Source organism: Bradyrhizobium sp. BTAi1 (assembly GCF_000015165.1).
GTDB lineage: Bacteria > Pseudomonadota > Alphaproteobacteria > Rhizobiales > Xanthobacteraceae > Bradyrhizobium > Bradyrhizobium denitrificans.
The window spans coordinates 1337672-1450479 of the sequence record NC_009485.1 but is presented as its reverse complement, the minus strand read 5'-3'; the positions used below and the strand labels follow the sequence as shown (position 1 = coordinate 1450479).

General features: G+C 66.0%; 104 protein-coding genes (2 of these 104 running past the window's edge). 50 read left to right on the top strand and 54 right to left on the bottom strand.

Annotation, left to right across the window (positions count from 1 at the left end):
* From BBTA_RS06435 to BBTA_RS06425, 3 genes are all read right to left on the bottom strand, one after another.
* Nucleotides 1–550 carry the 5' portion of an arylamine N-acetyltransferase gene (locus tag BBTA_RS06435; protein ID WP_012041640.1) on the bottom strand. The gene continues 266 nt to the left of window position 1, outside the view, so only the first 550 of its 816 coding nucleotides appear in the window; its start codon is at nt 548–550; its stop codon lies off the left edge, out of view.
* Between the two features lie 15 nt (nt 551–565).
* Nucleotides 566–1381: an arylamine N-acetyltransferase gene (locus BBTA_RS06430; protein ID WP_012041639.1), complete on the bottom strand. Its 816-nt coding sequence runs from the start codon at nt 1379–1381 to the stop codon at nt 566–568.
* A gap of 134 nt (nt 1382–1515) precedes the next feature.
* Entirely contained in the window at nt 1516–2517 is a 1002-nt protein-coding gene (locus BBTA_RS06425; RefSeq protein WP_012041638.1) for an SIS domain-containing protein, read from the bottom strand.
* A 185-nt stretch (nt 2518–2702) separates the two neighbouring features.
* On the opposite strand from BBTA_RS06425, the gene BBTA_RS06420 reads away from it, so the two are divergent.
* Complete coding sequence (locus BBTA_RS06420; RefSeq protein WP_012041637.1) at nt 2703–4409, top strand: outer membrane beta-barrel protein; 1707 nt, start codon at nt 2703–2705, stop codon at nt 4407–4409.
* Between the two features lie 141 nt (nt 4410–4550).
* Here BBTA_RS06420 and BBTA_RS06415 read toward each other — a convergent pair whose 3' ends face one another.
* The 3 genes from BBTA_RS06415 to hemH form a co-directional block, all read right to left on the bottom strand.
* Entirely contained in the window at nt 4551–4997 is a 447-nt protein-coding gene (locus BBTA_RS06415; RefSeq protein WP_012041636.1) for an NfeD family protein, read from the bottom strand.
* A 14-nt stretch (nt 4998–5011) separates the two neighbouring features.
* Complete coding sequence (locus tag BBTA_RS06410) at nt 5012–6016, bottom strand: SPFH domain-containing protein (RefSeq protein ID WP_012041635.1); 1005 nt, start codon at nt 6014–6016, stop codon at nt 5012–5014.
* 190 nt (nt 6017–6206) lie between these two features.
* The gene (gene hemH / locus BBTA_RS06405; RefSeq protein WP_012041634.1) at nt 6207–7262 is read right to left on the bottom strand and encodes a ferrochelatase; all 1056 of its coding nucleotides are present in this window, start codon (nt 7260–7262) and stop codon (nt 6207–6209) included.
* A 95-nt stretch (nt 7263–7357) separates the two neighbouring features.
* On the opposite strand from hemH, the gene BBTA_RS06400 reads away from it, so the two are divergent.
* The 3 genes from BBTA_RS06400 (at nt 7358) to BBTA_RS06390 (ending at nt 11199) form a co-directional block, all read left to right on the top strand.
* A complete protein-coding gene (locus BBTA_RS06400) occupies nt 7358–7765 on the top strand; it encodes an MAPEG family protein (protein WP_012041633.1) in 408 nt (135 codons plus the stop codon).
* Nucleotides 7766–7977: 212 nt separating this feature from the next.
* Entirely contained in the window at nt 7978–10032 is a 2055-nt protein-coding gene (gene shc / locus BBTA_RS06395) for a squalene--hopene cyclase (RefSeq protein WP_012041632.1), read from the top strand.
* A gap of 285 nt (nt 10033–10317) precedes the next feature.
* Complete coding sequence (locus BBTA_RS06390) at nt 10318–11199, top strand: GyrI-like domain-containing protein (RefSeq protein WP_012041631.1); 882 nt, start codon at nt 10318–10320, stop codon at nt 11197–11199.
* Nucleotides 11200–11628: 429 nt separating this feature from the next.
* On the opposite strand, the gene BBTA_RS06385 is transcribed toward BBTA_RS06390, so the two are convergent.
* The 3 genes from BBTA_RS06385 to BBTA_RS06375 are packed head-to-tail and all read right to left on the bottom strand — an operon-like array spanning nt 11629 to nt 15581.
* Nucleotides 11629–12849, bottom strand: coding sequence for a nickel/cobalt transporter (locus tag BBTA_RS06385; protein WP_012041630.1), 1221 nt, complete (start codon nt 12847–12849; stop codon nt 11629–11631).
* A complete protein-coding gene (locus BBTA_RS06380; protein ID WP_012041629.1) occupies nt 12846–13481 on the bottom strand; it encodes a DUF1007 family protein in 636 nt (211 codons plus the stop codon). Before BBTA_RS06380 ends, BBTA_RS06385 begins: the two co-directional genes overlap by 4 nt.
* Nucleotides 13482–13499: 18 nt before the next feature.
* A complete protein-coding gene (locus BBTA_RS06375) occupies nt 13500–15581 on the bottom strand; it encodes a M3 family metallopeptidase (protein ID WP_012041628.1) in 2082 nt (693 codons plus the stop codon).
* Nucleotides 15582–15712: 131 nt separating this feature from the next.
* Here BBTA_RS06375 and BBTA_RS06370 point away from each other — a divergent pair, with 131 nt between their 5' ends.
* The 6 genes from BBTA_RS06370 to BBTA_RS06350 all read left to right on the top strand — a co-directional run bounded on the left by BBTA_RS06370 (nt 15713) and on the right by BBTA_RS06350 (nt 20696).
* Nucleotides 15713–15973 (top strand): hypothetical protein, encoded by a 261-nt coding sequence (locus tag BBTA_RS06370; RefSeq protein WP_012041627.1) that lies wholly within the window; start codon nt 15713–15715, stop codon nt 15971–15973.
* Nucleotides 15974–16649: 676 nt separating this feature from the next.
* Nucleotides 16650–17792: a type III PLP-dependent enzyme gene (locus tag BBTA_RS06365; RefSeq protein ID WP_012041626.1), complete on the top strand. Its 1143-nt coding sequence runs from the start codon at nt 16650–16652 to the stop codon at nt 17790–17792.
* A 193-nt stretch (nt 17793–17985) separates the two neighbouring features.
* A complete protein-coding gene (locus BBTA_RS06360) occupies nt 17986–18579 on the top strand; it encodes a GNAT family N-acetyltransferase (protein WP_012041625.1) in 594 nt (197 codons plus the stop codon).
* Nucleotides 18567–18728: a hypothetical protein gene (locus tag BBTA_RS40650; protein WP_168167873.1), complete on the top strand. Its 162-nt coding sequence runs from the start codon at nt 18567–18569 to the stop codon at nt 18726–18728. Before BBTA_RS06360 ends, BBTA_RS40650 begins: the two co-directional genes overlap by 13 nt.
* Nucleotides 18729–18824: 96 nt before the next feature.
* Entirely contained in the window at nt 18825–19214 is a 390-nt protein-coding gene (locus tag BBTA_RS06355) for a RidA family protein (protein ID WP_012041624.1), read from the top strand.
* Nucleotides 19215–19271: 57 nt separating this feature from the next.
* Entirely contained in the window at nt 19272–20696 is a 1425-nt protein-coding gene (locus BBTA_RS06350) for a homospermidine synthase (protein WP_012041623.1), read from the top strand.
* A 156-nt stretch (nt 20697–20852) separates the two neighbouring features.
* On the opposite strand, the gene BBTA_RS06345 is transcribed toward BBTA_RS06350, so the two are convergent.
* The 9 genes from BBTA_RS06345 to BBTA_RS06305 form a co-directional block, all read right to left on the bottom strand.
* Nucleotides 20853–21161 carry a hypothetical protein gene (locus BBTA_RS06345; protein ID WP_012041622.1) on the bottom strand — a complete coding sequence of 103 codons (309 nt, stop codon included), beginning with the start codon at nt 21159–21161 and terminating at the stop codon, nt 20853–20855.
* A gap of 84 nt (nt 21162–21245) precedes the next feature.
* The gene (locus BBTA_RS06340; RefSeq protein WP_012041621.1) at nt 21246–22265 is read right to left on the bottom strand and encodes a WD40 repeat domain-containing protein; all 1020 of its coding nucleotides are present in this window, start codon (nt 22263–22265) and stop codon (nt 21246–21248) included.
* Complete coding sequence (locus tag BBTA_RS06335) at nt 22265–23302, bottom strand: GTP-binding protein (protein WP_012041620.1); 1038 nt, start codon at nt 23300–23302, stop codon at nt 22265–22267. The genes BBTA_RS06340 and BBTA_RS06335 overlap by 1 nt, the downstream gene beginning before the upstream one ends.
* Before the next feature lie 85 nt (nt 23303–23387).
* Complete coding sequence (locus tag BBTA_RS06330) at nt 23388–24263, bottom strand: metal ABC transporter substrate-binding protein (RefSeq protein ID WP_012041619.1); 876 nt, start codon at nt 24261–24263, stop codon at nt 23388–23390.
* Nucleotides 24264–24274: 11 nt separating this feature from the next.
* Entirely contained in the window at nt 24275–25144 is an 870-nt protein-coding gene (locus tag BBTA_RS06325; RefSeq protein ID WP_041750386.1) for a metal ABC transporter permease, read from the bottom strand.
* The gene (locus tag BBTA_RS06320; protein ID WP_012041617.1) at nt 25144–25896 is read right to left on the bottom strand and encodes a metal ABC transporter ATP-binding protein; all 753 of its coding nucleotides are present in this window, start codon (nt 25894–25896) and stop codon (nt 25144–25146) included. The genes BBTA_RS06325 and BBTA_RS06320 overlap by 1 nt, the downstream gene beginning before the upstream one ends.
* A 2-nt stretch (nt 25897–25898) precedes the next feature.
* Nucleotides 25899–26138 (bottom strand): hypothetical protein, encoded by a 240-nt coding sequence (locus tag BBTA_RS06315; RefSeq protein WP_012041616.1) that lies wholly within the window; start codon nt 26136–26138, stop codon nt 25899–25901.
* A gap of 66 nt (nt 26139–26204) precedes the next feature.
* Complete coding sequence (gene crcB, locus BBTA_RS06310; protein WP_012041615.1) at nt 26205–26591, bottom strand: fluoride efflux transporter CrcB; 387 nt, start codon at nt 26589–26591, stop codon at nt 26205–26207.
* A 195-nt stretch (nt 26592–26786) separates the two neighbouring features.
* The gene (locus BBTA_RS06305; RefSeq protein WP_012041614.1) at nt 26787–27386 is read right to left on the bottom strand and encodes a superoxide dismutase; all 600 of its coding nucleotides are present in this window, start codon (nt 27384–27386) and stop codon (nt 26787–26789) included.
* A 105-nt stretch (nt 27387–27491) separates the two neighbouring features.
* On the opposite strand from BBTA_RS06305, the gene BBTA_RS06300 reads away from it, so the two are divergent.
* Both BBTA_RS06300 and BBTA_RS06295 read left to right on the top strand, forming a co-directional pair.
* Entirely contained in the window at nt 27492–28025 is a 534-nt protein-coding gene (locus BBTA_RS06300) for a GNAT family N-acetyltransferase (protein WP_012041613.1), read from the top strand.
* Between the two features lie 157 nt (nt 28026–28182).
* Entirely contained in the window at nt 28183–28617 is a 435-nt protein-coding gene (locus BBTA_RS06295) for a DUF2147 domain-containing protein (protein ID WP_041750385.1), read from the top strand.
* Between the two features lie 106 nt (nt 28618–28723).
* On the opposite strand, the gene BBTA_RS06290 is transcribed toward BBTA_RS06295, so the two are convergent.
* The gene (locus BBTA_RS06290; protein WP_012041611.1) at nt 28724–29875 is read right to left on the bottom strand and encodes a DUF3095 domain-containing protein; all 1152 of its coding nucleotides are present in this window, start codon (nt 29873–29875) and stop codon (nt 28724–28726) included.
* Nucleotides 29876–30023: 148 nt separating this feature from the next.
* Here BBTA_RS06290 and BBTA_RS06285 point away from each other — a divergent pair, with 148 nt between their 5' ends.
* Nucleotides 30024–30827, top strand: coding sequence for an RMD1 family protein (locus BBTA_RS06285; RefSeq protein ID WP_012041610.1), 804 nt, complete (start codon nt 30024–30026; stop codon nt 30825–30827).
* 176 nt (nt 30828–31003) lie between these two features.
* Here BBTA_RS06285 and BBTA_RS06280 read toward each other — a convergent pair whose 3' ends face one another.
* Nucleotides 31004–31720: an MgtC/SapB family protein gene (locus tag BBTA_RS06280; RefSeq protein WP_012041609.1), complete on the bottom strand. Its 717-nt coding sequence runs from the start codon at nt 31718–31720 to the stop codon at nt 31004–31006.
* 149 nt (nt 31721–31869) lie between these two features.
* Between BBTA_RS06280 and BBTA_RS06275 the strand changes: the two genes are divergently transcribed.
* Nucleotides 31870–32259, top strand: a complete 390-nt coding sequence (locus tag BBTA_RS06275) for a hypothetical protein (RefSeq protein WP_041750384.1) — start codon at nt 31870–31872, stop codon at nt 32257–32259.
* Nucleotide 32260: 1 nt separating this feature from the next.
* Here BBTA_RS06275 and BBTA_RS06270 read toward each other — a convergent pair whose 3' ends face one another.
* A complete protein-coding gene (locus BBTA_RS06270) occupies nt 32261–34555 on the bottom strand; it encodes a heavy metal translocating P-type ATPase (RefSeq protein WP_012041607.1) in 2295 nt (764 codons plus the stop codon).
* Between the two features lie 235 nt (nt 34556–34790).
* On the opposite strand from BBTA_RS06270, the gene BBTA_RS06265 reads away from it, so the two are divergent.
* A complete protein-coding gene (locus BBTA_RS06265) occupies nt 34791–35777 on the top strand; it encodes a tripartite tricarboxylate transporter substrate binding protein (RefSeq protein ID WP_012041606.1) in 987 nt (328 codons plus the stop codon).
* Nucleotides 35778–35806: 29 nt separating this feature from the next.
* Here BBTA_RS06265 and htpG read toward each other — a convergent pair whose 3' ends face one another.
* Both htpG and BBTA_RS06255 read right to left on the bottom strand, forming a co-directional pair.
* Nucleotides 35807–37681: a molecular chaperone HtpG gene (gene htpG, locus BBTA_RS06260; protein ID WP_012041605.1), complete on the bottom strand. Its 1875-nt coding sequence runs from the start codon at nt 37679–37681 to the stop codon at nt 35807–35809.
* Between the two features lie 68 nt (nt 37682–37749).
* A complete protein-coding gene (locus BBTA_RS06255) occupies nt 37750–38256 on the bottom strand; it encodes a MarR family winged helix-turn-helix transcriptional regulator (RefSeq protein WP_012041604.1) in 507 nt (168 codons plus the stop codon).
* A gap of 131 nt (nt 38257–38387) precedes the next feature.
* Between BBTA_RS06255 and BBTA_RS06250 the strand changes: the two genes are divergently transcribed.
* From BBTA_RS06250 to BBTA_RS06230, 5 genes are all read left to right on the top strand, one after another.
* Nucleotides 38388–38930: a VOC family protein gene (locus BBTA_RS06250; RefSeq protein ID WP_012041603.1), complete on the top strand. Its 543-nt coding sequence runs from the start codon at nt 38388–38390 to the stop codon at nt 38928–38930.
* A 51-nt stretch (nt 38931–38981) separates the two neighbouring features.
* Nucleotides 38982–40619 (top strand): FAD-dependent oxidoreductase, encoded by a 1638-nt coding sequence (locus BBTA_RS06245; protein ID WP_012041602.1) that lies wholly within the window; start codon nt 38982–38984, stop codon nt 40617–40619.
* Nucleotides 40616–40810, top strand: coding sequence for a DUF2783 domain-containing protein (locus BBTA_RS06240; protein ID WP_012041601.1), 195 nt, complete (start codon nt 40616–40618; stop codon nt 40808–40810). The genes BBTA_RS06245 and BBTA_RS06240 overlap by 4 nt, the downstream gene beginning before the upstream one ends.
* 271 nt (nt 40811–41081) lie before the next feature.
* Entirely contained in the window at nt 41082–41738 is a 657-nt protein-coding gene (locus BBTA_RS06235) for an Mpo1-like protein (protein ID WP_012041600.1), read from the top strand.
* Between the two features lie 123 nt (nt 41739–41861).
* Nucleotides 41862–42272: a hypothetical protein gene (locus BBTA_RS06230; protein ID WP_012041599.1), complete on the top strand. Its 411-nt coding sequence runs from the start codon at nt 41862–41864 to the stop codon at nt 42270–42272.
* A gap of 159 nt (nt 42273–42431) precedes the next feature.
* Here BBTA_RS06230 and BBTA_RS06225 read toward each other — a convergent pair whose 3' ends face one another.
* From BBTA_RS06225 to BBTA_RS06210, 4 genes are all read right to left on the bottom strand, one after another.
* Nucleotides 42432–42914, bottom strand: a complete 483-nt coding sequence (locus tag BBTA_RS06225; protein ID WP_012041598.1) for a hypothetical protein — start codon at nt 42912–42914, stop codon at nt 42432–42434.
* Nucleotides 42915–43050: 136 nt separating this feature from the next.
* On the bottom strand, nt 43051–43539 hold the full coding sequence (locus BBTA_RS06220) for a DUF427 domain-containing protein (protein WP_012041597.1): 489 nt from the start codon (nt 43537–43539) through the stop codon (nt 43051–43053).
* Nucleotides 43540–43661: 122 nt separating this feature from the next.
* The gene (locus tag BBTA_RS06215; protein ID WP_201767752.1) at nt 43662–45371 is read right to left on the bottom strand and encodes a hypothetical protein; all 1710 of its coding nucleotides are present in this window, start codon (nt 45369–45371) and stop codon (nt 43662–43664) included.
* Nucleotides 45372–45509: 138 nt separating this feature from the next.
* Nucleotides 45510–46313, bottom strand: coding sequence for an MBL fold metallo-hydrolase (locus tag BBTA_RS06210; protein WP_041750383.1), 804 nt, complete (start codon nt 46311–46313; stop codon nt 45510–45512).
* 120 nt (nt 46314–46433) lie between these two features.
* Between BBTA_RS06210 and BBTA_RS06205 the strand changes: the two genes are divergently transcribed.
* The 3 genes from BBTA_RS06205 to BBTA_RS06195 all read left to right on the top strand — a co-directional run bounded on the left by BBTA_RS06205 (nt 46434) and on the right by BBTA_RS06195 (nt 51267).
* The gene (locus BBTA_RS06205) at nt 46434–47552 is read left to right on the top strand and encodes a ring-opening amidohydrolase (protein WP_012041594.1); all 1119 of its coding nucleotides are present in this window, start codon (nt 46434–46436) and stop codon (nt 47550–47552) included.
* 452 nt (nt 47553–48004) lie between these two features.
* Nucleotides 48005–50536 (top strand): TonB-dependent siderophore receptor, encoded by a 2532-nt coding sequence (locus BBTA_RS06200; protein ID WP_012041593.1) that lies wholly within the window; start codon nt 48005–48007, stop codon nt 50534–50536.
* A 41-nt stretch (nt 50537–50577) separates the two neighbouring features.
* The gene (locus BBTA_RS06195; protein ID WP_041750382.1) at nt 50578–51267 is read left to right on the top strand and encodes a Fe2+-dependent dioxygenase; all 690 of its coding nucleotides are present in this window, start codon (nt 50578–50580) and stop codon (nt 51265–51267) included.
* A gap of 667 nt (nt 51268–51934) precedes the next feature.
* On the opposite strand, the gene BBTA_RS41230 is transcribed toward BBTA_RS06195, so the two are convergent.
* On the bottom strand, nt 51935–52240 hold the full coding sequence (locus BBTA_RS41230; protein ID WP_244424506.1) for a hypothetical protein: 306 nt from the start codon (nt 52238–52240) through the stop codon (nt 51935–51937).
* Between BBTA_RS41230 and exbB the strand changes: the two genes are divergently transcribed.
* The 3 genes from exbB to BBTA_RS06180 are packed head-to-tail and all read left to right on the top strand — an operon-like array spanning nt 52134 to nt 54520.
* Complete coding sequence (gene exbB, locus BBTA_RS39915; RefSeq protein WP_371260202.1) at nt 52134–53243, top strand: tonB-system energizer ExbB; 1110 nt, start codon at nt 52134–52136, stop codon at nt 53241–53243. The genes BBTA_RS41230 and exbB overlap by 107 nt on opposite strands.
* Nucleotides 53244–53246: 3 nt before the next feature.
* Nucleotides 53247–53702 (top strand): TonB system transport protein ExbD, encoded by a 456-nt coding sequence (exbD, locus tag BBTA_RS06185; RefSeq protein WP_012041589.1) that lies wholly within the window; start codon nt 53247–53249, stop codon nt 53700–53702.
* A gap of 26 nt (nt 53703–53728) precedes the next feature.
* A complete protein-coding gene (locus tag BBTA_RS06180) occupies nt 53729–54520 on the top strand; it encodes a TonB family protein (protein WP_012041588.1) in 792 nt (263 codons plus the stop codon).
* Between the two features lie 466 nt (nt 54521–54986).
* Here the strand turns inward: BBTA_RS06180 and BBTA_RS06175 are convergent, their stop codons facing one another.
* From BBTA_RS06175 to BBTA_RS06155, 4 genes are all read right to left on the bottom strand, one after another.
* Nucleotides 54987–56840 carry an outer membrane beta-barrel protein gene (locus BBTA_RS06175; RefSeq protein ID WP_012041587.1) on the bottom strand — a complete coding sequence of 618 codons (1854 nt, stop codon included), beginning with the start codon at nt 56838–56840 and terminating at the stop codon, nt 54987–54989.
* A 216-nt stretch (nt 56841–57056) separates the two neighbouring features.
* A complete protein-coding gene (locus BBTA_RS06170) occupies nt 57057–57398 on the bottom strand; it encodes a cupredoxin domain-containing protein (protein ID WP_012041586.1) in 342 nt (113 codons plus the stop codon).
* Between the two features lie 540 nt (nt 57399–57938).
* On the bottom strand, nt 57939–58706 hold the full coding sequence (locus tag BBTA_RS06160; RefSeq protein ID WP_012041585.1) for a cytochrome b/b6 domain-containing protein: 768 nt from the start codon (nt 58704–58706) through the stop codon (nt 57939–57941).
* Nucleotides 58707–58716: 10 nt separating this feature from the next.
* Nucleotides 58717–58995 carry a PepSY domain-containing protein gene (locus BBTA_RS06155; protein ID WP_012041584.1) on the bottom strand — a complete coding sequence of 93 codons (279 nt, stop codon included), beginning with the start codon at nt 58993–58995 and terminating at the stop codon, nt 58717–58719.
* Nucleotides 58996–59202: 207 nt separating this feature from the next.
* Here BBTA_RS06155 and BBTA_RS39910 point away from each other — a divergent pair, with 207 nt between their 5' ends.
* On the top strand, nt 59203–59454 hold the full coding sequence (locus BBTA_RS39910) for a hypothetical protein (protein ID WP_148221403.1): 252 nt from the start codon (nt 59203–59205) through the stop codon (nt 59452–59454).
* A 396-nt stretch (nt 59455–59850) separates the two neighbouring features.
* Here the strand turns inward: BBTA_RS39910 and BBTA_RS06150 are convergent, their stop codons facing one another.
* The 3 genes from BBTA_RS06150 to BBTA_RS06140 are packed head-to-tail and all read right to left on the bottom strand — an operon-like array spanning nt 59851 to nt 67263.
* Nucleotides 59851–60459 (bottom strand): DUF4399 domain-containing protein, encoded by a 609-nt coding sequence (locus tag BBTA_RS06150; RefSeq protein WP_012041583.1) that lies wholly within the window; start codon nt 60457–60459, stop codon nt 59851–59853.
* A gap of 9 nt (nt 60460–60468) precedes the next feature.
* Nucleotides 60469–61944, bottom strand: coding sequence for a formylglycine-generating enzyme family protein (locus tag BBTA_RS06145; protein ID WP_012041582.1), 1476 nt, complete (start codon nt 61942–61944; stop codon nt 60469–60471).
* A gap of 27 nt (nt 61945–61971) precedes the next feature.
* Entirely contained in the window at nt 61972–67263 is a 5292-nt protein-coding gene (locus BBTA_RS06140; RefSeq protein ID WP_012041581.1) for a hypothetical protein, read from the bottom strand.
* 836 nt (nt 67264–68099) lie between these two features.
* Here BBTA_RS06140 and BBTA_RS06130 point away from each other — a divergent pair.
* The 3 genes from BBTA_RS06130 (at nt 68100) to BBTA_RS06120 (ending at nt 74973) form a co-directional block, all read left to right on the top strand.
* On the top strand, nt 68100–69044 hold the full coding sequence (locus BBTA_RS06130; RefSeq protein WP_012041580.1) for a multidrug transporter: 945 nt from the start codon (nt 68100–68102) through the stop codon (nt 69042–69044).
* Nucleotides 69037–72195: an efflux RND transporter permease subunit gene (locus tag BBTA_RS06125; RefSeq protein ID WP_012041579.1), complete on the top strand. Its 3159-nt coding sequence runs from the start codon at nt 69037–69039 to the stop codon at nt 72193–72195. Before BBTA_RS06130 ends, BBTA_RS06125 begins: the two co-directional genes overlap by 8 nt.
* A gap of 267 nt (nt 72196–72462) precedes the next feature.
* Nucleotides 72463–74973, top strand: coding sequence for a spermidine synthase (locus BBTA_RS06120; protein WP_244424458.1), 2511 nt, complete (start codon nt 72463–72465; stop codon nt 74971–74973).
* Between the two features lie 58 nt (nt 74974–75031).
* Here BBTA_RS06120 and BBTA_RS06115 read toward each other — a convergent pair whose 3' ends face one another.
* From BBTA_RS06115 to BBTA_RS06105, 3 genes are all read right to left on the bottom strand, one after another.
* Nucleotides 75032–75655: a 2OG-Fe(II) oxygenase family protein gene (locus BBTA_RS06115; protein ID WP_041750378.1), complete on the bottom strand. Its 624-nt coding sequence runs from the start codon at nt 75653–75655 to the stop codon at nt 75032–75034.
* Between the two features lie 89 nt (nt 75656–75744).
* The gene (locus BBTA_RS06110; RefSeq protein ID WP_012041576.1) at nt 75745–76071 is read right to left on the bottom strand and encodes a hypothetical protein; all 327 of its coding nucleotides are present in this window, start codon (nt 76069–76071) and stop codon (nt 75745–75747) included.
* 116 nt (nt 76072–76187) lie between these two features.
* On the bottom strand, nt 76188–78239 hold the full coding sequence (locus BBTA_RS06105; protein ID WP_012041575.1) for a hypothetical protein: 2052 nt from the start codon (nt 78237–78239) through the stop codon (nt 76188–76190).
* A gap of 269 nt (nt 78240–78508) precedes the next feature.
* Between BBTA_RS06105 and BBTA_RS06100 the strand changes: the two genes are divergently transcribed.
* Genes BBTA_RS06100 through BBTA_RS06080 form a run of 5 tightly spaced genes read left to right on the top strand, consistent with a single transcriptional unit; the run spans nt 78509 to nt 82173 of the window.
* Complete coding sequence (locus tag BBTA_RS06100) at nt 78509–79411, top strand: peptidyl-prolyl cis-trans isomerase (RefSeq protein ID WP_244424368.1); 903 nt, start codon at nt 78509–78511, stop codon at nt 79409–79411.
* A complete protein-coding gene (locus BBTA_RS06095; RefSeq protein ID WP_012041573.1) occupies nt 79408–80388 on the top strand; it encodes a HupE/UreJ family protein in 981 nt (326 codons plus the stop codon). The genes BBTA_RS06100 and BBTA_RS06095 overlap by 4 nt, the downstream gene beginning before the upstream one ends.
* 16 nt (nt 80389–80404) lie before the next feature.
* Nucleotides 80405–81016 carry a HupE/UreJ family protein gene (locus BBTA_RS06090; protein WP_041750377.1) on the top strand — a complete coding sequence of 204 codons (612 nt, stop codon included), beginning with the start codon at nt 80405–80407 and terminating at the stop codon, nt 81014–81016.
* Nucleotides 81013–81633, top strand: a complete 621-nt coding sequence (locus tag BBTA_RS06085; protein WP_012041571.1) for a HupE/UreJ family protein — start codon at nt 81013–81015, stop codon at nt 81631–81633. The genes BBTA_RS06090 and BBTA_RS06085 overlap by 4 nt, the downstream gene beginning before the upstream one ends.
* A 48-nt stretch (nt 81634–81681) precedes the next feature.
* Nucleotides 81682–82173 carry an A24 family peptidase gene (locus BBTA_RS06080; protein ID WP_012041570.1) on the top strand — a complete coding sequence of 164 codons (492 nt, stop codon included), beginning with the start codon at nt 81682–81684 and terminating at the stop codon, nt 82171–82173.
* A 14-nt stretch (nt 82174–82187) separates the two neighbouring features.
* Here the strand turns inward: BBTA_RS06080 and BBTA_RS06075 are convergent, their stop codons facing one another.
* The 10 genes from BBTA_RS06075 to BBTA_RS06030 are packed head-to-tail and all read right to left on the bottom strand — an operon-like array spanning nt 82188 to nt 90342.
* Nucleotides 82188–82826, bottom strand: coding sequence for a hypothetical protein (locus BBTA_RS06075; RefSeq protein ID WP_041750376.1), 639 nt, complete (start codon nt 82824–82826; stop codon nt 82188–82190).
* Complete coding sequence (gene gspM, locus BBTA_RS06070) at nt 82826–83389, bottom strand: type II secretion system protein GspM (protein ID WP_012041568.1); 564 nt, start codon at nt 83387–83389, stop codon at nt 82826–82828. Before gspM ends, BBTA_RS06075 begins: the two co-directional genes overlap by 1 nt.
* Nucleotides 83386–84459 (bottom strand): PilN domain-containing protein, encoded by a 1074-nt coding sequence (locus BBTA_RS06065; RefSeq protein ID WP_012041567.1) that lies wholly within the window; start codon nt 84457–84459, stop codon nt 83386–83388. The genes gspM and BBTA_RS06065 overlap by 4 nt, the downstream gene beginning before the upstream one ends.
* Nucleotides 84456–85400: a general secretion pathway protein GspK gene (locus tag BBTA_RS06060; protein WP_012041566.1), complete on the bottom strand. Its 945-nt coding sequence runs from the start codon at nt 85398–85400 to the stop codon at nt 84456–84458. Before BBTA_RS06060 ends, BBTA_RS06065 begins: the two co-directional genes overlap by 4 nt.
* Nucleotides 85400–86137 carry a type II secretion system protein J gene (locus BBTA_RS06055; RefSeq protein WP_012041565.1) on the bottom strand — a complete coding sequence of 246 codons (738 nt, stop codon included), beginning with the start codon at nt 86135–86137 and terminating at the stop codon, nt 85400–85402. Before BBTA_RS06055 ends, BBTA_RS06060 begins: the two co-directional genes overlap by 1 nt.
* Nucleotides 86137–86526, bottom strand: a complete 390-nt coding sequence (locus tag BBTA_RS06050) for a prepilin-type N-terminal cleavage/methylation domain-containing protein (protein ID WP_012041564.1) — start codon at nt 86524–86526, stop codon at nt 86137–86139. The genes BBTA_RS06055 and BBTA_RS06050 overlap by 1 nt, the downstream gene beginning before the upstream one ends.
* On the bottom strand, nt 86519–86983 hold the full coding sequence (locus tag BBTA_RS06045) for a prepilin-type N-terminal cleavage/methylation domain-containing protein (protein ID WP_012041563.1): 465 nt from the start codon (nt 86981–86983) through the stop codon (nt 86519–86521). The genes BBTA_RS06050 and BBTA_RS06045 overlap by 8 nt, the downstream gene beginning before the upstream one ends.
* Entirely contained in the window at nt 86976–87452 is a 477-nt protein-coding gene (gene gspG, locus BBTA_RS06040) for a type II secretion system major pseudopilin GspG (RefSeq protein ID WP_012041562.1), read from the bottom strand. Before gspG ends, BBTA_RS06045 begins: the two co-directional genes overlap by 8 nt.
* Before the next feature lie 20 nt (nt 87453–87472).
* A complete protein-coding gene (locus BBTA_RS06035; protein WP_012041561.1) occupies nt 87473–88684 on the bottom strand; it encodes a type II secretion system F family protein in 1212 nt (403 codons plus the stop codon).
* Nucleotides 88685–88692: 8 nt separating this feature from the next.
* Nucleotides 88693–90342: a GspE/PulE family protein gene (locus tag BBTA_RS06030; protein ID WP_012041560.1), complete on the bottom strand. Its 1650-nt coding sequence runs from the start codon at nt 90340–90342 to the stop codon at nt 88693–88695.
* A gap of 253 nt (nt 90343–90595) precedes the next feature.
* On the opposite strand from BBTA_RS06030, the gene gspD reads away from it, so the two are divergent.
* The 5 genes from gspD to BBTA_RS06005 all read left to right on the top strand — a co-directional run bounded on the left by gspD (nt 90596) and on the right by BBTA_RS06005 (nt 97733).
* Nucleotides 90596–92902: a type II secretion system secretin GspD gene (gene gspD, locus BBTA_RS06025; protein ID WP_041750375.1), complete on the top strand. Its 2307-nt coding sequence runs from the start codon at nt 90596–90598 to the stop codon at nt 92900–92902.
* The gene (locus BBTA_RS06020; RefSeq protein WP_012041558.1) at nt 92874–93425 is read left to right on the top strand and encodes a tetratricopeptide repeat protein; all 552 of its coding nucleotides are present in this window, start codon (nt 92874–92876) and stop codon (nt 93423–93425) included. The genes gspD and BBTA_RS06020 overlap by 29 nt, the downstream gene beginning before the upstream one ends.
* Nucleotides 93426–93676: 251 nt before the next feature.
* Entirely contained in the window at nt 93677–95557 is a 1881-nt protein-coding gene (locus tag BBTA_RS06015; protein WP_012041557.1) for an alkaline phosphatase family protein, read from the top strand.
* A gap of 243 nt (nt 95558–95800) precedes the next feature.
* A complete protein-coding gene (locus BBTA_RS06010) occupies nt 95801–96913 on the top strand; it encodes a hypothetical protein (RefSeq protein ID WP_041750374.1) in 1113 nt (370 codons plus the stop codon).
* A gap of 202 nt (nt 96914–97115) precedes the next feature.
* A complete protein-coding gene (locus BBTA_RS06005; protein ID WP_012041555.1) occupies nt 97116–97733 on the top strand; it encodes a hypothetical protein in 618 nt (205 codons plus the stop codon).
* A 37-nt stretch (nt 97734–97770) separates the two neighbouring features.
* Here the strand turns inward: BBTA_RS06005 and BBTA_RS06000 are convergent, their stop codons facing one another.
* Complete coding sequence (locus BBTA_RS06000) at nt 97771–98673, bottom strand: LysR family transcriptional regulator (protein ID WP_041750373.1); 903 nt, start codon at nt 98671–98673, stop codon at nt 97771–97773.
* A gap of 155 nt (nt 98674–98828) precedes the next feature.
* Here BBTA_RS06000 and BBTA_RS05995 point away from each other — a divergent pair, with 155 nt between their 5' ends.
* The 5 genes from BBTA_RS05995 to BBTA_RS05975 are packed head-to-tail and all read left to right on the top strand — an operon-like array spanning nt 98829 to nt 102847.
* The gene (locus BBTA_RS05995) at nt 98829–99641 is read left to right on the top strand and encodes a creatininase family protein (protein WP_012041553.1); all 813 of its coding nucleotides are present in this window, start codon (nt 98829–98831) and stop codon (nt 99639–99641) included.
* A 19-nt stretch (nt 99642–99660) separates the two neighbouring features.
* Nucleotides 99661–100083 carry a cupin domain-containing protein gene (locus BBTA_RS05990; RefSeq protein ID WP_012041552.1) on the top strand — a complete coding sequence of 141 codons (423 nt, stop codon included), beginning with the start codon at nt 99661–99663 and terminating at the stop codon, nt 100081–100083.
* Nucleotides 100083–100907 carry a cysteine hydrolase family protein gene (locus BBTA_RS05985; RefSeq protein WP_012041551.1) on the top strand — a complete coding sequence of 275 codons (825 nt, stop codon included), beginning with the start codon at nt 100083–100085 and terminating at the stop codon, nt 100905–100907. Before BBTA_RS05990 ends, BBTA_RS05985 begins: the two co-directional genes overlap by 1 nt.
* 5 nt (nt 100908–100912) lie before the next feature.
* Nucleotides 100913–102259, top strand: coding sequence for an FAD-binding oxidoreductase (locus BBTA_RS05980; protein ID WP_012041550.1), 1347 nt, complete (start codon nt 100913–100915; stop codon nt 102257–102259).
* A gap of 3 nt (nt 102260–102262) precedes the next feature.
* Entirely contained in the window at nt 102263–102847 is a 585-nt protein-coding gene (locus tag BBTA_RS05975; protein ID WP_012041549.1) for an NAD(P)H-dependent oxidoreductase, read from the top strand.
* Between the two features lie 2 nt (nt 102848–102849).
* Here BBTA_RS05975 and BBTA_RS05970 read toward each other — a convergent pair whose 3' ends face one another.
* Nucleotides 102850–103275, bottom strand: coding sequence for a RidA family protein (locus BBTA_RS05970; protein ID WP_244424366.1), 426 nt, complete (start codon nt 103273–103275; stop codon nt 102850–102852).
* A gap of 227 nt (nt 103276–103502) precedes the next feature.
* On the opposite strand from BBTA_RS05970, the gene BBTA_RS05965 reads away from it, so the two are divergent.
* Genes BBTA_RS05965 through BBTA_RS05945 form a run of 5 tightly spaced genes read left to right on the top strand, consistent with a single transcriptional unit; the run spans nt 103503 to nt 108564 of the window.
* Complete coding sequence (locus BBTA_RS05965) at nt 103503–104507, top strand: ABC transporter substrate-binding protein (protein ID WP_063719752.1); 1005 nt, start codon at nt 103503–103505, stop codon at nt 104505–104507.
* Between the two features lie 9 nt (nt 104508–104516).
* A complete protein-coding gene (locus BBTA_RS05960; protein ID WP_012041546.1) occupies nt 104517–105371 on the top strand; it encodes an ABC transporter ATP-binding protein in 855 nt (284 codons plus the stop codon).
* Nucleotides 105368–106168, top strand: coding sequence for an ABC transporter permease (locus BBTA_RS05955; protein ID WP_041750372.1), 801 nt, complete (start codon nt 105368–105370; stop codon nt 106166–106168). Before BBTA_RS05960 ends, BBTA_RS05955 begins: the two co-directional genes overlap by 4 nt.
* Nucleotides 106165–107526, top strand: coding sequence for an amidohydrolase family protein (locus BBTA_RS05950; RefSeq protein ID WP_012041544.1), 1362 nt, complete (start codon nt 106165–106167; stop codon nt 107524–107526). The genes BBTA_RS05955 and BBTA_RS05950 overlap by 4 nt, the downstream gene beginning before the upstream one ends.
* 15 nt (nt 107527–107541) lie before the next feature.
* Nucleotides 107542–108564: a Rieske 2Fe-2S domain-containing protein gene (locus BBTA_RS05945; protein WP_012041543.1), complete on the top strand. Its 1023-nt coding sequence runs from the start codon at nt 107542–107544 to the stop codon at nt 108562–108564.
* A 198-nt stretch (nt 108565–108762) separates the two neighbouring features.
* Here BBTA_RS05945 and BBTA_RS05940 read toward each other — a convergent pair whose 3' ends face one another.
* The 4 genes from BBTA_RS05940 to BBTA_RS05925 all read right to left on the bottom strand — a co-directional run.
* Nucleotides 108763–109521 (bottom strand): amino acid ABC transporter ATP-binding protein, encoded by a 759-nt coding sequence (locus BBTA_RS05940; protein ID WP_012041542.1) that lies wholly within the window; start codon nt 109519–109521, stop codon nt 108763–108765.
* 539 nt (nt 109522–110060) lie between these two features.
* Entirely contained in the window at nt 110061–111368 is a 1308-nt protein-coding gene (locus tag BBTA_RS05935) for an FAD-binding oxidoreductase (RefSeq protein ID WP_012041541.1), read from the bottom strand.
* A 22-nt stretch (nt 111369–111390) separates the two neighbouring features.
* Nucleotides 111391–112182, bottom strand: a complete 792-nt coding sequence (locus tag BBTA_RS05930) for an amino acid ABC transporter ATP-binding protein (protein ID WP_041751270.1) — start codon at nt 112180–112182, stop codon at nt 111391–111393.
* Nucleotides 112183–112218: 36 nt separating this feature from the next.
* A protein-coding gene (locus tag BBTA_RS05925; protein WP_012041539.1) for an amino acid ABC transporter permease crosses the window boundary here: on the bottom strand, nt 112219–112808 show its 3' portion. 70 nt of this gene lie beyond the right edge of the window; the window shows 590 of its 660 coding nt (coding positions 71–660); its start codon lies off the right edge, out of view; its stop codon occupies nt 112219–112221.

Sequence of the window (112808 nt, the reverse complement as noted above, 5' to 3'; positions counted from 1 at the left end):
TCTGCGGCGCCAGGTCGAACGCATACATCATGCGCCAGCCGGTCGGCTGTTTCGCGCTGATCGTGTAGAGCCCGTTCCACATGCCGATGCGGAACGTGCCCATCGGCGTCCGCTGCTCCGGCCCGACCTCGAGGCGGATCGGCCCATCCATCATGCAGATGCCGAAGCCGACATCGACCAGATGGGGACGGCCCTCGACCTCGACCAACAACATCATGTGCTGACGCGGCCCGAGCGGATCGTCCGGCGCCGAGCGCCAGCGCACGCGCCCTGTCAAACCGACGACCTTGAAGCCGATCGCCTCCAGCACCGCCTGGAACAGCACATTCTGCTCGAAGCAATAACCGCCGCGGCGGCTCAGCACGAGCTTCTGCTGCACCGACGGCAGATCGACATGGACTGGACGTCCCATCAGCGGATCGAGCGCCTCGAACGGCAGCGCATCGACATGCGCGGCCTGAAGTGCCGCGAGGGTTGCCAGATCGGGCGCGAGCGGCGCGCGATAGGCGATGCGGGCGAGATAGGAATCCAGTTGAAGCTCAGCCGCCATCGCACCTTCGTTCCGTCAGCTTTCGATCCGAGCCCAGATCATGTCCGCCGGCACCGGAAGCGTCAAACCAAACAGCTCGTCGATGACACGGTGCAGCGCCTCCGGCGATTCGACGATGCGCTCGCTCCTCACCTCGCCGTCACGCGCCTCGATGACGAGGCGGCGGTTGACCAGCCGGTAGCGCGCATCGCGCCTCAACCGCTCCAGCACCAGCATCGAGGTGAACGGCGTGAACGGGCTGGTCGAGGTGTACCAGTTGCTGAGCACGTAGTCGGCGTGGACCTGCGGCGCGAGGTCGAACACATACATCATGCGCCAGCCAGCCGGCTGCCTGGCCGCGAGCCAGTACAAATCATCCTTCAGCGTCAGGCGGAACGTGCCCATCAGGGTCGGCTGTTCGATGTCGGGCACCATCCGCAACGGCGTATCGAGCAGGCAGGAGCCGAAGCCGACATCGGCGATGTGCGGCCCCTCCGGCAGGTCGACCTTGAGCATCATGTGCGTGCGGGGCGTCAGCGGTGCATCCGCGTCGAGCCGCCAGCGCACCCGCGCCGACAGTGGCGTGACGGCAAAGCCGATCGCCTCCAGCGCGGCCTTCAGCAGCGCGTTCTGCTCGAAGCAATAGCCGCCGCGGCGGCCGTCGACGATCTTGGCCTGGACCGCAGCGAGATCGATGTTGACGGGCCGGCCGAGCAACGGATCGATGCCTTCGAACGCGATCGCATCGACATGCGCCGCCTGCAATGCGGCGAGCGTCTCGAAGGTCGGCGCCAGCGGCCCGCGATAGCCGATCCGGGCGAGATATTTGTCGAGGTTAAAATCGGAGGACATCTTGAGGAAACTTCCAACGGCCTAAGGCACGACATCGATCACTCGTTATTGCGAGCGCAGCGGAGCAACCCAGGGCTCAGCGGGGACTTTGGATTGCTTCGTCGCTGCGCGCCTCGCAATGACGGCAAGTGAGATCACGCCACTCCGGCCCGCAGCAGATCATGCATGTGCAGGATGCCGACCGGTTTCGCGCCGTCGGTGACGATCAGGGTGGTGATCTTGGCGGAGTTCAGGATCTCCAGCGCCTCGGAGGCGAGCGCCTCGCGGCCGACGGTGCGCGGGTTCGCGGTCATGATCTCGTCGACCGTGACCGACAGCAGATCCGCGCGCATCTTCCGGCGGAGATCGCCGTCGGTGATGATGCCGGCAACATGGCCGCGGCCGTCGACGATGACGACGCAGCCGAGTCCCTTGGCTGACATCTCGGCCAGCGCATCGGCCATGCCGGTGCCGAGCGGCTTCAGCGGCACCGCGTCCCCCGAGCGCATCAGGTCGGAGATGTGCTTGAGCATGGCGCCGAGCTTGCCGCCCGGATGGAAATTGGCGAATTCCAGCGCGGTGAAGCCGCGGCCTTCGAGCAGCGCGATCGCCAGCGCGTCGCCGATCGCGGCCTGCATCAGGGTCGAGGTGGTCGGCGCCAGATTGTGCGGACAGGCCTCGCGCGCCTTCGGCAGCTCCAGCACGATGCGCGCCGCCTGCCCGAGCGAGGATTGCGCGTTCGAGGTGATGGCGATCATCGGGATCGCAAAGCGCTTGGTGTAGTTGACCAAGGTCTTCATCTCCGGCTGCTCGCCGGACCAGGACAGCGCGATGACGACGTCATCCGAGGTGATCATGCCGAGATCGCCATGGCCGGCCTCGGCGGAATGGACGAAGAAGGCCGGCGTACCGGTCGAGGCCAGGGTCGCGGCCATCTTGCGGGCGACGTGGCCCGACTTGCCGAGCCCGGTCAGGATCGCACGGCCCTTGGCTTGCCGAATCAGCGCGACGGCGGCGGCGAAGGCCGCGCCCAGCGGTCCATGCAATGCCGCAGAGATCGCGGCAATGCCGTTGCTGCCGGCGTCGAGCGTCCGCAGCGCCGATTGAATGTCCGCATTGGCGGGAGGGGCTTCGGTCAACGGCTTCGATCTCGGCATTCGCGCTTCCAAGGCTCAGATTCCAAGGCTCAGACAATCAAGCGCCGCTCTTTAGCATGGGTAAGGCCGCGAGGCGTCATCAACAGCCCATTAACCATATTTGTTTTTACTCTCTTAACGACGGGGTTTGCCGACGGCGCCCGGCCGCTCGGCTAAATATTTGATTTGTTGGGGTTTTGGAAATCGTGGGGTGGAGCCCTGACAGCGGCCGCGCGGCGCGCGCGCGGCGATGGCGCGACGCCTCGGCCGCATGCGTGCTGCTCGCTGCCCTCGGCGGCGGCCCGGCTCAGGCGCAGACCATCGACGCGCTTCGCCCCGTTCGCGACGGCTTTCTGGCCCCGCAGGATTCGCCGCTGCGGCGGACCGTCGTGAGCGGGTTGTCCGATGCCGCTCCGACGGTCGGCGTCGACACCCCCATTTCGGCCAGCTCCCCGCCGCGGCAGACCGGCGGGCCACTGCCCGGCAGACCCGCCGCCAGCGGAGCGGCCGACACCGGCTATGATTCGCTCAACCGGACCCGCAAGAAGCCGCGCTACTACCCCGCGCAGCCCCGGCCCAAGCCGCCGCCGGGACCCGGCACGCGCCCATCCGGCGAGCTGACCGGACAATTGCGCCCGACGCTGCCGCCGTCGGCTTCGGCCAACAAGCCGCCGATCCCCGCCGCCATGGCCGGCACAGTGCCTGGCCAGCCGCCGCGCAAGCGACTGAAGATCGATGACGACCCGTTCGGCGCCGTCGGCGACTATGCCGGCCCGTTCCTGGTCAAGGGCGCGGTCGAGCTCTCGGCAGGCTATGACAGCAATCCCGCTCGGCTCGGCAATCCGCGCGGCATGCCGGCCTGGATGATCGCGCCGGAATTCCTGGCGGTGTCCAACTGGGAGCGCCACGCCCTGGTCGCCGACCTGCGCGGCTCCTTCACCGGCTATGGCAGCACGCTGCCGGCGCGGCTCGATGGCGGCGTCAATCCGGCGCCGACCACGCTCGACCGCCCCGATTTCACCGGCCATCTCGATGGCCGCCTCGACGTCAGCCGCGATACCTCGGTCGGCGCCCAGTTGCGGCTGCGCGCGGCCACCGACAATCCCGGCAGCCCCAACGTGCAGGCGGGGCTGGCGCGCTATCCGGTCGCCACCACGCTGGGCACCACGATCGGCATCGACCAGCGCTTCAACCGCCTCCAGATCTCCACCGGCGCAACCGCCGATCGCACCAGCTATCAGCAGAGCAAGCTGACCGACGGCTCGGCCACGTCGAACGACGACCGCAACTTCAACCAGTATGGCGGCATCGGCCGGGTGTCCTACGAGGTAATGCCCGGCCTGAAGCCGTTCGCCGAGATCCAGGGCGACAGCCGCGTGCATGACCAGCGATTCGATCGCGCCGGGTATCAGCGCGATTCTGCGGGCGGCACCGCCAAGGCCGGCAGCTCGTTCGAATTCACGCGGTTGCTCACCGGCGAACTCTCGATCGGCTATGCGACGCGCAGCTATGTCGACCCGCGGCTCAACCGGCTGCAGGGTTTTCTGACGTCGGCCTCCTTGGTGTGGTCGGCGACGCCGCTGACCACGGCGCGCTTCCTCTCGGACACGCAGCTCGCCGAGACCACCGTGGCCGGCGCCTCCGGCGTGCTGGTGCGCACCTACACCGTGCAAGTCGACCACGACTTCCGGCGCTGGCTGACCGGCATCGGCAAATTCAGCTTCGGCACGCTCGATTATCAAGGCTATGGCCGCAGCGACCGCACCTATTCGGCCGAAGGCAACCTCGTCTACAAGATGACGCGCAGCCTCTGGGTCAAGGGCTCGCTGCGCTATGACAAGCTCGACTCCAACATCACAGGTGCCGGCTCATCGGGCACCGTGGTGATGCTGGGCGTCAGGCTGCAGAACTAATCCCCCTGCTCTCCCCCCGTCATTGCGAGAAGCGAAGCGACGAAGCCATCCAGGGCTGCGCGTGCGCCTCTGGATTGCGTCGCTGCGCTCGCAATGACGCGGTGAGACTGCGGGCTTAAACATCCGTCGTCGCCCGCAGCACTACGCCGCCGTCACCGTCAGATGCGCGCCGTCGGCCTGCACGATGCGGACGCGGCTGCCAGCCGGCGCGTCGGGGCCGGCGACGCGCCACACCGTGTCGTCGATGCGGACGGTGCCGTTGCCGTCGATGATCGGCTTCTCCAAGGTGAACTCGCGCCCGACCAGCGCAGCGGAGCGGCGGTTCAGATAGGGATTGTCGCTGGCCGCCGCGGCACCGGTTCGCGCCAGCCGCCGCCATAGCGGCACGGCGGCGATGGCGAACAGCGCGAACATCAGGATCTGCAGCTGCCATCCCGGCGCAAAGGCGAACGACAGCAGGCCGACCAGGAGCGCGGCGAGCCCGAGCCAGAACAGGAAGACGCCCGGCGCCAGCAGCTCCAGCGCCATCAGGATGATGCCGAAGATCAGCCAGTTCCAGGTGCCGAGCGTGACGAACATGTCGCTCATGGTGACCTCCTGCGTCAGGCCTGCGGCGGGACCGGCGGCTTCGGCGGCGTGCCGGCCGACGGCACCGAGCCGCCGCTGCGGCGCGCGGCCACGGCCGAGGCCGCACTCTCGCCGAACGTCGCCTTGGCGATCTCGCCGATGCCGGCGAGCGAGGCCAGCATGCCCGTCGCCTCGAGCGGCAGCATGATCACCTTCTGGTTCGGCGAGTCGGCGAGCTGGCCGAACGCCTTGATGTATTTGTCGGCGATGAAGTAGTTCAGCGCGGCGACGTCGCCTTTCGAGATCGCTTCCGACACCATCTGCGTCGCCTTGGCCTCGGCCTGTGCCGCGCGCTCGCGCGCCTCGGCGTCGAGGAACGCCGACTGGCGGCGGCCTTCCGCCTGCAGGATCTGGCTCTGCTTGGCACCTTCCGCGCGCAGGATCTCGGACTGACGCTGGCCCTCGGCCTGCAGGATGTCGGCGCGCTTGACGCGCTCGGCCTTCATCTGCCGGCCCATCGCCTCGACGAGATCGGCCGGCGGCACGATGTCCTTGATCTCGATGCGGTTGACCTTGAGCCCCCACGGCGACACCGCGGCGTCGACGACGCGCAGCAGCCGCTCATTGATCTCGTCGCGATGCGACAGCACCTGGTCGAGATCCATCGAGCCCATCACCGAGCGGATGTTGGTCATGGTCAGCGTGATGATGGCCTGGTTGAGGTTGGCGACCTCGTAGCTCGCTTTCGCCGCGTCGAACACCTGGTAGAAGGCGACGCCGTCGACCGTCACCGTGGCATTGTCCTTGGTGATGACCTCCTGCTCCGGGATGTCGATCACCTGCTCCATCATGTTGATCTTGCGCCCGATGCGATCAAAATAGGGCACGATGATGTTGAGGCCCGGCGACAGGGTGCGGGTGTATTTGCCGAACCGCTCGACGGTCCAGTCGAACCCCTGCGGCACGGTCTTCACGCCGGAATAGAGAGTGAAGATGGCCAGCAGCACCAGCGCTATGGCGAAAATGTCGAAACCGCTCATGGATCCTCCAAGGAAGGAGACGGTCGTCTCCTCACCAGCCTCTGCAGCAATCACAATCTGGGGATTGCTACACGATTTTGTCGGGGGTCCGATGGGCGCGGTTCAGGAACTTATTTTCGTGGCGGCGGCGCGCATTCATCTTGCGCCGACCTGCAAGCTGACCTAGCAGGCCAACAAGACCATGGCTGGCTCAGAGCCAGCCCTGCAACTCGCGCAGGACGAGCTGCCGCAGCACCTCCATGCCGGGGGCGCTGTCGTTCAGGCAGGGCACGGCGGAGAATTCCTCGCCGCCATTATGCTTAAAGATCTCACAATTCTCGCCGGAGATTTCCTCCAGGGTTTCGAGACAATCGGCGGCGAAGCCCGGCATCACCACTGCGATGCGCTTGACGCCGTCCTTGGCGAGCTTCTCGATGGTCTTGTCGGTGTAGGGCTGCAGCCACTCCGAGAAGCCGAAGCGCGACTGGAAGGTCAGGAGCAGCTTGGTGTCGTCCATGCCGAGCCGCTTGCGCAGCAGCTCGGTGGTGGCGACGCACTGCTCGCGATAGGGATCGCCCTTGTCGACATATTCCTTGGGCATGCCGTGGAACGAGGCCACGATCAGCTCGGGCTTGTAGGACAGGGTCTTGAGATGCTCCTCGATCGAGACGGCGAGCGCCTCGATGTAGAAATCGTCGTTGTAATAAGGCGGCGTCACCCGCAGCGTCGGCTGGGCGCGCAGCTCGGTCAGCACGCGGAACGCCTCATCGCACACGGTCGCGGAGGTCGCAGCCGAATATTGCGGATACAGCGGCACCACCAGGATGCGGTCGCAGCCCTTGGCCATCAGACCATCGACGCCGGCCTTGATCGAGGGATTGCCGTAGCGCATCGCCCAGTCGACGATCACATGGCTGCGATCAGCGAGCGCGGCGGACAGCTTCTCGCTCTGTGCGCGGGTGATGGTCTTCAGCGGCGATTCGTTCTTCTCGGTGTTCCAGATCGACTGGTAGTCCTTGGCCTTCTTGCGCGGCCGGACGTTGAGGATGATGCCGTTGAGGATGATCTTCCACAGCAGGCCCTGGTCCTCGATCACGCGCCGATCGGACAGGAATTCCTTGAGATAGACGCGGACGCCGGCGGCATCGGCCGTGTCGGGCGTCCCGAGATTGACCAGCAGCACGCCGACGCGCGCGGTGCTCGCTGCCGGCAACGGCAGGGCATTGTCAGGAGACCTGGCATTGTCGAAGGAAATGGCGGCGGTCATGATGCCCGTGACTGGTGAAGGGCGTGGCTTGGCGGCTTGTTTCGACATTGTCAAGATCAGGGCCATTTCACCGATGTCATCGGGCTGGAGGAGCCATGACGATTGCAGAATTGTGCATTTTCGCCAGCGTAATGCTGTACCTGTTAACGATCGCGCCAGTGAAGTGGATCAGCGTCGACGGCGCCGGGCGCTACGATAATGCGCGCCCCCGTGATCCCGCGTTTTATGCCGGCGGCATCCGCGAGCGGGCGCTGGGCGCCCATCAGAACGGCATCGAGGCGTTCCCGTTCTTTGCCGCCGCCGTGCTGCTGGCCGAGTTCCGCGGCGCGCCGCAGAACCTCATCAACGAGCTCTCGGTGCTGTTCCTGATCGTGCGGACCGCCTATGTGCTCACCTATGTCGGCAACCGTCCCTCGCTGCGCTCGATCCTGTGGGCGATCGGCTTTTTGATCACGGTCGCGATCTTCTTCCTGCCCCTGCTCCGCCATGTCCTGCCGCTTTGAGCGAAGCTGCCGCCGGGCGTGCGACGCGTCACATCCGCGTGCCCGGCCGGATGCTAACCACGACCGCCAAAGACCTCTGTCTGTACGCTGTCTGTTTCCTTTTTGATCCGGCCCGCTACGGCCAGTTGATTGGATTTGGCGGCGAAATTCCCTATAGGGCGGGGTGAATTCGACGGCTGTCGCGGCGCTATGAGGCCGCCAGAGGGATTGTGATGACTGTGACCAGCTCGGCCTCCGCGCGTGCGACGCGCGACCCGGGAAATTATCAGACTGCCCTGCAATCGACGGTGCGCGCGGCGGCGGATTGGCTGATCGCCAACCAGAAGCCGGACGGCCATTGGGTCGGCCGCGCCGAGTCCAATGCCTGCATGGAGGCGCAATGGTGCCTCGCGCTGTGGTTCATGGGGCTCGAGGACCATCCGCTGCGCAAGCGCCTGGGCCAGTCGCTGCTCGACAGCCAGCGCCCGGACGGCGCCTGGCAGGTCTATTTCGGCGCCCCCAATGGCGACATCAACGCGACTGTCGAGGCCTATGCCGCGCTCCGCTCGCTGGGCTTCCGCGACGACGAGCCGGCGGTGCGCCGGGCGCGGGAATGGATCGAGGCCAAGGGCGGCCTGCGCAACATCCGCGTCTTCACCCGCTACTGGCTGGCACTGATCGGCGAATGGCCGTGGGAGAAGACACCGAACATCCCGCCGGAGGTGATCTGGTTTCCGCTCTGGTTTCCGTTCTCGATCTACAATTTCGCGCAATGGGCCCGCGCCACCTTGATGCCGATCGCCGTGCTGTCGGCGCGGCGGCCGAGCCGGCCGCTGCCGCCGGAGAACCGCCTCGATGCGCTGTTTCCGCATGGACGGAAGGCGTTCGACTACGAACTGCCGGTCAAGGCCGGCGCCGGCGGCTGGGACAGGTTCTTCCGCGGCGCCGACAAGGTTCTGCACAAGCTGCAGAACCTCGGCAACCGTCTCAATCTCGGCCTGTTCCGCCCGGCGGCCACCAGCCGCGTGCTGGAATGGATGATCCGCCATCAGGATTTCGACGGCGCCTGGGGCGGCATCCAGCCGCCCTGGATCTACGGGCTGATGGCGCTCTATGCCGAAGGCTATCCGCTCAATCATCCCGTGCTCGCAAAGGGCCTCGACGCGCTGAACGATCCCGGCTGGCGCGTCGATGTCGGTGACGCCACCTACATCCAGGCCACCAACAGCCCGGTCTGGGACACGATCCTGACCTTGCTCGCCTTCGACGATGCCGGCGTGCTCGGCGACTATCCCGAGGCCGTCGACAAGGCGGTCGACTGGGTGCTGCAGCGGCAGGTGCGCGTGCCCGGCGACTGGTCGATGAAGCTGCCGCATGTCAAGCCCGGCGGCTGGGCGTTCGAATACGCCAACAACTACTATCCCGACACGGACGACACCGCGGTCGCGCTGATCGCGCTGGCGCCACTGCGCCACGATCCGAAATGGAAGGCCAAAGGGATCGACGAGGCTATCCAGCTCGGTGTCGACTGGCTGATCGGCATGCAGAGCCAGGGCGGCGGCTGGGGCGCGTTCGACAAGGACAACAACCAGAAGATCCTGACCAAGATCCCGTTCTGCGATTATGGCGAGGCGCTCGATCCGCCCTCGGTCGACGTCACCGCCCACATCATCGAGGCGTTCGGCAAGCTCGGCATCTCGCGCAACCATCCGTCGATGGTGCAGGCGCTGGACTATATTCGCCGTGAGCAGGAGCCGAGCGGTCCGTGGTTCGGCCGCTGGGGCGTCAATTACGTCTACGGCACCGGCGCGGTGCTGCCGGCGCTGGCCGCGATCGGCGAGGACATGACCCAGCCCTATATCGGCCGCGCCTGCGACTGGCTGGTTGCCCATCAGCAGGCCGATGGCGGCTGGGGCGAGAGCTGCGCCTCCTACATGGATGTCAGCGCGGTCGGCCGCGGCACCACAACGGCCTCGCAGACCGCCTGGGCGCTGATGGCGCTGCTCGCCGCCAATCGCCCCCAGGACAAGGACGCGATCGAGCGTGGCTGCATGTGGCTGGTCGAGCGCCAGTCGGCCGGCACCTGGGACGAGCCGGAATTCACCGGCACCGGTTTCCCGGGCTACGGCGTCGGCCAGACCATCAAGCTGAACGATCCCGCGCTGTCGCAGCGGCTGATGCAGGGCCCGGAATTGTCCCGCGCCTTCATGCTCCGCTACGGCATGTACCGCCACTACTTCCCGCTGATGGCGCTCGGCCGCGCCCTACGCCCGCAGAGTCATAGCTAGGCGGCGATACTCGCGATCCACCGCCACCGTCATTGCGAGCCATCCCGTCGCGCGCAGCGCGACGGGATGAGCGCAGCAATCCAGAGCCCAAGTGCGCGACTCTGGATTGCTTCGCTTCGCCCACAAAGACGATGGTGGATGCTGCTTGGCCTGTCATTGTCCTGAGCTTCGGATGCACGATCGACAAGCACCACGGTCGTCCCGCCCCCTGGGCAAGATCGCAAGATCGGTCGAGACACGCCCCGCCTGCCTGCGCTTGGGTGCTGTCGCCACGGAGACCAGACGATGACGACGGCGCTTCAGTCCTACCATGCCCGGATGCTGCGGGTGCTGGATCACATCGACCGGCATCTCGACGACGATCTGGACCTGGAGAGGCTGAGCAGCATCGCCGCCTATTCGAAATATCATTTCCACCGGCAGTTCACGGCGACGTTCGGGCTCTCGGTGCATCGCTATGTCCAGCTCGCCCGCATGAAGCGTGCGTCTTACCGGCTCGCCTATGGCGATGACCAGAGCGTCACCGACATCGCGATGGACGCCGGCTACGATGCCCCGGATGCCTTCGCCCGCGCCTTTCGGCAACGGTTCGGGCAGTCGCCGTCTTCGTTCCGGAGAGCACCCGACTGGGAGCCGTGGCTTGCGGCCTTCGGGCCTCTCGACGATGCGAGGAGCAAGCTCATGCAGAAGACCTTCACTTCCGACGACGTGACGATCCGCGAGGTGCCGACCACGCCGGTGGCGATCATGGAGCATCGCGGCGACCCGGCGACGCTCGGCGCCACGATCCAGCGCTTCATCGCCTGGCGGAAAGCCGCCGGCCTGCATCCAAAGACCAACCCGACCTTCAACGTCTGGCGATCCGAGCGGCGCCCCGCCTCACCCGCCGACTACAGCGTGGACCTTTGCGTCGGGACCGACCAGCCGATCGCGGCGGACGGCGAGCCGATCAGGTCCGGCGAGATTCCCGGCGGACGCTGCGCCGTGCTGCGCGTCGTCGGCCACACCGACAATCTCGAGCCCGCCGCGCTCTATCTGTATCGCGACTGGCTTCCGGCCAGCGGCGAGGAAGCCCGTGACTTCCCGATCTATTGCCAGCGACTGAGCTTCTTCCCCGAGGTGCCGGAGCACGAGACGGTGGCGGAGCTGTTCCTGCCGCTGAAGTAGCGCGCGCTGGCCGCAGACGCGGTGCCGTGCGCAAAGCATCGAGAGCAACACTCTCGGCCGTGGATTGCTTCGCTCGCAAATGACGATGTGGCGATGTTTCGTGTGCTGACGCTGCCAAATGTTGTGGATCGACAGCTGCCTTGCCATCCCCCCGCTGTCGTCCCGGCCTTGAGCCGGGACCCATAACCACAGAAGCGGCTTGAGGCAGGCGGGCAACGACCAGTTCGCGCATCACGCCCGCCGCGGCGTATGGGTCCCGGGTCGGCGCCACGACCGCGCCAGCGCGCGCTCATGGCCTGCCCGGGACGACACCATTGGTTTAGCGCGAACTGGACCGCCTCCACCGCTGTCATGCCCCGCCCAGGCCGGGCATCCCGTACGCCGAGGCGATTGTGTGGACCAAGAGCGGAGCTGTGAAGCCCGCGCCGCTCAGAAGCAGGTGGCGCGTTCCGCGGCCATGTAACCCAGCAACAAGCCTGCGCCGAACAGCAGGACGAGGCCGGCGGCGCCGAATTCGAGGCCGCGCATGATCAGGGCGCCGCCGCCCTCGCGGCCGGCGCTGAGACGGCGGGCGACGTCCTTGGCGGCGACAGCGATCACGGCGATGGTCGCGACCGTCACCGCCGTGCCCATGCCCATCAGGATCGTGGCGGCGACGCCGGCCCAGAACATGCCCTGCGCCAAGGCGAAGACCAGCACCAGGATCGCGCCCGAGCAGGGACGGATGCCGGCGGCGAAGATCGCCTGGAAGCCGCGCTGCCAGCCGCCAGGGCCGGCGAGCTCGCTCGGCGCGGGCCCGTGGGAATGACCGCAGCCGCAATCGTCGCCATGGACGTGATCGTGATGGACGTGATGGTGGTGGACATGAGCCTGCGCCACCGCGTGCGCATGATCGTGATGATGATGCCCGTGGTGATCGTGGCCATGATGATCATGACCATGATGATCATGACCATGATGATCATGCCCGTGATGATCATGAAGATGCGCGCGATGCTGATGATCGTGCGCGTGGCCATGGTCATGGGCATGCGCCACGGCAGCAGCGGGTGCGCCGGCCAGCGCGAGCGCGGGGGCCGGCGGCTGCCAGGTGCGCAGGAACGCGGCGCCCTTGACCCAGACCAGACGGGCGCCGAGCAGCGCGATCAGGCCGTAGCTGGCGATCTCCACCACCTTCTCGGCGCTGCACATGGTAGCCGCAGTGGCGTTGAGCAGGACAGCACCGATCCCGACGATCGCGACAGCGACCAGCGCCTGCATCAGGCCCGAGGCGAATGAGAGCACGATGCCGCGCCTGGCCGTCTCCTGATTGGCGACGAGATAGGACGCGATCACCGCCTTGCCGTGGCCGGGCCCGGCCGCATGAAAGATGCCGTAGGCAAACGAGATCGCCAGCAGCCACCACACAGCCGAACCGTCTTGCTTGGCGGAGCGGATCGCTCCCGACATCTGCCGATAGAACTCCGACTGCTTGGCCAGCAGCCAGCCGACGATGCCGCCGACCTGTGGCTCGCCCGCCGGCGCGCCGAATGGGGACTTGGCGAACAGCGCATGCGAGGCGGCGTCGGCGGCCAAGAGCACTGACACGAGCACTGACAGGAGCGCGGCGCAGGTCAGGAGCGGTCGGGCGTAGCTGGGGCGAGGTGTCATTGACATTCCACTGAGATCTTGTTGGCGAAGTTCATTCCGAAATTGGCGTTCGCCCCGCCGCTCAGGAATGTCTGTTCGTTCATCGTCTGCGCGACGGAACCGCCGTCGCTCGGCCGGACCAGGCCGAGCTTGCAGCCGCTCGGCGCGCTCACCAGTTTGACGGGATCCTTCTCCGCCATCTGGAAATCGATGAAATAGCTGGGATCGTACACCTCGACCTGGAGCTGCTTCGGCTTCACCGGCGCCTTCAGCGGCAAGGTGAAGTGCAGGGTCAGCTTGGTGTCCTTGTATTCGAGGTAGTAGTCGACGGGGTCTTCGAGCTTCTGCTTGCGGCCGTCGGCCTTGATGAAGGTGAAGTAGGCATATTCCTTCAGCGACTCGGCGTTGGTCTGCGCCAGCGGCGCCAGCTCCTCGCGGGTGTAGACGCCCTTCTGCTTGGTCTCGAGGCCCTGCAGCGCATAGGTCGCGAACATGTCGTCGAACGTCCAGGCGTGCCGCACGCCGGTCACGGCACCGTCGGCGGCATAAAGCAGCTCGCTGGTCGCGGTGACCCAGACATGCGGATGCGCTTGGGCCGCGCTTGCGCCCACCACGAGCGCAACCACGGCGAGCAGTCTCCGAACAACCACCATCACCTCCTGCCGCCTCTCTCAAGCCGCCTTGGGAACGTCGAGCAGGCCGCGCCGGCGCAGCAGCGCATCCGGCTCGGGCTCCCGGCCGCGGAAGGCGACATAGGCCGCTTCCGGATCGACTGAGCCGCCCGACGAATAGACATTGTCGTGGAGCCGCTTGGCGACCGCGGGGTCGAAGATGTTGCCGGCGTCCTCGAAGGCACCGAAGGCATCCGCATCCATCACCTCCGACCACATGTAGCTGTAATAGCCCGCCGCATAATGGTCTCCCGAGAAGATGTGGCCGAATTGGGTCGGCCGGTGGCGCAACGCGATCTCCTTGGGCATGCCGATCTTCTCCAGCTCGGCCTGCTCGAAGGCGCGCACATCCTTCGAGGCCGCCGCGGGCTGGGTGTGGAACTCCAAATCGATCAGGGCCGAGGAGACGAACTCGACAGTGGCAAAGCCCTGGTTGAAGCGACGCGCCGCCAGGAAGCGGTCGAGCAGGTCCTGCGGCAGCGGCTCGCCGGTCTGGTAATGGCGCGCGAAGGTCTGCAGCACCTCGGGGCGCTCCTGCCAGTGCTCGTAGAGCTGCGACGGCAGCTCGACGAAATCCGTGAAGACCGCGGTGCCCGACAGCGAAGGATAAGTGACGTTGGAGAGGATGCCGTGCAGGCCGTGGCCGAACTCGTGGAACAGGGTGCGGGCTTCGTCCGGCGACAGCAGCGACGGCTGGCCGTCGGCGCCCTTGGCGAAGTTGCAGACGTTGATGATCAAGGGCGCAATGTCGCCGTCGAGCTTCTGCTGGTCGCGCAGCGAGGTCATCCAGGCGCCGGAGCGCTTCGACGGCCGGGCGAAGTAGTCGCCATAGAACAGCGCCTTGTGGCTGCCATCGGCCGCCTTGATCTCCCAGACCCGCACGTCCGGGTGCCAGACCGGGATGTCGCTGCGCTCGGCAAAGGTGATGCCGAACAGCCGCGTGGCGCAGTCGAAGGCGGCCGCGATCATGTTGTCGAGCGACAAATAGGGCTTGATCGCCGCGTCGTCGAAGTTCGCCTTCGCCTGGCGCAGCTTCTCGGCATAATAGCGCCAGTCCCAGGCCTCGAGCCTGAAGTTGCCGCCCTCGGCCGTGATCATCTCCTGCAGCTGGTCGCGGTCGGCCAGCGCCTTGGCGCGGGCCGGCTTCCAGACCCGCTCCAGCAGGCCGCGCACGGCCTCCGGCGTCTTCGCCATCGAGTCCTCCAGCCGATAGGCGGCGAAGTTCGGAAAGCCCATGATCTTGGCGGCTTCCTCGCGCAGCGCCAGGATCTCACCGATGACGGCGTTGTTGTCGTTGGAATTGCCGTTGTCGCCGCGGGCAGTGAACGCTTTGAACACCTTCTCGCGCAGGTCGCGGCGCGCCGAGCTCTGCAGGAAGGGCTCGACCGAGGAGCGCGACAGGGTCACGATCGCCTTGCCTGGCATGCCGCGCTCCTCCGCCGCAGCCTTGGCGGCCGCGATGAAGCTCTCGGAGAGGCCGGCGCGGTCGTCCTCACCGAGCTCCAGGAACCAGTCCTGCTCGTCGCCGAGGACGTGATGGCTGAAGGAGGTGCCGAGCTGGGCGAGCTGCTCGTTGATTTCGGCCATGCGCGCCTTGGCCTCGTCGTTCAGGCCGGCGCCGGCGCGGCGGAAGCGGGTGTAGGTGCGCTCGAGCAGCCGCTGCTCCTCGCTCGTCAGCGTCAGCGTCTTGCGGTTGTCGTAGAGCAGCGCGATGCGGCCAAACAGCACAGCGTTCATCATGATCGGGTTCCAGTGCCGCGCCATCCGCAGCGACACCTCCTTGTCGATCTCCAGGATCGCCGGGTTGGAATGCGCCGAAACGAGGTCGTAGAACACGGCCGCGACCTTCGACAGCAGCTTGCCCGAGCGCTCCAGTGCCGTGATGGTGTTGGCGAAGTCCGGCTCCGCGGGATCGTGGGTCATCGCGGTGATTTCGGCGGTATGATCGGCAAAGGCGCGCTCGAAGGCCGGCAAGAAGTGCTCGGGCCTGATCGCGTCGAAGGGTGGTGTCTGGTGCGGGGTCTCCCAGGCCATCAACAGCGGGTTGGTCTGAGCGTCGATCACAGCGGCGGTGTCTGACATCGGCTGGGGTCCATCCTCTCCCGGAAGTGCGATGCACCCTCATATCATGGAGCCGGTCCTTTTTGGGTCATTTCCCCTTGAAGGGCCGGGCCATTTCGGAGAGATTGCGGCCCCCGAGAGGACCCTGGACCATGAGCGCAGAGACCACTTCCAAAGCCGGCCGCCAGATCGCCTGGCAGAGCGTGATCACCGTCATCTCGGCGGCGATCCTGATCGGCGCCGAAGTGTTCGGTGCGGCTTTCGCTGGCGGCTGGGCGCTCGCGATTCTGTTCGGGCTCGGCGACACCGGCGCGCACATTCTGCAGGCGCTTCTGTTCGCCATCGGCGTGTTCGTGATGATCGGCTTCATCCGCGGTGCACAGCGCATCGAGCCCTTCACGAAGCGCGCGTGAGTTGCACGAAACCCCTGTCCTGCAAGCGTGAACGCGTTACGAAAGTTTAAGCTCGCTTAACGCGCGTTCAGCAATCGGCCCTGCGTCCGTGTCGCGTAAGCACACATTAGGGAAATCTATCCCGACGCTGAAAAATTCCTTGCGAACGAAATTCAAAACGCTTATTTCCGCTTCTGCCCAATTTCGCACGTGCCTGTGGTCGTGTGTCAGTCGGTAGGTATCCGGACAAGAGGCCGGACAGCCGCCAAGGGATGAGGAACCGAGGGGCCCTCGGATCGTTGCGATCAAGATCAGTTCGATCGAGATTGTCATGCTCCAAGAGCCCAGCATCTCTCTCAAGAGATGCCGCTGAAGGTCACCTCCTCTTTTGCAACCGTGACTGGCAGCCGGAGGCGAACCGGCGCACCCCGCTCTCAACGGGGGACGCGACTTAAAGCAACGACGGATCGGGCTTTTTTGGTCTCTACCGGCAGTCCAACGCCGGCGCGGGCTACTGAAAAGGCTTGTCCTTCATTGCCAGGTGTGCGGGCGGGAAATTCCCAACCAATCCACGGCAGCACAATTCGGCTACGGGTTCGAGGTTTTGTCGCCTTTCCATCGGGCGGCAGGGCCAAGGCACCCGTGTCGGGATCATTTTGAACGGGCCACGTCGCAAACGGGCCGTTTGGAGGGTGCTATGACCGAACGTATCCGGGAATTCCTGCGCAACCGCCGCGAGGAAGGTCTGGACCACGAGCCCTGTCTCGTCGTCGATCTCGATGTCGTGCGCGACAACTACATGAACTTCGCCAAGGCGCTGCCGGACAGCCGTGTGTTCTACGCGGTCAAGGCCAACCCGGCGCCGGAAGTGCTGTCGCTGCTCGCCTCGCTCGGCTCCTCCTTCGACACGGCGACCGTTGCCGAGATCGAGATGGCGCTGGCCGCGGGCGCGACGCCGGACCGCATCTCCTATGGCAACACCATCAAGAAGGAGCGGGATATCGCGCGCGCCTATGCGCTCGGCATTCGGCTGTTCGCGGTCGACTGCGCCGCCGAGGTGGAGAAGATTTCGCGCGCCGCGCCGGGCGCGAAGGTGTTCTGCCGCATCCTGTACGATTGCGCCGGCGCCGAGTGGCCGCTGTCGCGCAAGTTCGGCTGCGATCCGGAGATGGCGGTCGAGGTGCTGGACCTGGCGAAGCGCCTGGGCCTGGAGCCGTGCGGCATCTCGTTCCATGTCGGCTCGCAGCAGCGCAAGGTGAAGGCGTGGGACCGCGCGCTGGCGATGGCCTCGACGGTGTTCCGCGACTGCGCCGAACGCGGCATCAATCTCTCGATGGTCAACATGGGCGGGGGCTTCCCGACCAAGTACCTGAAGGACGTGCCGCCGGTCGTGCAGTACGGCCGTTCGATCTTCCGTGCGCTGCGCAAGCATTTCGGCAACCAGATCCCGGAGACGATCATCGAGCCGGGCCGCGGCATGGTCGGCAATGCTGGGATTATCGAGTCGGAAGTGGTGCTGATCTCGAGGAAGAGCGACGAGGACGAGCTGCGCTGGGTCTATCTCGACATCGGCAAGTTCGGCGGTCTCGCCGAGACGATGGACGAGTCGATCCGCTACGCCATCCGCACCCCGCATGACGGCGCGGACATGACCCCGTGCGTGCTCGCCGGCCCGACCTGCGATTCGGCCGACGTGATGTACGAGAAGCTGCCGTATCCGCTGCCGGTGACGCTCTCGATCGGTGACAAGGTGCTGATCGAAGGGACCGGTGCCTATACGTCGACCTACTCGTCGGTGGCCTTCAACGGCATCCCCCCGCTGAAGACCTATCACATCTGATCTGGTCACATCTGATCTGGCTGCCTTCGCCACCCGCGCGCGGGTGAGACGAAGCGAGCTTCGGGCGGGCTTCCCCCACCCCGACCCTCCCCCGCAAGCGGGGGAGGGAGCGAGAGATCATCACCTTCAACCTGACATCACGTGCTTGCGCGCGGGCTCACGCCCGGCGGCGCGGGCTGGGGACTGACGTACCATGACCGCTTTTCGCTCTCCGACGACTGCGCCGAATCGGGCTGCCGCTGCGTTCGTGATCCGCAGCGAGCGTGCCTCCGACGTCGCGGCGCGCGAGGCGCTGCTGGATGCCTGTTTTGGCGACAACCGCCATGAGCGCACCTGCCAGCGCCTGCGCGACGGACGCGCGCCCGCAGCAGGCCTCGCTTTGTCGGCGATGCGCGGCGGCGTCCTGGTGGGAACGCTGCGGTTGTGGCACGTCAGCGCCGGCGGACGCGATGCGCTGATGCTCGGGCCGCTGGCGGTGGCGGCCGAGGCGCGCAGCCTGGGCGTCGGCGCGGCGCTGATGAACGCCGCGCTGATGATCGCGGCCTCACGCGGCCATGGCGCCGTGGTCCTGCTCGGCGATGCGCCCTACTACGCCCGCTTCGGCTTCGACGCGGCCAAGGCGGCCGAGCTCGAATTGCCCGGCGCGTTCGAGCGCGCCCGCCTGCTCGGCCTCGAACTGGTCGAGGGTGCGTTGGACGGCGCGGTCGGCATGATCGTCGCCACCGGAGTTCCTGAGCGGAAAGCCCGCCGCAGCCGCAAGGAGCGGCTGGTCCCATGCGCGGCGTGACCGCCCGCGACGGGCGGGCGCCGCGGCGGCGGACGATGTTGCCGACGATCGTCCTGATCCTGCTCGGGATCATGATCGTCCGCGACATCGTGGTGCGACGCTGGTCCAGCAGTCCCCCCGCCGGACCGGACGTCACCCGGCTGCGTTAGGCATTCCGGCAACGGCCGCCCGGCCCGCCCCGCCAGGGGTTGCGCAGGTGCAGCAAAAGCTCTTAAACCCCGACAAATTCCCCCACGAGGTCCGCCATGTCCCGTCGTCTGATCTCTACCGGATCACCGTTCGAGAAGACCGCCGGCTACAGCCGCGCGGTGGTCGATGGCGACTTCGCCTTCGTCGCCGGCACCACCGGTTATGACTACAGCACGATGACGATGCCGGCCGATGTCACGAGCCAGTCACGCAACTGCTTCAAGACCATCGCGGCCGCCTTGCAGGAGGCCGGATTCGAGATGGCCGACATCGTCCGCGCGACTTACTACCTGACCGACGTCAATGATGCCGATGCCCATTTCGCGGTCTGCGGCGAGGTCCTCGGCGACATCCGGCCGGCCGCCACGATGGTGGTCGTCGCAGCGCTGCTGAAGCCGGAGATGAAGGTCGAGATCGAAATCACCGCCAAACGGCGCAGCAGCTGACGGCGGCGCGCCGCCTGAATCCATCCATCCTACGCACCTTCCGCGGAGAAACCATTCATGAGCTCGCAGATCCACGCGAAGATCACCGGCCCCATCGTGATGATCGGCTTCGGCTCGATCGGCAAGGGCACCCTGCCCCTGATCGAACGCCATTTCGAGTACGACAAGAGCCGGTTCGTCATCATCGATCCGCATGACGACGGCGCGCTGGCGAAGCAGCACGGCGTGCGCTTCATCCAGCAGGGCGTGACGCGCGACAATTACCGCGAGCTGCTGGTGCCACTGCTGACAGCAGGCGGCGGCCAGGGCTTCTGCGTCAACCTCTCGGTCGACACCTCCTCGGTCGACATCATGACCCTGTGCCGCGAGATCGGCGCGCTCTATATCGACACCGTCGTCGAGCCGTGGGCCGGCTTCTATTTCGACAAGCAGATGGGCGTCGAGCAGCGCTCCAACTACGCGCTGCGCGAGACGCTGCTCGCCGCGCGCCGCAAGAGCCCGGGCGGCACCACTGCCGTCTCGACCTGCGGCGCCAATCCCGGCATGGTGTCCTGGTTCGTCAAGCAGGCGCTGCTCGATATCGCCAAGGATACCAAGACCGAGATCGTCGAGCCGAAGAGCCGCGAGGGCTGGGCGCAGCTGATGCACAAGCTCGGCGTCAAGGGCATCCACATCGCCGAGCGCGACACCCAGCGCTCCAAGAACCCGAAGCCGATGGACGTGTTCGTCAACACCTGGTCGGTCGAGGGCTTCGTCTCCGAGGGCATGCAGCCGGCCGAGCTCGGCTGGGGCACGCATGAAAAGTGGATGCCGGACAACGGCCGCTGCCACACCGAGGGCTGTGGCGCAGCCATCTATCTGTTGCAGCCGGGCGCCAACACCCGCGTCCGCTCCTGGTGCCCGACGCCGGGCGCGCAATATGGCTTCCTGGTCACCCACAACGAGTCGATCTCGATCGCCGACTATTACACCGTGCGCGACGGCGACAAGGTGGTGTACCGGCCGACCTGCCATTACGCCTATCACCCGGCCAATGACGCGGTGCTGTCGCTGCACGAGATCTTCGGCGCCACCGGCAAGATGCAGCAGAAGTGGCACATCCTCGACGAGAACGAGATCGTCGACGGCATCGACGAGCTCGGCGTGCTGCTCTATGGCCATGGCAAGAACGCCTATTGGTACGGCTCGCAGCTGTCGATCGAGGAAACCCGCCGCATCGCGCCGTACCAGAACGCGACCGGCCTGCAGGTGTCGTCAGCCGTGCTCGCGGGCATGGTGTGGGCGCTGGAAAATCCGACCGCCGGCATCGTCGAAGCCGACGAGATGGACTTCCGCCGCTGCCTCGAGATCCAGACGCCCTATCTCGGGCCGGTGAAGGGCTACTACACGGACTGGACCCCGCTGAACGACCGCCCCGGCCTGTTCCCGGAAGACATCGACACTTCGGATCCGTGGCAGTTCCGGAACATCCTGGTGCGGTGACTTAGTCTAAGGCCACACCCTTTACTCATGGCCGGGCTTGACCCGGCCATCCACGAGGCCGCGCAGAAGCAGGACGTGGATGCCCTGGGTCAAGCCCGGGCATGACGACGTTGAGGTCGAGGACGACCTGTCGAGCACTCATCTCGCAGCGGCCAACTACTTCCGCTCCATCGTCGGCGCGACCTTCTCCGCTGGCGCGGGCGGCAGCGCAGGCTTGGCGCCTTCCTTTTGCACTTCGACATCGGGGCGCGCGGGCTCTGGCGCCGGCGTGGTCGGGCGCGTGCCGCCGGGCTTGGACTCGGCCGGTGTCGCCGAGGGTTCAGGCGTCGCCTGGGCCATCTGGTCGAGATGATAGGCCTTGATCTCAGTCAGGGAGATGATCGCCACGACCGCGCCCAGGCCGAGCAGGCCGGCTGCGAGCAGCAGGTCTCTGCGCAACGTCCGTTTGCTGTTGATCGGGGCCATCTTCTGTCCTCCGCACCCTATGATGCGGGGAACAACGGCCAGAGCGGAGCGGGGTTCCGTTGGGGCCTGCGCCCCAATGCCCCATCAGAGTCGCAGCAATCCGGCTTCGCCGCTCTCGTCGGAGAACGCCAGCCAGGTTCCGGCCGCATTCCAGCCCAGCGCCGCGATCGGCGGCGTCTCGTTCCGCCGCACCAGGATCTCGGCACCGTCCTGCATTCGCACCATCAGCACGGTGCCGTCCTCATAGCCGCAGGCGAGAATGTCCTGCTTGGGATGACACGCGACCGCGGTGACCTTGGCCTTCATCGGCGCCAGCATCGCCGGCTCCTTGCCCATCGGGCCGTCCTTGCCGACGAACGGCCACAGGATGACCACGTCGGCCCCGGAGGTCGCGAGAAAGCGGCCGCCGCTGCCCCAGGACATCGACTTCACCCGCGACGGATAGCCGGTCATGCGCATATGGCGGCTGTCCGCGAGCCGCCAGCCATGCAGTGCCGGCTCGTGCATCGCCGTGACCAGGAATTTGTTGTCGGGGCTGAAGGTGACCGCATGATGCGAGCCGGCCCAGCCGAGAAATTCCGGCTCGCCCGCCATGTTGGGAAACCACAGCGTGGCACCGTTGTAATGCGCGATCGCGAGCCGCAGCCCCTTCGGCGCGAAGGCCAACCCGCCCGCGGTCGAGGGCACCTCGAGTGACTTCTCCTCGCCCTTCGGCGCACGCACGAACGCGGTCTTGCCGACCGACCAGGCGATCGCGCCATCGGGATGAACCGCGACATTGTCGATCCAGCGACGCTTCGGATCGGTGGCGAGCACGCTCACGGTGCCGGCCTTGTCGAGCGCGGTGACTTTGCCGTCATCGCCGCCGATCAGGATGCGCGATCCATCCGACACCGCCGACAGGATGCCGCCGCCTGTGACGTCGACCTTGCTGATCTCGCCCTCGGCGTCGACGACGGCGACAGTCTCCTCGGTGCCGACGAAGGCGGCGCGATCGCCGAGATAATGCACGGCCGTCACGGCCATGCCGAGCGAGACCGGCTTCACCTTGTCGGTGACGGACACGATGGATGCGGCCTCGCCGCCCTGATCGAACGAGCTCATCAGGATACGATGCAGCGCTCGAAGCCTTCGCGGATGGCGTCTTCCGGCAGCTCACGGCCGATGAAGACGACACGGCTCTGGCGGACCTCGTCCGGCTTCCACTTCCGCTGATGATCGCCTTCCAGCATCATGTGCACGCCCTGGAAGACGTAGCGGTCGTCATCGTCCTGGAACGCCAGGATGCCCTTGGAGCGCAGGATCTTGCCGCCCTCGATCTGCACCAGGTTCTGCAGCCAGGGCATGAATTTCGACGGATCGAGCGGCTTGTCGGAGCGCAGCGACAGCGACTGCATCTCCTCATCATGATAGTGCTTCAGGCCGTGATCATGATGGTGGTGATGATCATGGCCGTGGTCGTGATCATGGTGATGATCGTGATCGTCGCCGGCGTTGAGGAATTCCGGCTCGATCTCGAGGATGCGGTCGAGATCGAACGCGCCGCGCTCCAGCACGTCCGAGATCGCGATCTGGCAGCGCTCGGTGCGATGCAGCCTTGCATAGGGGTTGATGGCGCGGATGCGCGCCTCGACCTCTGCCAACTCCGGCTTGGTGACGAGGTCGGTCTTGTTGAGCACGATGACGTCGGCGAAGGCGATCTGGTTCTTGGCCTCGGGCGCATCCTTGAGCCGGTCCGACAGCCATTTCGCATCGGCGACCGTCACGACAGCATCAAGCCGCGCGTTCTTCTGCACGTCCTCGTCGACGAAGAAGGTCTGCGCGACCGGCGCCGGATCGGCGAGGCCCGTGGTCTCGACGATGATGGCGTCGAACTTGCCCTTGCGCCGCATCAGGCCCGAGATGATGCGCACGAGATCGCCGCGCACGGTGCAGCAGATGCAGCCATTGTTCATCTCGAACACTTCCTCGTCGGCGCCGACGATGAGGTCGTTGTCGATGCCGATCTCGCCAAATTCGTTGACGATGACGGCGTATTTCTTGCCGTGGTCTTCCGAGAGGATGCGGTTCAAAAGCGTGGTCTTGCCGGCCCCGAGATAGCCGGTCAGGACCGTCACTGGAATCTTGCTCGCGTCGGACATGCTCACTCCGAAAACTAAGATCGCCGTCGAATGGATCGCCGCCGAAAATGGCTTATGACGCGCTGCCCGGAGGGCCCCAACGGGCCTAGCGGCCCAGCGCGCTCGTCAGGGCCCTTATATTGTGCCTGACCATGGCAATGTAAGTGGGTGCAGGGCCGTTTTCCTCGCTCAGAGCATCTGAATACAGCGTGCCGCCGATCTTCGCCCCGGTCTCGGCGGCAATGCGGCCGACCAGCCGGTCATCGTTGAAATTCTCCAGGAAGACCGCCGGAATCTTGTCCTTCCTGACCTGGACGATGATCTCTGCCACGTCGCGGGCGGAGGGCTCGGTCTCGGTGGAGACGCCCAGCGGGGCGATGAACTGGATGCCGTAGGCGTCGGCGAAATAGCCGAAGGCGTCGTGCGTGGAGATCACCTTGCGCCGCTCCGGCGGGATCTTGCCGATTTCGGCGCGCACCTCCTGGTCGAGGGCGTCGAGTTCGGCCAGGTAACGCTCGGCATTGGCCTGGAACACGGCGGCATCGGCCGGATCGGCGGCAACCAGGGCGTCGCGAATATTCCGAACATAGACCCTGGCATTGCCGACCGACTGCCAGGCATGCGGATCGGCGTCCGCGCCGCGCTTGCGCGGGGTGATGCCCTGTGTGGCCACGATGATCGGCGCCTTGCTGCCGGAGGCCTGCTGCAGGCGCGGCAGCCAGCCTTCGAGACCGAGCCCGTTGACGATCAGAAGCCGCGCGGCGCCGACGTCCTTCGCATCATGAGGCGTCGGCGTATAGACATGAGCGTCGCTGTCCGGCCCGACCAGCGACGTCACGCTGATCCTGTCGCCGCCGACCCGGCGGGCGAAGTCGGCCAGGATCGAAAAGCTGGTGACGACGTTCGGCCGCGTCTGTGCTGATGCGGGGACGCTGGGCAACAGAGCGAGGAACAGGCTGAGGGCTGGCAACAGGCGCTTCATGGCGATGAACTTCAGGCTTCGAGGTGACGTCCCGGAAACAGCTGCGGAAGCACGCCGCCCACGCGTCCAAACAGCACCGAGCCGAGATAGAGGAGCGACGCGACCAGGATGATCGCAGGCCCCGAGGGAATGCGGGTCTGGAACGACAGCACCAGCCCGATATAGCCGGACACGATCGCCGAGGCGACCGCGATGCAGATCATCGGCGTGACGTCGCGTGACCAGAACCGCGCAATGCCGGCCGGCAGGATCATCAGGCCGACCGCGAGCAGGGTGCCGAGGGCCTGAAAGCCGTTGACGAGATTGACCACGATCAGGCCGAGAAAGATCAGATGCGCTGGCGCGCCGGCCCGGCTCACCGTGCGCAGAAACAAGGGATCGACGCTCTCGATCACCAGCGGGCGATAGATCACGGCGAGCACGAGCAGAGTGATCGTGGCATTGCCCGCCACCATCAACAGCGTCGGATCGTCCATCGCCAGGATATTGCCGAACAAGACGTGCAGCAGGTCGATATTGGTGCCCTTGACGGACACGATGGTGACGCCGATCGCCAGCGAGGCGAGATAGAAGGTCGCCAGCGACGCATCCTCCTTGAGCCCGGTCGAGCGCGACACCAGGCCCGACAGCAGCGCCACGGCAAAGCCGGCGATCAGGCCGCCGGTGGTCATCGCGAACAGATTGAGCCCGGACAGCAGAAAGCCGATGGCCGCGCCCGGCAGGATCGCATGCGCCATGGCGTCACCGACCAGGCTCATGCGCCGGAGCATCAGGAACACACCGATCGGGCCGGAGCCGAGCGACAGCGCAATGACGGCGGCCAGCGCGCGGCGCATGAACTCGAAATCCGAGAACGGATCGATCAGGGCCTGCCGGATCATCAGGCCGCCCGCGCGGAGCGCTGCTGCGGCTGACAGGTCGCCGCAGTATCGTCGAAGGCCTCGCACATCCGGCGCGCCTGCAGGAGATTGTCGGCGGTCAGCACCTCGGCCGTCGGCCCCCAGGCCACCGCCTCGCGCGCCAGCAGCAGGGTCTGCGGGAAATGCGCGCGCACCATGTCCATGTCATGCAGCGCCGCCAGCACCGTGCGCTGCTCGCCATGCCAATGCTCGATCAACCGCAGCAGATCCGCTGATGTCTTGGAATCCATCGCGTTGAACGGCTCATCAAGGACAATCACGCGGGCGTCCTGCAGCAGCACGCGCGCGAACAGCACCCGCTGCATCTGTCCCCCTGAGAGCGTACCGATGCCGCGGCTCTCGAAGCCAGTGAGGCCGACCGCAGCGATCGCCTGCGCGATCTTCTGGCGCGCTGCGGCGCCGATCCCGCCGAAAATGCCGGTGGTGCGCCACAGCCCGGTGCTGACGAAATCGAACACCGAAATCGGAAAGCTGCGATCGATGTCGGCGATCTGCGGCAGATAGGCGATCTCGCGCGGCTTCAGACCGGCGATGGTGCCGGCCAGCGGCTTCAACAGTCCGACAATACCGCGAAACAGGGTTGATTTGCCGGCACCGTTGGGTCCGACGACCGCGAGCAGCGCGCCCGGCGCGACGTCGCCGGACAGATGGTGCACGGCCGGGTGGCGGTCATAGCCCAAAGTGAGATCGCGAAACTGCAGCTGAGCCATCATCGTCACCGCATCGCCAGCCAGACGATCACCCACAGCACGGCGCTGGCTGCCAGCGCGGCACCAAACCGGGTGGTCACGGGCATGCGCAGGATCGACCAGACCGCAGGCTGCGCCGGGTGCGGCGCGGCCGGGCCATGGCTGTGCACATGGCTGTGTCCAGAGGCGCCGTGTCCCGAGACGCCATGCAGATGGGCGCCGGGCAGGTCGGGATGGCCGTGGCTATGGATGGCGGGCTGGGTCATGTCGTTATAATGTTACATTATAACATCATGACTGTCCATCGCACCCGCGCTGGCCGGTGCCCTCGATCAGGTCAGGTAGCGCACCAGGGCCAACCCGGCGAACAGGCCGGCAATCGAGATGCCGACCGATCCGAGGACATACAGCGCGGCCAGCCCCAGCGCGCCCCGCTCGTAGAGCAGCGCGGTGTCGAGCGAGAAGGCCGAAAAGGTTGTGTAGCCGCCGAGGATGCCGGTCATCAGGAACAGCCGCCAGTGCTGGGTCGCGCTGCCCTTGAAGGTCAGATAGCCGGCGATCAGGCCCATCACGATCGAGCCGCTGATGTTGATGATGAACGTGCCATAGGGGAAATCGGTACCGAGTGCCCTGGCGCTCGCCATGTTGATCGCGTGCCGCAGCGAGGCGCCACAACCACCGCCGAAGAAAACGAGGACATATCCGAACAGCTGATTCACGAGACCTTACCTGCATCGCATCGAGAGAAGAGATGCCCTGCTCTCGCCGCCATTGGAGCAAAATTTTCGCCGCACGGGCTTTTCCATGGCATCACCCGCGCAAATGCGCCAGTCACAAACAGACGCGCCCGTCACGTCGATCACAAAAAAGGGCGGCCACCGCAGCAGCCGCCCTCGCACGCAGATCACGATCGATCAAACGGCCTTGCTGTAGAGCTCTTCGACATATTCCCAGTTGATGAGATTCTCGACGAAGGCCTTCAGGTAGTCGGGGCGGCGATTGCGGTAGTCGATGTAATAGGAATGCTCCCAGACATCGACACCGAGGATCGGGGTCGCACCATAGACCAGCGGATTTTCGCCGTTGGCGGTCTTGGAGATTTCCAGCTTGCCGTTCTTGACCGAGAGCCAGGCCCAGCCCGAACCGAACTGGCCGACGCCGGCAGCGATGAAGTCCGCCTTGAACTTCTCGTAGCCGCCGAGATCCTCGTCGATCTTCTTTTCCAGCGCGCCCGGCAGCTTGGTTCCGCCACCATTCGGCTTCAGCCACGACCAGAAGTGAATGTGATTGAAGTGCTGGCCGGCATTGTTGAACACCGCGGGGTTCTTGCCGAACGATCCCTTGACGATCTCCTCGAGGGACTTGCCTTCGAATTCAGTCCCCTTGATCGCATTGTTGCCGTTGGTCACATAGGCTTGGTGATGCTTGTCGTGGTGGTACTCCAGCGTCTCCTTGGACATGTAGGGGCCGAGGGCTTCATAGGCATAAGGCAGGGGGGGAAGCGTAAATGTCATGGGTCGGTTCCGCAACTTGTGGGAAGACGGGATTTAACGGGACCTCCTTATAGAAGGTTCCGAAGCCGTAAAACACCGTGAATTTGGAAAAAGCGAGCCGCTTTCATGAGCATCGAAATCGACATATTGAATGGCGACGCCGCCTGGCCGCAAGTCAAACCGCTTTATGATGCGATCTGGCCGCCCGAGGTGGTCGCCGGATTACCCTGGGCCGGTATCACATTTGCGCATGCCGACCTGCGCGTTCTGGTGCAGGACGAGACCGGTGAGGTCGTCGGCCATGCCGGCCTCTATCGCCGCGTCGTGACGTGGAATGGACAGAAGATCAATGTCGGCGGCATCGGCGGCGTGTTGACGCGCGCGGACCGGCGCAATCAGGGGTTGGCCACCGTGGCGCTGAACGCCGCCATACAGACCTTCCGCCATGAGGACTCCATCAATTTCGCCATCCTGTTCTGCGCGGAAGATCGGATTCCGTCCTACGCGTCGCGAGGCTTCACGCCGTTCACGGGCGACGTGTATGTCGAGCAGCCGCAGCGCGGTCGCGTCCGCTTCGATGCGCTGTCAGCGCTCGTTCACGACATCAAGCGCAGCGCACCAACCCGCGGCACGCTCGACCTGCAGGGATTGCCGTGGTGACAGCCACGGGCACCGGCCGCCGAGACGTTTGAACAAGAGATTGAGACGGCACGCTGCCGCCCACCCGATCGTGATGAGGCGCCGTTGGACAACAAGCTCCCGGCGATTGCATCGCCTAAGTTTGCTGCTAAGGAATTCCGTCTCATCGGGGGTTCAGATGACTTACAAACTGCGTTTAACAGCTCTTGTCTTTGTTGCGCTGGGAGTCGCGCAGCCGGCCATGGCGGCGGACGATCCGACCGGCACCTGGCTGACGCAGGCAGGCGACGCCAAGATCAAGGTGACGAAATGCGGCGCCGAGCTGTGCGGGACCGTGATCTGGCTCAAGCAGCCGATGGACACCGACACCGGCAAGCCGGCCGTCGACAACAAGAATCCGAATCGCGCGCTTGCCAACCGGCCGATCATCGGCCTGCAGCTGTTCGAGGGCATTCGTCCGGACGGGCCCAACAAATGGTCGGGCAGGATCTACAACGCCGATGACGGCCAGAGCTACAACAGTCACATCTCGGTCTCCGGGCCGGAGACGTTGAAGGTCGAAGGCTGCGTGGGTGCGCTGTGTGGCGCCGAGACCTGGACCCGCGCGCGCTAGATGCATGATCCGGAAAGGTGGAAACCGGTTCCGGAGAGATGATGCTTAAACTGCGGGCTGAGAGCAAAATGCGCTTCCGCGCAATCGGCATCATGCTCTCCCCGCCTCAGGCCACCGCAGCCTTGAGCGCGGTCGCCGCCGACGCGTAACCGCCCTGTGCGCCGTCGATGAAGTGGACGTGATCGGGGCGGATCGCCGACGGCGTGAAGCAGGTCATCATCGCCGCGTCCTGCCGATGAAGACCGTAGCGGACGATGCCTTGCGCCGCCGCGTCGCTCAGGCGCCGCTCCAGCTCCTGCGCAAGCTCCTCCGTGCAGTCGAGGATCATCCGCAGCGCGTCGTCGTATTTTCGAAAATCGGAATTCTCCACCACCTGTTGGGTGTAGAGGCGCGGCACAAAGCCACCGATGCTGATTCCGAAACGGATGACGGCATAGACGAACAGCGTGCGCCCGATCACGCGCACCCAGCGCGCGAACAGCGGTCCGCCGCGCGCCGCCCGCACCTCGTAGCCCAGTCCCTGCGGCGGCCATTGCAGGACCGGCCCACCGGCGGGCACGGGCCGCCCGGCATCAGGGCTGCGTTCCGTCAGCGCAATGATATCCTCGATAACCTTACGATAAGCTTGCGTGTCCGCCCCCGCGGCCGGCAGCACCAGCACAGAGAGAATCAGCCCCCGCGACGACGGCATCAGCTCGAAGCGGCAGGACAAACCCGACAGATCAGGCTGGGTGCCGGGGGGCGCCGGCGTCACGGCGAATGCGCCGCGCTTCATGGCCGCCTCCGCCCAGCCCAGCCCGCCCCCTGCGAACATCGCGTAGGACAGATTGGCCGACGGTCCATAACGCGCCACGGACACGTCGCTCCCCTGTGCGCGAATCTCCCGCACGGGAACCAGGGCAATGCGCATCGACAGGCCGAGATCTTCCCGGACCCAGGTGGCGGTGGCGGCCAGCGCCTCGCGCGCCGCCGTGACGTCGGCCGGCCCGACCGCGAAGCTCGCACCGTCACCTCCGAACACGAACGGGAATTCACGCCCTTCGAGCGCATTGGTCACGGCTGCGATGACCGCCGCTCCCGCCATGTTGACGGCCTTGTATCGCCCCTCGGCGATCGCCTTGGTGGAGTCGACAATATCGGCTGTGCCGATCATCCAGTCGTCGGGCAGCGGCTTGTAGAGTTGCGGCTCCATCAGCCGCGAAAAACCGCGAAACACCGGGATCGAGGCGTAGTAGTCCGCCGTGCTGGTTTGCGACATCGAGGGGTCATCCATCCGGATCGCGCCTTCAATGCGGAGCTACGACCGGCGCTGTCAAGCGGGTTCAACGACGGATGCGCGGGCGAGCGGAACGTCGAAGCTGCGCCGCGTTATCGATCCGTCGGTATTGGCGTGCTAGCCTCTCGCCATGATCGCCGATCCCCATGCCATCCCCCAACTCGCCGCCCGCGCGCTGCAGATCGCGGACCGCATCAACACCGCTGGTTTCGAAGGCCAGGTCCTGTCGGCGACGCCTCTGGCGGTGCGCATCGGCGAGACCGGAGTCGCGGTGGTCTTCCGCTATGGCGTTGTCGTCTTCATCGGCCTGTCGGTCGCCGACGAGCTCAACTTCCTCGACCGGCTGAGCGGCCGCTTGTTCGGACCGATCGCTCCCCCCGAGGAAGAGACCGCCAAGGTCCAGGTCGCGGGCGAATCCGAGGAGCCGATCCCGGTCGGCGGGCCGATCCTGGTCAAGGAATTGTCGCTCGAACGGCTCCTGATCGTCGCCGATGCGCTTGCCAAAAGCGTGGTGCTCGGCCGCAGCGAGCGCGAGATCGCCAACGTGTTCGATACGATCGAACCCTTTGCGCGCGAGCTCGCGGCACTGGGGCGCACGTCGAAGAGCCGGGTGGCCATGCTCAAGCTGCTCGGCGCGGCGCTGCTGGTGCAGCATCGCGTGTCCGGCCGCGTGGCCGTTGGCGAGAAGCCGGACGTGCTGTGGGACCGGCCCGACCTCGAGCGGCTGTATGCGCGGCTCGAGGACGAGTATGAGCTGAAGGAGCGCGAGGAGACGCTGAACCGCAAGCTCGCCGTGATCGCCGAGACCGCGACGGCGCTGGCCGACATCATCGATACCAAGCGCTCGCTGCGGCTCGAGATCATCGTCGTCATCCTGATCGCCTGCGAGATCGTGCTCGGCTTCTACGAGATCTTCGCCCGCTCCGGGCATTGATCAGCGTCGGCCCGTCGCGGCTCGGCGCATTCAGCTCGGGTTCACCCAGCGGATGGAACAATCCATCATGCTCAGTGACGAGCATCGGGAGCGGAGAAGATGACGAGGGCGCGCCGTCGCCATTGGCACAGGGCCGAGCAACAGGCCAGGCAGCAGGCCTGCCGCCAGCCGTCTCATCACTCCAGCGCACTGACGTTCCAGGTCGCATGACGTACGCCGGGCAGCCTCGACAACTCAGCCGTCACGCGGTCGAGTTCGGCCGTCTCGGCGGCAAGCGGGACCAGCGTGGCGGTGATCTCCACGATGTCGTCGGACCGGTATGCGACCTCGGTCTCCCGCACCGGATATTTGGCGGCTTCCAACCGCTCGTCGAGCGCCTCACGCAGCTCCGCCACATGCAGGATGTCGGTGGTGACGACAAGCTCGTACTGGGCCTCGGACGTGGCCGCGTTCAGCGGAATGCGGTCGATGGCATTCACCAGCGGCCTGAGCAGGGTGTTGCCTGCCAGCACGAACAGCGTCAGCGCCACCGACTGCGCGACCAGATCCGCGCCGGCACAGGCGCCCACCGCAGCAGATGCCCACAAGGTCGCCGCGGTGTTCAAGCCGCGGACATTCATGCCCTCCTTCATGATGGTGCCGGCGCCGAGAAAGCCGATGCCCGACACCACATAGGCAATGATCCGGACCGCGCCGTCCGCGCCGGTCAGCCGGTTGCCGAGATCGACGAAGGCGGCCGCTCCGACCGCGACCAGCACGTTGGTGCGCAGGCCCGCGCTCCGCTGCCGAAATTGCCGCTCGGCACCGATCAGCGTGCCCAGCACGAAGGCGGTGAAGAGGCTCACGAGCGTGTCGAAGAAATCATAGAGCTGAAAGGTGTTCAGGAATCGCATGGGCAACCGGTTGTGTTTGTGTCACGCTCGAGAGGCTGCCGAAGGACGGCAACGCGGGATCGCGGCCGGACCGCCGCGGCGAGGCCGTTTTCTTAGGCCGTCCTTGATCGAAATCAAATCCCATTCCCTCCAGTGTAATTTAGGCTGATATGATCAACAGGCAGATGACGCCATTGTCCGACACGCGAAGGGATCACAGTCCCGCCGTCCGGCTGGGACATGATGCGGTGAGCGCGGTCAGGCTCTCTCAAGAGCTCACCGCAGACATCGATGTCTGGGCCGAGACACACCAGACCACGCGCTCCGATGCCATCAGCCAACTGGTGACGATCGGGCTGCATGCATCCCGACCGACAGCCATGTCGGAGACCAAGGTGCAAGATCCGCTGGCGATCGAGCAGAATGCGATCCGGCTGATCGACCAGATGCTCGACCCCAGCCTGCCGGCCGACGAGCGCGAGCGGCGGATACGCCGGCTGATCGAGGGGCCGGCAGAGTTTGCCGGCGAGCGGATCGACCTGCCAAAACATCCCGGATGAGTCACGCGGCCGAGCGTGCCGCGACGGCTTCGTAGATGTCATCCTCCTGCGCCGTGTGCATCCGCACCAAGGTCTCGATCGCCTCGATCACGCGCTGGGCGTCGCGGATCAGATAGCGGTCGACATGCTCGGAGGGCAGATCCTCGGCAAGGCGGCCGAGCAGCCGCGCGAGGTGCAGGATCTCGCGATGGGCGCGGCTCATCGCCGACAGGCCGTGGCTGTCCTGCAGCAGCCGCGCGAGCCGGGGATAGACCGAGCCTTCATCGTCCCGCTCATGCGCGACCACCTGGTCCTGGACCACGGCGTTGGCCTGTCCGATCAGGCTGACGGCCTGTTCCGGCGTCGCCTCGTCGAGTGCGTCCACGATCGCACGCAAGCGGTCGAGCCCGCGCAGCAGCGCCTTGTGATCATGGCGCAATCCGCGACCGTCTTCGGCGCTGATGCGGCCAGCCCGGCCCCGGCCGGCCGGGAGCAAAGCGCGCAAGGCGTTGAGGATGACGGCAATGTCGATCGCCTCCTGCACCAGTGCCGCAGGCACCGGCTGCAGCAGGCCGAAGGCAGCGGCGCCCATGGCGATGAACGACAGCGCCATGCCCACGACGATGCTCTCCAGCGCAATCCGCCGGGCGCGCTGGGCGATCACGATCGCTTCGCCGACGCGGTCGAGCCGGTCCGCGAGGATGACGACGTCGGCCGCCTCCGACGACGCGCTGGCCCCGCGCGCGCCGAGCGCGATGCCGACATCGGCGGAGGCCAGTGCTGGAGCGTCGTTGATGCCATCGCCGACCATGATGGTCGGATGCAGCCGCTGCTCGCTCTTGACCGCATCGACCTTGTCCGACGGAACGCGATCCGCCAGCACCGCATCGATGTCGAGCGCCGCGCCGATCGCCTGGGCGGCAGCGGCGCGATCGCCGGTGACCATCACCATGCGCGCGATACCGGCCTCGCGCAGCCAGCGGATGGCGCGTGGCGTATCCGCACGCAACTCGTCGGCCAGCAGCAATGCCCCGATCGGCCGGCCCTCGACCGCAACGAACACGATCAGCGCCGAGCGCCAGGAGGCGCGACGCATGGCGCGGGCCGCCCAGGGCGGCGGCGTCTGAGTGCCCAGCACGAGATCACGCGAGCCGGCGCTGATGCGGCGGCCATTGATCACCCCTTCGAGTCCGGCGCCCATGGTCTCGCGGACCGCCTCCGGCACCTTCAGCTTCAGCCCGCGGTCGCGGCCGGCCTGCACGATCGCGTGGGCGACGACGTGGTGCGACGCCTGCTCCAGCGAGGCGCCGAGCAAGAGGACGTCATCGGCGTCCTCCCCCGGTGCCGCTTCCACCGACAGCAGTCGCGCGCCGCCGACCGTCAGCGTGCCGGTCTTGTCGAACAGCACCGTGTGGGCGCGCGCCAGCGCCTCCAGCTTGCCGCCGCCCTTCACCAGAATGCCGCTGCGCGCCGCCTGCGCGACACCGGCGATGAAGGCCACGGGCGCGGCCAAAATCAGCGGACACGGGGTCGCGGCCACCAGGACGGCGAGGCTTCGGATCATGTCGCCCGAGGTGAAGTAAGCGGCGGCCGCGATCGCGAGGCTCACCGGCAGGAAAATCAGCGCATAGCGGTCGGCCAGCCGCACGAACGGCGTCTTCGCGGTCTGCGCCGCTGTCACCAGCTTGACGATGCCCGCATAGGTGCTCTCGCCCGCGGTCGCCGTGGCCGACAGCTCGAATGTCTCGCCGGCATTCAGCGATCCCGACAGGATGGCCATGCCGCGCGTCTTGGTGACCGGGATCGGCTCGCCCGTCAGCGCCGATTCATCGACCACCGCGCTGCTCGTTTCCACGACGCCATCGACCGGGACGATCTCGCCCGCACGAACCATCAGCCGGTCGCCGACGACGACGCTGCCGACCGGAATATTCTCGATTTCCTCGCCGCGACGGCAATGGGCCTCGCGCGGGGCACGGTCGACCAACGCCCGCAGGTCGTGCTCGGCGCGCGCGACCGCGATGTCCTCGAGCACGTTGCCGCCGGAATACATCAGCGCCACCACGGCCCCGGCCAGCGGCTCGCCGAGCACAATGGCCGCGCTCATCGACACCAGCGCGATGGCATCGACCCCGACCCGTCCGGCCATGACGTCGCGGACGATCGAGACGACGAGCCCGGCGATGACGGGGACGGTGGAGGCCGTGAACGCGATGCCGGCGAGGTCGGCCCGGCCGGCCAGATGCGCGAGCCCGCCCGCAGCGAGGCCGCCGACGGCGATTGCGACAAGGGTCCACCGCAGGATGCGCTCGAACATTGGATGCCGGTTCCGGATTGCGCCGCCACTATTGCTGCTGCGGTCGGCTTCGCGCTTGAGCGAAATCAACCGGCGGCCTCCGACGGCCTGGCCAGGCCCGCGCCGACGACAGGCCGGCCGGGACGGTTAACCTGCCGAAAGCCGATCGTGATTGATGCCCATGCGTTCCTTTACGAAGTGGAGGCAAATACCGGTTAGGCTCACTCTCCCAGAACATGCCCAAATGAAGGCCGGCATGCCCAACGACACGACGATCACACGACGTGCCCTGCTCAGTTGCGCCGCCTGGAGCGGCGTTGCGGCCATCTCACCGGCGTTCGGCGCGGCCGACGCCCCGTACCCGACAAAGCCGGTGACCTGGGTGATTCCGTTCGCCCCGGGCGGCGCGACCGGCCGGTTGTCGCTCCTGGTCTGCGAGCAGTTGTCGCTGCGGCTGGGCCAGCCCTTCGTGCTCGACCACCGCCCGGGCGGCGGCGGCAATCTGGCAACGCGCAGCGTCGCGAACGCCGCACCGGATGGCTATACGCTGCTGGCGACCTCGACCGCCAACATCATCAACGCCGCCCGCGCGGTCCCGCCGGGCCCCGACGGCACCGGCGACATCATCCCGGTCGCCGGGATGGCGCGGATGCCGCTGCTGCTCCTGGTCAACAAGGAGCTGCAGGTGAAGACGCTGGCCGACTTCTTGGCCCATGCCCGGGCCAACCCGGGCAAGCTCAGCGTCGGCTCGGCCGGTCCGGGCACGGTGCAGTTCGCGTCGGCGGAGCTGTTTCGCACCCTCGGCGGCATCACCTGGTCGATCGTCGATTATCGCGGCTCGGGCCCGGCCCTGACCGATCTCGCCTCCGGCCATATCCACGCGATGTTCGACAACACCGCCTCCGCCCTCGAGCTGCTGCGCAGCGGCAAGGTCCGGGCGCTCGCCGTCTCGACCCGCGAGCGTTCCCAGGCCTTCCCGGAACTGCCGGCCGTTGCCGAGGTGCTGCCGGCGTTCGAGACCTCCGGCTTCTACGGCGTGGCGGCGCCGCGCGGCACGCCAAAGCCCATCGTTGACCTGCTCAACCGCGAAATCAACGCCGCGCTGACCGATCCCGCCATCATCCGGCAATTCGCCGAGATCGGCGCCACCCCGATCAGCGGCGATCCCGGCATCTATGCCGCGACCTACCGCGCCGAGATCATGCACTGGCGCAAGGTGGTGCAGGCGAGCGCGAAGAACTGACCTCACGCCCGCATCCACCTTGCCGAGTGCTACGCCGCTGCGACGCCCTGCAGCACCAGCCGGTTGAGCCGCGCCGCGAACGCGGCCGGATCCTCCGGCAATTCGCCGTCGAGGATCTGGGCCTGCTCCAGCAGCAGGAACGACAGATCGTCGACCTTGGCCTTGTCGGCCGCCGCCTTGGCGATGGCCACGACCAGCGGGTGGCGCAGATTGATCTCCAGGATCGGCTTGCTGCGCGCGCCGCGCGCCTGCTGCGACAGGATCCGCTCCAGCTCGCGGTCCGGACCATGGCTGCCGGCGACGAGACAAGAGGCGCTGGTGGTGAGACGGGTCGAGACCTTCACGTCGGTGACGTGATCGCCGAGGCTCGCCTTGATCAGCGCGATCGTGTCGGCCTCGTCGGCCGCCGGCTTCGCCTCATCCTCGGCCTTCTGCTCCTCGCTCAGCGGGATCGGATCGAAATTGATGTCGCCCTGGCTCAGCGACTTCAGCGGCTTGCCGTCGAATTCGAGCCGCGCCGAGGTCCAGAACGCATCGACCGGATCGGTCAGGAGCAGCACCTCGACGCCGCGCGCCTTGGCCGCCTCGAGCCGCGGATTGGACTTCAAGCGCTCGATGCTGTCACCGACCAGGAAGTAGATCTCGGTCTGGTTCTCCTTCAGCCCCTCGACATATTGCTTCAGCGAGCGCTTCTCGCCCGACGTCGTGGTGAAGCGCGCCAGCGCCAGCAGCTTGTCACGCCGCTCGAAATCCTCGTACAGGCCCTCCTTGATGACGGCGCCAAAGGAATCCCAGATCTTGTCGAAGTTGGCCGCATCCTTTTCGGCGAGCTGCTCCAGCTCGCTGATCACGCGCGTGGTCACGGCCTTGCGGATCTGCGCCAGCTGCGGATTGTTCTGCAGCATCTCGCGCGAGATGTTGAGCGGCAGGTCCTCGCTGTCGATCACGCCGCGCACGAAGCGCAGATAGGCCGGCAGCAGATCGGCGTCGTCGGTGATGAAGACACGGCGGACATAGAGCTTGACCTTGCCCTTGCGCGCCGGCTCGAACAGGTCGAACGGCTTGGTCGACGGCGCGAACAGCAGCACGGCGTAGGAGTAACGGCCCTCCGCGCGATAATGCAGCGTCATCGCCGGCTCGTCGAACGCATGGGCGATCGACTTGTAGGCCTTGGTGTAGTCTTCCGGCGTCAGCTCGGATTTGGAACGCTGCCACAGCGCGCTGGCCGAATTGATCTGGCGCGGCTCGCCCTCCTCCGGCACCAGCATGATCGGGAACTGGATATTGTCGGAATAGGCGGTGACGATGCGCTCGATCTCGTAGGTTTCGAGATATTTCTTGGCGTCGTCCTTCAGGTGGAGCACGATCTCGGTGCCGCGCGTCACCCGCTTGGCGTCTTCCTCCGAGGCCGGGGCGACCTCGAATCCGGCGCCGCCGGAGGAGGTCCAGGTCCAGACCTCGTCGCCGCCAGCGCGGCGGCTGATCACGACGATGCGGTCAGCGACCATGAAAGCGGAGTAGAAGCCGACGCCGAACTGGCCGATCAGCCCGCTGCCGTCCTTGGCCTCCGACAGTCGCTGCACGAAGGCCTTGGTGCCGGAGCGGGCGATGGTGCCGAGATGGTCGATCAGCTCCTGGCGGTCCATGCCGATGCCGCTGTCGGCAATGGTCAGCGTGCTCGCGGCCTTGCTGGGGATCACCCGGATCTGCGGTGCCTCGCCCTCGCCGATCAGCTCCGGCTTGGCGATCGCCTCGTAGCGCAGCTTGTCACACGCGTCGGAGGCGTTCGAGATCAGCTCGCGCAGGAAAATGTCGGTCTCGGAGTAGACCGAGTGCACCATGAGATGGAGCAGCTCGGAGACTTCGGCCTGGAAGGAATGGCTAACGGTGGCGGTGTCGGTCATCGTCGTGCGTTGGCCCATGCGATCAATGGTGGGGAGAGACCGTCGATATAGCGCGGCCGCGGCACCGATCAAGGCTTCCGGCCAACAGGATCGTCAACGGCCCGCTCCGCAGCCGCTAGCAGCTTGTCGATCACAGTATCGAGGGTGGCGAGCTCCGCGGCCGAGAGCACGCCCAGCAGATCGCTCTCCCGGGCCAGCGCATAGGGCACGATCCTCCTGTACAGCCCGCGCCCCGCAGCGGTGAGCGTCACGATGCGCTCCCGCCCGTCCTCGGGATCGCGGCTGCGGCTGACGATGCCGCGCGCCTCCAGGCTCTGCATGGCACGGCTGACATTCATCTTGTCGAGCGTCGTCAGCCGGCCGATCTGTTTGGTCGGCAATCGCGGCTGCTCGCCCAGCGCCGCCAGGATGCGCCATTCCTGCCGCGACAGCGCAAACCTGTCGGCATAGACCTCGGCGACCGCCAGCGACACCTGCTCGGCCAAGCGGGCAAGCCGATAAGGGAAGTATTCTTGCAATTTCAGATTGTGGTCTTTGAATTGGTCAATGTCGGTCTGCCGCACCTCGTCCGCCATCACAGCCTCTGCCCGCGTTCCTGACCCAACCACGCTCGCCGCTCATCTTCCCTGGATTGATCCAAATCAAAGCCGGACGATCGTATCATCTGTTACTATTTTGCCAACCACGATATTGGGAGGAGCAGATCATGCAGATCGAGAAGATCCATCACGTCGCCTATCGCTGCGTCGACGCCAAGGCCACCGTCGAATTTTACAAGAAGGTCCTCAATATGGACCTGCTCGGCGCCATCGCCGAGGACCGCGTGCCCTCGACCAAGGCGCCGGATCCCTACATGCACATCTTCCTCGATGCCGGAAACGGCAACATCCTGGCCTTTTTCGAGCTGCCGAATTCGCCGCCGATGGGGCGCGATCCGAACACCCCTGAATGGACCCAGCACATCGCCTTCCAGGTGAAGGACCTGGAGGAACTGGAGGAGGCCAAGGCACGCGCCGAGGCGGCCGGCCTCGACGTCGTCGGCATCACCGATCACACCATCTTCAAGTCGATCTATTTCCATGATCCCAGCGGCCACCGTCTGGAGATCGCGGCCTGGACCGCCACGCCCGAGCAGATCGCGCGGATGAAGTCCGTCGCCCATGCCATGGTCGACGAATGGGCCACGACCAAGAGGCCGCCGCGGCACACCGCCTGGATGCACGAGAAGGAATTCGCTGGCGTCGACTGAGCGAACACCCGTCTCCACAGTCCCGACCGCAACGCGCAAGGCGAGACAGCCATGAGCAACTATGTCTATCCGCGATTTCACTATGCATGCTCGGCCGAGCAGCGCAGCGGCACGACCCGGCGGCACCCGGTCGTCGTGATCGGCGCCGGCCCGATCGGCCTGACCGCAGCGCTCGACCTCGCCGCGCGCGGCCAGCCGGTGGTCGTGCTCGACGACAACGACACTGTCAGCATCGGCTCCCGCGCCGTGTGCTACGCCAAGCGCCCGCTGGAGATCTGGGACCGGCTCGGCTGCGCCGCCGCGATGGTCGAGAAGGGCGTGAGCTGGAACATCGGCAAGGTGTTCTTTCGCGACCAGCTGTCCTATCAGTTCGACCTGCTGCCCGAACCCGGCCATCGCTGGCCGGCGATGATCAACCTGCAGCAATATCATCTCGAAGAGATTCTGGTCGACGCCTGCACGAAAAGCCCGCTGGTGGATCTGCGCTGGAAGCACCGGCTGGTGAGCCTGAAGCAGTTCGATGATCACGCTGACCTTGCCGTGGAGACGCCCGACGGCATCTTCACCATGGAGGCGCAATGGGTGATCGCCTGTGACGGCGCCAATTCCGACACGCGCCGCATGGTAGGCTCCGAGTTCAAAGGGCAGTTCTTCCAGGACCGCTTCCTGATCGCGGACGTCCGGATGAAGGCGGATTTCCCGACCGAGCGCTGGTTCTGGTTCGACCCGCCGTTCCATCCGGGACAGTCGGTGCTGCTGCATCGGCAGTCCGACAACATCTGGCGGATCGACTTTCAGCTCGGCTGGGACGCCGATCCGGACGAGGAGAAGAAGCCCGAACGCGTGATCCCGCGTATTCGGGCCATGCTCGGCGAGAGCACCGATTTCGAGCTGGAATGGGTCTCGATCTATCAGTTCGCCTGCCGCCGGATCGATCAGTTCCGCAGGGGACGCGTGCTGTTCGCCGGCGACGCCGCGCATCAGGTGTCGCCGTTCGGCGCCCGTGGCGCCAATACCGGTGTGCAGGATATCGACAACCTCGCCTGGAAACTCGCGCTGGTGCTACGTGGCGAGGCGCCCGAGAGCCTCGTCGACAGCTATCACGAGGAGCGCGCGTATGCTGCCGACGACAACATCCTGAACTCGACGCGGGCCACCGACTTCATCACGCCCAAGACACGGCTGAGCCGGCACTTCCGCGACGCCGTGCTCGACCTCGCGCAGCATCACGCCTTCGCCCGGCCGCTGGTCAATAGTGGCCGGCTGTCGACGCCGACGCCCTATGTCGCCTCATCGCTGAACACCCCCGATCGCACGAGCCTTGCCGGGCCGATGACGCCGGGCACCAATGCGGCGGATGCGCCGGTCATCATCGCCGGCCAGCCCGGCTGGCTGCTGAACTGCCTCGGCTCGGGCTTCACCGTACTGACGTTCGACAGCTCCGTGTCCGCCGACGAAGTCCGGGTGGACGGCATCGCCGCGCGCGTGATCGTCGTCGGCCGGGATATCGCCGATGCCAAGGGCCTGCTCGCCGAGCGCTACGGCGCCTCGTCACCCCCGACCTATGTGTTCCGTCCCGATCAATATGCCACCGCCCGTTTTCCGCAATTCGACGAGACCGCGATCGCCGAGTCGATCCGGCGCGCCTGCGGCAAGGACGGCGCGGTCCAGCAGGAGCTTGCGGCATGAGCCTGACACTCACTCCGAATATCAGCGATCCCGACGGCTTCTATGCCGAGCTGATCGGTGGCCAGCGCGACCTCAGCGAGGAGGACGCCTTGCGCATGAATGCACGGCTGGTGCTGCTGCTCGCCAACCATATCGGCGACCGCACAATTCTGAGCGAGGCGATCCGCCTGGCGCGCGCGCCGGGCGGCTGAGGCAGTTCGCCATCGGCCCCATCGCCCCGCTGATTTGATCCCGATCAAAGCGCAGCGGGCGCATCCTGCGGCAGACATCAAGACCAGCCGGCGGCGGACGCGCCGGCTCATCGCGCGTCGGTCCAAACCAACGACGCTGGCGGATCCGAGACAAGATCCAAGATTGGATCCAAGACAGGTCAGGTTCATTGTGACAACATCATAATGTCACGACACCTTCACTGAAGCCCTCTACGCCTCGGTCTCGTTCCACAACGGCACGGGGATTCGCATGTCGGGCTACTACAAGACGCTGCAGACGCAGCGCTTCGACGACTACCGCTACTATCATCAGAGCCGGATCAATCAGACGCTGCATCTGATCAGCGCGGTCATCTTCCTCGTCTGCTACGCGCTGCTGTTCAAAGATCCGGCAATGGCCGGGCTGGTCGGATGGCTCGCGATGCTGACGCGCCAGACCGGTCATTTCTTCTTCGAGCCGAACGGCTACGACCACGTCAACGACGTCACCAACGACTACAAGGAAGCCGTCAAGGTCGGCTACAATCAGACCCGCAAGATCGTGCTGCTCACGGTCTGGGGCCTGGTCCCGGTGGCGCTGTTCCTGTTTCCGACGCTGTTCGGCCTGTTCGCCGAGCCGGCGAGCCGCATGGATTTCGTCCGCCATGTCGGCCTGCTCTGGCTCGCCGTCGGCATTGGCGGCGGTCTGTTCCGCATGATCCAGCTGTTTGCCACGCAGGATGTCGCCACCGGACTGATCTGGGGCTTCAAGGTGCTGAGCGATCCGCTGCACAACATCGCGCTGTACTGGAAATCCCCGCTGGCGCTGCTGCGTGGCGAGTTGATCGATCCGACCATCAAGGATGCTTCGCATTGGGGCGCAGCGGCCGACGAGAGCGAGTCCGAGGAAGCCGCGCATCTCACCTGACCTCCGCGCATCGGCCCCCACCGCACGGCCCGCGGGCGGTGGGCTGCCCGGCTGTCGTAAAATGGAACAACTTCTCCGCTGCGTCGTTTCGGCCTCAGTGCTGGCGGCCTTCAGGAGCTTTCCATGTGTGACTACAGCCTCCATACTGTTGCTTCCCGTGATGCCAAAATCGACGACGTGCTGGTCTCCTGTCGCTTTCCCGGCACGGAGACCCGCGGCTTCTGCACCCAGGACGACCCACTGACCGCGATGTGCCTGCGCCCAGGCACCGAACTCGCCTTCGAGGGCGACGTCCGCATCAAGGGCTTCTTCTTCCGCCGCAAGGTCGGTGCTCATCTCGCCCGCTTCCGGCAGGTCGACCTCAACAAGCCGACCGAGCATCACGACGCGCTGGAATTCTCCAATGGCCGCATCGTCAAGGTCACGGACCTCGCCACCGGCCAACGCGCCCGCGTGCTGCAGATGCCGGCCGATCCGGCCACCAGGCCCACGGCGACCCCGGTCACGATCGAGCTGCGCGCGACGCCGCTTTGAGCGGCACACCAGGCACGGCGCCGGCCATGACGAGGCCGGCACCGTCCTTGGATCGCGTGACTGCATTCGATCACATCTCGTCGCGCTGCTGCGCCTTGATGTCGGGCGCGCCTCCGCTCTTGGACATTGGGAAGGTCGCACGGCCTGCCGCCGCGCGCTTCAATCCGGCAGGTTGGTGAACCGCGGTCGCCAGACGCCCAGGATCACGTTCACCGTGGCCACGGCGAGCATGACCCAGATCGCGCCCTGCTCGGTGCCGAAATTGGGCTGCAGCGTCGCCGGGTCGATCTGCCCGGCGACCGCGCGGGCCGCCTCCTCGGCCGCCTCCTGCATCGGGCCCTGCACTGCGGCAAACCCCCATTCGAAAACGAGAATGCCCGAGGCGAGCTTGGCCAGGGCCCAGCCGGCGCTGTGCAGCGCGCGGTTGACAGCGATCGCGAGCAGCCCCGCGATCAAGGTGAGGCCGAGCGAGGGGAAAAACACGTAGCGCACGATCGCGCCCATCGCCGCGCGCAGCTCGGCATAATGCGATAGCGAGACCGCGGGCTGCGGAATCAGGCCGAGCAGCACGATCAGGCAGGCCATCGCGCCCATCATGCCGATCGCGCCCATCGTATGCAGGAACTTCATCAGCCGTCGCATGGCATGTCCCCCGACGTCGTGACGAGCGGAACTATCTAGATCTTGTCTCTTTGCCCGAGCGTGATCTTCGCGAAAGACCGGTGTCCGTTTTCCCGATCATCCTCTCAAATACGGTCAGAACCGGACTGCGGATCATCTACCAATGCCGCGTGCCCGGCGCCCCCTTGAATGGGCCGACCACGCGTGCGGTGATCCAGCCGCCGTAGAAATCGCCCTCTTGCGCCGCAACGTGCTCGTCGCCGACGAAGCAGGCGTCGACCCGCGAGGCGTAGAAGGCAAGATGCGCGGTGATCGCGGCGAAACTCGGGGTCGGCTGCTCATAGCTCCAGGCTGCCTGCTCCGACACGCGACCGTCGACCTCGATCGTCCAATAGCTCGCGATACCCTTGAACTCGCAGAACGATCGCCCTGCAGCGGGACGCAGCAATGGCATCGCCACATGCTGCGGCGGGATGTAGTAGACCGGCGGATGGCTGGTCTCGAGCACGCGATAGCCCTCGGTCGTATCGGCAATCGTGGCACCGGCGAACAGGACGCGCAGCCGCGCCGGACACCGCTCCAGCCGCGGCGGCCTCGGATAATCCCAGACCGATTCCTGCCCGGGCCCCGGCGTGACAATCTGCATCGTGCCCTCCTGGTGACGCGCCGCAGCGATGCGGAGCCCTCATCAGCAGACAACGAACGGCCGGGCTGTGGGGATCAGTGGACGCGGGCGGGCCGCAGCCATGCGCGGCCAGGGCCGCCGGATCACGAGTTCGAGCCGGTCCGCCGCGCGCCGGGACGGAAATTGCCGTCGTCCGAGGTCATCTCCGAATCTGAACTTCGCTCGATCCGGTAGAGCTGGACATAGCTGCCACGAGAAAGCGGCAACAGCCCGGCGACCGGCTGCTGCTTGAGCGGCGGACCGATCACCAGCACCGCGTCGAAGTCGGAGCGCCAGCGCTGCAGATAAGTCGGGATATCCGCCCCTGGAGAGCTATCAGGGTGCTCCAGCCATCGCCATTCGACCGGCTCGCCCAGAGCTTCTGCGAGGCGATCGAACGGAGGTCGAACAATCACCGGCTGCATCGCGGGATTCGCGAACAGCAGCGGCCAGAACGCGCGGCGTTCGATGACGAGCAGCGCGGCCAAATGGGTGTCGATCCGATGCACCCCTGGCAAGGTTCGCTCCCTCTTGTCCGCGTCCCCGATCCCGTCGAGCTCGCCATTCGCGACCAGCACTCGCTTGCCTGGTTCGACCTGCGTCAGTGCCGCGCGCAGCTCGGCGAGATCGCGCCGGTGATCGATCCAGCCGGCGCCAATATCGAGGCAGCGGAGCAAAGTGAGCGCCCCCAGAAGCAGGCCGGCATAGACACCCTGGCGCGCGCTCAGCCGCGGCCGCAGCGCGGCAAACAGCAACAAGCCCATCATCAGAGCGAGGCGCAGATCGATATAGACGCCGTTGATCGCCTTGGCAGGGGCCGCGACGAAGCCCAGCATCAGGACCGCGAGCGCCAGCGGCAGTCCTGGCGCGAGTTCGAGTTGGCGGCGGATGAGCACAAGCAGCGCCAGCACGGCGCAGGCCGTGACCAGCGTCAGCCCGGTGCTCGTGGTCATGAACGGCGTAAAGATCCACCAGAGCTTCTGCTGCCACAGCCATGGGCCCGGCCGCGCCCCCGGCTCGCTGAGCGGGCCCAGCGCATAAAACACGAGGGATGGGATCATGGCGAAGGCGAGCGCACCGGCCGCGCCGACGAGCTCGCGCATGCAGTCGGGAGACCGCCGCAACCGCCACAGCCGGTCCGTCTCGGCGGCGCCGACCAGCACCGCGAAGAAGACAAGTCCGAGAATGTGACACAGGAAGGTCGCGGTCGCGGCGAGCGCGCCGAACCCGGCGAGCACGAGGACGTTGGCGCGACGGCGCAGGACGACCCAGCCGGCCGCACCGAGCAGCGCCAGCCCGAGCGAGAGCTGGAAGTTCATGAAGCCCAGCAGGAAGATGCCATTATAAGCAATGACCGCCGCCGCCAGCGGCCAGAGCGAGAACCGGCCGAAGACGGCGCGATGGTACGCGACGACCCCGATCAGCGGCGCGAACAGCGCAAGCGCCAGCAGCAGGCGGCCGCCGACATGGACGTCGGTGACGCGCAGCAGCGCCGCGCCGATCACGTCCATGCCGAGATTGGGCAGGATGCGCCAGTTCGGGCCGTACATCTGCGACAGCACGGGGTCTTCGGGATGCGCGAGCACGAACAGGCGCGCCAGATGGTTGGGATAGTCGAGCACCGGCGGCACATCGACCAGCAGGAATGGCACGGAGAGAAGGACGACCAGGCTCAGCGCCACAAGGCTCCACAGCCGCCGCATACCGCGAGGGCCGGCCTCGGTCCTCGCCTCGCGCGCGGCGGCCACGGCATCCGGTCCCAGCAGGAGGCCGCCGGCCGCAGCCCCGCCGGTCTTCGACAACAGCAATTGCATTCGCACTGAGGTACCCCGGTCCACCAGGATACTTCGATACCATACGATCTCAGACTGCAAGCTGAACGCGCATTGTGTTGTGGTTGTGCCTAACGCCCCGTTACTCTCGGCGCGTGCAGCACCACGTACGGAACCACGTCAGGCGATTGCCGCGAGATAGCGCGCGACAGACCGCTCGAAGGCGGGCTTCGCTTCCGTTGCGATGTTCTTCTGCCACCACCCGCCGTAGATGCGATCGAATGGGAGCGGCCCGATCGTTGCGGCGATCCTGCGCACGGCTGCGGCGCCGAGCGGGATATAGTTCGGGTAGGAATACATGAAGCTGACGTGGCGGCGGTCCATCGCGACCATCGCGATGTCGCCGGTGAACAGCACGCCCTTGCCCTCGGCGCCCTCCCGCCAATGCAGCACGGTGGCGCCGGGGAAATGACCGCCGGTGCGATAGAGCCGGACGGCGTCGGAGATCCGCAAGCTGTCGCCCGTCCATGGCACGATCGCGGGATGCGGCCGGGTGACGAAGGCGCTGTCGTCGCCATGGAGATAGATCGGGATGCCGCCGAACGCCTCGCTCCAATCGGCTACCGCGCCATAAAAATGCGGATGCGAGACCGCGATGGCCTTCAGCCCGCCGCGCGAACGCACATGCGCGACAGCGGTCTCCGTCGCCAGGGGAACGCAGTCCCACATCACGCAGCCGTCGGGCTCGGGAATCAGCAGCGCGCGCTGGCCAATCGCAAAGCTCGGATCGAGGCCAAGACCGGTCACGCCGTCATCGTCACGCCAGATGACCTGGCGCGATGCGGCGAGCTCGTCGCGATCGATGAAGCGCTGTCCGCTCCAGTTCACGAACTGGCGCTCCTCGTCGCAAATCCTGCACGCGGACGGCGGCGTGGGCGTGTCAGGAAACTGCGCGCCACATTGAAAGCAGGTCCAGAGAGGCATGAATCACCCGGCGAACTGACATCAGGCGCCGCGACATTAGCATGCCTGTCATCGCGCAACACCGTCGCGCGCGGCCTCGTGATTGCCTAGTCTGGCGGATAGCACACAGGAGTTCCCGAGATGCCGACCGCCTTGCGCCGCGCCACTGTTCACCGTCTGCCGATGCGCAGCCCGGATGATGTCGGCGCGCTGGACGCCGCGATCGCACAGGGCGCCATCGATCCGGCCGGCATCATTGCCATTCTCGGCAAGACCGAGGGCAATGGCTGCGTCAACGATTTCACCCGCGCGTTCGCGGTACGCTCGCTGCAAACGCTGCTCGGCCGGCACGTCGACGGTGATGCGATCAACCAGATCGCAATGGTGATGTCCGGTGGCACCGAAGGCGCGCTGTCGCCGCATATGATCGTGTTCGAGGCCCGTGACGCGAGCGGCGAGACGCAGCCGCGTGCATTCGACAAGTCGCTCGCGCTCGGCCGGGCGCGGACGCCGCTGCTCCCGAGCGAGCACCTCGGCCGGATGCAGCAGGTCGCGCAGGTGGCGGCAGGTGTGCGGGCTGCGATGGCCGATGCCGGCATCGCCGATGCCGCTGACGTCCACTATGTCCAGGTGAAATGCCCGCTGCTCACGATGGAGCGGATCGAGGCGGCCGAGGCGCGCGGGACCACCACCGCGGTGCGGGACACGCTGAAATCGATGAGCTTCTCCCGCGGTGCCTCGGCCCTCGGAGCAGCAGTCGCGCTCGGCGAGCTGACCCTGTCCGATCTGTCCGACGCGATGATCTGCGCCGACTACGCGCGCTACAGCGAGCGGGCGGCGACATCGGGCGGCGTCGAACTGCTCGATCACGAGATCATGGTGGCCGGCATGTCGGCGGATTGGACCGGGCCGCTCGCGATCGACCACGCCGTCATGGCCGATGCCATCGACATCGAGCCGGCGCGCGCCGCTTTGGCCCGGCTCGGCATCGACTCCGCGGGCCAGGTGCCGGCCGCCGCGCGCGGCCGTATCGCCGCCGTGCTGGCCAAGGCCGAGGCGGCGCAGAGCGGCAGGCTGCGCGGCCAAAGACACACGATGCTGGATGACAGCGACATCGCCTCGACCCGCCATGCGCGGGCCTTCGTCGGCGGTGCGCTGGCCGGGCTGTTCGGCTTCACCGACCTTTTCGTCTCCGGCGGCGCCGAGCATCAGGGCCCCGATGGCGGCGGACCGATCGCGATCATCGTCGAACGGACGTGAAGCGCGAGCTGATCGGGACCGTGATACCGGCCAGATCCCGACCTGAATTGCGCGCACCGAACCGTCGACCGACCGGGCCGCGCCGCGACGACGCGACAATGTTGCCCGACTCCGGCCGCATCCGAGGTGCAGCCGGACCAGCACGGCGCAGGCCGCCTGCGCGACCGCGGGAGCGGAGCGGTATCTCGTGCCGGTATTTTCTTATCCGGAATTGCGCCTGAACCGACGATTCAACCTCAAGGTTGCGGGTGTTGCACCAACGCGACACCTTGCGAGCAATTCGCATTATCAGACACAGATGGAAACTTTTCGCAATTGAGCCATCAGTGGAACCCACTTCTGGTCCGATTGCCTTTGAGTTTGCCACTCGTTCGCAATCGGAACACACCCGGTTGCGCGGGACGATACGAACCGAACAACAAAATATTGCGTAGCGAGTGGGGTGGTCGAATATGGGTAAGGCAGTCTTTCCAAGGAGCTTGCGCGGGGCAAGCGGACACGAATGGGATCCGTCCTCCGATATTTCCGGAGTGAAGGTCTCGGCCGTGGCCAGCCTGATCGCGGTTGCCTCGTTCTCGAGTGCCGAAGCCCAGCAGGCGCCGCTGCCCTCCGTCACCGTCGAAGCCCCGGTCGCCCGTCCGAAGCCTGCCGCCTCCCGTCCGACCGCTGAGCAGGTGCGCGCCCGCGACGCGATGCGCCGCGCCGCCCGCCAGCAACAGCAGCAGCAGGTCGCCGCGCCCAAGAGCAACCTGCCGCCCGACCGCAACCCCTATTCGAGCCCCGCGTCGGACTACAAGGGCGAGCGGCTGCAGGCCTCCGGCAAGTTTCCGGAGAAGCTGCTCAACACCCCGAAGACCGTGACCGTGCTGAGCAAGGAGATCCTCGCCGACAAGAACTCGACCAGCCTCAAATCCGCCGTGCTCTCCACCGCCGGCGTGACGCTCGGCACCGGCGAAGGCGGCAACGCGTTCGGCGACCGCTTCTTCATTCGCGGCTTCGACGCCCGCAACGACGTTTTCATCGACGGCGTGCGTGACGGCGGCGTGTCGGTGCGCGAGAACTTCTTCACCGAGCAGGTCGAGATCCTGCGCGGCCCGGCCTCGTCCTTTGCCGGCCGCGGCACCACCGGCGGCGCCATCAACATCGTGACCAAGCAGGCCACGACCGAAAGCAGCTTCTACAACATGGACACCACGCTCGGTACCGACAAGACCAAGCGCGTGGTGATCGACGTCAACCAGAAGATCACTCCGACCTTCGCCGCACGCGTCGGCGGCCTGTTCCAGGACGCGGGCGTGGCCGGGCGCGACTTCGTGACCGACAACCGCAATGGCGGCTTCATCGCGACCAAATGGACGCCGCTCGACACCGTGACGCTGGCGGCCAACTACATCCACAGCGAGGTCACCGGACGTCCCGACTTCGGCGTGCCCTATTGGCGGCCGAACAATCTCGTGGCCGGCGCGCCGTTCCCGGAGGTGGGCTCACCGCGCAACGCCTGGTACGGCTTCGTCAACCGCGACTTCTCGCGCATCGGCCAGGACATCGGCACATTGAATGCCGAGGTGAAGGTCACACCCGACCTGACGATCTCCGACAAGTTCCGGGTGTCACGCTCGACCCTCAACTACATCGGCACGCTGCCGGAAGGTCCGACGCTCACCAATCCGCTGTCGAACTCGACGATCCGGGCCAACCCGCAGAGCCGCTTCCAGCAGACCGACGTGCTCGCCAACCAGCTCGAGGCGACCTACAAGTTCGATACCGGCGCGTTCCGGCATACCCTGCTCGCCGGGCTCGAAGTCTCGCAGGAAAAGGCGCTCATCAACAGCTACACCGGCCTGACCTCCGAGCAGCAGGGCCTTGCCTTCGCCGGCAACGGTTCGCTGTCCGGCGTGAGCGTGTTCAGTCCGAGCGCAACCTTCGCACCGTTCGGCATTCCCTCGCTCGGCCAGTTCCCGACCAATGTGAAGATCGACACGGCGAGCGTCTATGCGCTCGACAGCGTCAACTACCGCGATCTGGTGATCCTCAACGGCGGCATCCGCTACGACAAATACGACGTCCGGGTCGATGGCTTCGGCACGGTCAACGGTGTCGCCAACACGCCGGGCTCGACGGCGGCCTCGAGCGGCATGCCGAACTTCAACGTCGGACTGACCCTGAAGCCGGTGCCCTATGCCAGCTTCTACGCGGCCTATGCGACGTCGTCGAACCCCGTCGGCGCGGAGTTCGACGGTCTGAGCTCGCAGTATGGCGGCCTGTCGGCCGTGACCAATGGCGGCGCCAACCAGGTGTTCGGCCCCGAGAAGAACACCTCGATCGAGATCGGCACCAAATGGGAGCTGCTTGACGGACGCCTGCTGGTCACCGGCGCCCTGTTCCAGACCGAGAAGGAGAATGCCCGCGAGTCGCGCAACATCGCGAACGCCACGCAGGCCACCGCTGATTGTCCCTATCCCGTGGGCACCACCGGCAACGTGCCGTGCCTTTCGGCCGGCGCAGCCTACCGCATCCGCGGCATCGACCTGCAGGCGGGCGGCAAGCTCACCGACAAATGGAGCATTTTCGGCGGCATCGTGCTGATGCAGTCCGAGGTGACGAAGTCGAACATCCCGCCGGCGAACACGGCGCTGTTCACCAGCAATGTCGGCCTGCAGCTCGCCAACACCGCGCACCAATCCTTCAGCCTGCTGACGAAGTACCAGATCAACGATACCTGGGAGATCGGCGGTCAGGCGGTGTACCGGTCGAAGATCTTCGGCGGCACCTGGCTCGCCGCGAACCAGGGCACCGAGCTGCCGAGCTATTGGCGCTTCGATGCTTTCGCGGAAGCCAAGCTCGACAAGAACTGGACCGCGAAGGTGTTCGTTGCCAACATCTTCAACAAGCTCTACTACGACGCCTTCTATCAGAGTGCCACGCCGTTCACCCTGGTCGGTCCGGGACGAAGCGCATCGATCGTCCTGTCCGGACGGTTCTGACCGCCGGCCTGCGCCGGGGCCGCTATCGAGTTGATGAGTTCATGCTGATCTGTGTCCCCGGGATTTTGAGCAAGGATGATGTGGCGGAGTTCCGCCACATCATGGACTCCAGCGACTGGGAGGACGGCCGTTCGACGGCTGGCGCCCAGTCGGCGATGGTCAAGCGCAACGAGCAATTGCCGCCCGACAGCGAGGTGGCGCGCAAGCTCGGCCACCGCATCATTTCGGCGATGACCGCCAATCCGCGCTTTCTCGCCGCCGCAATTCCGCAGCATATATTCCCGCCGCTGTTCAACCGTTACGCGGCCGACTCAGGCCATCATTTCGGCATCCATGTCGACAATGCCGTCCGTGGCGACAAGCTCACGGGCCTGCGCATTCGCACCGACCTGTCGGTGACGCTGTTTCTCTCCGAGCCGGAAGAGTATGACGGCGGCGAGCTGGTCATCGAGGATCTCTACGGCTCGCATGAGGTGAAGCTGCCCGCCGGCGACCTCGTGCTGTATCCGGCCTCCAGCCTGCACATGGTCACGCCGGTCACGCGTGGCGTCCGCATCGCCTCGTTCTTCTGGCTGCAGAGCATGATCCGCGATCCCCTGGCCCGCAGCATGATCTTCGATCTCGACACGACGATCCAGGATCTGTCGCGCCGCATGGGCCGCGATGATCCGGAGATGGTGAGGCTGACCGGCCTCTATCACAACCTGATCCGCTATTGGGCCGAGACCTGAGCGAGCGGCACAGGCAGTCCGGCCTGAGATCATGTTCCGGGCTGGTCTCCGGTTCTTGATCAATTCAGACAAAGTGGCACAGCCGGGTTGCAGAGTGGTGCAGCCCGGCTCGTCTTATCTAGTCCTTTCAATTTCATTGACTGCTTGATTCGACCGCCGCCCGGCGGCCCCCGCTCGTCGGATGTGATTGCGGCCGAGCCGTCCCCGGCTCCGCGTTGCGATCGCCGTCGCCTGGGCGACTGGCCCATCGCTCCCGCCATCGTGCATTTCGCGACTCTGCAGCGACTGCGAGCCTTCGACGCCCACATCGCTCTGCAACGGCGAAAGCGGCAGAGTCGACATCTCCCGCCGATCCCGCCCTGCACCGCCTCGCCAAACCGGTCCGTCACACGACTAATTAGAATCGATGGAAGACCGAACGACGGCATTTGCGTGACGAGAACGACCGGACACGGCGCGCCTTGCCGCCACGGCATCGTAGCACACCAGAACTTTCAGGGAGTTAGCATGTGATCGCCGCGCTAGAACTGCGGTCAGTCGATCATGCAGCGCAATCCCTCGCTCGGCATCCTGTCCACGGCATTGCGCGCGAACGTCGATGTTCCCGCTTTGAGACAACGCGCCGTCTCAAAACAGCCCCGTTAAGTCTCGAAACATTACAAGGAAATTAACTACAAAGGATGTGCAGCAACATGTTCAGGATCGTTCTTCGCGCAGGAGCGGTGATCGCAATCGTTTCGGCCGGCGCGGCGGCGCAGGCCGAGCAGGCAGCCACCTCGCCGAGACCTGGCCAGGCTACCGTTGCGCCACAGACTTCCGCAACCAATCCAGCCCCAGCAGCAGCAAGACTCGCGCAGACCGCGCCGATGGCCGCTGTGCCGTCGCCTGCAGCGAACGCTGCGCCTGCAGCCTCAAATGCGTCGGCGACTCCGGCGACGGCAGCCAAGCCCATGAACAGCGCGCAGGCGATCACGACACCGACACAGCCGACTGCACAGGCCGCTGCGGCCCAGCCTGGCACGGGCGCGCAGGCGAATAGTTCCGCTCCGGTCGCGCCAGCGCCCGCTCAAGCCGCAGCCGCTTCGCAGGGATCTGCCTCGACCGCCACTGCAAGCGACGCGCAACCTTCGACCGCCACATCCACAGAAGCGGTGACCGATCCAGCAGCAACCGCGGACAAGGCCAAGGATCAGGCCGAGAAGCCCGGTCAGGGCGGTGCGCAGGCGGCGTCTCACGTGCCGCATGATCTGTCGCCCTGGTCTATGTTCCTCGCCGCCGACATCCTGGTCAAAGCCGTGATGATGGGCCTTGCGCTGGCCTCACTCGCGACCTGGACCGTGTTCATCGCGAAGACCATCGAATTCGCCATGCTCCGCCGCAAGTTGAAGCGCGCCTTGCACAAGGTCGCCGATGTGCGCTGGCTGTCGGAAGCCAAGCTCGCGCTCGGCTCGCGCGAAAGCGTACTCACCACCATGATCGACGCCGCGATGCATGAGATCCGAATGTCCTCGGAGCTGCCGTCTCACGGCGTGAACGAACGGGCGGCATCCAGCTTCGCCGAAATCGTGCGCGCGGAAGGCCGGCGCTGCCGCACCGGCATGGGCCTGCTCGCCACGATCGGTTCGATCTCGCCGTTCGTCGGGCTGTTCGGTACCGTCTGGGGCATCATGAACAGCTTCATCGGCATTTCCAAATCGCAGACGACGAACCTTGCCGTCGTCGCCCCCGGCATCGCCGAAGCGCTGCTCGCAACAGCGATCGGACTCGTGGCCGCCATTCCCGCCGTCATCATCTACAATCACTTCACCCGCGTGACCAAAGGCTACATGGAGCTGGTCAGTCGCTCCTCCGGCGCGACCGCTCGCATGCTGTCGCGTGATCTTGATCGCGGCCAGAGCCATCACAGCACTCACGGTCAGCGCTTCGAGCCGATCCACGTCCACGCCGCGCCTCCGATGGCGCTCGCCGCGGAGTAAGCCATGGCTGTTTCTCTCTCGGAAGCCGATGGTGACGATGATCTCGGCGAATCCAGCGACATCAACGTCACCCCGTTCATCGACGTCATCCTGGTGCTGCTCATCATCTTCATGGTGGCGGCCCCGCTCTCGACGGTCGACGTGCCGGTCGACCTTCCAACCTCGACGGCCACGCCGCAGAAGAAGCCGGACAAGCCGATCTATGTCAGCATCAAGCCGGATCTGACATTGTTCGTCGGCGAGGAGCAGGTGAAACGAGCAAGCCTGGTCGGTTCGCTCGAGCACATCCCGGAGGCGACCAAGGACAAGTTCGTCTTCCTGCGCGCGGACCGCGGGGTACCCTATGGCGAGCTGATGGATGTGATGGAGTTGCTGCGCACCGGCGGCTATTCGAAGATCAAGCTCGTCACCGTCGAAGGCGTTTCGCAGGCGGCCGCGACCGCTCAGCCTGTGCATTGATCCCTCATCAACGATGGAAGTGTAGAATGGTCGAACACAAGTATCAGGGAGCGTCGCGCCGCTTGTGGATCTCGGCGGCGATCGGAGCGCTGATGTTGCACGGCGGCGGCGCCGCGCTCGCTGTCGTCCATCTCAACGGCCAGGAGACGGATGGTGGGCTCGGCGCCAATGGCGCGGAGTTCGCACTCGAGATGGCCTCGCCCCAGGTCGAGGACAATGATCTTCCGGCCGGACCGGACAGCGACGCGGCGGAAGCCGCGCCGGAGCAGATGCAGCAGACGGCTGAGGTCAAGGAGTCCGATGCGGTCAAGGACAAGCCAACCGAGACCGAGGAGGAGGCCGATCGCGTCGTCACGATGAACGACCCGAAGAAGCCGGAAAAAGAGGAGCAGCAGCAGGCGGTCCAGCAGGCCGAGGCCTCGGTCGCGTCGGCCGCCCAGGAGGAATCGGCGCGCAAGGCGCTCGACGAGGCGGCGCCACCGGCCGAGACTGCCAAGGCGCCCAATCCGGGAATGGGCAAGGACAAGCAGAAGCTGACCAATGATTGGGGACGCAAGATCAGCGCCTATTTCGAACTTCACAAGCGCTATCCGGAGGGCAAGAAGCGCAACGGCACGGTCAAGGTCGCGCTGGTGCTGAGCCGGGCCGGCAAGGTGATGTCGGCCTCGGTCATGCAGTCCTCCGGGGATTCGGTATTCGATCAGGCGGCGCTGTCGATGATCCACCGCTCCGATCCGGTGCCGGCGCCGCCCTCGGGACTGACCGACGACCAGTTCAGCTTCAGCATCGATGTGAACTTCAATCAGAAGAATAAATAGCACGCGCTGCAGCGCGTGCATCTGCAGACTTGGCAGCGTTCGCGACCGCGCGGGCGCTGCCTTTTCGTTTCGCCCGGCTCGATGTCAGCCACGCGAGCCGATCGCAACCGATCATCTGAGCTCGGAAGATCGTGGATGCCGGCGCTGCGCCGAGACATCACGGATCGCTCAAGCGACCGCCCTCCTCGTTGCGAGCCGCCGCTCTCGCCATCATCATCAGGGCTTCACCGTCACGGCGGCGCCTCAGCCACAAGAATCGCTGCGGAGCAAGGCTGTTGTAATGAATGTCGGGTGGAATGAGCTCGACAGTCGACGGATGACCGACGTGCACGAGACAGACGCTCCCCCGACGAATTCATCTGGATCAGCAAACAGCAAGATGGACCGGATCATTGGCATCGTTGGGAAAGTGAGCGCGCCACCCCGTCGTGAGAGGCGGGCTTCGTCGCGCCGCCAGCGCCATGCGCTAATACTGCACCCTGGCGCCGACCTGAACGACGGTGGCAGAGAGATCGTTCTCCCGGAAGTTGGACCGGGTCTCCTCGCGCCGGACGCTGGCCCTCAACTGCAGCAGGCGGGAGAATTTGTAGAGCATGCCGAGCTCGACCAGGTAACGATTGTCCACCCGCGTGGTCCCGGTGAACGCGTCCTGGCCATAGCCGGCAAGGAACGTGCCCACGAGCCAAGGCTCGAACTGGTGCTCGATGCCGACGGTGACGTCGCGCTTGAGCACGCCGGAGATCCCTGGCTCGGTGATCTCCACCACCTGGGACTTGGCGCCGAACATGATCGCCGTCTCCTTGGCGTATTGCCAGGTCAGGTTCGCATCGGCAATGAAGCCACTGACCGGCTTCAGCATCGGATCCTGGTAGCGCCGCGTGAGATAGCCGACAGCGACGTCGCCGGTCAGCTTGTCGGCATAGGCGAACGTCACGCCGGCTTCGACGGCCGTCCCGGTCGAATCTCTGCGGAACCCTTCCGCATCGACAGCGATGTCATGAACGCGCCGGTCGACCGCGACATCGACGAACGGCCGAATCTCCGGCGTCAGGTTGTAGGTCACGCGGCTTTGCGAGCCGTACTGAACGAAGTTGCGATCGGCATTGCTGACGATCTGGCCGTCGATAAGCGGCGCGTTCTGGAACGCGACGCGATCGATTGCCGCCTTGGTCGAGATTTCGATCTCCTCGAACCTCTTGGTCACGCCGGCCGAGCCGCCGACGGTCGAGGCCAACGGGATCTTGGCGAACCGCCCGGCGAAGCGCGGCGTACCGGGATCATCGGCATCGACGGCAACGTGGCCCTCGCCGTTGATCGCAAACGTATCGGTGATGTCGTAGCGCCCATTCACCTTGGCGTCGACGGTAGGCCTGCTGAGCTGCCGGAGCTTTGCATAGTCGATATAGCCGACGCGCACATCGGCATTGAGCAGATGGCGCTCGAACTGCGAACGCACGAGCAGGACCGGTGCAACGCTGACGAAGCCGGAGCCCGCTCCTTTGGGCACGCGGCCCGGATTGCTGTCGAAGCCTGACGACATTTCGAACGCAGGCTTCAGGATGAAGTTTCCCACCGTAATGCCCTTGGGCTCGTAGGGATCCTCATCCATCATCGGTGGCGGCTGAGGCTGCGGCTCCTGCGGCTTGCCCTTGTTCACCGGCGGCAGCTTCATGCGAGGCTTGTCCGCCAAAACCGGCGGAATCGGTTGCGCGTCCTGCCGCGGAATCGGCGGCAGGTTTCGTGGCAGCACGCCGCGGGTGGCCGGGGGCGGGCTCACAGCGAAGGCCAATGCGTCCAGGCAGCGATTGGGCACGTTGGTCGGCACCAGACGGCCTGGCGTCGCCAGGCAGCCTCCAACCAGAAGGCCGGCGGAGGGCGCGCCGAAGAAGCCGTTGCGAACCGGGGCGAGGCGCGGCGCCGGCTCGCGGCGCGTGGCCTGCGGAAGCGCACCGGCCGCAGGATCGATCGGCGATTTCGGTCGCGGCGGCGTGCGCTCGTCCGGCTGGGCAGCTGCGGACTTCGGCTCCTGCTCCGGCTCGTTGCCGCCAGGAGCGATGATCATCTGCGGGATGACGACAGGACCGTTGCCATTGGCGGGCCGCGCCGGCGGCCGCTTGCGATTGGGCACGACGACCACAGGGCCACCGTCGATCGTGCCGGGATCAGCATAGGCGCGCGCCTGGCTCTGGGCATACGACGGAGCAGACTCGACCAGCAGCACGAACAACACAGTGATCGCCACCGCCTCGTCCGGACGCGGCAGCACGCCGCGGCGATCGCGGCAACTGGGACTGATGCTCTCTCGTCCTGCCCGTTGCAAAAAGACGTGTCTCCCGTGAAGCGCGGCACCACCCGACAGGCCGCGACTCGCAGACGTCGATGGGCTGGCGGCCGGCACAGGCTGGCCGCCTTCGAAGGATTGTGAGGCCCCGAATCCACCGGCTGATCGAGACGGCGCATGCCAGCCGCGAGATGGCCCCATGTGGCGCTTGATCGTCGCCTGCCCGGGCACACCGAGGGCCCCAGCCGGATGCGCCTATTCCACCACCAAGGTGCCCTTGTTGCCCTGATGGAAGTCATCGAAGAATTCGTAGCGTCCAGGCTTCTGCGCCTTGACCTTCACCACGCCTTCCATGTTCGGCTTGATCACGGTCTCGAACTGGAGAGGCTCGCTCTCGAACTCCACCGGTGCGCCGTCGAGATTCTTGACCTTGAACACGATCGGTGTGTCGGCCGGCGCCTTCAGCTCCGCGGGCTGAAACTTGTTGTCCTTGACTGAAATCTCGATGGTGGTCTCCGCGGCGCTCGCCGGCGACGCAATCGCCGCGATCAGCAGCGCGGCGCCCCCCAGGAGTCCTGCTTTTCCAAATCGCATCATGGCTTATATCCCTGTCCCCGAACCAGTCTGTCTCGAATTCGCCATTTGCGCACCCGCCCTGGAGATCGCGCGGCGTTCGTAGAACTAATATAAGTTACAGAATGCGGCGATTTGCCGTGTCGAAACTTGACGAAATCATTGTGTGCGACAATTCGCGAAGTTTATTAGTCGCGGCTTCGTCAGCCCCCTCCGCAAGAGCCTCTCACGCATCATCTCGTGCCATTTCAGCACAGCGAAAGAGCTGCCTTCATCGCAGCGCATCGATGAAAAGCGCTCACAACTCACCTCACCGCGTGCGGATGGTGAACGACTTGAGTTGGGTTGGCCTGCGCATCCACTACGTCAGCCATGCCGACCCGAAAACGCCATCAGACATCGCATGCCTGCACGACGTCAGGACGCCATCCGCCTGATCGCCCGCGTCGCCGATCACTGCACATGAGTGATCAGCGTATCGGATGCGTCGAACGATTTGCATGACGGCGGACAGGCTCATGCGTAACGCGATGTTGCACGTATGGGACAGCATCGCTCGTGATCTCAGCCGAGGCCGAGCTTCCTGTCATAGGTGCTGAGGGCCCGCGGCATACGGGGCGAGGGCTTGACGCCCGCGACCTGTGGATTGCCCCGATGAGGCGGCAGCTCGGGCACCATCGAAACCTGCTCCGCCGGTGCAACGTCCGCGCCCTCTTCCACAGGGCCAGCCGGTTGTCTCGCCGCTGGCGTAGATACCGGCATCCGCTTACGTCCGGTGAACATCGCCCATGCCAGATTCTCCTTCTGCAGCACGCTCATCCACAACGTTCCGAGCAGGTGGACTCCGATCAGCGCCATGATCGCGTTGGAGGACAACGAATGCGCCTCCTGGATCCACCAGACTCCGAAAAAGCGGAGCGAGACCTGCATGACCCCGCTGATGGTCGAAATGAACAGCAGCCCGACCATCGCCACCAGCATCGCCGCGCCTGCCGGGTTCAGCCCGAGATAGCGCCCAGTCTCGCCGCGAAAGATGTTGATCATGTAGCGGGGGGCTGCGCGCAGCTTGAGACTGATCCGCGCGAGCAGCGAATGACGGGTGCCGATGACACCCCAGATCAGCCTGAATGCGAGCAGGCCAATCACGGCATAGCCTGCCGTCCGGTGCAGAGCATCGTGAGTATTGGGCGTGACGCAGGCGATGAGCACGAAGGCCGCGAGAGCCCAGTGCCAGACGCGCAGCGGGACATCCCAGACCGCAACGGTTTTCGATCCCGGGCGCGCCGACGTTCTGGAAGCGACGCGCTCTCGCGCCTGTCCTGCGTCACGCATGATCGTCAGATCACTTCGCCTTCGTATGCTTCAGCGCGAGATCCTCGGGGCTGTAGAACAGCTCATAGAGCTTGCCGCTCTTGACGCCATAGACTTCGTAGCAGGTGCCCTCGATCTTGGTCTGGCGAACCTCATAGCCCGCCGACTTCGCCTTGGCTTCCGCGTCCGCCACGGTCTTCCACGACGCCTTGTCGAGCTTGGTGCAATCCTTGTAGCCGTCGGCCAGGGCAACGGAGCCCGATGCCGCGGCTGCGGCGAGCGCAACGACCATGATCCTGATGACCTTCATTATCAAATCTCCTCCAAACCTGCGCCATTGCGCGCATGCACCGCGCTGAGCGCGAGACCACAAAGAGGAGTGGGATTTCAACGAAACTTGGACGGCGCCCGCCGCCACAGCCGTGCACAATCGCGCACGCTCGACCCGAGTCGTCCCGCATGTCGCCGCATTGTCGCTGGGCTCCGGACCCAACTACGTTGCAGCTGAGATAAAACGATGTCGATCCGTCCTTGCCGCCGGCTCATGTCGGTGATCGGATGCGATACAAACGCGAATGCAACTGACATTGATTCGCAAGCAACTATTGTCACTGCAGCGGCACGCTTGCGTGCGGCGCGCGTGGCCGGTGCCAGCGGACACGTGCAGACCACCACACTGCTGCCGGATTACAGCTGTGACGATGTTGAGGCGGGATGCGAGCGCACGATCGCAGGATGCGACAATCGGTCTCGAAAATATTTTTCTTGAACCCACGGCTTCAGCTGTCGGAACAGCGCCCCGAGCCACTCTGATATCCGATGGCAGCCGCGTTACGCCCATCCGGGCGCACAACGACCGTTGACGTTGATCTCGCTTGCGATCGCGGCCCTCACCGGTGCGCTCCGCCGACCAGGCGGACGGATCGCTGCATGGGCAAGGAGTCGTCTCACGTCTCCGCAACCACGTCCCGGAGAGGTCAGGAACGGCCATCGCCGTGGGGCCAGATGCGTGGCCATGTCCGGCGGTCTGCCTGCGCCAGGTCACCGCGTAACGCTGCGTGGGGAGGGCCGGTCCGCCGTGACGCGCGTTTCGACATCAGTCAACCCGCATCGTCAGCGAGGCAGATGCACCTGGAGCCAGCCGAGCCGAGCCGTACTGGGCCGACTACTTCGTTCCTGAGAAGACGCGGCTGATGAAGTCGGAACTTTCGGGAGACTTCGTCATCTCTGGCGTCACCAGCTGTTGCGGCTGCTGCGGCTCAGCCTGCAAAGCGCGCTCCTGGATCTTCCGCCGCTCGCTCATCGCCCTGCTCGCACGCGCCTGATCGTCCGACGCGTTCGGCTTGCCGACGGTGATCATGATCTTCTCGGAGACCACGGGCGGATCGAAATTTAGATGCTTGGCATCCCCGACCACCAGCTGCAGCGTATGCTTGCCGGGCGACAGTTCGATTCTCGCCTCGGTCTCGCCGGCCGCGTAGTGAATGTGCTTCTTGTCACGCGGAATCTGCTGTCCGGCTTCCATCGTCTCATCGACGTCGATCAGCAGATGGTGATGGCCACTGCCGGCGAAGTCGTCGCCGGCATGCGTCACACCCATGTTGCGCAGGCCGAAGCGGCACCAGAACGCTCCGCTCACGGTCTCGCCGTCGGACGGCGAGATGAAATACACTTTGGCATCCTTCGGAGACTTCGTGCCCTTGGCCGAGGCGATGGCCGGAACGAGGGAGATCATCAGGATGAGACAAAGTCGCACAGACAGCGTCGGCCGCATGCTGGTCCTTTATGGTGTAAGCGCGACCCGGAAACCGAGCGTGGGATGACGGATGCGGCCATCGTAGCGGTCGCGGCTGCCCGCGCGCGCATCGGCTGCGCCATTGCTCCAGGAGCCGGAGCGGATCACACGGGCGTAGCTGCCGTCATCGAGCCATGCCGCCCCGTCCGCCGGGGCTCCCTTGTAGGATTTGTGCCAATTGTCCGCGACCCACTGGGCCACTTCGCCGCCCATGTCGAACAGGCCGAACGGGTTGGCGGCGAAGCTTCCGACCTTCAGGGGTTGCGCAGCGTCGGACGTCTCACTGGCAGTGTTGCAGCCCTTGCAGTTCGCCATGCCCGGGCGCATGCGATCCCCCCACCAATATTTGCTGCGCCGCCCGGCGCGAGCGGCGTATTCCCATTCGGCCTCGGTCGGCAGCCGGAATGCCTTGCCGGTCACCTTGGCGAGCCAGCCGAGATAGGCTTGCGCGTCGTCGTAGCTCGCATTGGTGACCGGTTGATCGTCGCTTCCAGCGGCGATGTCGGCACAGCTTCCCGCCGCGACACACGCCTTCCACTCTCCGACCGTCACCGGATATTTGCCCATCGCAAATGGCCGGATGCTGACCTGGTGAACGGGCTGCTCGGAATCGTCCTCGCCGCCCATCGCAAACGTTCCCCCGGGGATCGCGACCGTCTCGGGCACGCGCAGCTTCGGCTGCGCGCTGGCGGCATCCGCCAACACGACCGGCTTCGGGTTTCCGGCCGACGGCCCCTCGGGCAGCGGCAACGGGTCCGCGGCCTGCGGCTGGCGCATGGCAACCGGCGGTGCTGACGGCGTTCGCTGGCTCGACGGCGCCTGGGTTGACGGCGCGGCCGCATCCATCGTGGTTCGGCGCACCGCGACCGAGGTTGGCAACGGCTCCCTCTGCAGCGAGACGGCGGAGAGTCCAGGCGGAGCCTGGATCAGAATCTGCAGATTGCGCAGCGGCAGGAGCACACCGCCCACCGCCACCACGACCAGTGCAACGACCCCGACGGTGACCCGGATGAACGCCTTGCGGTGTTCGACAAACCGCGCAAGCAGGACGTGCAGCCGGCCGGTCCGCTCCGCGTCGTCCTGATCATCCGCGCTGTCGTCCCAACTCGGCGGGGACAGCTTCATCGGCTGCGGAGCGATCCGCTGCGCGACGAGCGGCGCCGGCTCGTATTGTACCGCCGCCTCATGATGTTCGATGTCCGAGACGGGATCGAGCGATTGCTCCAACGCCCCGCACATCATCAGCAGCAATCCGCCGCTGCCGTTGCCGGTCCAGCGTTCCTGGATCTCGGGACATGCCACTTGATCGTCGACGTGCAGGAAACCCGGTGGGCGCATCGCACTCAGCGACACCTGCACCGAACGGCCGCAGCGCCGGCACTCCACCTTCAGCGACTCAGGCGGCAGCGTGTCCTCGGCGAGCCTGGGCGCCCGCAGCCATTGCAACGTCGAACTCTCGCTCATGCTGTCCTCGCCACGCTGCCGGTCCGTCTACTGGCCCCAATTGGCGAATGCGTCGTTGAACACGCGGTCGCCGTCGGGTCCCTTCTCGATCGACAACAGCGCCCGGTTGCCGCCCTCGTACACGATCGGGATGTCGAACCATTGCTTGCCCTTCAGAAGCAGCACGTTGCGCTTGGCATCGACCTCATTGGCCGACAACGCGACCATGAACATCCGTGGCGTGACCCTCGCGGTCTGGGTGGCCAGCGCCGTTCCGCGCTCCGCCTCCGCGCCCTTCAAACCGATGCCCCTCATGCTGCTCAGTCCCGTGGTCTGGTCCGGCCAGGCGAAGCTCAGATCCAGGACATGGCTCGCCGGCAGTTCCTGATCGTCATTCCGCCGCAGCGACAGCGTCGCCTTCATGCCGTTCTCGATCTCGATCTCGCCTTTGAGCACGGGCGCGGCGTTCACCCGTGGTCCCTTGCCCTGCTCGAGCGACCAAGTCACTTTGCCGGCGAAGCGCTTGCCTTTCGGATCCTGTGGATCCTCGTGATAGAGAAACGCCTGAGCGGTGGCTGGCGCCGCCACCGCGACACTCTGTCCGACCGTCACACGCTCTTCATTGGCCGTCGCAGGCTTTGCGTCCGGCGCAGCCTGCACAACCTCCGCCGTGCGAGGCGGCGCCTCCGCAGGCGGCGCCGGGTCGACCGCCGCTACGGTCGAGGGCGCGTTGAGATAGTCGACGGCCCGCTCCCAGGACAGCGCCGCGCCAATGACGGCCAGCAGGCCGACCGCGGCAATGGGCATCACGCGTCGCCGCGGCAGGCGACGGCGCGGTGCTGTCGCGCTCTCGGTCGCCTGGAACGCCATCTCGACCAGAGAGCGGTGAATCCTGGACTCGGACGATGCTGCATGCTGCTGCGGCTGCTCCGCGGCTTCCGTGCTGACGGGCGTGTCGATGGTCGATTCCAGCGCGGCCTGCGCGACTGGAGCCGGCGGTGCCGCATTCGGCTGCGTGTCGGCCCCGGACGGCTCAGGATCCGCAGCGGCGGCGACCGGCGGGGTTTCGTCGCGCAGCGGCGGCGGCACCGGCAGCTGTTCAGGCGCGGGCGGCACCGGCGGATCAGTCGCAACGACAATGGACGGTTCTAAAGCAGCGGAGCTCGACGGCTCCACTGGCACCGCTGCGGCCGAACGGCGACGGAAGATGCGGACATCCGGCGACGGCTTGCGAGCAGCGTTGGCAGACTCCTTGGCAACAGGCTCCTTTGCGAATGTCGCGTCGAATGATCTGTCATCGGCGCCCCGCTCGGCGCGGATGTGCGGGACCGGAGCCCCGATGCGGGTCCTGGCTACGGCCGGAAGCTCTGCACCGGACCGGCGGGCCAGCGAGAGATATTTGGCGACCGTGGCGATCTCCTCCTCGAGCGTATGCGGGGCAGTGGCCGGCTGGGCCGCTCGTCGTTTCGCCGAGATGTCGAGCGTCGCGACCGGCTTGGCTGGCGAGCTCGGCCGCGCGACCGGCGCCGCCATTTTGGCCGGAGGCTGCGGAGCGACCGGGCTGGCCTCGATCCCGCGCGACGGAGCGCGCAGGTTGATCACGCGATCCGGGAACAGGATCTCGGCCAGATCGCGCAGCGAGGCGTCGGGCAGCAGCAGGCGACGAAGTGCGACGGGCATGCCGCCTCGCGCCGTCTTCGGATCCTCGACGCCCATCCTTGACTCCAGGTCGCCATCGACCGGGCGGTCGCGCCGCTCGTCGCTCACCACCACCTTGCGAGCGCGCAGCATGGCCGTCAGCTCGCGCAGGTCCGAGCGCGAGGCATGATCGATGACCACGAGATCGAACGTCCCGATCCGCGCTGGAAGCAGCTCGGCGACGCGCCAGGCGGGCATGACATGGCACGGGATTTCCTCGAACCAGCCTTCCAGCGATCTGCGCGCGGCCAAGCGCAGGCGGCGCGCGGCAGGACCAGAACAGGCCGAGACCATGGTGCGCATCGTCTCCCTGAAACGCTTGAGCGACTGCCTGACGGCAGCGCCGGCGTTCTGCGCGATGCCGAGGGTGGCTCGGGCGCTGATCACCGCCTCGAACAAGGCCAGCGATCGGCTTTCGAGCCGCAGGCGCTGAGCGACGAGGTCTTGCAACAGCCGACGCTCGTCGGCTCGGTCGATCCGCGCCAGCGCGGCCATGTTCCAGGCCGTCACCCAATCGGGCAGCAGCACCGGGTCCGCGGCGGTGGTTGCCGGCTCTTTCCTGATCCGATCGGCAAAATGCGGCGCACCGGCTTCGAGCACCAGCCGGCTGGCCGTCCTGACGATGCGATAATCGTCGCCGGCCCGCGCGATGGCCTCGATCGTTGCGATCAAGCCGCGCCAGCGTGTCTCAATGTCGTGCGCCTCCACCTCGGCATCGCCGATCAGCGAGAGAACGTCGGCCTGAACGGTCGTTGCCAGCTCTCCTGCACCGGCAAACAGCTCGCCCACGCGCGCCAGTTCGACGAGCGGACCGGAGACCCGCGCCATGACGCTGCGGATCGCGGCGCCAAGCGCTGTCGGCCTCCCGACATCCGCCAGCATCGCGGTGGCCTCGCTGTCCGGCACCGACATTTTGCGGCAGGCATCGACGACATTGCGGATGGCCAACGTCGCCGTCACGATCGCGGCATCGATATTCCTGACGATCCGCTCGAGATCGTCGAACGCCCGCGCAGCTTCCAGCTCGATGGCGGGAGCGCCGAGCTTGACCGCAATCGCCGTCCATCGCGTCCGCAGCGTCTGCAGATCGCGCCGCCAGAGCAGGAAGCGCCCGACATATTGCCAGTCTGCCGGCGTCGATGGCGGCAGCCCGTCCACGGTGATGGCATCGATCGCACCCCTCAACGCCCTGCGCACGCGCACAAGCGGAGTGAGGGCTTTGTCGCCGGCGGCCAGGCGCTCGACGACACGAATTGCGTCCTTCCGCGCGAACGCCTCGACCGGGACCTGCACCTGCCGCCTGGAGAATTCGGCGCCCCGGGACAGCTGAAAGGAGGCATCCCGCGCCCAGGCAACGACCTCATCGACGCTGCCGGCCATATCGCTGGCCTTGGGACCGAGCGGCGACAGCCGGGCAAGCCAGGGCTCGTCGGCAATCACGCGATGAGCCGCGACCAGCGCATCGAGGTCGACCGCCAGCCGGTTGGTCGCGTCCAGCCCGAACGCCGCAATCGCATCGAGCGCAAGATCCTCGTCGCGCCCCTCATTGGACGACAGCGCGGCCTGCTGCCGCAAATCATCGTGCAGCCGCAGGATCGACGCGACGTCGGGCAGCGCGGCAATCTCGGGCAGTTCGTCGTCGATATGCTTGAGCCGCTCGGCGAGCCGCAGCCGCGCCGCGCGCGCCTGTTCGACGGCGGCGACCACCGGGTCCGTGGCGAAGAGCAGGCAAGACGGAAGGTCGGCCAACCAAGACGCGGGCGCCTGGTCCGTCGTCAGCCCTCTGATCAGATCCAACGGCAGCTCGGACGGGCCAGCGAGACGAAGATGGCGCCCGATGATGTCCGCGATCTCGCCATCAAGCGACGCGGTCTGCGTGCGCTTGGAGATGATGTCGCGTTCCAGCCGGCTGATCTGGCCGGCGAGTTCAGTCAGGTTCGTGGTATCGACGATCGACTGCAGCCGGTCGGCCAGGACTTCCGCATTTCTAAGCACGTCCTTGTCGGAGCCGGTCGAGCTGACGGAAAGCTCGCGAATGCCTGGCGGCAGCTTCTGATGCAGGAGCGTCAGCGCGGTCTCGTCGCGAGACACGACAAGAACGCGCGAGCCGAGCGCCAGATGATGGCTGACGATGTTGACGAGCGCCTGGATGCGCTCCTCGCGCCCGCTCGCCTGGATGACCACGCCGTCCGAACGCGACAGCTCGCGAACCACCTCGACGTCCTCGGACGAGGCCGGTCGCGGGAAGAACAGATCACCAAGATCGATCAGGACCGGCTTGGTCGTCGGCCCGATATTGATCGGAGCGCCGACGATGCTGGACAGATGGCGGCGCGCGCTGGCCCGGCCCAGATTGGTCGCCTGCGGCAGCAGCGTGCTCACCGCTGCGGTCAGGCAGCATTCGCTTTGCGGCGCGTGCTCGATCGCGTTCTTCAGACATTCGATGTCGCGCAGTGCGCGGCTTTCCGGCCGCCTCCGCACCGACATCGCCCAGCGCCCCGGCAAGATCGCGGCGTCGACGCCCTCACTCGAATCCGTGTCATCCAAGCCGGTGAGGCTTCGGGCCGACAACTGACCGCGCTGCGCGCCCGCTGCACTCAGGACTTGCTCGATGCCGATCGGAGTGAATGGCGACAGCTCGTCATGCTGCTCGAGCATCTCGACCAGGGTCTCAGGCTTGTCGCGCAAGACGAGTGCGGCGTCTGGCGCCAAGGCGTCAAGGGCTTTGAGGGTCACGGACGTGCCGACGAAACGCGGCCGGATCCTCACCTCGGGATCTGGCCGTGCGATGATCTCGATCTCGACCGGCCGCTCGAACAGCGGCATCTCGAAGTCCCGCCCGGCGTGGCGCCACGACGCCTGAGCCATCCCCCACACGACCTCCTTGGTCGGATCGGCCTCCGTCGCGGCGGCGAGCTCGCGCAGCCGCTGGTGAATGGCCATGGTGCGGCGCCGTGCGCGCTCCGTATCGGCCCAGGATGTCCATGGCCCCGCGACATAGCGCTCGATCCGCTGCAGAAGATCCGGCCGCTGGTCCAGACGCAGTCGTCCAGTCCAGGCCGCGGCAGACGCGTCCTGGGATGGTGACGGCGAAAAGTCCTCAGGCCGCGCATGGCGGGCGAAGGTGAGGCGGTTCTTCTCGATCTCGCCCACCGTGACGACAACGCTCTCACGCAGCTGTGGCCGCCGATCCGGATCGGACGACGGTTCGAGCCAGGCCTCCAGATCGGAGTCGATCGGCGGCGGATCGGTCGCAACAAGAGCTTCGACGGCCAGCCACACCGGGCCATCGACATCGAAGGTGTTGAGCACGACGCCCGGCAGGCTTTCCAGCTCCCGCTGGTCCAGGGTGATACCGGGCTCCCCTGTCCATTGCTGGTCCTGGCGCTCGATCGGCGCGTCGGCAGACCGGATGATGTCGGTCAGACACCCAAGCACGTCCCGCAACGGCTCACCGACCGGCACGGTGCTGGACGCGTCCGGCCCGTCGGATCCCACTGACAAGGACTCGGACTCCGCGATCGACGTGCCACTCGCGGTGATCGCGCCGAGCAACCGCCGACCGAGTTCGGCGCTGCCGACCGGCGCGGCCCGATCGTTCGGATGATTTTCGTTAGGCCGCACATGGACCGGATGGCTCATCGCGCTAACCCCTCCCTGGACTGGGCCATGTGACTGGCCTGAGGTCGGCAAGAGGCTGACCAGCACGGACGACCCGGGCCGTGATGACGGCGCTCGGAGCGATCAAACAGCGGATACAGTCTGGGCAAGCTTTCCTCGCAGCAACGTCGATGGAACTCCCGACTCGTTGCGGAGGCGTATGGCGAAGTGAGGTCACATCTTTGACGCGACAGGTAGAGGAATGTGACGATTCTTGCCCCCGGCCGGGAGTCGGGCAAAAATCCCGGGTCTTTCCATGATGGAAATCTCCTGTAACGGCCGCGCTAGACTTGGCTTTTTCTCAAATGGACCGCGGCGCTGCGGTGATGCGAGTCACTCGCACGCGTATTTGCTAGAAGGCGTCTAAGAATACTTCTAATGGCACAGCAGAAGCGTTCTGACGCAGCGGCGCGCGCATCATTGCCGCAGAAGCGCGCGTCTCGCGCCGGGTTTTGGCCACGCCGAGAGCTGTTCTGCGGCACGTGTGGCGATGAATGTGACAGGACGCGAATGTCAGGGCGACGGCACGAGGATTTTTTCGCCGAGCACAGCGCGTGCAACGCCCTGCGCGCGACGAAGCTTTGTCTTTTGACCGAGGTGGCTGCGCCTCCGCTCGCGGCGCAGCATTCGCCGAGCAAACGCGTCGCGGGCGACCGGTTGCAATGGCCCAGCTTGAAACCCATGCTTAGCTGAAGTAGCTGTTGAGGCCGACACAGTAACGTCACGCGACGTTCCCCGATCGGTGGGACTGCAACTACATGTCTTGGCAACGGGTGAAGACGGCCGCCGCGTGTGGTGCAACGCTTCTGACACTGATAATGGCCTATTCCACTGGGCCGGTGCTGGCCCAGCCGGAAGGGCGCGAGCCGGCGACGGTCAAGCTTTCCGCAGCGCAGCAGAAGCAGGTCGGTCTGCAGACCGCGGTGCTCACGGCGGAATCCCATCCCGAGCAATTTCGGGCCTATGGCGCGGTGCTGGATGTCGCCCGCCTGACCGACCTCACCAACAGCTACGCGAATGCCCAGGCGCAGCTGCAGACGGCGCAGGCGAAGCTCGAGGTCGCAAGGCTCGCCTTCGACCGCGCCCGCGACCTGGTGCAGTCGGCAGCGATGCCGAAGAAGGACGCGGAAGCGGCTGAAGGAACGTTTCGCACCGATCAGGCCGCCCTCGCCGCCGCGGAATCGCAGGTGAAGACGTTGATGGCCACCGCGCGGCAGGAATGGGGTCCGGTGATCGGAAAGGGCATCGTCGAGCGCTCGCCGCAGGTCGTCCAGTTGATCGAACGCGAGCAGTTGCTGATCCAGGTCACGCTGCCGCCTGGCGTGTCGCTGGCCGTGCCGCCGCGCACCGCGCTCGCCCAGACGCCAGGGCGCACCGCCAATACCGATCTTCTTTACCTGTCGCCGGCGCCGCGAACCGATGCCCGCATCCAGGGTGTGAGCTATTTCTTCGTGGCCGCGGGCGACAGCGGATTGCTGCCGGGGATGAACACCACGGCCTACGTGCCGTCCGGCAAGTCATTCGACGGCGTCTTTGTCGAGGATACCGCGATCGTGCAATGGCAGGGGCGCGCCTGGGTCTATCTCCGGGCCGGCCCCGAGACGTTCAAGCGGCATCCGATCCGAACCGACCAGCCCGTTTCCGACGACGACTATGTCGTGCAGGACATTCCGCCGGGCTCCGAGATCGTTCTGCGCGGCGCGCAGGTGCTGTTGTCGGAAGAGGCCAAAAGCGAGCTTCGCGGCGGCGGCGACGATGATTGATGGCATGCGTGCGGTCGCGGGCCCGCAGGCCGCGTTGATCGCGTTCGCGATCCGCTTTCGTGGCATCGTGCTGGCGTTGGCCTGCACGATCCTGGGCTACGGACTGTTCTCACTCGGCGAGGCCAAATATGGCGTCTTCCCGGAATTCGCCCCGCCGCAGGTCTCGATCCAGACAGAAGCCCCGGGCCTCAGCCCGGAACAGGTCGAGGTGCTCGTCACCCAGCCGATCGAAACCTCGATCAACGGCTTGGCCGGCGTCGAGAGCATGCGCTCCTCGTCGATCCAGGGGCTCTCGGTTCTTTCGGTCATCTTCCAGCCCGGCACTGACGTGTTCAGGGCCCGGCAATTGGTGGCGGAGCGCCTGACCGCCATCGTCAACGGCCTGCCGCAGGGCGTGCGGGCCCCCTCGATGACCCCGCTCGTTCCGGCCGCCGGCACCGTCCTCGTCATCGGACTGACGTCGGAGCAGCGATCGTTGATGGATCTGCGCACGATCGCCGACTGGACCGTGAGTCGTCGCCTGCTCGCCGTCGCCGGCGTGGCCCAGGTCACGACCTATGGCCGGGACATCCGATCGCTGCAGGTACAGGTGCGCGCGGACGACCTGGTCCGCTTCGGCATCGGAATGAACGATGTGGTGGCCGCCGCGCGCAAGGCAACCGGTGTCCGCGGTGCCGGCTTCGTCGACACGGCCAACCAGCGTGTGATCCTGCAGACCCAGGGACAATCGCTGACACCGGAGCAACTCGCGCGAACGGTGCTGCTGCACCAAAGCGGCGCCAGCGTTGTGCTGGGCGACGTCGCAACGGTGGTGAGCGCTCCTGAGCCGCCGATCGGCGGGGCGCTCATCAACGGCAAGCCCGGCATCATGATGATGATCAGCCAGCAATATGGCGCCAACACCCGCAACGTCGCCGCGCGGGTCGAGGCTGCGCTGCAGGAGCTGCGCCCGGCGCTCGACGGCGAGAAGGTCCAGCTGCACGCCGATCTGTTTCGTCCGGCGACCTTCATCGATTCGGCGATTCAGAACGTGTTGTTCGCGTTGCTGATCGGCGGTGCGCTGGTGATCGTCGTCCTGTTCCTGTTTCTCTCCGACTGGCGCACCTCGGTGATCAGTTGCACCGCCATTCCGCTGTCGCTGTTCTCGGCGGTCCTGGCGCTGCAATGGATGGGGCAGAGCCTCGATACGATGACCCTGGGCGGCCTGGCGATCGCGATCGGCGAGGTGGTCGACGATGCGGTGATCGGCGTCGAGAACGTGGTGCGACGGCTGCGCGAGAACCGCGCGCTGCCGTCGCCGCGCGCTGCGGCGCGCGTCGTCTACGACGCCATGCTCGAGGTTCGCAGCGCCGTTGCGTATGCGACCTTCGCCGTGCTGCTGGTGTTCGTCCCCATCCTCGCACTGCCCGGTCTTGCCGGCCGGTTGTTCGGGCCGCTCGGCATCGCCTATATCCTCGCCGTGCTGGCCTCGCTCATCGTGGCCCTGACGGTGACGCCGGCTCTGGCCATGATGCTGCTGGCCGGCCACAAGCCACGCGGCGCGCCACGCGAGCCGCCGCTGGCGCGCTGGTCGCGCCATTACTATGAGCGCCTGTTGCGGCGGCTCGGCCGCTTTCCCAAGCTGGTCATGGCGACCGCCTTGCTGATCACGCTGGGAGGCGCCGGCCTCGTGCCCTGGTTCGGCGGCACCTTCCTGCCCGACCTGAAGGAAGGCCATCTGATCCTGCACGTGTCGATGCTGCCCGGCACGTCGCTCGACGAATCACTGCGCCTTGGGACGATGATCGCAGAGGCCCTGCGCGCAGTGCCCGAGGTACGCAGCGTGGCCCAGCATGCCGGCCGCGCCGAGGCCGGCATCGATACGGCCGGCACCCATTCCAGCGAGATCGAGGTCGACTTTCAGCCGGGCCTGTCCGGCAACGCGCAGGAGCTCGCCGAACGGCGTATCCGCGCCGCCCTCGCCAACTTTGCCGGCATCAACCTGTCGATCAAGACTTATCTCACGGAGCGCATCGAGGAGACCCTGTCCGGCTTCAACGCTGCCGTGGTCATCAACGTGTTCGGCCCTGATCTCGACGACCTGGAGACTGCGGCGCGCGACATTGCGCGCGAGCTCGGCGAGGTCTGGGGCGCCATCGACATCCAGCAGCAATCGCCGCCGGGCATGCCTCAGGTCAACGTCACGCTGCGCCCGACCGACCTGCAATCCTGGGGCCTCGACGCCGTCGAAGTCCTGGAGCTGATCCGCACCGCCTATCAAGGCGACGTGGTCGGCCAGGCCTATGAAGGCAACGTCGTCTTCAACGTGATCGTCAAGCTCGATCCGGAGGCGAGCGCGCGCCCGATACAGATCGGGGACATGCCGATCCGTACGCCGAGCGGCGCCTATGTGCTCCTGAAGCAAATCGCCGACGTCTACGGGACGTCGGGGCGCTATGTCGTGCTCCATCGCAATGGTCAGCGCGTTCAGACGGTGACCGCGAACGTGGCCGAGCGGGATCTCGAATCCTTCGTGGCCGCCGCCAAGAGGAAGATTGCCAAGGAGGTCAAGCTGCCGCCTGGCGCCCATGTCGAGTTCACCGGAGCCGCCGAGGCCCAGGCGAAATCGCGCCGTGATCTCGTCGTCAACGCCTCGCTGGCGACGCTCGGCATCGTGCTGCTGCTCGCGCTGGTCACCAAGCATTGGCGCAATCTCGCCTTGGTGCTGATCAATCTTCCGTTCGCGTTCGTCGGCGGCGTGGTCGCGGTCGCGCTGACCGGCGGCGTGCTGTCGCTCGGATCGATGGTGGGATTCGTGACGCTGTTTGGCATCGCGCTGCGCAACTCGATCCTGATGATTTCGCACTACGAGCACCTGGTCGCGGTCGAAGGCCGCAGCTGGAGCCTCGATCTGGCCATCCAGGGCGCGGCCGACCGGCTCGTCCCGATCCTCATGACCTCGCTGGTGACCGGCCTCGGCCTCCTGCCGCTGGCGCTCGGTGCCGGCGAGCCGGGCCGTGAAATCGAGGGACCGATGGCGATCGTCATCCTCGGCGGGCTGCTGACCTCGATGGCGCTGAACCTGCTGGTGCTGCCGACGCTGGCCGTCCGCTTCGGCCGGTTCGTGGCCGATCCCGCCAGCCCGGCCCCCGGCCTCGCCACGCCGGGGTGACGGCACCGCCGCAAGTCGCGGCCGGCAGGGCGAACGGCGTCGCGTCCGCGCGGCTGTCAATCCACTGTCATGAAAGCACAACAAAGAGGTGACGAGCTCGCAACGGCGAGCCGCCGTCGAACATGCCTCCCGCGATCCCTGGTTCTGCCCTTGCCCGACACACACCCTGCCGCCGCCACCGGGACCGATGTCGTCGGGGCTCCCCACGACACCCGCTTTACCGCGCTGACATCGGACACGGCCAACCAGCCGGCATCGCGCCGGGCGATGCCCGTCCTGATCGCGGCCTCCGGACTTGCGGGGCTCGGCTACGAGATCGTCTGGACGCGCCAACTCAGTCTCGCTTTGGGAACCGAGATGATGGCGGTGCTCGGCGCGATCGCCGGCTTCTTCGCCGGCCTGGCACTCGGGGCGTTCGTGCTGGACAGCCATATTCGTCGCGCCACCAAGCCGCACCAGGTCTATGCGGCTCTTGAAATCATCATCGGCCTATGGGGCGTCTGCGCGATCTGGCTGCTCCCGGCCAGCGCGCGGGCCTTGGCGCCGCTGCTGGGCACCGCTCCCTCGCCGGTCCTGCTATGGAGCGCCAGCTTCCTGCTGCCGACCCTGGTGCTGCTGCCGGCCACGGTCGCGATGGGCGGCACGCTGACGGCACTGGAGCGCATGATGTCCGCGGCGCAGGACGCCGGTGCCGTCAGTGCCGGCGTCTACGGCGCCAACACCGCCGGCGCAGTCGCCGGCACGCTGCTGTCCACCTTCGTGCTGATCCCGACGCTCGGCTTCGCAACGACGCTGCTGTGCCTTGCCGCGGTGAACGCGGTCTGTGCGCTGGCCGCGCTCTATCTGGGCCGGCGGCTGGCGATCGAGCCACGCGCAGGCGCCGTGCGCGGACATGCTGGGATCGGCCCGAGGCTCACGATCACCTTGTTCGCCACCGGTCTGCTTGGCATCGGCATCGAAGTGCTGGTCGTGCGCCTCGCGGCGCAGACGATGCAGGACACCGTCTACAGCTTCGCCTGCCTGTTGTCCGCCTATCTGCTGGGGACCGCCGCCGGCGGCCTCATCTGGCAGCGCCTCGGGCCGAGGATGAGGTCCGGCAAGACCGCGCTGCTCGCCGGCACCGCCTTCGCCGGGCTGGGCACGGCGCTGCTGGCTCTCTCTCTCATCGACCTTGCGGATCGCGTGGCGGACCAAGGCATTCCCGGTGAACTTGGCATCGCCCTGCTACTGTTTCTGCTGCCGGCGATGGCGATGGGCGCGCTGTTCGGCCAGCTCATGCAGGAGGTCCGCGACATCAGCGGCTCAGTCGGCTGGGCGGTCGGCATCAACAGCCTCGGCGCCGCGATCGCCCCGCTGCTCGCGGCCCAGTTGCTGATTCCAACACTCGGCACCTGGAGGGCGCTTGTGCTGGCGGCGACGGGATATCTGCTGCTGCTGCAGCCGAGCCGCGCGGCGTTGCGCTGGGCGGCCGGGCCAGCCCTGCTCGGCGCGCTGTTGCTGGCGTGGCCCGCTCCCAGCCCGGTGAAGGTGCCCCATGGCGGCAAGCTGCTGGCGCTGCGCGAAGGGCCGATGGCCACCGCGAGCGTCGTCGATGATGCCTCCGGCGCGCGCTATCTGGAGGTGAACGGGCACTTCCGCATGGGTGGCACCAGCTCCGTTCGCTCCGATTATCGCCAAGCCATGCTGCCGCTGCTGCTGCATCCGGCGCCGCGCACCGCGCTGTTCCTGGGGGTCGGCACCGGAGCGACCGTGCTCGGCGGCGCGCAGCTGCCGGGCCTCGACGTGCGCGCGGTCGAATTGTCCTCCGAGGTCGTCGCGTTGCTGCCATGGTTCGACGACGGCGCGACCAAGCAGCCAATGCCGCCGATTACGGTCGCCGATGCGCGCCGCTTCATCGTCGCGGATGGCGGACGCTACGACGTGATCGTCGCCGACCTGTTTCATCCGGCGCTGGACGGCAGCGGGGCGCTGTATACGACGGAGCATTTCGATGCGGTCAAGCAGCGGCTGGCCGCCGATGGCGTGTTCTGCCAATGGCTGCCGCTCTACCAGCTCGATGCGCCCTCGCTGCGGGCCATCATCAGGAGCTTTCTCGCCATCTTCCCGGACGGCTCAGCCTGGCTGAACCATTACAGCGTCCGCACGCCGATGCTCGCGCTGATCGGATCACGCGTCCCGCAAATGCTCGATCCCGGTCGGCTCGCCGCCCGGTTCTCGGACCCGCAGCTCCGCCCTGTCCTTCAGCCGCTCGGTTTCGACCGGCCCATCGACCTGCTCGGGCAATATATCGCCGACGCCGGCGCCCTGGCGCGCTTTGCAGGTCCGGGTCCGCGCAACACCGACGATTTTCCGTTCGTCACCTTCGACGCCCGGAGCAACGTCCGCGCGCTCTCGGCGCCGCCCTGGCAGTTGCTGTTGACGGTCATCGGCCAGACGACGACCGATCCGGCCGGACTGATGCCGCAGGCGGATCGCCCCGCCTGGGACCAGCGCCTGAACGCCTATGGGCAGGCGCGCAATCGCTTCCTGCAGGCCGGCGCGGCACTCACCGGCGACCCGCGCGGCGCGGCCTTGATCGCAGCGGCGGCGCCAGGCCTTCTCGACTCGGTCCGCCTCAGCGCCGAGTTCGAGCCGGCCTATGCGCCGCTGATGAGCATGGCCAGAGCGCTGCTCGCGTCGGACCGGCGGGGCGCGGAACGCCTGCTCCGCGCCATCGACGCGGCGGCGCCGTCACGCCGCGAGGCGCACGATCTGCTGACCCAGGAATTCGGCGGATGAAACAGCACAACTCGTAGAGGCGACAACCGGCGTTGCCCGAAAAGATCACGCTCTCGCGTCAGGAGTCGAAGCTGACGCGGTAGCCCCAACAGTCCAGATGATCTGGGATCGCATTGAAGGCGATCGTGATGCGCTGATCGCCCTGATTGCGCGGCACCTCATGATAGAGGTAGCTCGGAAACAGCACGAGATCGCCCGGCTCTGCCTCGGGCAGCACATATTTTCCGGCATTGAACGGTCCGACCGCCGCGCTGCGCGTATGATGGCGGAAGGAGAAGTCGCTGCCGCCGGGCGGCCGCACGAACACGGTGCGGCTGCCGGGATGCGAGGGCGTCAGATAGAAGATCCCGGAGATGAAGCTGTTGGCATGGGCGTGCAAGGTCTGATTGCCGCCGGTCTCCAGCATATTCGTCCACATCTCCTTGACGGTCCAGCGCAGCTTCTCGCCGAACAGCAGCTCACCGAAATCGACCAGCTTCGGCACCGCCAGTTCGGCGATGGTCTGGAACAGATTATTGGCGCGGGGATCGGCCACTTCGGTATGAAACAATTGGCCGGAGCGCAGATTGCTCTCGATCTTCGCATTCCGGATCGCCGCCACGGCTGCATCTTTCAACTCGGGACTGAGCAGTCCCGGCGAACGCAACAGCGGAATCGGAAAAAGCGCTTCGATCTGGTCCATGCCTCAATGTCCTGCACGCGTCGTCACAATCCGACAATGTGCTGACTTGCATGACAGAGCGATGACGGTGCGCTCCGCGGACCTTTCGATCAGCGCGGCGGCACCTCATGCGCACCAAGAATGTCGAGCCGCTCACCCGACTTCAGGCTGTGAGGCCGCTCGCGTGCTTCCAACAGCGCCCGCTCGGCCTTCTCGACACAATCATCGAACTCGCCATTGCCGGCTTCGACCAGCGCCTGCTGGATGTCCCGCTCGGCGAAATAGCGCGACACGTCATCGGCCGGGAGCGCGGCTGCTTCCGCGCGCGCCTCGGCCACCGCAGCGTCGCAGGTCTCCTGCGTCGGCTCTTCCTCATTCGCCGATACAGCATTCGTGAGCGCGAGGACGGCGGCAATCGAGATCAACAGGCGAGACATCGGCGGACGAACCCAGGCAGATCCTATCAAAGACAAGAAGCGCCGGTTCGTGAACCGGCGCCGATCGCGGCGACGACCGGACGACCGTTCTCGGCCGCCCGGTCGATCAGGAGCGCTTAGTCGCGATCGAAATCGCGGTTGAACGCCCAGTAATCCCACTGACCCCACTGGCCCCACTGATCCCAATCGTGCCTGTGGTGGTGCTCATGCGCCAGCTTGCGCGCCAGCTCATGGTTCTTTTCAACCAGCAACTTCGGCGTGCCATGCGGACGGACGAAGATCGGGTTCGCATAGAACCAGACATTCGACCAGGCCTGCACGTCGTTGGTCACCCTCTTCACGCCATTGACCGTTCCGAGATGCGACGGGCACGCCGCGTCGGTGCAGCTGACATTGACGTTGTTGAGGTCGAGCAGCGGGTTGCCGGCGCTGTCGGAGACGTTCGGCGTCGCCGGCGGGATGTTGGTGCCGCGGGCGCGGATGTAGAACGGCTTCTCGCTCGCGACGAAGGAGGTCGTGAAGCTGAGGCGAACCGAACCATCCTTCAGCTTGTAGCTCTTCATCTTGGTGGCCTGGATCTGCTTGGCGATCTTGGCCGACGCATTGTAGACGATGGCCGCGCCGGCAACGCCGGCCGCATTGGCCACCGCATAGCCCGCAGCCCCCGGCGCGATCGGGCCGGTGACGTCACCGGTGATCAGATCGACATGGTCGAGATAGGGCTTGTTCAAAGGCTGCTTGATGCCGACCGGCAGCAGCAACGGGTTGTTGAAGCTGTAGGGGCTGTTGTTGGCGACCGGGACGGTCATTTCCATCTCGAGGACGATCTTCTCGCCGGGCCACACGCGCAGCGTCTCGCCCATCGTCTTCCACTCGTCATCCCACTCCCCCCTGGCGCGGAACACCATGTCGGAGCCGATGATTTGGGCATTGACCGAGTACGAGTTACCCGAGCGCATGCCGTCGATGATCGACTGCTGCGTGAAGTGCTTCTCGTTCGGAACGTAAAGACGGGTGTATTCGCCGGGGATGAAGTCCGCCGTGGTGCTGGCGTCGCGGGCGCCGTAGACGCCGCGGCTGTGCCAGTCCGAGCTCTGGAACACGAACACGTTGCGGCCTTCGCCGAGCAGACCATCCCACAGGCCGCCGACCTTGGCGGTGTAGACGCCATGCATGCCGTAGGTGCCGCCGCCGACGGCATTCGCCGTATAGGAGCCCGAACCGCCATTGATGCCGCCCTCGGCCATGTGGCCCGGCGCCTCGATGCCGAACGCCACCGTCGGGCCGGCATTGTTGAAGTCGCGGAAGTGCTCGATGTTGTAGCCCGCGGTGCCGCTCGGGTTGAACGGGCCCTGACGCTCGGTGTGGGTCGGGATGGCGTAGGACTGCAGCGGGTGGTTGGCCTGCAGCCAGGTGATACCGGCGACGGCCTTCTGGTGGCCGGCCGTGCCGGAATTGTTGACGTTGTCCTTGCCCGACCACAGCGGATTGTTGCTGGCGTCGACCGGACCGATCGCGTCGGTGTCGGCGCGGTCGAAGCGGTATTCGAACTCGGCCATCTTGTCGGCATTGCCGTAGCCGCGTGGGTTCTGGCCGGCGATCACGGCGACGTCGCCATGCTCGTGACCGGGCAGGATCCACTCCAGGCCTTCGACCAGCACCTTATTATACGTCGCGGTTCGGCTGACGATCGTCGGGTACTCGATTTCCTGGATCGACTGCCAGCGCCACATCTTGGCGTTGGTGTCGGTGCCGTTCGGCGTGCCCTTCAGCTTGGTGATGGTGATGCCGTCGATCGTCTTGCCGAGCGTCTGGCTCCAATAGGTGGTGGTGTTGTCACCCGGGATATTGGCGCTGGCATCGCTGAAGCGGCAGTCGCGGTTGCCCGAGCCGCCGTGGTTGCCGAGCGTGAACCAGTCGAGGTCGAAGTTCTTGCCACCAGCCGCCGCGGTGCCCTTGCCGACCGAACGATCGATCGAATAGCCGGCGGCCACCGAACCGTCGGTGCAGGTGTTGTGATTGTGCATGTCGCCGGCGACATACGGATTCATCTTCGCTTTCGGCTCACCCCAATATTCGCCCCAGCGTTCTCCGGCATCGGCGCTCTGCGAGAGCGCCAGCGACACCGAGGCCGCTGTCAACAAGATCTTTTTGGCAGATGGAACCATTTCGTCGCCCCTGGACGTTCAATGAGATTTCAAACACGAATCCCCAACGCATGCACGATGCGCCTCGTCATTCGTGGCGCGACCAAACCAAAACTCGGAGACAGTTTGTTGAAGGTTTTATTTTTCGTGCGCCTTGCCCCCCACCAACAAGACCCGTCACGGATCTTGCGAATTTTTTGTGACACGGCTGATTGCACGGTGACAACCGCGAGTATGCCGTTGCATATACGCGCCGCGCCTCGAGCGCGGTCGTCATTTCAAAAGAGCGTATGTCAGCACCTGCCATGTCCAATGCGGCGCAGACCTTCGAAGGCGCCTCTGCCCACGCCAATCCGCGAGACGGCCACAGCGCGTTGCCCGCGCCGGCACGAAGCTGGGGCGCGGCCCTGCGCGCGCTGGCCAGAGAACCCCTGCTGCATTTCCTCGCGCTCGGCGGCCTGATCTTTGCGGCCGATGCCATTCTGCATCCGCCGGCCAAGGACGAGAAGGTCATCACCGTCACCAAGGCGCTGCGCCAGTCCTTCATCGACACGTTCGACGAGGATAAGCAGCGCACCCCGAGCGAGGCCGAACTGCAGAAGATGGTCGAGGCCTGGGTGGCCAGCGAGATCCTCTACCGCGAAGGCAAGGCGCTCGGCGTCGACCGCGGCGACGAGATGATCCGCGACCGCGTCGCGTTCAAGCTGCAATATCTGATCTTCGACCAGGTCCGCGTGCCGAAGCCGAGCGAGGAGCAGTTGCGGGCCTGGTTCACCGAAAATCACGCCCGCTTCGACGAGCCCGAGCGCGTCAGCTTTCTGATCACCCCGCCGAGCGACGAAGCAACGGCCAAGCGACACCTCGACGACATTCGCGAGCAGCGCGAGTCCGAAGAGTTGCGCGACCAGACGCGGGCGATCCTCGACCGCCCCGTACCCAGCCTGTCCGCCGCCTTCGGCGACCAGTTCGGCGAAGGCCTGCTCAAGCTGTCGACGCAGCAATGGACCGTGTTGCAGTCCAAGGATGGCTGGCACGTCGTGCGCCTCGACGCGCGCACCCCTGGCGCGCCGGCGAAATTCGAGGACCTCCGCGACGACGCCGCCAAGATCTGGCACACCGAGGAAACGCGCAAGCAGGCGTGGGAGGCAGTGAGCCGGCTCAAGGCCAACTACACGATCAGGTACGAGCCGTGACCGGCTGGCGCGTCCTGCAGGTCGTTCTGCTCGCACTCGCCGCGCTGCTGCATTCGCGCTCCGCGACGGCGCATCAGGCAACACTCGGCGTGCTCGAATTCCGGGAGATGCGCCCCGGCGTCTTCATCGGACGCTGGACCACCCTGCCGAAAGACGGCGCCAACCGCATCGAGCTCAAGATGCCGGCACATTGCTTGCTGCGCCTGCCGGAGCTCAATTGCGGCGACAAGGGGCTGGTGGGGCAGATGACCATCGCCAATCTTGGCGAGGACATGTCGGCCGCCATCATCCGCGTGACCTCGCTGAACGGCGAGACGCGCAGCTACACGATCTCGGCGGCCAATCCGGTGGTGACGGTGCTCGGCACTGACGCGCCCACGCTGGACACCTGGCTGGAGCTCGGCAAGACCTATATCAATTTCGGCATCGATCACATTCTGCTCGGCGCCGACCACCTGCTGTTCGTGCTCGGCCTGATCTGGATCGTGCAAGGCGGCTGGCGGCTGCTCAAGACGATCACCGCCTTCACGATCGGGCACAGCGCGTCACTCGCCGCAACGGCATTCGGCTGGATCGGCGTCCCCGAGGGACCGCTCAACGCCTGCATTGCCCTCAGCATCGTGTTCGTCGGCGTCGAGATCGTCAAGCAACAGCGCGGCGAGATCGGCCTCACCGCGCGTTATCCCTGGGCCGTGGCCTTCAGCTTTGGTCTCGTGCACGGCATCGGCTTCGCGAGCGCCCTCGCCGGCCTCGGGCTGGAGCGACGCATCCTGCCGGCAGCCCTGCTCTTCTTCAACGTCGGCGTGGAAATCGGCCAGATCCTGTTCGTCCTGCTGGTGCTGGCGCTGATCTGGGCGCATCGCCGGCTTGGCGCGGTGCTGCCGAGCTGGGGCGCGGAGCTTCCCGCCTATGCGATCGGCTCCGTATCGATGTTCTGGTTCCTGGGCCGTCTGGTGCGGGTGCTGGCGCTGGCATGACGCGGATGGAGCAAAGATGATGCGGCGTCACCTCCTGCACTCCGCTTGCGGCGTGGTGTTGCTGTCCGTGCTGACGGCGAGCCCGGGTTTTGCCCACGAGCAGACCGGCGTCGGTGGCGGGCTGGCCGCCGGACTGCTGCATCCGCTGACCGGGCTGGACCATCTCGTTGCGATGGTCGCCGTCGGCATCTGGGGTGCGCAGCTCGGCGGCGCCGCGATCTGGGTGCTGCCGATCGTCTTTCCGCTGGTGATGGCGCTCGGCGCCGTGGTGGGCATCCTCAAGATCGGGCTGCCCGTTCCCGAGCTGGTGATCGCACTCTCGGCGCTGGTGCTCGGACTGGCGGTCGCTCTGCGCGTCCGGGCCCCGTTCGTGCTGGCCGCGGCGGTCGTTGCGGTGTTCGCCATCTTCCACGGCCATGCGCATGGCGCCGAGCTCCCCTCCGCGGCAAATCCCCTGGCCTATGGTTGTGGCTTCGTCGTCGCCACCGGCCTGCTTCATGCCTTCGGCATCACGATCGGCGCGCTCGCCCGCTGGCCGGGTGGCGAACGCGTCATCCAGGGCGTCGGAGCAGCCATTGCTGCGCTCGGCGGCTACTTCCTGGTCACGAGCCTGGGAGTCGCGGCATGAGCTTGCGCCTGAGAACGTCGCTGCTGACGGCGCTGCTGCTGTTGACCCAGGTGCAGATCGCCGACGCGCACATCGTCTCGGCACGGCTCGGCGACTTCTATGCCGGAGCATTGCATCCCCTGCTCACCTTGCAGGACGTCGTGGCCTGGGCGGCGCTCGGACTGCTGGCCGGATCGCTCGGGGCCGCGAGCGGACGATGGCTGGTTGCGGTGTTTCCGCTCGGTCTGTGTCTTGGGCTCGCGCTCGCGGTGGCAGCCGGCCTGGCTCCCACGCCGCCGATCGTCGATGCCGCGACCATCCTGGTCATCGGACTTCTGCTCGCGGCCGCCCTGCGCATTCCGGTGGCGCTGCTGTGCATGCTGGCCTTTGTCCTTGGCGTGATGCGCGGCGTCGCCAATGCCGGCGAGCTCGTGCCGCAGACCGATCGTGTGCTCTACGCAGCCGGGCTCGCCAGCGCCGGCTATGTCGCCATCACGCTCATCATGGCCCTCGTGCTCGCCTTCCGACGGCCTGAGACCGAGCCGGCCTCCAGCTGGCGGGGGATCGCGGTCCGCGCGATCGGCGGCTGGCTGGCCGCGATCGGTCTGATGATGGCGGGACTATCGCTCGCCACCTGAGCACGTCTATGCTGCCGCCTTCGCAGCCGTGAATTCCGCCGGGACCTCTTGACCAGCGCCATCGACATTCTTTGCATCGCCGCGCTGCTTCCGACCTGCGCCGGCCTGATCTGGACCGATCTGCGCAGCGGCCTGCTGCCCGACTGGATGAATGCAATCATCGCCATCAGCGGGCTGGTTCGAATGGCGGCGGGCGATGATCCATCATCGGCGCTGTGGGGCGCCGCCGCGGCTCTCGCCGTGGGCATTGTCCTGCTGCTGCTACGGCGGCTGTATGCGATGGTCCGCGGTCGGCAGGGATTGGGTCTCGGTGATGTCAAATTTCTGATGGCCGCAACGCTTTGGACCGGCCTCTCCGGCCTGCCGATCCTGCTCCTGGTCGCGACGATGACGGCGCTTGCGGGCGTGCTCGTTCTCTTCGTCATGGGGCGGCGCTTGACCGGCCAGACCGCGCTGCCGTTCGGCCCCTTTCTCGTCATCGGGCTTCTCGCCGTGCTCGTGCTGCAGGCCATCGGCAGCGACCTGGTACTTCCGGCGTAGAGGCCGAAGACAGCTCAGCGCGACCGCCGCGCCATGCGCGCGCGCGCCGATGGCGGCGCAGGGACCGGATCGCTGTCGTCGTCTGCGCTCTGTCCCAGTTGCGGCATCGGCAGGATCACCGTTTCACCATCCTTCCGCAGGACGGCCTCGCGCGGCTTCAGCGCCTCGAGCCGCCACCCTTCATGCGCAGCCCCGATCCGCAGGCGCAGCGGTAGTTGCGAGGATGGATCGACGAAGATGCCAAAGCTTTCCTCGTCGCCGATCACCGTGCCAACGAGCTGCAGGTTCGGCCGTTCCGGCTCCGGCGGCGGAGGCGGCGGCGCCGCGCGCATGACCATCACCGGCGCGGCGACCTGTGGAGGCGGCCGGCGCGAAGCCGAGAAGATCGGCCGCTCACGCGTCGCCGGCAGCGCACCGATCGGAACCTCCCACAGCGGATTGGCGCTCGTCGCCGCCGAGATCGCTTGCGGTGCCACGGCGGCGCGCTCCGGATCGGCGGCCGCCTGTCCGACATGGCCGTCGATGGGGGCAGCGTTCAACGCTGCAGTCGGTTCGAGACCTTCCGCTTCATCGCCCCACGCATCGCCAAGACAGCCGACGGCCAGGCACGCAACGGCCAAGGCAACGGCGAGAGAGCTGACCGGCGCGCGCATCACGATTTTCCTTGCCATTGGCCGGACACGGTCACGAGCACCCGCAGCCGTCCGCTCTCGCTGGCCGCGGCCGCGAGCGGCTGCTGCACATGCAGCTGATCAACGAACAGGAACGGCAATCCGGCTTCGATGTCATAGAGCAGTTGTTGCAGCGCCGGCTGTTCTAGCTCGCAACTGGCGACCACGCTGATGGCGCTCGTGCTCGCGCGCGCCGCCGGCAGGTCGACCTGCGTCGACAGTACGCTGCCGCCGACCTTGGTGACCGCCTCGGTGAGGCGTTGGACCAGCGCCGCGCCGGCAATGGTGACCGTCCGCCCCTCGACGAACACGGATCCGCCGGGCGACACGCCGGTGCCAGCATCCGCGGTGCTGCCCGGCCGCTTGCGTCCCGCAAACTGCGCCAGCTGGGCGTAATTATCATTGAGCTGCTCACGCTTGGCGAGCAGATCGACGACGGCGGCAGCGCCGACCCAGAGCAGCGCGACCAGGCTGATAGCATAGAGGATCGCGGCCGTGGCCGGCGAGGCCAGGAAGATCCGGCGCAGCGGTGCCGTCCAGTTCATGCCCGATCTCCGAAATAAGGGTTGATGCGTGCCTCGATGTGGAAGCGCTCGCCGGCTTCTCCCGCCGTCCGGGTCGTCGGCGCGTAGAAGGTGGCTCGGCTGAATTGCGGCGACTGCTCGATCAGCCGGATCAAGGCCGGCGCATCCTGGGTCATGCCTGAAATCTGCAGGCGATCGTTCTCGACATGCATTTCGAGAACGTAGGTGTCGTCCGGCAGGATCTTGGACAGCGTCTCGAGCACAATCACGCTGGCCGGGCTGGTCTGCTTGCGCTTGGCGAGCAGTCCGTCGGCGGCTGCGCTTCCGATCGCAGGCCGCAGAGCGGCGCGCAGCCGTGCCATTTGGGCCTGGGCATCATCGAGCTCACCATCGAGATATCCCCCCGCGAAGGTGGTGGCGATCAGCAGCACGGCTGTGGCCGCGGCGACCGAGAGCCAGCCGATCTTGAGCACGCGTCCAAGATCACGGCCGCCTCCGAGCGCAGAGCGCAGCGACGCCTTGTAGATCTGGATCGGCGCACCGTCGCCTGCATCATCCTCCGCGACCACCGCGATCTTGGCCGCGCCGATCTCCGCCGCGAAAGCCAGCAGCGGCTGGATCAATGCGCGCGGCGCGGCAATCAGCGTCACCGCGATCCGATCATTTGCGGCCGCCGGCGCCGTGCCGAAGCCGAAGACGACCTGATCGATCGTCCACGGCGTCAACCTTGCGATCTGCGTCCGGATCATCCCGTCCAGAAATGGCTCCGCCTGCTTGGGAAAGTCGAGCGGACGAACCAGCAGGTTGCCAGCGGCGACATGGACCTCGAGCGCGCAGCCGCGGAGCGCCCGCAACCACTCCGGCGAGAGCGCAGGGCGCGGTGCCGCCGCTGCGAGATTGATCGCAGCGGGCGGCAAGGCCGGCTTTCCCCGCGACGGCGCCTGCAGCGTCAGGACCACATGGTCCAGCCGATGATACTCGACGACGACCCGTCCCCTGCTGAGCTGCCGGTCGGCGACCGCCTCGACCGCGAGGGCCACGCTCGCCGTCCACGCCGTCAATCCTTGCTCGATCGTCTCTGTCAGCTTCATGGCGTCAGCCGCGCCTGTCGCGCGCCTCTCGGTTGCGGTCCTGCGTCCTGCCGTGCGAGCAGCCGATAGGGCTCCTCACCTTCGCCCGGAATGATGACAGCGGTCGCGGCATGCCGCAGCCCGCCGGCCGGTTCGACCAGGATGCTGAGCCGATAGGCCTTGCTCTTGCCCTTGGCGGCGTCCTTGGCCGCCGGCCCGAGCGTCTTGGTGAGGGCATCGGCATCCTGCATCAGCGATGCCCGCGCATTAAGGAAGTCCTTCAGGATCAGCGGTGTCATTCCGGGCAACGCGGCCACCACCTCCGGCGGGGCGATCGTCGGATCGATCCCTGGAGAGCCATTGAAGACGGTGATGAATGGCAGCGTGCGCTCGACCAGCGCGGCGGGAATGCCGAGAACCAAAGCGAGCTCGCTGACATGGGCAAAGGGCGCCAGCCGCGGCATGCGAGCAAGCCCGGCCGCCGCATAGCGCGCCTCCTCGGCCTGCGCCTTGGCCGCATCGGACGGCTTCGAGCGCCACGCGACGACGCGCTCGGCAAAATCCTTCGCGGCGTCCCGCTCGGTGCCGACCGTCACAAACAGGGCTTCGAGCATCTCGACCGGCGCCGTGTTCAGGTCGATCCGCGCAGCTTCGCTCACGAACGACACCGCGATGTCGTTGCCCGCGAGCGCGAGCCGGAAGCTGCCCTGCCTCGGCCGCTCCTCTTCCTTGGAGAGCATCAGGCGATAGGCTGACAATTCGATCGCCGCCGACGCCAACGCATCGGCCTGGACGACCCCGTCCTCGAGTCGCAACAAGCGCGCCGAGCTTCCCAATTGCTGCGAGACGATCACGACGAGCGCCGCGAGGGCGGCAAGCATCCACAGCACGGCGATGAGGATGAAACCATCCTGTGCGCCGCGCCCGCAGGCGAGCCGATCGCTGGAAATCCGCCTGCGCATCAGTCGATCAGCCCGTCGTTGTTGGTGTTGTCGGGCTGCTGCTGCGGCTGGGCCGCAGCCGGGGGCTGGTTGTTGGAGCTGCCGCCGGCTCCTGACGCCGCAAAGCCGCCGCCCGGCGTGTCGACCTGAATATGGACAGCGCTGACCAGCACCGGTCCCCCGCCGCGACTCTCGTCATAGACCGTCATGCGCACCGCGAACGGCAATTTGCTCGCATCATGCCATTCCGGCGTCCAGGCCATCGTCCGGTCGGCATAGGCGAACGACATCCGGAACGGAGCGGACAACAGCGTCACCGGATCGCGGAAGCGGAAATACGCCGCGACGGCTTGCCCGAGCGGAATGGGCTCGAACGCGGCGCGTGCGCGCAGCAAAGCCCGGCCGTTCCTGTCCCCCTCCTCGCCGATGCGCACGACATCAAGACCGTGCCCGGCGTTGGGACCCATCTCGGACCGAACAAACGTGGCGGAGAATTCCTGCCCGATGAACAACGGCCCCTTCTGTTCGCGATTGGGCGCCACAAATTGAGCCGCGGCGAAATCATCGCCAACCCGGCGCAGCGCGGCAGCAACCATCTCGGCGCGTTGCACGCGGTCCAGCCCGCGCTTCCAGGCCGGTAGCCATTGCGACGTGACAGCCAGCAGCGCCGACAGCACGATGCCGGCAATCGCCAGCGCGCCGAGGGCCTCGATCAACGCGAACCCCGCCTGATGTCCCTGGTTGGCTCTGACGCTCATCAGCGGGCCATCCGCACGAGCCGGACCGTCTGCACCTCGGCAACGGCGCCGGAGCCGGTCCTCACACGCATCGTCACGGCTTCGGGAACCCAGCCCTGCTGTCCGGTGGGCTGCTCCCAATCGCCGCCGAGCGGATTGATCCTCAGCACCACCGAGCCTGTCCCGGAACGCTGATCGAGGACGCCGGGCTGCAGCCGGCCGCGATCCGCCAATGCCGTCGTCAGCGCCAGCCGCGTATCGCTGACCAGCGTGACATGCTGCTCGAATCTGCGGACGGCGTAGGCATTGCGTGCAACGACCGCGCCGATGGCGACGATCGACACGCTGACGACGGCGAGCGCGACGAGCACCTCGATCAGCGTAAAGCCGGCCTGGTCGTGATCAGCCATTGGCGAGCGCGCGCGAGACAATGTCGATCCTCCCCGTCAGCCAGTTCACCCGGATCTCGAGGCTCAGATCGGCGCGGGACAAGGTGATCGCTCCACCGCAGGACAGGCCATCGGGGAAGAAACTGATCGTCGCCATCACCGGCCGCTGCTGGCAACTGCGCGGCAAGGTCGCCTGGAAACCGACGTCGTCCGGCAGCTTCAGCGCCGCACCGCCGCTGCCGGAGCTGATCAGCCGGCGCGACGTGTCCAGCCGCGTATCGACCCGCAGGCCGTTGCGCATCGAAGCGGCGCGATCGGATTTCAGCAGCGTCACCGCCTGCAGCGCGTAGGCCTGCAACCGCGGCCGCGACGTCTGCCGCGGCAGATAGGGCCATGCGACGGACGCCAGCAGCGCGACGATCGCGAGCACGCAGACCATCTCGAGCAGGGTAAATCCGCGTTGGCTGTCGTCACTCACTTCGCGCGCTCGTCTGCGTTCCCAGCACGATGTCGGCGGCGGTGCCGCTGCCGCCCTCCTGGCCGTCCGCACCATAGGACAGAATGTCGAACGGCCCATGATCGCCCGGCGCGCGGTAGACATAGGCCGTATTCCACGGATCCTTCGGCACCGCTCCGCCCTTGAGATAGGGACCGTTCCAGGTGCCCAGCCCCGGCGGCCGCTGCGCCAATGCCGCAAGACCCTCCGAGGTCGAGGGATAGCGGCCGACATCCAGATAGAACAGATCGAGCGCCGCCGAGAAGCTCTGCAGTTGAATCCGCGCCGCCTTGGTCTTGGATTCGCTGAGATAGTTCAGAACACGCGGACCGATCAGCCCCATGATCAGTCCGATGATGGTGATCACCACCAGCATCTCGACCAGCGTGAAGCCGCGCTCATTCTCGCGTCCGGACCTTCTGACCCGCTGGGCCTGCACGTTCGAGCTCATGTCATTCTCCTTGATACAAGTCAGCCGACGAGTTGCGTGACGGAGAGCAGCGCCGTCATGATCGAGACGATCAAGCCGCCGACGACGACGCTGATCAGCAGGATCGCGGCAGGACCGACGATACCGACGACACGGTCAAGCCCACGCTGCAGCTTGGATTCATAGAACTCGGCGATGCGGGTCGAGAGCGTCGGCAACTGGCCGGTCTCCTCACCGAGGCGCAGCATGCGCAGCGCCATCGGCGGCAGCATGTTGTCGGCGGACAGCGCCTGGGACAGCTTGCCGCCATGGCGCACGCGGTCCGCGGCGGCCGACCACGGCGCTCGTGACGACGTCACCGCCATCACGTCGACCAGAATACGCAATGCCGCGCTGAGCGTGACGCCGCAGCCGAGCAGCAGGCCGAGATTGCGGCAGAACAGGCTGGTCCGATAGAACATCAGGATGTCGCCGATGCCGGGGATCACCGCCAGCGCGCTGGTCAGTGCAGCGCGGACCGCAGGCTGGCGCAGCAGCCACCAGACGGCAGCGATCAGCATCGCGCAGCCGAGCGTGATGGCCGCCGCATTGGCCCGCACGATGTCGGACAGCGACATGAAGAAGCCGAGCGCCGTATCGGCGCGACCGCCGAAATCGCGCAGCACCGCCGAGAAATTCGGCAGCACGGCCACGAGGAAGAACAGCATCACGCCGATCGCCGCGAGAAAGACGAAAGCGGGGTACTGCATCGCGTCGGTGAGCTTGCGCCGCGTCGCCTCGGAGCGCTCGCGTTCGCCGGCGAGCGCCGTCAGCACATGATCGAGCGTGCCCGAGGCTTCGCCCACGCGCATCAGCGCGACATACATCGGTGAGAACAGGCGCGGCTGCGCGGCCGCGGCGTCGGCGAAGCTCTCACCGGCCATGATGGCCGTTCGCAGACGAGCCACCACAGGGCGCAGGCGCCCGACCTCCGAGTCGCCCGACAGCAGCTCCAGCGCATCGTCGAGCCGCGCGCCCGCCTTGAGAAGCAGCGCCAGATCGCGCGTGAAGGTGGTGACTTCGGCGGCTGACGGCGCGCCGAAGGCGAACCCGGACGCGGCCCCCGAGCCCGACGTCTTCTCCTCGATCGTCTCGATCGGCAGCAGCTGAAGATATGAGATGCGCCGTTCGACCTCGCTGCGCGACGGCGCCACGAGGGATCCCACGACGATCTCGCCGGACTGTGTCAATGCGCGATAGCGGTAGCTTGGCACGGTCCACCTCAGCGCGCGACGAGGACACGAAACAGCTCGGAGGTCGAAGTGACGCCGGCGCGGCACTTGGCGACGCCGTCGTCGAGCATCGTCGTCATGCCCTCCCGCATCGCCAGCCGATCGATCGCCAGGCCATCGGCGCTGTCCGCGATCAGCTCGCGCAGGCTGCTCGTCAGTTCGAGCATCTCGAACACACCGACGCGTCCGCGGTAACCGCTCTGGCCGCATCGCTCGCAGCCGACGGGATGCCATGTCACGTCCCCGGCCGCGAGGCCCAAATGGCCGAAGCGCGGATCGTTCCGACAGGTCTCCTCGTCGAGCGGCTTGGCGATCTTGCAATGATCGCAAAGCTGGCGCACCAGCCGCTGCGCGATGACGGCGCGCAATGTCGATCGCAGCAGATAGCCCTCGACGCCGAGATCGAGCAGCCGCGGCACCGCCGCCGCCGCGGTCTCGGTATGTAATGTCGTCAGCACGAGATGGCCGGTCAGCGCGGCGTGAACCGCGACATGCGCGGTCTCGTTGTCTCGGATCTCGCCGACCATGATGACGTCGGGGTCTTGCCGGACGAAGGAGCGCAGAGCGGTGGCGAATGTCAGCCCGATCGCCGGCTTGATCTGCGACTGGTTGATGCCGGGAATCTCATATTCCACCGGGTCCTCGATCGTGAGGATCTTGCGTTCCGGAGTGTTGAGCATCGACAGGATGGTCGCCAGCGTCGTTGTCTTGCCGCTGCCGGTCGGTCCGGTGATCACGATCATGCCGTGCGGTAGCGCGATCAGGCGGCGGAGCGCGGCGTCATCGCGCTGGGACAGGCCGAGACGGCTCGCGACGAGCTGCGAGCGATCCTTGGGCAGGATGCGGAGCACGGCGGTCTCACCATGCTGCGTCGGCATGATCGCGACGCGGACGTCGATCTCCGCGCGGCCGGCGCGAATGCGCGCGGCGCCGTCCTGCGGCAGTCGCCGCTCCGCAATGTTCAGGCCCGCGACGATCTTGATGCGGGAGATCACGGCCTGCGGCAGCACGCCCGCCGGCGCTGCGATCGGACGCAACAGCCCGTCGACGCGGAGCCGGACGACGAGCCCGGTCGAGAACGGCTCGATGTGGATGTCGCTGGCGCGCATTTCCACGGCCTTCTCGATGAGATCGTTGACCGCCCGCACCACCGGCGCGCCGCTCGCCAGATCCCGCAGGCTTTCGATGTCGTCGTCGCGCAGGTCCTGGACCGGCGAGATGTCGGCTTCCTCTCCAGCGGCCAGCCGCTGGTCGAGCACGACCGCAATGTCCTCGTGCGACGCGACCTTAAATATAATGTCAGGGCCGAGCACCAGTTCGGCGGCCCGCCGCACCGCCTGATCGGTCGGATCGGCCATGGCAAAATTGGCGCTGCCCTCGGAGCTCCGGTAGGGATAGCCGAGCACTTCGCGCAGGAAGCGGTCCGAGAATTCGCTGACCGCGGGCGTCGCCGCCATCAGCTCGCGCAGGGATGCGCGATCCAGCCCGGTGAACTGCACGGCCTCCTCGGCAAAGGCCTCGGCCGACAGGCCGAACCGATCCCAGAGCGCGAGCTGCGTGTCGCCGGCAGGCTCGCCCGAGCGCTGCGGATGCCGCTGACGAAGATAGGCCTGAAACTGGGTCGACAGCGTACCGCTCATGGCGAGATCCGGGGAGCGCCCGTGCCGGCATGTCGTCTCGGCACACTACAAATGGCTGCCGCTGTTATTGATCGCGAACATGACGGTTGTACGAATGCGGAGCGTGCCGACATTTCCGACACACAAGTTGCGCAAAACTCCACAGCTCCCGCCAAATATACATAAGTGTCACATTGGACCGCTATGCAGGCCGCACAGTCTCCCGCAGCAGCATCATGTTGCGGCCAGTCCACATGAGTAGGTCGGCAAGTCCATGTTTTGCATCGGCAATCGAAGCCAGTCCGCTGCGGTTGTCCGGCATGGTTTGCTGCTCGCAGGCACCGTCCTGCTCGCCTCCTGCAACATGGCGACGCTGAATTCTCAGGCCAGCGCGCCGGCGGATGTCGACGTGATCGACAAGGTCCGCTCGCTCGATATCTTGCCACGCGATGAGCGGCCGGTCGGGTCGCTCCAGAGCCGCCCCGAGGTCGAACGCGCGAGCGCGCGGACCTATCAGGGGACGGTGGTTCAGGAGGTCGCCGAGGTCAGGCCGCAGCCGGCGGCCGATGGCAAGGGCTACGATCTCAATTTCGAGAACACGCCGATCGCGCTGGTCGCGAAGGTCGTGATCGGCGACATTCTCGGCGCCGGCTATTCGATCGATCCGCGCGTCCAGGGCAGCGTGAGCCTGGTCTCCGCGCGGCCGGTGCCGAAATCCGACATTCTGTTCGTGCTGGAAAGTGCGCTGCGCCTGTCAGGCGTCGTGCTGGTCCGCGAGGGCGGCGGCTACAAGCTGACGCCGCTCGGCGATGCCATCGGGGCCGGCCGCGTCGACGGCGAAGCCGGTCGCGCCGAGCCCGGCTACGGCGTGTCGGTGGTGCCGCTGCAATATGTCGGCGCGCAGACGATCCTCAAGCTGATGGACAGCTTCGCAACCCGCGCCGGCAGCGTGCGCGCCGACTCCACGCGGAACCTGCTGCTCATCCAGGGCACCGGCGCCGAGCGGCGCTCGGCGATCGAGACCGCGCTGAGCTTCGACGTCGATTGGATGCGCGGCCAGTCGGTCGGCGTCTTTCCGGTCAGCAATTCGGCGCCCGAGCCGCTCGTCGCCGAGCTCGAAAAGATCATGGACACCGGCGAGAACGGGCTGAGCCAGAATCTGGTGAAGCTGCAGGTCGTCAGCCGGCTCAACGCCATCATGGTGGTGACGCGCAAGCCGGCGCTGCTGCAGACCGCGGCGACCTGGATCCGCCGGCTCGACCAGGCCGATTCCGGGCGCACCAGCGTCCACGTCTATCGCATCCGCTACGGCGATGCGCGCCAGCTCGCGAAGGTGCTCACCGACATGTTCGGCGGCGCCAGCTCCTCGTCCACCGACAGCACCGACAATCAGGCGGCGCCCGGCTCGGATGGGACGACGACATCGGTTGCCGATCGGCTGTCCTTCAACACCAACGCAGCCGGATCAGCCAACGGCGGTGCGACGACATCGAGCCGGCTGCAAGGCGCCGGCGGCCTGTCCGGGATGCAGTCCTCAAGCGCGTCATCGGCGTCCAGCAGCACGCCGTCGGCGAGCGGGCTGGAACCGCGCTCCGGCGGCAGCGGCGGCCAGGCGCTGATGCCGAACGTCCGCATCACGCCGGATACCGTCAACAATTCGCTGCTGATCTATGCTGATCGCGAGAGCTATCGCACCATCTCCAGCACGCTGCAGCAGCTCGACCAGCCGGTGCTGCAGGTCGGCATCGACGCGACCATCGCCGAGGTGACGCTGACCAACGAATTGTCCTACGGCGTGCAGGCTTATCTGTCGAGCAAGGTGCTCGGTCTCGGCACCGACAAGGGCTCGATCACCAATACCCAGACGACCTCGGTGGCGACGGCGACGACCGCGGCCGCGACCTCGGCGCTGATCAACCGCGCGCTGCCCGGCTTCAACTTCCTGATCGGGCACGAGGCGTCACCCAACATGATCCTCGATGCGCTGCATACGGTGACCAGCGTGAAGGTGCTCTCGAACCCGTCGCTGGTCGTGATCAACAATCAGACGGCCACCCTGCAGGTCGGCGATGTCGTGCCGGTCTCGACCGGCAGCGCGACGGTGCTGTCGTCCAGCAACACAGTCGTGAACACCATCGACTATCGCAACACCGGCATCATCCTGCGTGTCGTGCCGCGGATCGCCGCCAATGGCAATGTCCGGCTGGAGGTCGAGCAGGAGATCAGCAACGTCGCCGCGCAGAGCGCCGCGAGCCTGACGCCGACGGTGTCACAGCGCAAGGTCAAGAGCGCGATCTCGGTCGCCAACGGCCAGACCGTGCTGCTGGCGGGCCTGATCAGCGAGCAGCAGAACGGCAACCGCAACGGCATTCCCGGCTTCGACGAGATCCCGATCCTGGGCGACACGTTCTCGCATCAGGACAAGAAGGGCACCCGGACCGAGCTGATCATCTTCATCCGGCCGCAGATCATCCGCGACGGCAGCGATGCTCATCAGGTGGCCGAAGAACTCCGTTCCAAGCTCCGCGGATCGGTCGGAGCCAGCATCACGGATGATTTGCGTGTCCGCACCACCCGCTGACCATCTCGGCCACCAGCCTCGGCCGTCGATCCGACGTCGCATCAAGGCCGCGACCGCGGCGGCCCTGCTGCTCGCAACGATGTCCGCCTCCGCTCACGCCGACACGATCAGCGCCGCACGCAGCGCCTATGCGCGCGGCGATTTCGTGCGCGCCGTCCGCGTGCTGAGTCCGCTGGCGCTGCACGGCGATCCGCGCGCCCAGGCGATGCTCGGGTTCATGTACGAGAACGGCTTCGGCACGCCGCAGGCCTATGAGGTCGCCAGCGATCTCTATTGCCAGGCCGCGGCCGCGGGCAATCCGTTCGGCCAGGCCATGCTCGGCCTGATGTATGACAAGGGTCACGGCGTTCCGCAGGACGTGGTGCTCGCCTACAAATGGCTCAACCTCGCGGCCGGCAATGCCGGGCGGGCGCAGCGGAGCTATTACCTCCGCCTGCGCAACGCCGTCGCCTCGAAGATGTCGACCAGCCAGATCGCGCAAGGTCAGGCGCTCGCGCTGGGCTGGGTGCCCGGCCAGTTCTGAGCTGCTACTCACAACTGATTACGCAAGCGCCGCAACCGACGTCCGGTTCACGCTGACGTTCGATCCGGCTCGCACGAAGCTCGTCGCGCGGATCGACAAGCTCGCATCGCGGCGATGCCCAGCATTTCTGGACATTTCACAAAACCGCATCACGACCGACACCTCGTTGCAATTTGTTGCCGCGATAAATCGTCGCAGGCCGCTCACCACATGGCGCGCGTGCCAGCACCCCACTCCGCCCGGAGATTTTCATGACCAGAACAGTCACGCGGTCGAAGGCGCTTGCGCTTGCGACCACCGCCGTCTTCACCGCAACCAGCATCGCGCCCGCCTTCGCCGGACCGGCGACCACCACGCCGATCGAGCACGTCATCATCATCGTCGGCGAGAACCATACCTTTGACAATCTGTTCGGCACCTACAAGCCGAAGTCCGGACAGAGCATCGATAATCTGCTCAGCAAAGGCATCGTGAACGAGGACGGCTCCCCGGGCCGGCACTTCAAGAAGGCCGAACAGCGCATCGGCCGCGACGAGGTGCGTTACACCGCCGAGACGGCCTCCACCGGCGCCTACGCGACATTGCCGCAGCCCTACACGACCTATGGAATCGGCCTGCCGCAGAACGTGCTCGATACGCGCTTCCCGGCCAATCTCCCCAACGGACCGTACCAGATCTCGAAATACGTCCCCTACGCCGCCTACACCGGAGATCCGGTGCACCGCTTTTTCCAGATGTGGCAGGACGTCGATGGTGGCAAGCACGACAAGTTCGTGTGGGTCGAGCAGACCATCGGCACCGGTTCGAACGGCAAGCCCTATCCGGCGGGCGGCTTCAACCCGATGGAAGGCGCGATTTCCATGGGCTTCTACAACATGAACCCGTTCACCGACGCCTCGGGCAAGGCCCAGCCCGGTGACGCGCCGTTCTTCAAGCAGCTCGCCGACGAATATGCGATCAGCGACAATTATCACCAGGCCATCATGGGCGGCACCGGCGCCAACTTCCAGGCGCTGGTGACCGGACACGCGGCGTTCTTCACCAATCCCGAGACGCTGAACGGCGCGCCTGCGGTGCCCTATGCCAACCAGATCGAGAATCCGGATCCGGTTTCGGGGACCAACAACTACTACAAGCAGGACGGCTACAGCGGTGGCTCCTACGTCAACTGCTCCGACCCGAGCGCGCCGGGCGTTGCCGCCATCAATGAGCAGCTGTTCAAGAACGGCGTCTATCACAACAATTGCGCGCCGAACCATTATTACCTGGTCAACAATTACAGCATGTACTGGAATCAGACGAGCGCCAAGCCGAACGCACTCGGCTCGGACAAGTTCGTGCTGCCGCCGCAGAGCGCGCCGACCATTGCCGACGTGATGACTGCGAAGGGCGTGTCCTGGAAGTACTACAGTGCCGACCGTGGTGACGACGCCACCACCTTCGCCAAGAGCGTCGATGGCGTGCCGCTGCTGTTCCACTCCTATTGCGGCATTTGCGATCCCCTCACCGGCTTCAACAAGATCATGAAGACGCCGTCCGAGGAAGCCAAGCTGCAGAACTACGGCGCCTTCGTGAAGGACATCCAGAACAACACCCTGCCGGCGGTGTCGTTCGTGCGTCCGTTCGAGGCGCTCGCAGGTCATCCCGCGGATTCGACCACGGACCTCTATGAGAAGTTCCTGGAAGCCCTGATCAACCGCGTCAAGGCCAACCCGCAGCTCTGGGCCAAGACCGCGATCTTCATCACCACCGACGAAGGCGGCGGATATTACGATTCGGGCTATATTCAGCCGGTGGACTTCCTCGGCGACGGCACCCGCATTCCCTTCATCCTGGTCTCGCCGCTCGCCAAGAAAGGGCATGTCGACCATACCTACTACGATCACGTTTCGCTGCTGAAGTTCATCGAGCGGAATTGGCGGCTGCCCACCATTTCGGCCGTCAGCCGTGACCGGCTGCCGAACCCGATCCATGACCGCGACGATCATCGCTATGTTCCGGTGAACCGTCCGGCCATCGGCGACCTGATGAATCTGTTCGTCTTCGCCGACGAAGATGGTGATCATCACCACCACGGCCATTGGCACCACCACGATCGCGATGACCGCGACGATCGCGACGACGACCGCTGATTGTTCGGCCCCATCAGCGTCCAATTCTATTCCGACAAGCAGGAGCCCGCCGCAGATGATGCGGCGGGTTTTGCGTCGTGCGCACGATCGAGAATCCCCGACGCCATGCGCCGGCGCCATCATGGATCCGTCAGTTGATTGTCAGCCGATTGTCACGTCCCCGTTAACGACGCTCCGCATCGTTGCGGGGCCGCTTGCACACAAGCGGCACGATGTAACCGAGGTCTTGGGGGATCTTGCCGAATGTCATTTCGATCATCATTCAAATCCGCTTTTCAAGAACTGCTCACGCTGTCTGCGGCGGTCTCGCTGCTCGCGTTCGCCGCAGCGCCGAGCTTCGCGCATGACCACGAGCGCGACGACGACGACAGCTATACGATCGGGCTTTGGGGCGACCTGCCCTATTCCACGCTGCAGGCCACGGTGGGCGTACCGAACCTGATCGCCGACATGAACGCGCACCGGCTGAAATTCACCGTTCACGACGGCGATCTCAAGCAGGGCTCGAATTCAGCCTGTGACGCCGGCCTCTACGCTCAGGCGCTCGCTTTCTTGAACAGCCTGGAAGCGCCGGCGATGTTTACGCCGGGCGACAACGACTGGGTCGATTGCGATCGGCCGTCCAATGGCGGCTTCAACTCGCGCGAGCGGCTCGACTATGAGCGCAAGGTGTTCTTCTCGACCCCGTTCTCGCTCGGTCAACGCAGGCTGCGCCAGGAGGTGCAGACCGATGCGCTGTGCCTCGGTGCCAACGGCACCAAGGTCGGCTGTGTCGAGAATCGCCGCTGGACGGTCGGACGCGTGACCTATGCGACGCTCAACGTGCAGGGCTCCTGCAACAATCTCTGCGACACGAATCCCGATCCGGACGAGTACAACGCACGCAATGCGGCCGTCATTCTCTGGATGCAGCAGACCTTCGCGGAAGCCAAGAAGCGCCATTCGGCTGCCGTGATGCTCATTTCCCAGGCCGATCCCGGCTGGGATCTGTCCGACTCCACGCGCGCGCCGTTGCGCGATCCGAAGACCCTCGCCGAGACCGACGGCCAGCCCGACGGCTTCGCGAGCTTCCTGACCGCGTTGCGCACCGAGGTCGAAGCGTTCCGCAAGCCGGTGGCCTATGTCCATGGCGACTCGCATTACTTCCGCATCGACCAGCCGTTCCTCAACAGCGCGGGTCAGCGGCTCGAGAACTTCGTTCGCGTCGAGACCTTCGGCGACAATCAGGGCAACGGCAACAACGACGTCCGTTGGCTCAAGGTCACCGTCGATCCGCGCAGCCGCGACGTGTTCTCCTACCAGCCCGTCACCGTTCCGGCCAACCGGACCGCGGTGCCGGCGCCGACCCGCTACTGACCCACGACACTTCAAGTCGCCCAGCCTGGCTGGGCGACTTGATGCGGCGCAGAGAGAAGGCCGTTAGTCCCGCTGGCCGAGGCGTTCGCTGCGCAGCGGCGATGGTCAACGGCCCGGATCCTGATCGGGGAACCATCCCGGCACGCGTGGTACGCTCCGGCCGCCAAGTAGCAAATGGCGCCATGACCGACTAGCATGGGACATGCCGCGCAAGCTGAAGACATACCAGACCTCGCAAGGGTTCTTCGATCTGGCCGTCGCCGCCCCCTCGATGAAGGCCGCGCTGGAAGCCTGGGGCGCGCGCAGCAATCTCTTCCACCAGGGCTTTGCGAAGGAAATCGGGGATCCCCAGGTGATCGCCGCGACGATGGCAAAACCGGGCGTCGTGCTGCAGCGACCGGTCGGGACGACGGAGCCTTTCCAGGAGCACGCGCGCCTGCCTTCGCCCGACATGCTGGACCTGCCGCGCAGGACAGAAGCGCCGGCCAAGCGCAAGCCACAGAAAACCTCCAATGCGCAGCCGGTCGACGACAAGTCCGCCCGCAAGGCCGCGCGGACTGACCAGAAGGAGCAGCGCCGGCGCGAGAAAGAGTGGCAGAAGCAACAAGCCGCCGCAGCCAAGCAGCGCGAGCACCAGCAAAAGGCCGTCGCAGCCGCCGAGGCCGCACTCGAACGCGCCCAGAAGGAGCACGAGTCCATCGCATCCGAGATCGCGGCGGACCGGGCGCGGATCGAACAGCGCGCACAGGCTGAGGAACGGCGCTGGCAAGATGTCAAGGACCGTCTTCAAGCCGCCTTGCGCCGGGCCAGCCGTAGCTAAAAGATAATCCATGAGCCCTCGCGGGCGCGCGCCTTGGCTAGCTCACAGCCTCCTGCATCATGGCCTTGAGCATCTCGGCGAGCACGCTTGCGATCGCGCTGGTGCCGCGCTTGTGTCCGATCAACATCAGGGCTTGAGCGTCGTCGGCCAGTTCGCGAATGGCGACATAGACCAGCCGGCCCGCGCGCCGCTCGAAGTCGATGTCGAACGGCGTCAGGAACGTGATGCCATTGTTCAGGATCGCCGCCTGGCGCATGATCTCGATCGAGTTGGTTTCGATGATGGGGTGCAGGTCGAGCGCGGCGCGGGAGAATGCCGCGTCGAGATAAGGCCGGATCGCGCTGCTCTGATCGGCGATGACAATCGGGTAATCGATGCAATCGCTCAGCCGGATGCTGGCGCGCTTGGCCAGTGGATGATCGGGAGCCATGACGCCGCCGAGTTTCGCGACCGCCCGTCCGAGCAGCTTGAGATTGGCATCCTTGGCGAAGTCGAAACCGATGCCGAGATCGGCTTCGCCGTTCGCGACCGCCGACTGGATCTCTGCGCCAGTGTTGTAGAGCGTGAGGCTCAGCTTCACGCGTGGATTGGCCATGCGGAATTCCCTGACCGTGCCCGGCACCAGATTCGACGCGAGACCGCTCATCATCGCGACGGTGATCTCGCCGCGACGCAGGCCCTTGAGCTCCTCGATCTTGGCTTGCGCCCGGGTCAATTCCTTCAAGGTCTGGCGGACATGTCCGATCAGGATCTCGCCGGCTGCGGTCAAGATCAGCTTCTTCGGCAACCGTTGAAAAATGGGCGTCCCGAGTTGCATCTCCAGCGCGAGGATCTGGCGACTGATCGCGGAAGCAGCGACGTTCAGGCGGTTTGCCGCCTTGCGGATCGACCCGGTACGGGCGACTTCGTCGATATAGTTCAGCAAACGGCTGTGAAGCATGGCCGGGGTCCGCGAGACGCTGGCCCGGAGGTTGGCGTCACGTTGCTCAAAAGGCAACAGGGTTGCCGAATCTTGGTGCTTTGAAGCGCCGGTCGCACATGCAAGATCAAGACACCTGCGGGCATTGGGGCCCGGACGGCAGACGCGACGGGACGATGGCTGCGACGTCACGCTTTTGGTGGGACCTTTCGACCACGGAGTTCGGCGCGCTCGATACCGAGCGGACCGTGGCCATCCTGCCGGTCGGCGCGATCGAGCAGCATGGGCCGCATCTCCCGGTGAAGGTCGACGCCGCCATCAATGCGGGCATCCTGTCGCGCGCCCTGGAGCTGATGCCGCCGCACAGCGCCGCACTGGTGCTGCCGCCGCTGCCTTACGGCAAGTCCGACGAGCATCTCGCCTTTCCCGGGACGCTGACGCTGTCCCATGAGACGCTGGGGCGGGTCTGGTACGAGATCGCCGAATCCGTTCACCGGGCCGGGGTCCGCAAGATCCTATTCTTCAACTCCCATGGCGGCCAGCCGCAGCTGCTCGACATCATCTGCCGCGATCTGCGGGTGAAGCTCGGCATGCTCGCGGTCAACACGACATGGTGGCAGCTGATCGACATCAGCGACCTGTTCGCAGCAGACGAGATCAGGCTCGGCATTCATGGCGGGCAGATCGAGACCAGCGCCATGCTCCATCTGGCGCCCGATGACGTGCGAATGGACCGCGCCGAGACCTTCATCTCGGCTGCCGCGGCCATCGAGCAGGAGTTCGCGCTGCTTGGTCCGGAGGCCGCCGCACGCTTCGGCTGGCAGGCCCAGGACCTGCATCCGGCCGGGGTCTGCGGCGATGCGCGTGCGGCCAGCGCCGAGCTTGGCCGCGCCGTGGTCGAGCGCGCGGCTCCACGGCTGGTCGCGCTGGTCGACGATATCAGCCGCTATCCGCTGTCGCGGATCGTGGCCGGCCACCGCTCACAATGATCAGCGCAAGAGGTGATGCATGGCGTTCAGCGCAGTTCAGCTGTCACAAGCCAAGGCGTTTCGCATTTCTCCGAAGGACACCAACTACTTCGTCATGCTGTTCGACGGCGCGAGCGACCGCATCGCCAATATCTTCGTGATCGAGATCTTCCGGCCGGGAGGCGCCACGCCGCCGAACGTCCATGCCACGGCGCATGAGTTCTTCCACGTGTTGCACGGCGAGGGCATTGCCCGCTGCGATGACAAGACGCTGCCGATCAAGAAGGGTGATTCGCTGCTGCTGCATCCCGGATCCGAGCACGTGATCGAGAACACCGGGGCGGGCAAGCTGTATACGCTCACGGTCATGACGCCGAACGAGGGGTTCGCCGAGCTCATCCGGAATGGCGAACCGGTCGAGATCGAGACGGACGATCTCCGCGTGCTGCAGGGCGCCGGCTGATGGCGGTCCGGACAGACGCAGGCGAGGAAGCCGGCCTGCATCCGCTCGGAACGAGCGCATCCAATCGCTGGATGGTGTCGCAGGCGCATGCCGATCTGGTTCGTCCGCGGCTGCCGGCGCTGCCCATCGCGGTCGAAACGCGGAGCAAGAGCGTGCGCTTCGATCTCGCGCGGAGCGCGATCATCGTGATCGACATGCAGAACGACTTCTGCCATCCCGAGGGCTGGCTGGCATCGATCGGCGTCGATGTGACATCCGCGCGGGCCCCCATCGCCCCGCTCCAACGGCTGCTGCCGGTCCTGCGCAACCAGCGCGTGCCGGTGATCTGGCTCAACTGGGGCAACCGGCCGGATCGCCTCAACCTCAGTCCGGCACTGCTGCATGTCTACAAGCCGAGCGGCGTCGGCACCGGCCTCGGCGACCCGCTCCCGGGGTCAGGCGCGCATGTCCTGGAGCACGGCAGCTGGTCGGCCGGAATCGTCGATGAGCTGGCGCCGGCCGCCTCCGATATCCACGTCGCGAAGTACCGGATGTCGGGCTTCCAGGATACCGAGCTCGACAGCATCCTGCGCAATCTCGGCGTCACGACGCTGCTGTTCGCCGGCGTCAATGCCGACCAATGCGTGCTGTGCACGCTCCAAGACGCCAATTTCCGCGGCTACGACTGTCTCCTGATTGCCGACTGCACCGCCACAACATCGCCATCCTATTGCATGGCCGCCACGCTCTACAACGTGCAGCAGTGCTTCGGCTTCGTCGTCGACTCTCCAGCGATCGGCGTCGCGCTCGCTGGCCTCGCGCCGGATCGGCGGGAGGCCACGTGAACACGATGTCACCGGACACCCTGGGCCGCCTGCTGGCCGATCTCGACGACATCCCGACGATCACGGATGCACGGATCGTGCGCCGCCGTTCACGCGATTTCTTCTGGTACAGCCCGATTCTCAACGAGCTGCTGAGCGACAAATCGGCGGACATTCTGGTGTCGCCGCGCAACGAGGCCGAGATCATCCGCATCGCGGCGGCCTGCGCCCGCCATCGCGTGCCGCTGACGGTGCGCGCCGGCGGGACTGGAAATTATGGCCAGGCCGTGCCGCTTCGCGGCGGCGTGCTGCTCGACATCACGGCGCTCGATCGCATCGAATGGGTCCGGCCGGGCGCGATCCGGGTCGCGGCGGGTGCCAAGCTGAACGTCATCGACGCCGAGCTCGCACCGCACGGCTTCGAGCTTCGCATGCATCCCTCCACCAAGCGAACGGCCACGATCGGGGGCTTCGTTGCCGGCGGCTCCGGCGGCATCGGCTCGGTCACCTATGGCGGCCTGCGCGAGCCCGGCAACATCCTGGCCGCGCGTGTCGTCACGATCGAAGAAGAGCCGCGGGTGATCGAATTGCGCGGCGATGCGGCGCAGAAGATCAATCGTGCCTATGGCACGACCGGCATCATCACCGCACTGGAAATGCCGCTCGCACCGGCATGGACCTGGATCGACATCGTCGTAGCCTTTGACGACTTCGCGGAGGCTGCGGCGTTCGGCCAGGAGGCGGCGCTGGCCGATGGCGTCGTCAAGAAGCTGATCTCCGCCGTGGCTGCACCATTGCCGACCTATTTCGGCGCGCTGCGGCCGCATTGCCCGGACGGCAAGAGCATCGTGATGGCGATGGTGGCCGAACCCAGCCTCGAAAGCTTCAAGGCGCTGCTGAATGGCCGCGGCAGCATCACGCTGGAGACGCCGACCGATGACGGCCCGGGCCAGGTGCCGCTCTACGAATACAGCTGGAACCACACGACCTTGCAGGTCCTGAAGGCCGATCGCAGCGTGACCTATCTGCAGTCGCTTTATCCGCCTGATCGTCTGCTGGAGAAGGTTGCCGAAATCCGTCAGCTGTTTCCCGACGAGGTGCTGCCGCATCTCGAGTTCATCCGCTTCGGCGGCCGCGTGACCTGCAGCGGCCTGCCGGTGGTGCGCTATCGCGATCCGGAGCGGTTGAACGAGATCATCCGAATGCACGAGGCGCGCGGCGTCTCGATTGCCAATCCTCATGTGTTCACGATCGAGGACGGCAGCCGCTACAAGCGCGCCGATGCCGATCAGTTCGGCTTCAAGCGCGAGGTCGATCCGCTTGGGCTGCTCAATCCCGGCAAGATGCGCAGCTTCGTCCCCGACGGGGCCTGACCGATGCGCGTGCTCTATGTCTATTGCCATCCCCTCGCCGACAGCTTCCATGCCGCGATCCGGACGGAGGCGCTGGCGGCGCTGGCCGACACCGGGCACGATGTCGATCTGCTCGACCTCTATGCCGAAGGCTTCGATCCGGTCCTGACCGCGGAACGGCGGCGCGTCTACCACGATCCGGCGCGCAACCGCCGCAACAACGCGACCTATGCGGACCGCCTGGCTGCCGCGGAAGGCCTGATCGTTCAGTTTCCGACCTGGTCATTCGGGCCACCGGCCATGTTGAAGGGCTGGTTCGACCGCATGTTCGGCCCCGGCATCGCGCTCGATCTGTCGGATCCGGCCCATGCGAAACCGATGCTGCACAACATCCGCTGCGTCTCGGGCATCAGCACCTATGGCCGGCCGCGCTGGCAGGCCATCGCGATGGCCGATCCGCCGCGCAAGATCGTCACGCGTTATCTGCCCTGGTTCACGGCCAAGCGAACCCGCGTGCGCTACCACGCGCTCTACCACATGAACATGGCCACCGCCAATCAGCGCGCGCGCTTTCTGGCGACCGTCGGACAAGCGATGCGCGCGTTCTGAACTTATGGCGCGGGCGCCGCCGCGATCGCCTCGATCTCCACCACGAATTCCGGCCGCGTAAAGCCCGACACGATCACCAAGGTCGAGGCCGGTGGCGTATCGCCGACATGGCGGTCGCGCGCACGCATGTAGCCCTGCATGTGCTCGCGTCCGGTGACGTAGGCGTTGAGACGCACAATATCAGCAAGCGAGAGGCCGTCCTCGGCGAGGATCGCCGCGATGGCGGCAAAGCAGAGGTCCGCCTGCGCCTCGGCGTCCGGCGGGATCACGCCGTCGGCCGTGATGCCGAGCTGCCCCGAGGTGACCACCAGGCGGTGACCAGCCGGAACAGCAATCCCGTGGCTGTAGCGCGCGAATGGCGGATGGATGCTTGGCGGAGACAGCGCGCGACGGGTCATGATGACAGGCTTGGGCAGCAGACGATGCATGATGTTAGTTCACGCGCAGGACCGCCGTCACGCTGCATTATTGGCCTCATTACAGCGCGACTGCTGCTTGCGCTCGCACTCTTTGCTCAAGAAGTCGGCGTTGCCGCGAAGGCAACGGATTGCTCGAATCAAAATGCTTTGAGGTGACAGTGGGCCTGTGCATTCTGGATTGCAGGGTGCGACGGCCACGGACTTGGCCTGCAGCCGAAGCGGCTGGAATGAGGTCGATGGCGAAGGTCATGAAAGCGATGGTCAGGAAAGCTCTTTCTCAACTGCTGGGGGCTGCGTTGATCGGGAGCTACGTGCTCTCCCCAGCATCGGCCGCCGACAAGGTCACCTTTCTCACCTCGTGGTTTGCCCAGGCCGAGCATGGCGGCTTCTATCAGGCCAAGGCCACGGGCCTCTATGAGAAGGCCGGGCTGGACGTCACCATCAAGACGGGTGGGCCGCAGGTGAACGGCACGCAACTGCTGCTTGCGGGCGATGCCGACTTCATCATGGGATATGACATCCAGGTGCTGAAAGGACGGGAGCAGAAGCTGCCGCTGGTCACCGTGGCGTCGTCGTTCCAGTTCGACCTTCAGGGCATCATGGCGCATGACGACGTCGCCGATCTCGCCGCCCTCAAGGGACGACCGGTCCTGATCGCCGGTTCGTCGCGCGTGACGTTCTGGCCCTGGCTGCGCGCCAAATATGGCTATACCGACGATCAGATCCGGCCCTACACGTTCAACCTGCAGCCGTTCTTCGCCGACAAGACGATCGCCCAGCAGGGCTATCTCTCCTCGGAGCCCTACCAGGCGCTGCAGCAGAACGAGAAAGTGAAGTTTTTCCTGTTCGCGGACGGCGGCTATCCGCCCTACGGATCCACCATCGTCACGACGGAAAAGATGATCGCCGAGAAGCCGGATGTGGTCGCGCGCTTCGTCAAGGCCTCGCTCGAGGGCTGGCGCGACTACATGGAGACCCCCGCACCCGGCAACGGTCTTATCAAGGCCGACAATCCCAAGATGACCGACGGCCAGATCGCCTTCGCGCTGGAGAAGCTCAAGGAGACCAAGGCCGTCGACGGCGGCGATGCGGCCAAGCTCGGCATCGGCATCATCACCGCCGACCGCTACAAGCAGATCTACGACTTCCTGGTCGCCGGCGAGCTGCTCGACGCCAAGACCGAGTGGCAGAAGGCGTTCGACGATCGCTTCGTCAAGGATCTCAAGATCGGCGTGAAGTGAACGGAGCCCATGAACGCGCTGCCCCCAGGCGATCGTTTCGAGGACAAGGCCGATCACGCGCGCGAGCCCGCGGGCCGCGCTCCCGTCGTCGAGGTGCTGTCGGCGGAGAAGGTGTTCCAGAACGGCGCGCGCGGGCTGGCGCCGGTCGACCTGACCATCGCCGACGGCGAGTTCCTCACGCTGATCGGCCCGTCCGGTTGCGGCAAGAGCACGCTTCTCAAGCTGATCGCCAATCTGATCGAGCCGTCGGACGGCCGGCTGCTCTGGTGGCGCGGTGGACAGGACCGGGTGGGGCAGGACGGCCGGCGGCTCGCCTTCGTATTCCAGGAGCCCACTTTGATGCCCTGGGCGCGGGCTGACGCCAATGTGCGTCTCCCGCTCGAACTCGCCGGCGTCGGCAAGCGCGACGCCGCGCCGCGCGTCGCCGATGCGCTGGCGCGGGTCGGCCTGTCAGCGTTCAGCCGGCACTATCCCAGGCAGCTCTCCGGCGGCATGAAGATGCGGGTGTCGATCGCACGGGCGCTGGTGACGGAGCCGAACCTGCTGCTGATGGACGAACCCTTCGGCGCGCTCGACGAGTTCACCCGCAACCGGCTCGACGACGATCTGGTCCGGCTGTGGTGGGAGCGCCGGCTGACCACGGTGTTCGTGACGCATTCGATCTATGAAGCCGTGTTTCTCTCGACCCGGATCATCGTCATGGCCGCCAATCCAGGCCGGATCTTCCGCACCATGACGATCGACGCGGCCCAGCCGCGCGATCTGGGCTTTCGCGACAGCCCGCAATTCGCCGCCTATTGCCGCGAGCTGTCGGCCTGGCTCGCCGAGGCCTCGCTGCCGCAGCGAACGGGAGGCGCCGCGTGAGGCCGCTGTTGCAGTCCGAAGCCTTTATCCGCATCGCCGCGCCGCTCGGCGTCGGCATCGTCATGGTCGGGCTCTGGGAGATCGGCTTTCGCCTTGCAGCCGTGCCGGTGTACCTGTTCCCGAAACCGAGCGACATCGTCGCGAGCTTTATGCAGCATGGCCCGGCCCTGCTCCGCGCGCTGCTGGTGACCCTGCGCATCACGCTGCAGGCCTTTGCAGCCGCCGTGCTGCTCGGTACGCTGATCGCCTTCATGTTCGTGCAGAGCCGGGCCATCGAGATCAGCCTGTTTCCCTATGCCGTGCTGCTGCAGGTGACGCCGGTGGTGGCGATTGCGCCGCTGATCATCATCCTGGTCAAGAACACCCAGCTCTCGCTCACGATCTGCGCGACGCTGGTCGCGCTGTTTCCGATCATCTCCAACACCACGCTCGGCCTGCGCAGCGTCGATCCGGGCCTCGCCAACTACTTCCGCATGAACCGGGCGAGCCGGCTGAAGACGCTCATCAAGCTGCGCATCCCGGGCGCGCTGCCCTACTTCTTCGGCGGCCTGCGCATCTCCAGCGGCCTCGCGCTGATCGGCGCGGTCGTCGCCGAGTTCGTCGCCGGCACCGGCGGGCGCTCGTCGGGACTGGCCTATGAGATCCTCGACGCCGGCTTCACATTGGACATTCCCCGCATGTTCGCGGCGCTCTTCCTGATCACGCTGACCGGCGTCGCGTTGTTCGCGATCATGGTGGCGGTGTCGCGGCTGGCGCTGTCGAGCTGGCACGAGAGCGAGATCGGCGCCGAGACATGACCACGATGTTGATCGAGAACGCGGCAGGCATCTTTACCGGACGCCCCGGCGATGCCATGCGGACGACGGGCGCGATCCGCATCCGCGACGGCGTCATTGCGGAGATGGGGGCCTTGCACGCCGAGCCCGACGAGCCGCGGCTCGATGCCACCGGCTGCGTCATCTATCCCGGCCTGGTGTCGACCCATCACCACATGTTCCAGAGCGTGCTGAAGGGCGTGCGTGCCGGCATCAACCTGCCGCTGGCCGGCTGGTTGCGCTCGGTGCCGTACCGGCACTGGTCGGGCATCGACGAAGAGGCGCTGGCGGTCGCAGCGCGCATCGCGTTGGCCGAACTGCTGCTGTCGGGCACGACGACGGTCGCCGATCACCATTATCTGTTCAGCGACAGCTACCGGTTCGACCCCGCACAGGTGATTTTCGATATCGCCCGCAGCCTTGGGATCCGCCTGGTGTTCTGCCGCGGCGGCGCCACCATCGGCCGCAACTTCGATACCGACGAGTTTCCGCCGATGCCGGTGCAGTCGCTGGACCGCATGCTGCAGTCGGTGGAAGCCTGCGCCCAGCGCTTCCACGACGCCTCGCCCGGGAGCCTGACGCGGGTGGCGGTGGCGCCGACCACGCCGACCTGGTCGCTCGATCCGGGTGAGCTGCGCGAGGTGATCGCCGCCGCACGGCGGATGAAGCTGCGGCTGCACAGCCACCTGTCCGAGACCGCGGACTATGTCGAGTTCTGCCTGTCGGTGCACGGCAAGCGCCCGGTGCACTGGCTCGCCGAGCATGACTGGCTCGGCGACGACGTCTGGTTTGCGCATCTCGTGCATCTCGACGCGGAAGAGGTCGGCATTCTCGCCAGCACCGGGACCGGCATGGCGCATTGTCCGCAGTCCAATTGCCGGCTTGGCTCCGGGATCGCCCCGGCCGATGCCATGGCGCGGCTCGGCGGCGCGGTGTCGCTCGGCGTCGACGGCGCGGCCTCGAACGAATCAGCGGACATGCTGAGCGAGATGCATAGCTGCTGGCACACCCATCGCGCGCTCAAGGGAGCGCATGCGTTGACCGCCGAGGACGTCGTGCACTGGGCGACCGCCGGCGGCGCGCGCGTGCTCGGCATGCCCTCGATCGGGACGCTCGCGCCCGGCCAGCAGGCCGATATCGCGATCTTCAAGCTCGACCAGCCGCGGCACTTCGGCATGCACGATCCGATGATCGCGCCGGTGACCTGCGCCGGATCGGCCGACATCCGCTATCTCCTGATCGGCGGCCGCACCGTCGTCGAGAACGGAGCGATTCCCGGCCTCGACATGCAGAAGCTCAAAGCCGATGCCGCGCGCGTCGTGACGCGTCTGGCGGCCTAACCCGGAGGGATCATCATGCTCAGCACCAAGCAGCCCGTGCTTCGCCGGTTCTGGTATGCGATCATGCCGATGGACCATCTCAAGGACGGTCCCAAGCCCTTCACCCTTCTGGGACAGCCGATCGTGCTGTTCCTCGACGACAAGGGCGAGCCCGCCGCGCTCGAGGACCGCTGCTGCCATCGCACCGCCAGGCTGTCGAAGGGCTGGTGCAACAATGGCCACGTGGTCTGCGGCTATCACGGCTGGGAATATGACCGCGACGGCAAGCTGGTGATGGTGCCGCAATTTCCGTTCGAGCAGCCGATCCCCGAGGCGCGGGCGCGCGCGTTCCGGGCGCGCCAGCGCTACGGCTATGTCTGGGTCGCGCTGGACGAGCCGCTCAGCGACATCCCCGACATCCCGGAGGACGGCAAGCCCGGCTACCGCCGCATCCACCAATTCTACGACACTTGGAACACCGCCGCGCTACGGCTGATGGAGAATTCGTTCGACAACGCCCACTTTGCCTTCGTGCACAAGAGCACGTTCGGCGACATCAGCCAGCCGAAGCCGGAGAAATACGAGATCGTCGAGACCGAGGAGGGTTTCGATGCCGAGACGATCATCACCGTCCGCAACCCGCCCAACGCGGCGCGGATCACCGGGACGACCGAGCCGGTCACGAAGCGCCATCAGCGCAACAAATGGTTCATGCCGTTCTGCCGGCGGCTCGACATGGAGTATCCGTCCGGCATTCGCCACATCATCTTCAATTGCGCGACACCGATCGCGGACGGCCGCATCCAGGTGGTGCAGCTGCTGTTCCGCAACGACACCGAGGCGGACTGCTCGACGCAGGAGCTGATCGACTGGGATGCGGCGATCATCGCCGAGGATCGCGAGATGCTGGAATCGACCGATCCCGACGCGATCGTCGACATGAGCCGGAAGATCGAGATGCACATGCCCTCGGACCGTCCCGGCATGATCATGCGCAAGCGGCTGCTGGACCTGCTGCGCGCCCACGATGAAGACGAGATTCCCGCCGGCGCGGCGTGACCATCAGACCGCCTGCTCGGCGGGCCCGCTCGGCGGCGAAGCGCAGCCAAGAACCGCTGTGCTTGCTTGCGTCGTCGATGACTGCGATCACGCGCGACGGAGCGACCGCAAGCCGGACGACCATCCGGCGCCGATCACCGCAACCCGCAACGCAGCGCCAGGCCGGGTCATCATTCGATCCTGTCGCCGGTCGTCAGGTCATGGGCTCACGGCTGCCGTCGTCCGGCCGCCGCTGTGGAAGTGGCTGAGGATGGTTCGCGTCGCCGGCTGACGCGGCGCATCGATGACCTGCGCGGCCGGCCCCTCCTCCACGACGACGCCGTCGCGCATGAACACGACGGTATCGGCGACCTCGCGCGCGAACGCCATCTCGTGGGTCACGAGCACCATGGTCATGCCTTCAGCGGCGAGCTGGCGGACCACCGCCAGGACCTCGCCGACCAGCTCCGGATCGAGCGCGGAGGTCGCCTCGTCGAACAGCATCACCTCCGGCTTCATCGCCAAAGCGCGCGCGATCGCCACGCGCTGCTTCTGGCCACCTGACAGCTTGTCCGGCGCGACATCGGCCTTGTCCTTCAACCCGACCTTCTCCAGCAGCTTGAGCGCGGCGTCGCGCGCCGCCCCGCGCTCGACCTTCTGCACCGTGACCGGCCCCTCCATCACGTTCTGGACGGCGGACATATGCGGGAACAGGTTGAAGTTCTGGAACACCATGCCGGTGCGGGCGCGGAAGGCCACGAGCTCCTTGTCGGCCGGCAGCTTGTGGCCGTTGGTGAAATCCATCATGCGCTGATCCACCCGGATGACGCCGCTGTCCGGGATCGTCAGCAGATTGAGGCATCTCAGCAAGGTTGACTTGCCGGACCCGCTCGGACCGATCAGCGCGACCACGCCGCCACGCGGCACGCTGAGCGAAATGTCCTTGAGCACGCTGACCGCGCCGAACGACTTCTTCACCCTTTCTCCTTGTGCCTTTTGTTGATGAGCCGCCGAGCGGCTCGGCGTTTCCGCTGTCTCGACGATGGGACAGGGCGTCACTCGCGACGACCACGGACGCGCGATCGGCATCACTGGCGATGACGGTCGATTTGCATGCCGGTCGTGCCGGCGCGCCGACCTCGTCTTCGATGTCGGCTGCTAATGAGTAGCGACGATGAGCTGGCAGTGACCAGTTCCAAATGGCGAGACACGGATCGTGCTGATCGCTGAGGTCGAGGACATCATCCGCGGGCGTTCAACTGGAGACAGCCGTGTGGGAGGCATTCACGCTGAGCGAGCCGGTGTCCGCAGAGGTTATGACTTCGCCGCAGAAGATGGCAGTTCTCGCGCTGGGCACAAACGAAAACTCCCGCAGCCGAGTCGGCTACGGGAGTGTCGTTGGTTGCGGGGAGGCGCAACCAACGATACCGACATTCACTTGCGCCAGCGGTCTGACGGCAGTCGACCGCGTTCATCCCCCGGAATCGAAAGCACAGTTGCACGCCCATGGCGCAGCTTCATGTGGCTCCCGATGCCATCCGCCACCTCGAGCGGCTAAATCGCGATACGGCGAACGGCCTGATATCGACCGGCGCGTCCTTGCCCGCAACGAGATCGGCAATGATGCGTCCCGTGATCGGGCCCGATGCCAGGCCGACATGTCCATGGCCGAAGGCGTGGAAGATATCGGGAGATACAGAGGACGCTCCGATAACCGGACGGCCATCCGGCGTCGAGGGCCGATGCCCCATCCAGCGCTCGACTTTCAGGCGCTCGCGTGGCCCCAGCGCCGGATAGGTCTTCAGCGCGTGTTGGACGAGGATCTCGACGCGACTCCAATCCGGCTCGGCATCGACATGCGTGAGCTCGACCTGGCCTGCGAGCCGCAGGCCGGCAGCGGTCGGCGTGTTGGCCATTCGTCCATCGCTCGGCATGATCGGAAATCGCGGGCCGGCCTGCGGTGACGCAATCACGCCGTGGTAGCCGCGCTCGCTCACGAGCATGACGCGATCGCCGGCGGCACGCGCGAGCGCCTTGGAGCGGATGCCGCCGCAGATCACCGCTCGGTCGCAGTCGACCTGGCCTCGATCGGTCGTCACCGCCTTGAGACGGCCGTTTGCCAGCACGAAGCCGTCGGCGTGCGCGCGGACGAGAACCCCGCCTCGCGCACACACGGCCTGCACGATCGCAGCTACATAGGCGCCGGGGTCGGCGCAATACGCGCCGTCCTCGACCAGGACGCCGAAGCGATAGCCGGGACTGAGATCCGGCTCGCGGCGCCGCAGTTCCTCAGATTCGAGCTCGCGCCATTGCAGCCCGTTGTCCTTTCGAAGTCGCCAGGCGAGACCTTCCTCCTCGAACGCCTCGCGATCGCGATAAGCATAGAGCAGGCCGGTGCGACGGATCAGATCGGGCCGTCCGATCTCCTCCGCCAACAGGGCATGGCGCTGCGGACCATCGCCCAGGATCGATGCGAGCACGCCCGCCGTATGCTCGACCTTCTGACCGGTCCAACCGGCTGCAAGGAAGCGCAACAGCCACGGCGCCAGCGAAGGCAACGCGGTCCAACGCAGCACCAGCGGTCCGCTCGGATCGAGCAGATAGCCCGGCACCTTGCGCCAGAGACCGGGCATCGACATCGGGATGATCGACGCGGGGCTGATCCAGGCACCGTTTCCATAGCTCGCCGCCTGGGGTCCGCCGGGCTCATCCGGCTCGATCAGCGTGACGGCATGTCCGACTTTGATCAGTTCCCAGGCCGTGGCGGCGCCGACGATGCCGGCGCCGATCACTGCGATGCGCAGCGGCTTCTGACTCTGTTGCATTCGAAGCTGCGTCCTTGCGTGATCACGCGTTGGCCGCGGCTGCCGGCAACCGGCCGCTATGGAAATGACTGAGGAAGGCGCGTGTCGCGGCCTCCCGCGGCGTATCGATCACCTGTCGTGCCGGCCCGTCCTCCACCACCACGCCATCGCGCATGAAGACCACAGTGTCGGCCACCTCGCGCGCGAACGCCATTTCGTGCGTCACGAGCACCATCGTCATGCCCTCAGCCGCGAGCTGGCGAACGACCGCCAGCACTTCGCCGACGAGCTCAGGATCGAGCGCCGACGTCGCTTCGTCGAACAACATCACCTCCGGCTTCATCGCCAGCGCACGGGCGATCGCGACGCGCTGCTTCTGGCCTCCGGACAGCTTGTCCGGGGCAACGTCGGCCTTGTCTCGCAATCCGACCTTGTCCAACAACGCCAGCGCCGTCTGGCGCGCCTCGTCCGGCCGAACTTTCAGGACGGTGACGGGCCCCTCCATCACGTTCCGGATGACCGACATATGCGGAAACAGGTTGAAGTTCTGGAACACCATGCCGGTTCGCGCACGAAACGCTGCGAGATCCTTGTCGCGCGGCAGTTGATGCCCGTTCGTGAAGTCCATGGTGCTTCGACCGACGCGAATGACTCCGCTTTCCGGGAGGGTCAGCAGATTGAGGCACCTGAGCAGCGTGGACTTGCCCGAGCCGCTCGGCCCGATCAGCGCAACGACGCCGCCGCGGGGCACGCGCAGGGAAATATCCTTGAGCACGCTCACCGCTCCGAAGGACTTTTTCACGTGGATGAGCTCGATCATCGCGGCATCGGACATGGGAGCATTCGCCTCGCTCGTTGACATCGGCCGACCTCAATGCGCGAGGCGCGCTTCGAGCACGCGCGCGACACGGGTCATCGGGAACAGGATGATGAAGTAGATCACAGCGATCATCGTGTAGGTCTCGAGCGGTCGGTAGGTCGCCGACGTGATCAGCTGCCCCTGATACAGCAGGTCCGGCACCGCCAGCACCGAGAGAAGCGAGGTGTTCTTCAGCTGCAGCACGGCCTGGTTGACCAGCGGCGGAATCATCCGCTTCAACGCCTGTGGCATCACGATGCGCCGCATCAGGTCGAAACGGCGCATGCCGAGGGCGCGCCCGGCGTCCCACTGGCCGGGATCGATCGACACGATGCCGCCGCGAATGATCTCCGAATAGAACGCGCCGCCATAGAGGCTCAGCGAGATGAAGGCCGCCACCGCGGGCGACAGCTCGACGCCGATCAGAACCGGGAGCGCGTAGTAGATCCACACCAGCTGAACCAGCACCGGCGTACAGCGGAAGATCTCGACCAGCATCACCAGCGGTGACGAGATCAGCCGTATGTTGGACAGGCTTGCGATCGCCACGATGCAGCCGACGATGAATCCGGCGACGGCGGTGAGAATGGTGAAGCCGATCG

What these genes read in the sequence shown, in the direction of transcription:
- BBTA_RS06430 (WP_012041639.1), bottom strand. Translation starts at nt 1,381, where the DNA reads ATGTCCTCCGATTTTAACCTCGACAAATATCTCGCCCGGATCGGCTAT.
- BBTA_RS06425 (WP_012041638.1), bottom strand. Translation starts at nt 2,517, where the DNA reads ATGCCGAGATCGAAGCCGTTGACCGAAGCCCCTCCCGCCAATGCGGAC.
- BBTA_RS06415 (WP_012041636.1), bottom strand. Translation starts at nt 4,997, where the DNA reads ATGAGCGACATGTTCGTCACGCTCGGCACCTGGAACTGGCTGATCTTC.
- BBTA_RS06410 (WP_012041635.1), bottom strand. Translation starts at nt 6,016, where the DNA reads ATGAGCGGTTTCGACATTTTCGCCATAGCGCTGGTGCTGCTGGCCATC.
- hemH (WP_012041634.1), bottom strand. Translation starts at nt 7,262, where the DNA reads ATGACCGCCGCCATTTCCTTCGACAATGCCAGGTCTCCTGACAATGCC.
- BBTA_RS06400 (WP_012041633.1), top strand. Translation starts at nt 7,358, where the DNA reads ATGACGATTGCAGAATTGTGCATTTTCGCCAGCGTAATGCTGTACCTG.
- shc (WP_012041632.1), top strand. Translation starts at nt 7,978, where the DNA reads ATGACTGTGACCAGCTCGGCCTCCGCGCGTGCGACGCGCGACCCGGGA.
- BBTA_RS06390 (WP_012041631.1), top strand. Translation starts at nt 10,318, where the DNA reads ATGACGACGGCGCTTCAGTCCTACCATGCCCGGATGCTGCGGGTGCTG.
- BBTA_RS06385 (WP_012041630.1), bottom strand. Translation starts at nt 12,849, where the DNA reads ATGACACCTCGCCCCAGCTACGCCCGACCGCTCCTGACCTGCGCCGCG.
- BBTA_RS06380 (WP_012041629.1), bottom strand. Translation starts at nt 13,481, where the DNA reads ATGGTGGTTGTTCGGAGACTGCTCGCCGTGGTTGCGCTCGTGGTGGGC.
- BBTA_RS06375 (WP_012041628.1), bottom strand. Translation starts at nt 15,581, where the DNA reads ATGTCAGACACCGCCGCTGTGATCGACGCTCAGACCAACCCGCTGTTG.
- BBTA_RS06370 (WP_012041627.1), top strand. Translation starts at nt 15,713, where the DNA reads ATGAGCGCAGAGACCACTTCCAAAGCCGGCCGCCAGATCGCCTGGCAG.
- BBTA_RS06365 (WP_012041626.1), top strand. Translation starts at nt 16,650, where the DNA reads ATGACCGAACGTATCCGGGAATTCCTGCGCAACCGCCGCGAGGAAGGT.
- BBTA_RS06360 (WP_012041625.1), top strand. Translation starts at nt 17,986, where the DNA reads ATGACCGCTTTTCGCTCTCCGACGACTGCGCCGAATCGGGCTGCCGCT.
- BBTA_RS40650 (WP_168167873.1), top strand. Translation starts at nt 18,567, where the DNA reads ATGCGCGGCGTGACCGCCCGCGACGGGCGGGCGCCGCGGCGGCGGACG.
- BBTA_RS06355 (WP_012041624.1), top strand. Translation starts at nt 18,825, where the DNA reads ATGTCCCGTCGTCTGATCTCTACCGGATCACCGTTCGAGAAGACCGCC.
- BBTA_RS06350 (WP_012041623.1), top strand. Translation starts at nt 19,272, where the DNA reads ATGAGCTCGCAGATCCACGCGAAGATCACCGGCCCCATCGTGATGATC.
- BBTA_RS06345 (WP_012041622.1), bottom strand. Translation starts at nt 21,161, where the DNA reads ATGGCCCCGATCAACAGCAAACGGACGTTGCGCAGAGACCTGCTGCTC.
- BBTA_RS06340 (WP_012041621.1), bottom strand. Translation starts at nt 22,265, where the DNA reads ATGAGCTCGTTCGATCAGGGCGGCGAGGCCGCATCCATCGTGTCCGTC.
- BBTA_RS06335 (WP_012041620.1), bottom strand. Translation starts at nt 23,302, where the DNA reads ATGTCCGACGCGAGCAAGATTCCAGTGACGGTCCTGACCGGCTATCTC.
- BBTA_RS06330 (WP_012041619.1), bottom strand. Translation starts at nt 24,263, where the DNA reads ATGAAGCGCCTGTTGCCAGCCCTCAGCCTGTTCCTCGCTCTGTTGCCC.
- BBTA_RS06325 (WP_041750386.1), bottom strand. Translation starts at nt 25,144, where the DNA reads ATGATCCGGCAGGCCCTGATCGATCCGTTCTCGGATTTCGAGTTCATG.
- BBTA_RS06320 (WP_012041617.1), bottom strand. Translation starts at nt 25,896, where the DNA reads ATGATGGCTCAGCTGCAGTTTCGCGATCTCACTTTGGGCTATGACCGC.
- BBTA_RS06315 (WP_012041616.1), bottom strand. Translation starts at nt 26,138, where the DNA reads ATGACCCAGCCCGCCATCCATAGCCACGGCCATCCCGACCTGCCCGGC.
- BBTA_RS06305 (WP_012041614.1), bottom strand. Translation starts at nt 27,386, where the DNA reads ATGACATTTACGCTTCCCCCCCTGCCTTATGCCTATGAAGCCCTCGGC.
- BBTA_RS06300 (WP_012041613.1), top strand. Translation starts at nt 27,492, where the DNA reads ATGAGCATCGAAATCGACATATTGAATGGCGACGCCGCCTGGCCGCAA.
- BBTA_RS06295 (WP_041750385.1), top strand. Translation starts at nt 28,183, where the DNA reads ATGACTTACAAACTGCGTTTAACAGCTCTTGTCTTTGTTGCGCTGGGA.
- BBTA_RS06290 (WP_012041611.1), bottom strand. Translation starts at nt 29,875, where the DNA reads ATGTCGCAAACCAGCACGGCGGACTACTACGCCTCGATCCCGGTGTTT.
- BBTA_RS06285 (WP_012041610.1), top strand. Translation starts at nt 30,024, where the DNA reads ATGATCGCCGATCCCCATGCCATCCCCCAACTCGCCGCCCGCGCGCTG.
- BBTA_RS06280 (WP_012041609.1), bottom strand. Translation starts at nt 31,720, where the DNA reads ATGCGATTCCTGAACACCTTTCAGCTCTATGATTTCTTCGACACGCTC.
- BBTA_RS06275 (WP_041750384.1), top strand. Translation starts at nt 31,870, where the DNA reads ATGATCAACAGGCAGATGACGCCATTGTCCGACACGCGAAGGGATCAC.
- BBTA_RS06270 (WP_012041607.1), bottom strand. Translation starts at nt 34,555, where the DNA reads ATGTTCGAGCGCATCCTGCGGTGGACCCTTGTCGCAATCGCCGTCGGC.
- BBTA_RS06265 (WP_012041606.1), top strand. Translation starts at nt 34,791, where the DNA reads ATGCCCAACGACACGACGATCACACGACGTGCCCTGCTCAGTTGCGCC.
- htpG (WP_012041605.1), bottom strand. Translation starts at nt 37,681, where the DNA reads ATGACCGACACCGCCACCGTTAGCCATTCCTTCCAGGCCGAAGTCTCC.
- BBTA_RS06255 (WP_012041604.1), bottom strand. Translation starts at nt 38,256, where the DNA reads ATGGCGGACGAGGTGCGGCAGACCGACATTGACCAATTCAAAGACCAC.
- BBTA_RS06250 (WP_012041603.1), top strand. Translation starts at nt 38,388, where the DNA reads ATGCAGATCGAGAAGATCCATCACGTCGCCTATCGCTGCGTCGACGCC.
- BBTA_RS06245 (WP_012041602.1), top strand. Translation starts at nt 38,982, where the DNA reads ATGAGCAACTATGTCTATCCGCGATTTCACTATGCATGCTCGGCCGAG.
- BBTA_RS06240 (WP_012041601.1), top strand. Translation starts at nt 40,616, where the DNA reads ATGAGCCTGACACTCACTCCGAATATCAGCGATCCCGACGGCTTCTAT.
- BBTA_RS06235 (WP_012041600.1), top strand. Translation starts at nt 41,082, where the DNA reads ATGTCGGGCTACTACAAGACGCTGCAGACGCAGCGCTTCGACGACTAC.
- BBTA_RS06230 (WP_012041599.1), top strand. Translation starts at nt 41,862, where the DNA reads ATGTGTGACTACAGCCTCCATACTGTTGCTTCCCGTGATGCCAAAATC.
- BBTA_RS06225 (WP_012041598.1), bottom strand. Translation starts at nt 42,914, where the DNA reads ATGCGACGGCTGATGAAGTTCCTGCATACGATGGGCGCGATCGGCATG.
- BBTA_RS06220 (WP_012041597.1), bottom strand. Translation starts at nt 43,539, where the DNA reads ATGCAGATTGTCACGCCGGGGCCCGGGCAGGAATCGGTCTGGGATTAT.
- BBTA_RS06215 (WP_201767752.1), bottom strand. Translation starts at nt 45,371, where the DNA reads ATGCAATTGCTGTTGTCGAAGACCGGCGGGGCTGCGGCCGGCGGCCTC.
- BBTA_RS06210 (WP_041750383.1), bottom strand. Translation starts at nt 46,313, where the DNA reads ATGCCTCTCTGGACCTGCTTTCAATGTGGCGCGCAGTTTCCTGACACG.
- BBTA_RS06205 (WP_012041594.1), top strand. Translation starts at nt 46,434, where the DNA reads ATGCCGACCGCCTTGCGCCGCGCCACTGTTCACCGTCTGCCGATGCGC.
- BBTA_RS06200 (WP_012041593.1), top strand. Translation starts at nt 48,005, where the DNA reads ATGGGTAAGGCAGTCTTTCCAAGGAGCTTGCGCGGGGCAAGCGGACAC.
- BBTA_RS06195 (WP_041750382.1), top strand. Translation starts at nt 50,578, where the DNA reads ATGCTGATCTGTGTCCCCGGGATTTTGAGCAAGGATGATGTGGCGGAG.
- exbB (WP_371260202.1), top strand. Translation starts at nt 52,134, where the DNA reads ATGGCCGCTGTGCCGTCGCCTGCAGCGAACGCTGCGCCTGCAGCCTCA.
- exbD (WP_012041589.1), top strand. Translation starts at nt 53,247, where the DNA reads ATGGCTGTTTCTCTCTCGGAAGCCGATGGTGACGATGATCTCGGCGAA.
- BBTA_RS06180 (WP_012041588.1), top strand. Translation starts at nt 53,729, where the DNA reads ATGGTCGAACACAAGTATCAGGGAGCGTCGCGCCGCTTGTGGATCTCG.
- BBTA_RS06170 (WP_012041586.1), bottom strand. Translation starts at nt 57,398, where the DNA reads ATGATGCGATTTGGAAAAGCAGGACTCCTGGGGGGCGCCGCGCTGCTG.
- BBTA_RS06160 (WP_012041585.1), bottom strand. Translation starts at nt 58,706, where the DNA reads ATGCGTGACGCAGGACAGGCGCGAGAGCGCGTCGCTTCCAGAACGTCG.
- BBTA_RS06155 (WP_012041584.1), bottom strand. Translation starts at nt 58,995, where the DNA reads ATGAAGGTCATCAGGATCATGGTCGTTGCGCTCGCCGCAGCCGCGGCA.
- BBTA_RS39910 (WP_148221403.1), top strand. Translation starts at nt 59,203, where the DNA reads ATGTCGATCCGTCCTTGCCGCCGGCTCATGTCGGTGATCGGATGCGAT.
- BBTA_RS06150 (WP_012041583.1), bottom strand. Translation starts at nt 60,459, where the DNA reads ATGCGGCCGACGCTGTCTGTGCGACTTTGTCTCATCCTGATGATCTCC.
- BBTA_RS06145 (WP_012041582.1), bottom strand. Translation starts at nt 61,944, where the DNA reads ATGAGCGAGAGTTCGACGTTGCAATGGCTGCGGGCGCCCAGGCTCGCC.
- BBTA_RS06140 (WP_012041581.1), bottom strand. Translation starts at nt 67,263, where the DNA reads ATGAGCCATCCGGTCCATGTGCGGCCTAACGAAAATCATCCGAACGAT.
- BBTA_RS06130 (WP_012041580.1), top strand. Translation starts at nt 68,100, where the DNA reads ATGGCCTATTCCACTGGGCCGGTGCTGGCCCAGCCGGAAGGGCGCGAG.
- BBTA_RS06125 (WP_012041579.1), top strand. Translation starts at nt 69,037, where the DNA reads ATGATTGATGGCATGCGTGCGGTCGCGGGCCCGCAGGCCGCGTTGATC.
- BBTA_RS06120 (WP_244424458.1), top strand. Translation starts at nt 72,463, where the DNA reads ATGCCCGTCCTGATCGCGGCCTCCGGACTTGCGGGGCTCGGCTACGAG.
- BBTA_RS06115 (WP_041750378.1), bottom strand. Translation starts at nt 75,655, where the DNA reads ATGGACCAGATCGAAGCGCTTTTTCCGATTCCGCTGTTGCGTTCGCCG.
- BBTA_RS06110 (WP_012041576.1), bottom strand. Translation starts at nt 76,071, where the DNA reads ATGTCTCGCCTGTTGATCTCGATTGCCGCCGTCCTCGCGCTCACGAAT.
- BBTA_RS06105 (WP_012041575.1), bottom strand. Translation starts at nt 78,239, where the DNA reads ATGGTTCCATCTGCCAAAAAGATCTTGTTGACAGCGGCCTCGGTGTCG.
- BBTA_RS06100 (WP_244424368.1), top strand. Translation starts at nt 78,509, where the DNA reads ATGTCAGCACCTGCCATGTCCAATGCGGCGCAGACCTTCGAAGGCGCC.
- BBTA_RS06090 (WP_041750377.1), top strand. Translation starts at nt 80,405, where the DNA reads ATGATGCGGCGTCACCTCCTGCACTCCGCTTGCGGCGTGGTGTTGCTG.
- BBTA_RS06085 (WP_012041571.1), top strand. Translation starts at nt 81,013, where the DNA reads ATGAGCTTGCGCCTGAGAACGTCGCTGCTGACGGCGCTGCTGCTGTTG.
- BBTA_RS06075 (WP_041750376.1), bottom strand. Translation starts at nt 82,826, where the DNA reads ATGCGCGCGCCGGTCAGCTCTCTCGCCGTTGCCTTGGCCGTTGCGTGC.
- gspM (WP_012041568.1), bottom strand. Translation starts at nt 83,389, where the DNA reads ATGAACTGGACGGCACCGCTGCGCCGGATCTTCCTGGCCTCGCCGGCC.
- BBTA_RS06065 (WP_012041567.1), bottom strand. Translation starts at nt 84,459, where the DNA reads ATGAAGCTGACAGAGACGATCGAGCAAGGATTGACGGCGTGGACGGCG.
- BBTA_RS06060 (WP_012041566.1), bottom strand. Translation starts at nt 85,400, where the DNA reads ATGCGCAGGCGGATTTCCAGCGATCGGCTCGCCTGCGGGCGCGGCGCA.
- BBTA_RS06055 (WP_012041565.1), bottom strand. Translation starts at nt 86,137, where the DNA reads ATGAGCGTCAGAGCCAACCAGGGACATCAGGCGGGGTTCGCGTTGATC.
- BBTA_RS06050 (WP_012041564.1), bottom strand. Translation starts at nt 86,526, where the DNA reads ATGGCTGATCACGACCAGGCCGGCTTTACGCTGATCGAGGTGCTCGTC.
- gspG (WP_012041562.1), bottom strand. Translation starts at nt 87,452, where the DNA reads ATGAGCTCGAACGTGCAGGCCCAGCGGGTCAGAAGGTCCGGACGCGAG.
- BBTA_RS06030 (WP_012041560.1), bottom strand. Translation starts at nt 90,342, where the DNA reads ATGAGCGGTACGCTGTCGACCCAGTTTCAGGCCTATCTTCGTCAGCGG.
- gspD (WP_041750375.1), top strand. Translation starts at nt 90,596, where the DNA reads ATGTTTTGCATCGGCAATCGAAGCCAGTCCGCTGCGGTTGTCCGGCAT.
- BBTA_RS06020 (WP_012041558.1), top strand. Translation starts at nt 92,874, where the DNA reads ATGATTTGCGTGTCCGCACCACCCGCTGACCATCTCGGCCACCAGCCT.
- BBTA_RS06015 (WP_012041557.1), top strand. Translation starts at nt 93,677, where the DNA reads ATGACCAGAACAGTCACGCGGTCGAAGGCGCTTGCGCTTGCGACCACC.
- BBTA_RS06010 (WP_041750374.1), top strand. Translation starts at nt 95,801, where the DNA reads ATGTCATTTCGATCATCATTCAAATCCGCTTTTCAAGAACTGCTCACG.
- BBTA_RS06005 (WP_012041555.1), top strand. Translation starts at nt 97,116, where the DNA reads ATGCCGCGCAAGCTGAAGACATACCAGACCTCGCAAGGGTTCTTCGAT.
- BBTA_RS06000 (WP_041750373.1), bottom strand. Translation starts at nt 98,673, where the DNA reads ATGCTTCACAGCCGTTTGCTGAACTATATCGACGAAGTCGCCCGTACC.
- BBTA_RS05995 (WP_012041553.1), top strand. Translation starts at nt 98,829, where the DNA reads ATGGCTGCGACGTCACGCTTTTGGTGGGACCTTTCGACCACGGAGTTC.
- BBTA_RS05990 (WP_012041552.1), top strand. Translation starts at nt 99,661, where the DNA reads ATGGCGTTCAGCGCAGTTCAGCTGTCACAAGCCAAGGCGTTTCGCATT.
- BBTA_RS05985 (WP_012041551.1), top strand. Translation starts at nt 100,083, where the DNA reads ATGGCGGTCCGGACAGACGCAGGCGAGGAAGCCGGCCTGCATCCGCTC.
- BBTA_RS05980 (WP_012041550.1), top strand. Translation starts at nt 100,913, where the DNA reads ATGTCACCGGACACCCTGGGCCGCCTGCTGGCCGATCTCGACGACATC.
- BBTA_RS05975 (WP_012041549.1), top strand. Translation starts at nt 102,263, where the DNA reads ATGCGCGTGCTCTATGTCTATTGCCATCCCCTCGCCGACAGCTTCCAT.
- BBTA_RS05970 (WP_244424366.1), bottom strand. Translation starts at nt 103,275, where the DNA reads ATGCATCGTCTGCTGCCCAAGCCTGTCATCATGACCCGTCGCGCGCTG.
- BBTA_RS05965 (WP_063719752.1), top strand. Translation starts at nt 103,503, where the DNA reads ATGGCGAAGGTCATGAAAGCGATGGTCAGGAAAGCTCTTTCTCAACTG.
- BBTA_RS05960 (WP_012041546.1), top strand. Translation starts at nt 104,517, where the DNA reads ATGAACGCGCTGCCCCCAGGCGATCGTTTCGAGGACAAGGCCGATCAC.
- BBTA_RS05950 (WP_012041544.1), top strand. Translation starts at nt 106,165, where the DNA reads ATGACCACGATGTTGATCGAGAACGCGGCAGGCATCTTTACCGGACGC.
- BBTA_RS05945 (WP_012041543.1), top strand. Translation starts at nt 107,542, where the DNA reads ATGCTCAGCACCAAGCAGCCCGTGCTTCGCCGGTTCTGGTATGCGATC.
- BBTA_RS05935 (WP_012041541.1), bottom strand. Translation starts at nt 111,368, where the DNA reads ATGCAACAGAGTCAGAAGCCGCTGCGCATCGCAGTGATCGGCGCCGGC.
- BBTA_RS05930 (WP_041751270.1), bottom strand. Translation starts at nt 112,182, where the DNA reads ATGTCCGATGCCGCGATGATCGAGCTCATCCACGTGAAAAAGTCCTTC.